The following is a 115343-nucleotide window of genomic DNA, read 5'->3' on the forward strand; positions in this document are numbered from 1 at the left end:
AGCACGCCCCTCTGCCATCACCACTCCTCACTGTCTAGGTGTCATGAGGTCGCGGCGCCCGAGAGGCACTCCCCGCCTAGTGCCCCCGCCGGGTGCAGTTGGTATTAGGAGCGGGTCACACCCCCCCCCCCGCCTGCGGTGGGGGGGGTTGGGTGGGGGGCAGTACCGCTCGGCGACACGATGCAAGGTGGAGTTCCGGCTTTACGCCCCCCCACCCCCAACCCTTCCCCCCCCCAAGCGGGGGGGAGGGGACGCGGCTAACGATCGCCGGCCCACACCTTCGGCCTGCGCCTTGCTTAGAGCGGAGCGAGCGGTTGATATGGCGTAGCGACTGCGCGCAGGGAGACGGTTGATGGGGTATCGCGTCGCTGTCGGCAGGCAGTCTTACGTCTTCGCGGATCTCAAGGAGCTGATGGCGAAGGCGACGCCGCTGCGCTCGGGCGACCGGCTGGCCGGTCTCGCCGCCGGCAGCATGGAGGAGATGATGGCGGCAAAGATCGCGCTCGCCGATCTGCCGCTGCGCAGCTTCCTGCACGAGGCGCTGATCCCCTACGAGCAGGACGAGGTCACCCGCCTGATCGTCGATACGCATGACGCCGTCGCCTTCGCCCCCATCGCGTCCCTGACCGTCGGCGAATTCCGCGACTGGCTCTGCTCGGAGGCCGCGACGACGGAGGTCCTTGCCAGGCTCGCGCCGGGCGTCACACCGGAGATGGCGGCGGCCGTCTCCAAGCTGATGCGCAACCAGGACCTCATCCTCGTCGCGCGCAAATGCAGCGTCGTTACGCGCTTCCGCAACACGATCGGGCTGCCGGGCCGCCTCGCGGTGCGCATCCAGCCCAACCATCCCACCGACGATGCCGCCGGCATCCTCGCCTCGACCATCGACGGGCTGAGCTATGGCTGCGGCGACGCCGTCATCGGCATCAACCCGGCCTCCGATAGCACGCAGCGGATCGGCGAATTGCTGCGCCTTCTCGACGGCGTCATTGCCCGCTTCGACATCCCGACGCAGGCCTGCATCCTGACGCATGTCACCTCCTCGATCGCGCTGATCGAGCAGGGCGCGCCGGTCGATCTCGTCTTCCAGTCGGTCGCGGGGACGCAAGCAGCCAATGCCTCCTTCGGCGTCACGCTGTCCGTGCTTCAGGAGGGGCTGGAGGCCGGCCTGTCGCAGAAGCGCGGCACGGTCGGCGACAACTTGATGTATTTCGAGACCGGGCAGGGCGCGGCGCTCTCGGCCAACGCCCATCACGGCGTCGATCAGCAGACGCTGGAAGCGCGCGCCTATGCCGTCTGCAGGGCCTATCGGCCGCTGCTGGTCAACACGGTCGTCGGCTTCATCGGCCCGGAATATCTCTATGACGGCAAGCAGATCATCCGCGCCGGGCTGGAGGACCATTTCTGCGGCAAGCTGATGGGCGTGCCGATGGGTTGCGACATCTGCTACACCAACCATGCCGAGGCCGATCAGGACGACATGGACACGCTGCTCACGCTTCTGGGCACGGCCGGCGTCAACTTCATCATGGGCGTTCCCGGCGCCGACGACGTGATGCTGAACTACCAGTCCACCTCGTTCCACGACCAGCTCTATATCCGAGAGGTGCTGGGGCTGCGACGCGCGCCGGAGTTCGAGGACTGGCTGCGGCGCATGGACATCATCGACGTGGCCGGCCGCCTGAGCACGGGGCAGGGCGGGCAGGCCCTGCTGACGGCGATGCAGGACCGCGCGGCATGACCGGGCCGGACGAGCCGCAGCGGCCTGCGACCCGCTTCGCCGACCTCGCGCGGCTAACCCCAGCGCGGATCGCGCTCGGCCGCTCCGGCTCGTCCCTGCCGACGAGCGAGCTGCTGCGCTTCGGCCTCGCTCATGCGCAGGCCCGCGATGCCGTGCATGCAGCCTTCCGTCCCGAGCAGATTGCCGACGAACTCGCGACGCTCGGCCTGGAAACGCGGATGGCGCACAGCGCGGCGCACTCGCGCCAGGACTATCTGCGGAGGCCGGATCTCGGCCGCTGCCTCTCGCAGGAGAGCGAGGCGGCGCTGGCGGCAAGCCGTGGCAGCTTCGACATCGCCATCGTCGTCGCCGACGGCCTGTCCTCGACTGCCGTGCAGCAGAACGCGGCGCCGCTCATCGCTGCCCTGCTGCCCTTCCTCCAGCGCCAGAAGCTTACCCTGGCGCCCATCGTGATCGCGCAGCAGGCCCGCGTCGCGCTCGGCGACGAGGTCGCTGTCGCGCTGGGCGCGCGCATGGTCGTGGTGCTGATCGGCGAGCGCCCGGGCCTGTCCTCGCCCGATTCGCTGGGCGCCTATCTCACCTTCGCCCCGAGGCGGGGCCTGACCGACGCCGCGCGCAACTGCGTCTCGAACATCCGGCCCGGCGGTCTCGGCTTCCAGCACGCTGCCTTCAAGCTTGCCTGGTTGGTCGACCAGGGCTTCCGTCGCGGACTGACCGGCGTCGATCTGAAGGACGACAGCGACGCCGCGCTCGAAGCGGGAGAGGGGTCGGGCGTGCTTCCGGCGCTCTGATCGACACTCGTCGGGCCTTGATCCTCAGCCCAAAAAACCGCCGTCCGCCAGAAAAGCCGCTTCCTCCGCGCTCGTCTCGCGTCCGAGCAGGGCGTTGCGATGCGGAAAGCGGCCGAAGCGCCGGATGATCTCGCGATGGCCCTTTGCCGATTCCAGGGCGTCCCCGCCCAGGGGCGTGCTGAGCACGACCGACAGCTCCTGGTCCGCCATGTCTTCGGAATGGCAGAAGGGCAGGTGCAGGAACAGCCTGAGTTCGGGCTCGATCGCTTCACCCTGGCCCTTCGCCTGCGCCTGCCGAGCGAAAGACAGCGCAAGCGGATCGGTCGCGTACATATGCGCGGTGCCGCGGAAGCTGTTGCGCGGGAACTGGTCGAGCAGGATCGCGAGCGCGAGCGATCCCCGCGCCGAGCCGGCCCAATGATCGAGGTCCCGTCGTGCCGCCGCGAGGTGGAGCGGCATGAAGCGCTCGCGGAACAGAAGGTCGAAGGCGGCATCCTTCGTGAACCAGCGTTCCGGCCCGGCATCGCGCCAGAAATCGATCACCGTTTCCGCCTCGATGGCGGTTCCTTCCCGTGACCTGTCGGCGCTGCTGCGCTCCATATCCGCTTCTCCCTGCTGGCCTGCGCTTAACGGCGCGCGACGGTGTTGGTTCATTCCGGCTCCGGGCCCGCCTTTGATCCATGCAGGGCAGCCGGTCGGGATGGCGGTACGCCGCACTCGCGGCGCGGGCGATCCGCTGATATAGACCCGTTCCAAAGACGGGGGCTGGCACGGCCTCCAGGTTAGGTCGTTCGTCCATGCTCCTGAAAATCGGCACGCGCCGCAGCCCGCTCGCGATCGCGCAGACAAATTACATTGCCAGCCTGATCAAGGCGAAGCACCCGCAGGCGGAGTTCTCGCTGCATCCGATCGCGACGATCGCCGACAAGGACCGGGTCTCCGAATTCCACCAGTTCGGCATCATCGGCGTGTTCTCGACCGAGCATGAGGAGCAGCTGACCTCGGGCGAGGTCGACATCGTCGTCCATTCGCTGAAGGACCTGCCGACCACGCTGCGCAAAGGACTGGTGCTCGCCGCCGTGCCCGAGCGCGCCGATGCGCGCGACGTGCTCTGCGGCGCGACGCTGGCAGACCTGCCGCAAGGCGCCCGCGTCGGCACCGGTTCGCTGCGCCGGCGCTCGCAGATGCTCAGCCTGCGGCCTGATGTCGAGATCGTGCCGATCCGCGGCAATGTCGGGCCGCGCCTGGCGAAGATCAACGGCGATGACGGGCTCGACGCGGTGATCCTGGCGCAGGCCGGGCTGCAGCGCCTCGGTCTCGAGGGCGCCACCTCCGAGTTGCTCGATCCCATGCTGTTCCCCTATGCGATCGGGCAGGGCGCGCTGGGTGTCCAGGCGCGCGACGACAACCCGGCGATCCTTGCCATGCTCAAGGACATCGAGGACCCCAAGGCGCGCGCCGAGGTCGATTGCGAACGTGCCATGCTGCATGCGCTGGGCGCCGGCTGCAGCCTTCCGGTGGGCGCGAGCGCGACCTGGCGGGGCGACCGGCTCTTCCTGCACGCGCAGATCACTTCGTATGATGGCGCCAAGCGCATCACCGCCAGCGACGATCGCGCGGGCGGCGAGGCCGTCGAACTCGGCCTCGCCACGGCCGAAGCCTTGCGGCTCGCTGGCGGCGTCGACGTGCTGGAAGCGTCGTATCGCAGCATCGGCGCCCATTTCAAATATGTCGGCGCCTGAAGCGCAGCGTAAAGAGGTCGCAGCCCGGTTCACTTGATCGGGCAGGCGGCCCGGTCTCAGATAGCGGCATGAAGAGGCCGCCGCAGAAGCCCTCGAAATCGTTGAAAGCCGGATCCCCTCCGGAAGAGAACTGTTTTGACTTTGTCAGCCAGGATGCCGGTAAAACGCAGTCTTGGCTTGTCGAACTGCTGCGGCGGGACCTCGTACTCGAGCCTTTGCGGTCCCACGGTTTCGAGGCGCGCCTGACAGGGCGCTGCCTTGCTTCAGCGAACCTTGTGCAGGCCGAGTATCCCTTCGGCATGCGGTTGCGGCGCGACAGGGCTCACGACAACCTGACCATCCGCATGGTTTCTGCCGGCGGCACGCTCTATTCCGTCGGCCGGGAAACGCTCGCCGCTGCGCCCGGCCAGGGGCTGATCCTCAACACGGCATTGGCCGACAGCGGCGAATATGCGGAAGGCAGCGTCCATTCGACCTTCACGCTTCATAGCGAGGACGTCATACGGACATTGCAATCAGCCTTCGAGCGCCCGGTGACGAAACGGCTGGATTTTTCGGTGGGTTTCGATGGCCGGTCCGGCACCGGGGCCACCCTGGCGACTATCATGGCGGCGATCGAGGCGGGTTTCCAGGGCGACGCCCCGCTCGCGGACGCGCCGCATGCTGCCCGACGCTTGCGTGACGCCTTGATCATGCTGGTCCTCGAGAGCGTCCCGCATGCCCATTCGTCCTGGTTCGAACGGCAGGCGGCGGCACCGGCACCCTGGCAGATCCGCCGGGCGATCGAATTCATCGACGCGCACACCGCCGGCCCACTCACGGTCCAGGATGTCGCGGAGGCCGTCGGCATCGGACTGCGCTCGCTCCAGGAAGGCTTCCGCCGCCACAAGCAGATGTCGCCGCATGATTACATCAAGCTCGCGCGGCTGGCCGGCGCCAGGGCCACGCTTCTGGATCCGACATCGACGCTCTCCATCGAGTGCGTCGCGCGGCATTGGGGCTTCGTCAATCGCGGCCATTTTGCCCTCGAATATCGCGAGGCCTTCGGTGAGCAGCCCTCACAGACGCGCAGTCGTCGCTGAGACGCGATTACCTGCACGGTGATCCCAAAATGAGCAGCGGTTCCCCTACGGGAACCGTATCACTTTGTTATGGTTAACGAAAAACAACCGCTTTCCACCTGACCGACTCCCGAAGCGCAGCGACGACTCCAAAAACGCAGCGGCGTCTACAATAGATTAAAATAAAACACCGTTACTTTAAGTGAATTATAAACACCTTTAACTGTATATTTTTGTAAGTAAGCCGGCGATAAGGGCGTGAATTCGGGGGCGCGCGGTGACGATGGCAAGAAACAACGAAATCAAGTCCAATAAGTTCCAGTGTGTCGCGGATTCGACAATCCGAAACGCGAAGCCGATGGCGGTATCTCTCGGTGAACTGATGAACTCGGGGCATGGAATTGAGATCGACTGCTCGGCTGTCGAGCAGGCCGACATCACCTTCGTCCAGACTCTCGTCAGCGCACAGCGCAGCTTTGCTTCGCGCGATCTTCCGTTCGTGCTGGCGCGGATGAGCGACATCGCAACCTCCACTTTCCAGCGTGCCGGGGTGGCGCAGCCCGGCATGGCGTCTTCCGAACCATCCAGGGACTGATCATGGCCAGCATTCTCACCGTCGACGATTCTCCGAGCGTCAGGCAGATGATCAAGCTCGTGCTGGGACCGGCGGGGCACAACGTCGTCGAGGCCGGCGACGGCTCGGAAGGCCTCGCCAAGGCCAAGGCGCAGACCTTCGATCTCGTCATCACCGATCTCAACATGCCCGTGATGAACGGCATGCAGATGATCAAGGCCTTGCGCGCGCTGCCCGCCTTCATGGGTGTGCCGATCGTCTTCCTGACCACCGAATCCGACGATGCCGTCAAGCAGGAGGCCAAGGCAGCCGGCGCGACGGGCTGGATCACCAAGCCGTTCAAGCCCGAGCAGCTGCTCGCCGTTGTCGCCAAACTCGTGAGGACCTGATGGAACTCGACCCGACGGAAACATTCCGGCAGGAAGCCGCCGAGCTGCTGGACTCGCTCGAAACGGTGCTGCTCGACCTCGGCCAGACGCCGCAGGACCGTGACCTGATCGATGCCGCCTTCCGGGCGCTGCACACGATCAAGGGGTCCGGCGCCATGTTCGGCTTCGACAAGGTCGCAGCCTTCACCCATGATTTCGAGACGGCCTTCGATCTGATCCGCAAGGGCAAGATCGATGCGAACCACGACATTGTCACGGTGTCGCTCTCGGCCCGCGACTATATCCGCACGCTGATCGAGGACCCCGATTCCACCGACCCGATCATCGGCGAGGCGATCGTCGAGGAACTCCAGCGCCTGATCGGCGGCGGCTCCGCCCCGGCGACGGGCCTGGCCCCCGTTGGCGAGCCCGAAGCCGCCGACGGGTCTTCAGCGGAAGAGCCGGCCCAGGCCGGCTGGTCGATCGAGATCGCATTCGAGTCCGACATCCTGCGCAACGGCACGAACCCTCTCGTACTGCTCGACGATCTGCGTGCGCTCGGCCCCTGTGCCGTCGAAGCCGATCTCGACAATGTTCCGGAGCTCGGCGCGCTCGATCCCGAGAGCTGCCAGATCGCCTGGAAGGTCACGCTGCACAGCAGCTGCTCGAAGGACGAGATCGAGGACGTCTTCATGTTCGTGCGCGACGAGATGAAGCTCGCCATCGCGCCGCTCCCGGGCGGGACTGCCCCGCTCTACCCGGAACTCGACATGTCGATGCCGGATGCCGTGGAGGAGGCGCCCCCGCGCGTTGCCGCAGCCGAAAAGCCCGCGGCGGTGAAATCCCGCCCCGAGGCTTCGCCCGCTGCTTCGTCCGCCCCCGAAAAGGCCGAACTCGGCCGCCGGGCCGAAGACAAGGGCACCACCGTCCGCGTCCAGGCCGAGCGCCTCGACGAATTGATGGACCGGGTCGGCGAACTCGTCATCGCCCAGGCCCGCCTCAGCCAGATCGCCCATTCCGGGACCGATCTCGCGATCAAGGCGATCGCGGAGGAAATCGAGCGTCTCGCCTCTGGGTTGCGCGACACGACCATGGGCGTCCGCATGGTGCCGATGGGGTCGATCTTCGGCCGCTTCCGCCGCCTCGTTCACGACCTTTCGCGCGATCTCGGCAAGCCGGTCGACTTCGTGACGGTCGGCGAAGAGACCGAGATGGACAAGACCATGATCGAGCGTCTCGCCGATCCGCTGGTTCATCTGATCCGCAACGCCATCGACCACGGCATCGAGAATGCTGGGGATCGCGCCACGACCTCCAAATCCGCGACCGGCCGCATCGAGCTCTCGGCGCGCTATGTCGGCGCGCAAGTGCTGGTCACGGTCCAGGACGACGGCGCCGGGCTCAACACCGCCCGCATCCGCGCCAAGGCCGAGGAAAACGGGCTGATCCCTCCCGGGGCCAATCTCAGCGAACACGACATCCATCAGTTCCTGTTCCATCCGGGCTTCTCGACCGCCAAGACCATCTCGGCCTTGTCGGGTCGCGGCGTCGGCATGGACGTGGTCAAGCGCACCATCGAGGCGATGCGCGGCACCATCGACCTGACCACGATCCCCGGACACGGCTCCTCGGTGACGCTGCGCCTGCCGCTGACGCTGGCGATCATCGACGGCCTGCTGATCCGGGTCGGCGAAGCCCGCTACATCATCCCGCTCTCGGCGGTCGAGGAGTGCATCGAGCTGACCGCGGAGGCGGAAGCCCGCGCCAAGGGGCGCAGCTTCCTCAATGTCCGCGGCGATCTCGTGCCCTTCCTGCGCCTGCGAGACGTCTTCGATGCGGAAGGACAGCCTGACCCGCATCAGAAGGTCATCGTGACCTCGATCGGCGATACCCGCGTCGGGCTCGTCGTCGACCAGATCATCGGCAGCCACCAGACGGTGATCAAGTCGCTGTCCAAGCTGCATTCGGACGTCACCATGTTCTCGGGTGCGACCATCCTGGGCGATGGCACGGCAGCGCTGATCATGGACGTCGCCCAGCTCGTGACGCTCGGCCAGTCCCGCGCCGAGAGCGACAGAACCCCGGAGGCCGCGTGATGAGCCAGGCTCAGATGCAAACAACCCCGCAGGCGGGCGCCATCGGCCTGCCGCAGGCAACCGAAACCCGCCTGCAGGTGCTGATGGTCGGGCTGGGCAACGAGATCTTCGCCGTCGAGACCGACATGGTCCGCGAGATCATCGACCCTGTTCCGGTGACGCGCGTGGCCGGCGCCCGCGCCTTCCTGCCGGCGCTGGTCAATGTCCGCGGCAACGTCATCCCGCTGGCGGATCTGCGCATCCGCTTCGGCATGCCGAAGACGCAAGCGACCGCCGACACCCGCATCGTCGTGATCGAGGTCGATATCGACGGTGATCCGGTCACCCTCGGGCTCCTTGCCGACAAGGTCTACGAAGTCACCGAAATCTCGACGCGGCAGATGCAACAGACGCCGCGCCTCGGCAGCCATTGGCGGCCGGAGTTCATCCGCTTCATCACCAAGTGGAACGATGAATTCGTCATCGTGCCGGACATGTCCAGGATCCTGGACTGAGCTTTTCTGTAAGTTGGGGGCAACGAAGATGCGTTTTACGATCAAGGCCAAGCTCAGCTTGGCATTCGGGATTATTATTCTCCTCTTTGCTGCAGCGGGTTATCTCTCGATCAACAGCCTGTCGAGCTCGAACGACCGCATGCAGGCCTTTGCGAGCAAGCCATTCATTCAGGTCCAGCGCGTCATGGAGATGGAGAAGATCGGCTACGATGCTGCTCGAATGATCGCGCGTTCGTTGGCGGAGTCGACCACGGAAGCTCGCTTGAAGCTGCAGAAGGATTTCAAAGTCACCGACGCGCAGTTGCGCGGGGTGTTGAAGGACTATGGCTCTCAGGTTGAGCCAGCAGCGCAGGACCGGGTCCGCAAGCTTGAAATGGCCTGGAATCAGCTGACGGCAGCAGGCACCCAGGCACTCGATCTGGTGGTGCAGAACACAGCCAACGCCGCCAGCGACATTGCGACGGGTGAAACCCGCAAGCTCGGCGGTGAACTGGAAGCCAAGATCAATGCGCTGCAGGCGCACGGCGATGTCAGCGAAGCGGTGGCGAAAGCCACGACGGCTTTCGCCCTGAACGTCGCCTATCTGCGTCGTGATCTCTACGCCGCAATCGTGATTACTGACGACGAGCAGCTGAAGGGAGCCGAAGAGGCGTTCCAGACGCGGTTGAAGCGGACCGCCGACGAACAGGCACAGATCGTTGCCGCGAGCGCCGGTACAGCTTACGCGGCGGATGCCAATTCGGTTGCGGTGGCGTTCCGCGCCTTCGAAGCCTCAGTTCGGAAGGCCGTAGCCCTCGGCGTCGCCAACACGGATGCCAAGGCGCTCGTTCTTTACCGCGGTCCGTTCACGGTCGCCCGAGGCGCGCTGAATGCAGAGGTCGAGGCCATTAAGGCGCAGGAGACGCGGGTCGCCAACAGTTTCGTCAAGGAGACCGAGAGCGCCTATGAGTCGACCCGCACCATGCTGCTCGGCCTCGTCGCCGCCGCGCTGGTGATCAGCGTCGGCATGGCGCTGTGGATGGCGCTGTCGATCTCAAAGGGTCTGTCGGGTGCGCTCAGCGTCGCCAACGACATCTCCCAGGGCGACCTGACCAAGGATGTCGCCATCTCCGGCCGCGACGAGATCACCGATCTCCAGCGCGCCTTCCAGGCGATGGTGGAGAAGCTGCGCGACGTCGTCGGCCAAGTCAACACGGCAGCCGAGAACATGTCGTCCGGCTCGCAGGAACTCTCGGCCAGCGCCGAGCAGCTCTCGCAGGGCTCGACCGAGCAGGCCTCGTCGACGGAGGAAGCGTCTTCCTCGATGGAGGAAATGGCGGCCAATGTGAAGCAGAACGCCGAGAACGCCCAGACCACGGAGAAGATGGCCGGCCAGTCCGCGCTGGACGCCGAAGCCTCGGGCATCGCGGTCGGCAAGGCGGTCGACGCCATGCAGACCATCGCCCAGAAAATCAACATCGTGCAGGAGATCGCTCGCCAGACCGACCTTCTGGCCCTGAACGCGGCGGTCGAGGCCGCCCGTGCGGGCGAACACGGCAAGGGCTTCGCGGTGGTGGCGTCCGAGGTGCGCAAGCTCGCCGAGCGCAGCCAGGCAGCCGCAGCCGAAATCGGCACGCTCTCGGTCGACACGGTGAAGGTCGCCCAGGAGGCTGGCGCGATGCTGGCCAAGCTGGTGCCCGACATCAAGAAGACCGCCGAACTGGTCGAGGAGATCACCGCCGCCTGCCGCGAGCAGGATGTCGGCTCCAGCCAGATCAACCAGGCGATCCAGCAGCTCGACAAGGTCACGCAGCAGAACGCGGCGGCCTCCGAGGAGGTCTCCGCCACCTCCGAGGAACTCGCCGCCCAGGCCGAGCAGCTCCAGACCACCATTGCCTTCTTCAAGACCGACGACCGCGGTTCGGCGACCGACCGCGCGGTCGGCCAGCTCAAGGCCAAGGCCAAGCAGATGAAGGCCGCCTCGGCGCCTCGCAAGGCGACGCCCGCTCCCCGTTCGGGGAAGGCCCCGAAGGGCGGCGGTTTCGCCTTCGATCTCGACGAGGCTGGTGACGAACGCGACGCCGCCTTCAGCCGCGCGTCCTGACGAGACACGGAGCCTCCGCCACGGCGGAGGCTCCGGACCATGCCGGGCCTGCCCTTGCGGAATGTCCCAACAACCTATCTAGCTGGAAAGAAACAAAAAATGTCGTTCTTCGTTAGACTGAAAAAGAGCTCCAGGACGAAGACGGCTCTCGATGAAATCAACCGCATCAAGAGCGCATTCGCAGATGGAAAACTGTCCGCGCGAGCAAATCTGGGGGACGCGACTGGAGGCGCCCTAGAAATCTTGTCTGCCGTTAACGAGTTACTCGAAACCGCAACGCGCCCGGCAATTTCACTCGGCGACGCCATAAGCCATATGTCGTCGGAGCACGACAAGGGCGATATCGACGTATGCGTTCCCGCGGACCGGTTTCAGGGCGATTTTGCCCTGATGGCGCAGGACATCAACGGCATGGTGGCCAGCCACATCGCCGTGAAGAAGAAGGCCATGGCCTGTATCAAAGCCTTCGGCGAGGGTGATTTCAGCGCGCCGCTGGAGCAGCTCCCCGGCAAGAAAGCCTTCATCAACGAGACGATCGAGACGCTGAGAGCCAATCTCAAGGGTCTGATTTCGGAAATGGATCGCATGTCGTCGGAGCACGACAAGGGCGATATCGATGTGTTCGTTCCCACCGACCGCTTTCAGGGCGACTTTGCCCTGATGGCGCAGGGCATCAACGACATGGTGGCCGGCCACATCGCCGTGAAGAAGAAAGCCATGGCCTGTATCAAGGCGTTCGGCGAAGGTGATTTCAACGCGCCTCTGGAGCAATTCCCTGGCAAGAAGGCCTTCATCAACGAGACGATCGAGACGCTGAGAGGCAACCTCCGTTCGATCATCACCGAAGTCCAGCGCCTGATCTCGGCTTCCACCGCCGGCCGGCTGAGCGAAAGGGGCGAAGCCAATCAGTACGTTGGTAATTTCGCCGAGTTGGTGCTCGGGATCAACAGCATGCTCGATGCCATCATCCTGCCCATCGCGGAAGGCAACCGCGTGCTCAGGTGTGTCAGCGTCGGTGATTTGACACAACGTGTCGAAATCGAATGCGAAGGCGATCACCAGCGCATGAAGGACGCGATCAATGCCTTGGTCGACAGCCTGACGAAATTCGCGGTCGATGTGGAGGACGCTGCAAGCAAGGTCGCCAGCGGCTCGCAGGAGCTGTCGGCAAGCGCCGAGCAGCTCTCGCAAGGCTCGACTGAGCAGGCCTCGGCGACCGAGGAGGCCTCGTCCTCGATGGAGGAGATGGCGGCCAATGTGAAGCAGAACGCCGAGAACGCCTCAACGACCGAGAAGATGGCTGGCCAGTCGGCCAAGGACGCCGAGGCCTCCGGCATCGCGGTCGGCAAGGCGGTCGACGCCATGCAGACCATCGCCGCCAAGATCAACATCGTTCAGGAGATCGCGCGTCAGACGGATCTTCTGGCCCTGAACGCGGCGGTCGAGGCCGCCCGAGCCGGCGAGCACGGCAGGGGCTTCGCGGTGGTGGCCTCCGAGGTGCGCAAGCTCGCCGAGCGCAGCCAGGCGGCCGCAGCCGAAATCGGTACGCTCTCGGTCGACACGGTGAAGGTTGCCCAGGAGGCTGGCGCAATGCTGGCCAAGCTGGTGCCCGACATCAAGAAGACGGCTGAACTGGTCGAGGAGATCACCGCCGCTTGCCGCGAGCAGGATGTCGGCTCCAGCCAGATCAACCAGGCGATCCAACAGCTCGACAAGGTCACGCAGCAGAACGCGGCGGCCTCCGAGGAGGTCTCCGCCACCTCCGAGCAGCTCGCAGCCCAGGCCGAGCAGCTCCAGGCCACCACCGCCTTCTTCCGCCTGGACAACCAGACTGCGGCTCGGCCCGCGGTCGTCGACCAGGCGGTCAAGCAACTGCGCGGCAAGGCCGCCAGCATGTCGGCGGCGATCACGCCGAAGAGGACGCCGGCCCGCTCCGCCAGGAAGGTCGCCAATGGCGGCTTCACCTTCGACATGAATGCCGGCGAAGACAACGACGACGCCGCCTTCCACCGCAATTGAGAGGCTCAAGCCCGGCTTCGTCATCGGCGGAGCCGGGCCGCTGGTCCCAGATTCTCACCGCGAGGTCACCATGGCTGATACCGCCCAATATCTGACGCTTGGCATCGACCAGGAGCTGTTCGGCATCGATATCCGCAACGTCCGGGAAATCCTCGACATGCGGCCCATTTCGAAGCTTCCGCATGCGCCGAATTTCCTGCTCGGCATGATCGATGTCCGCGGCGCCGGCTACCCGATCGTCGACCTGCGGACCAAGCTCGGCCTGGTCCGCGCCGAGCCGACGGAGGCCACCCGGATCATCATCCTCGACGTGCCGGTCAAGGGCCGTACGCTGGGCGTCGGCTTCGTCGCCGACCGCGTGTTCGAGGTCACCGGCCTCGACGACGACCAGACCGAGGCAGCCCCCGATGTCGGCGGCCGCTGGCAGTCGAACTACATTGCCGGCATCGGCCGCAAGGGCGAGTCCTTCATCGTCGTCTTCGATCTCGAACGCCTGATGGAAACGGACGATCTGCCCGCCTTCGCCGGCGCGCCGGCAGAAGAGGCAGCCTGATCTAATGGCGCAGCCTCAAACGGACGCGTTCGACCGCCTGAACGATAGACACTTCACCGCGATCGCGCAGGTTATCGAGACGCGCGTCGGCATCAAGCTGCCGAAGACGAAACAGACCATGGTCGAGGGGCGCCTGCGCAAGCGCGTGCGCGCTCTCGGTCTGGCAGACCTCACGGCCTATGGTGACCTACTTTTCAAGAAGGATGGCCTGAACGCGGAGCTTGTCCATCTGATCGACTGCGTCACCACGAACAAGACGGATTTCTTCCGCGAGCCGAGCCATTTCGAGTTCCTGCGCGATGTGGCGGTGCCGCAGCTTGCACGCCGGCGCGGCGAGCGGCAGCTCAATCTCAAGATCTGGAGCGCCGCCTGCTCGACGGGGGCGGAGGCCTACACGGCGGCGATGGTGCTGCAGGATCTTGTCAATGCCGGCACGCCGCTGCGCTTCTCGATCCTGGGGACGGATATCTCGACCGAGGTGGTGCGCGATGCGCGCGCGGCGATCTATCCGCGCGACTTCGTCGCTCCGGTGCCGGCGGCGATGCAGCAGCGTTACCTGATGCGCGCCAGGAACCCACGCGATACGGTCGTCAGGATCACGCCTGAGCTGCGCCGGACCGTTCATTTCGAGCGGCTCAACCTGATGGACGAGAGCTACCCCTTCGACCGCGACGTCGATGTGATTTTCTGTCGCAACGTGCTGATCTATTTCGACAAGCCGACGCAGCTGGCCGTGATTTCCAGGCTCGCGTCCCATCTGCGTCCCGGGGGGTATCTCATGCTCGGCCATTCGGAATCGATGGCCGGCAGCGGCATCGATGGGCTGAACTCGGTCGCCCCCACCATCTATCAGGCCAGCCAGGCCGGCCAGGCCGCCGGCAGGAGGACCGCCGCATGAACCGCAAGCCCATCCGCGTCCTCATCGTCGACGACTCTGCCTCAGTTCGTCAGGTGATGAACGCGATCCTCGAAGAGGATCCCGGGATCGAGGTCATGGGCACTGCGGCGGATGCTTTCGCTGCCGCGCGCCGCCTGCAGAGCGAAATTCCCGATGTCATGATCCTCGATATCGAGATGCCCGGCATGGATGGGCTGACCTTCCTGCGCAAGATCATGGCGCAGCGACCGATCCCCGTCATCATCTGCTCGACCCTGACCGAGGCGGGATCGCGGGCGCTCTTCGATGCGCTGGAGGCCGGCGCCGTCGATGTCTTGCCCAAGCCGCGCATCGATACGCGCACGGCTCTGATGGAGACCGCGGACCGCCTGCGCCAGGCCGTCCGAGCCGCTGCCCAGGCCAAGCTGCGTCCGCGCGAACCGCGCCTGCAAGTCGAGAAGAAGCTGACGGCCGACGCCATCCTGCCGCCGCCGGTGCTGGGGCGCGTGCGGCATGCCACGGACAAGATCGTCTGCATCGGCATCTCGACCGGCGGAACCGAAACCCTGCGCGAGGTTCTGGAACAGTTGCCGGCGGATTGTCCCGGCATCGCGATCGTCCAGCACATGCCGGAGAAGTTCACGCTGGCCTTCGCGAGGCGGCTGAACAGCATCTGTGCGATGGAGATCAAGGAGGCGGAGGATGGGGACGAGGTCACCACCGGCCGCGTCCTGATCGCTCCGGGCAACCGTCACATGCTGCTGCAGCGTGTCGGCCAGCAATACCGCGTCGCGATCAAGGACGGTCCGCATGTCTCGCGCCACCGGCCCTCGGTCGATGTGCTGTTCCGCTCGGCGGCGCAATATGCCGGCGCCAACGCGCTGGGGATCATCATGACCGGCATGGGCGATGACGGCGCGCGCGGGCTGCTCGAGATGCGCAAGGCCGGCGCACGCACGCTGGCACAAGACGCCGAGAGCTGCGTCGTCTTCGGAATGCCCAAGGAGGCGATCGATCTCGGCGCGGCCGAACGGATCGTCAAGCTATCTCGTGTACCGCAGGAGATCATGGCGTGGCCGCAGGCGACGTCTGCGTTGGGGGGCGGGAATGCGCGCGACGTTTGAAGTCGACAATGGCATCGGTGGCGCGGCGACCGGCGTAGGCGATCCGGGATTGGCGAGGCTGGTCGCGGCACTCGAAGGCAGTGCCCGCGAGATCGACGTCACCTTTGCCCGGGCCGGCAGCCAGCTCGGTGAAGGCCTGAGCCTGTTCGAGGGCCTGAAGGAACGGCTTTCGACGCTCTCGGCGGAACTGTCCGGGACCGAGATCGCGGATGCGGGCAAGTCCCTTTCGGGTTTGGCGGGGGAGTTGCGCGCGATCAATGACGGGCTGCGCGACGAGACCGGCGTGCTGCAGGAACTCACGACCCACAGCAAGGCGGCGTCTCTGGCTCTCGATCGCCTGCTGGAGCATATGCGGCTGATCACCATTCTCGCCCGGAGCGCCCGGATCGAGGCCGTCTCGGTGCAGGCGGCAGGCCGCGATTTCGGCGACTTCACCAGCGAGATCGTCGCGTTGACGACGCAGGCCCAGCACACCATCCAGAGTTGCGCCCGAGACCACGACCATCTGAGTGCCCTGCTCGGCTCGGCGCTGTCGGCCCAGCGCGACTTCGAGGGGCGCTATGGCCATGCATTGTCGGGACTGGCCGACAATCTCGAACAAACCCTTGCCGAGGTGGCCGAGCGCCAGCGGCGCAGCGTCTCCCTGACAAGCGATGCCGCGGCCCATTCCGGCAAGATCGCGATGGCGGCCGGCGGCGCGATCATCGCCCTGCAATCGGGGGACAGCATCCGGCAGCGGCTGGAGCATGTCATCAAGGCGCTGCGTCTACTTGGCTCGCTCGACGGCACGTCGGGGCCGGGCGCTGATTTCGACGCGGTGGAGCGCGGCGCAGCCGGGCTCGTGCTGCGCAGGCTTCAGGCCGCGCAACTCGACGAGAGCGCGTTGACGCTCGCGCAGGACGCGGATGCGATCGAGTCCGCGCTCGCGCTGCTGGCCGGCGACACGGCTGGCCTGCTCGATCTCGTGCGCTCGCTCTATCAAGGCGATGGTGGCGGCAAGTCCGAGCGCAGCCAGTCGGGCTCCTTCCTGGCTGATCTCGAATCGGATCTGGCGCAGGCTTCCGATCTGCTGGGCAAGTGCGACCGCGCCCGTTCCGGTGTCGATCGCGTCACGTCGGCCCTCGCGACCGTGCTCGAAACCTGCCAGCAGACTGTCGCGGCACTCGCCGGCACGGTCTCCAGCATCGTCCTCATCGGCATGAATGCAGGTCTGCGCGCAGCACGCATCGGCACCGGCGGGCGCAGCCTCGTCGTCATCGCCCAGGAGCTGAAAGTCGCGGCCGATCAGGTCGCGACGGACGCCAACCATCTGACGCCGACCTTCGCGCGGATGCAGGAGGCCTCCGCCGGGCTGACGCGCGGCGGGCGCCTCGACGCTGCCCATTTCGCCGCTCTGGACGAAGCCATGCGCAGCTCCCTCTCGGCCATGCGCCAGACCGGCGACCGGCTCGGTGCGACACTGGGCCAGTTGACGCGTGAGGGCGGCGGCTTCAGTGCCGTGGTCGCGGATGCGCGGCTGTCCTTCTCCAATGCGGGCGCGATGAGCGACCTGATCGCCTCGGGCGCCGTCGAACTCGCGCGCGGGGCGGCCGATCAGGAGATGCCCTCGCGGGCCGATGTCGCCGAGCGCGTGCGCGGTCTCGTCGATGCTCACATCTGGCCGAACTATACTATGGTGGGCGAGCGGACGATCCATCAGGCTGTGATCGGATTGCTGTTGCCGGCGCAATCCGGAGCGGCTGCGCCCGTCGTCGTGCAGTCGACGGACAGCCTCGACGACTTCCTGTTCTGAGCGACAGGCACGTAACGCACCAGTCCGTCGAAGTGATTCGAAAAGCGGCCGCAGAGAACTGCAGCACCTCGATCTTGTGCGTCTGGTGCCGGCCTGTGTCGTTGCACGCCGTGCGTGCAAAGCGGCCGCATATCGCGGAACCTACGGTGGATCGTCAACCTTTGACGCAGGTTTCGATGCGCTGCGGATAGACATTCTCCTGTCTTCGCCGTAATCCCGATACAGTTCTCACAGCAATGTTATTTTTTCTCTCGATCGGAACGCACCATGGCAGACAATAACGAAGAGCTTCTGGACCTGACGACCTCGATCGTCTCCGCCTACGTCGCCCGCAACAACGTCCCCCGCGCCGATCTCGCCGATCTGATCGCCAGCGTCCACGCCTCGCTCGCCAAGCTTGGTGGCGAGCCCGAGGCGCCGGCTGCCGCGCCGCTGGTTCCGGCCGTGTCCATCCGCAAGTCGGTGACGCCGGAGGCCATCATCTGCCTCGAAGACGGCAAGTCCTTCAAGTCGCTGAAGCGCCATCTCAGCAGCAAGTACGACCTGACGCCCGAGCAGTACCGCACGAAGTGGGGCCTGCCGGCCGATTACCCGATGGTCGCTCCGGCCTATGCCGAGGCGCGCTCGGCGCTGGCCAAGTCGATGGGCCTGGGTCGCAAGGCCGCGGTTCCGGCCGTCGCCGCCGCGAAGCCCAAGCGCGCCGCCCGGGCCAAGGCCTGAGCAGCCAAGGCCTGAACGGGCAAGGCCTGAAACGACCACGCGACGGACCGGCTCCCGCCATGGGCGGCCGGTTCGCGCAAATGCGTCCGGATAGGAGATTGCGTTGGCGATACGGCCCGGACGCAAGGACGCCAAGACGGCAGATGTCCCCGCCGATGAGCTGCGAACGGGCTCCGGCGCGCCCGCTGCCGCCGGCCGCACGCTCGAACAGGCGCTGGGCCAGCGCATCCGCGCCATCCGCCACGACCTCGACCTGACCGTCTCGGACCTCGCGGGGGCCTCTGCGATCTCGGTCGGGATGCTCTCGAAGATCGAGAACGGGCTGATTTCGCCTTCGCTTGCGACGCTGCAGGCGATCACGGCAGCGCTCAACGTGCCGATCAGCTCGCTCTTCTCGGTCTTCGAGGAAAAGCGCGACTGCTCCTATGTGCCGGCCGGGCAGGGCGTCCATATCGAGCGGCGCGGCACCAAGGTCGGCCATCTCTACGAACTGCTGGGCCATGCGCTTGGCGGCGAGATCGCGGTCGAACCCTATCTGATCACCCTGAGCGAGGAGGCGGTGCCCTATACCGGCTTCCGCCATGCCGGCGTCGAGTTCATCTACATGCTGAGCGGCGAGGTCATCTACCGTCATGGCGATCGGACCTATCATCTGCGCCCTGGCGACTCGCTGCTGTTCGATTCCGCCGCGACCCATGGGCCGGAGGAGCTGATCGTGCGGCCGATGACCTATCTCTCGATCATCATCTTCAACCGGCTGCCGCCAGCCGTCTGATTTTCTCCAAGAGAAAATTATATTCCTATGATTGACGGCTCATGGGCTGCAATCTAGACATGCGTAGGGCGCTGCGACGGGCGCCTGACCTGTCAGGAACGGCGTCATGTGCGGCATTGTCGGCTTGTTCATCAAGGATCCGCAGCTCGAACCCGAGCTCGGTTCGCTGCTCTCGACCATGCTCGGCGTGATGTGCGACCGCGGGCCGGATTCCGCCGGTTTCGCCATCTATGGTGAGGGCAGCCCCGGCTCGGTCAAGCTGACGCTGCGTGGACCCGAGGGGACGGATTTCGCTGGTCTGGCCGCCGGCCTCGGCCTGCCGGCGACCATCCGCGACACCCATGCCGTGCTCACCGTTCCGGTGGGGCAGGAGATGGCGGTCAGGGCCTCGTTGGCCGCAAGCGCCTCCGGCATCGCCGTCGTCGGCGCCGGCGAGCGCATGGAGATCTACAAGGAGGTCGGGCTGCCGACGCAGGTCGCCAAGCGCTTCGGGCTGGAGCGCATGGCCGGGACCCACGCCATCGGCCACACCCGCATGGCGACCGAGAGCGCGGTCACGACCGACGGCGCCCATCCCTTTTCGACCGGCGCGGACCAATGCCTCGTCCATAACGGCTCGCTCTCGAACCATCGCGGCCTGCGCCGACGGCTGGAGCGCGAGGGGCTCGCCTTCGCCACCGACAATGACAGCGAGGTCGCCGCTGCCTACCTGACCTCGCGCATGCGCACGGGCGACACGCTCGGGCAGGCACTGGAGCATTCGCTTGATGATCTCGACGGCTTCTACACCTTCGTCGTCGGCACCGAGAGCGGCTTCGGCGTGCTGCGAGACCCGATCGCCTGCAAGCCGGCGGTGATGGCGGAGACGCAATCCTACGTCGCCTTCGGCTCGGAATACCGGGCGCTGGCCGATCTGCCGGGCATCGCCCAGGCGAGGGTCTGGGAGCCGGAACCCGCGAAGGTCTATTTCTGGAACCGCCTGCAATGAGCGCCCATCATGCCATCGACCTCGCCACCGGCTCGGTGCGGGAGCTCAACGCCGCGCTGCACGCGCTCAGCCCCGACACCAACGAGACGCTATGGCGCGTCTCCAATCCGCGCGGGCTCCATGCGGTCGCGGCCGGGGTCGATGCCCCCGTCACGATCGAGATCGACGGGCCGGTCGGCTATTACTGCGGCGGCATGAACAAGCATGCCAGCATCGTCGTCAACGGCAATGCCGGTGTCGGTCTCGCCCAGAACATCATGTCGGGCTTCGTCCATGTGAAGGGCGATGCCAGCCAGTCGGCCGGCGCTACCGGTTGCGGCGGCATGATCGTCATCGACGGCAATGCCTCCGCCCGCTGCGGCATCTCGATGAAGGGCGTCGACATCGTCGTGAAGGGCTCGGTCGGCCACATGTCAGCCTTCATGGGCCAGGCGGGCAGTCTCGTTGTGCTCGGCGATGCCGGCGAGGCGCTGGGCGACAGCCTCTACGAGGCCAGGCTGTTCGTGCGCGGCACGGTCGCGAGCCTCGGCGCCGACTGCATCGAGAAGGAGATGCGCGACGAGCACCGGGCGCTGCTGGCGGCCAAGCTCGAGGCGGCAGGCCTGGCCGGCTCCGTCGATATCGGCGAGTTCAAGCGCTACGGCTCGGCGCGCACGCTCTATCATTTCCACGTCGACAACGTGTCGAGCTACTGAAGGCACCTGGCGATGAGCGATCTGAGAAAGACACCCCGGACGGTCCCGCGCACCTCGTCGACCTTCGATGACTACACGCTCTCGGAAATCCGCCGCGCGGCGGCGACCGGCATCTACGACATCCGCGGCGGCGGCGCGAAGCGCAAGCTCCCGCATTTCGACGACCTGCTCTTCCTCGGGGCCTCGATCTCGCGCTATCCGCTGGAGGGCTACCGCGAGACATGCTCGACCGAAGTCGTGCTCGGCACGCGCTTCGCCAAGAAGCCGATCACCCTGAAGATTCCCGTCACCATCGCGGGCATGAGCTTCGGCTCGCTCTCGGCCAATGCCAAGGAGGCGCTCGGGCGTGGCGCCTCGGCTATGGGCACCTCGACCACGACCGGCGATGGCGGCATGACCCAGGAAGAGCGCCAGAGCTCGCAGATCCTGGTCTACCAGTACCTGCCGTCACGCTACGGCATGAACCCCGACGATCTGCGCAAGGCTGACGCCATCGAGATCGTCGTCGGGCAGGGTGCCAAGCCCGGCGGCGGCGGCATGCTGCTCGGCCAGAAGATCACCGAGCGCGTCGCGGCGATGCGGACCCTGCCGGTCGGCATCGACCAGCGCTCCGCCTGCCGCCACCCGGACTGGACCGGGCCCGACGATCTCGAGATCAAGATCGAGGAACTGCGCGAGATCACAGATTGGGAGAAGCCGATCTATGTGAAGGTCGGCGCGGCCCGCCCCTATTACGACACGGCGCTCGCCGTGAAGTCCGGCGCCGATGTCGTCGTCGTCGACGGCATGCAGGGTGGCACGGCGGCGACGCAGGAAGTCTTCATCGAGAATGTCGGCATCCCGACGCTGGCGGCCGTCCGTCAGGCGGCGCAGGCGCTGCAGGATCTCGGCATGCACCGCAAGGTCCAGCTCATCGTCTCCGGGGGCATTCGCAACGGTGCCGACGTCGCCAAGGCGCTGGCGCTGGGCGCGGATGCGGTCGCCATCGGCACGGCGGCGCTGGTCGCGCTCGGCGACAACGATCCGCAGTGGGAGGCCGAATACCAGGCGCTCGGCACCACGGCCGGCGCCTATGACGATTGGCATGAGGGCCGCGACCCCGCCGGCATCACCACGCAGGACCCGGCGCTCTCGGCCAGGCTTGATCCGGTTGCGGCCGGCCGCCGCCTCGCCAACTACCTCGCCGTGCTGACGCTCGAATGCCAGACCATCGCGCGCGCCTGCGGCAAGAGCCATGTCCACAACCTCGAGCCCGAGGATCTGGTCGCGCTGACGATCGAGGCCGCCGCGATGGCACGAGTCCCGCTTGCGGGGACGGACTGGATACCGGGCGTGACCGGCCGCTTCTGAGTGGGGGCACGACGCATCATGTGAATGAGCCCGATAACGGGCCTTCGAGGGGAACTGCATCGACCATGGCCACCGATCTCGCCAAGATCGCCGCCGAACGCGGCATCAAGTACTTCCTGATCTCCTATGTCGATCTCTTCGGGGGCTTGCGGGCCAAGCTCGTGCCCGCCAGCGCGATCGGCCCGATGCAGCGCGATGGCGCGGGCTTCGCCGGTTTCGCGACCTGGCTCGACATGAGCCCGGCCGATCCCGATCTCTTCGCCGTGCCCGATCCCGACAGCCTGATCCAGTTGCCCTGGAAGCCGGAGATCGGCTGGCTGGCCTCGGACCTCGTCATGGATGGCAAGCCGGTCGCCCAGGCGCCGCGCACGGTGCTGAAGACCCAGCTCGCCGCCGCCGATGGCTACACCATGAAAACCGGCGTCGAATGCGAGTATTTCCTGATTTCGGCCGATGGCACGCAGATTTCCGATGCCGCCGACAACGCCGTGAAGCCCTGCTACGACCAGTCGGCCCTGATGCGCCGCTACGAGGTCATCCGCGAGATTTGCGACGCGATGCTCTCGCTCGGCTGGGGCGCCTACCAGAACGACCATGAGGACGCCAACGGCCAGTTCGAGATGAACTGGAACTACGACGACGCGCTCAAGACCGCCGACCGGCACGTCTTCTTCAAGTTCATGGTCCGCTCGATCGCCGAGAAGCACGGCCTGCGCGCGACCTTCATGCCCAAGCCCTTCATCGACCTGACCGGCTCGGGCTGCCACATCCATGTCTCGCTGTGGAAGGGGGAGACGAACGCCTTCTCTGACCCGCAGGGCGAACTCGGCCTGTCCGCGCTCGGCTACAGCTTCATCGGCGGGCTGATCCACAATGCCGACGCGCTCTGCGCCATCACCAACCCGACGGTGAACTCCTACAAGCGCATCAACGCGCCCCGCACCGTCTCGGGCGCGACCTGGGCGCCCAATACCGTGACCTATACCGGCAACAACCGCACTCACATGATCCGCATCCCCGATGCCGGGCGCTTCGAGTTCCGCCTCGCGGACGGCGCCGCCAACCCCTATCTGCTGCCCGCTGCCGTGCTCGCGGCCGGCATGGACGGCATCCGCAACACCCGCGATCCGGGCAAACGCCTCGACATCAACATGTACACCGACGGCCACAAGGTCCGCGGCGCCAAGAAGCTGCCGCTGAACCTGCTCGATGCCCTGCGCGCGCTCGACAAATCGACCGTGTTGCGGACCGCGCTCGGCGCCCCGCTGATCGACGGCTTCCTCAAGCTCAAGACGCAGGAGTGGAACGACTATTCGCGCCACCTGACGCAATGGGAGCGGACAAATACGCTGGACATTTGAGAGGCGCTCGCAATGACGCCCGCCTGTTCGCCTGCGGCCCCCGTCACCCCTTCGCCAGCAGCTCCTTCCGCAGCATGCAATGCACGCCCTTGTGCTGGTTCACCGTCTGGGTGACGCGCAGATCGGCCGCCATCGAGCACAGGGCATAGGCCTGTTCGCGGGTGATGCCGGTGCGCTCGACGATCAGCACGATCATGTCGCGCAGCGCCTTCTCGGCGCAGCGGTCGAGATCGGGGTCCATGCCGCAGGTGATGACATGGGTCGGCGTCTCCGCGCGGGGATAGGTGAAGTGCAGGTCCTTGCGCACGGTCAGCTTGAACGTGCCCGACAGCGCGGTCTCGATCGCGGTGACGTTGACCTCGCCGTCGCCCTGCACGCCATGGCCGTCGCCGACCGAGAACAGCGCGCCGGGCACGAACACCGGCAGATAGAGCGTCGTGCCGGCGACCAGCTCCTTGTTGTCAAGATTGCCGCCGAAGGCGCGCGGGATGATCGAGGTGCAGCGCCCCCATTCCAGCGGCGGCGCCACGCCCATCACGCCGAAGAACGGCGCCAGCGGCAATTCCAGACCCCAGGGCATCGTGCCGACCATGCGGGTGGAATCGAGCGGGATGTTCATCAGGTGGAAATGCGGGAAGTCGTCGGGCAGCGTGCCGGCGAGCGGCCGGTTGAGGTTGTAGCCCCAGTCCTGCCGCAGCGAGACGGATTCGATGTCGACCTGCAGCACGTCGCCGGGCCAGGCGCCTTCGACCGAGACGGCGCCCGTCAGGATATGCGGGCCGAAGGGCGGGCCCTTCTGCGCGGCATGAATCGCATGCAGCTCGGGCGGGACATGGAAGCCGGCGGGCGGCAGGGTCTCGAGCGTGCCGCTGACGGATTCGATCGTGACGCTCTCGCCGCTGGCGATGGTCAGCGCGGGGGCGACGCGGGCATCGAAATAGCCCCAGTGACAGGTTTCCGGTGAGGCTTTCAGGTGATGGGTCATGATCCGTCCGTGGCGGCTGTCGCGTGAGGATGGGCTGCGGGCGCTTCGCCTGTCGAGTGCAAATTTCGTGCGCTGCGGCGGTCGGCCTCTTGCCTTGGCCGGCGAGACGTTGCGAGTTGACGGCTCTGCCGACGCCAACCCGAGACCACGATGCCAAGAGACCTGACCGCCATCGCCCTGTTCTGCGGCTCCAACACCGGCCATGGCGAGGCCTATCGCGAAGCCGCAACCGCGCTCGGCGCCGAGATCGGCCGACGCGGCCTGACGCTGGTCTATGGCGGCACGCATAAGGGCTTGATGGGCATCGTCGCCGATGCGGTGCTGGCTCAAGGCGGCGCGGTGCATGGCGTGATCACGCGAAGGCTCGCCGATCTCGGCCACCTCCACGAGAGCCTGACCCGCCACGAGATCGTCGACGGTATGCGGGCGCGGAAAGAACGCATGGCCGATCTCGCCGACGGCTTCGTCGCCATGCCCGGCGGGATCGGCACGCTCGAGGAGTTCATGGAGGCCTGGACGCTGAACCAGCTCGGCGACATGGACAAGCCGGCCGGACTCTTCGACGTTGCCGGCTACTACCAGCCCTTCATGGGCTTCATCGACCATATGATCGCGCAGGGCTTCCTGCCGCCGGCGCATCGGGATGGCATCGTGGCCGATGCCGATCCGGCCCGCCTGCTCGACGGGCTGATCGCCTTCGAGCGCGTCACCGTGCCGAAATGGCTGTAGATCGAAGGCGAGGCCGTTTCCGTCATTGCGAGTATAGCGAAGCGATCCAGAGCGGCAGCGCTCTACGCCCCCCTGGATTGCTTCGCTGCGCTCGCAATGACGCGTCGTGACAGCGCGGGTCAGGCGTTGCTCTCCAGCTTCCGCGCCAATTGCTCGGCGAACTTCGCCGCCGCCACCGGCAGCGAGCGGCCGTGCAGTTGCCCCATCGCGAAACGGGCTGGCGCGATGTCGCGCGGATCGATCGGCCGCGAGATCAGCCCGTCGCGTTCCTTGAGGTTGCTCGGTGCGCCGATCTCGATCTGGAAGGTGATCGCATTTTCGAAGCGCACATAATTGCGCAGGAACTCGAAGGAGTTGGATTCGACCACCGGCGACATCCGGAATGAGCTGCGCGCCAGCGCCTCCTCCAGCAACTGCCGCCCGCCATAGCCCTTGTCGGGCAGAGCCAGCGGATAATCGGCGCAGTCGCGCAGGCGCAATGAGCCCTCTCCGGCGAGCGGATGGTCGTGGCGCATGATCGCGACGATGCGCTGCTCGGCCGAGGCGACGACCTGGAAACCCGCCATCGCCGACATCCGGAAGATCAGCGCGAGATCGACCTCATAGGCGACGAGTGCCCGCAAGGCCTCGCTGTGGACGGCGACGCGCACGTCGAATTCCACGATCGGGAAGGCCCGCCGGTAGGAGGCGATTTCGACGGGCAGGAAGTCATGGGCCAGCGCATGGCTGCAGGCGATCGAGACCGTGCCGCGCCGGAAGCCCGACAGGTCCTCGATCTGCGAGCGCACCCGGCCGATATCGGCGAGCTGGCTGCGGATATGCCGGATCAGCAATTCGCCGGCGGCGTTCAGCCTGACCCCGCGCGGCAAACGCTCGAAGATCTTGGTGCCGAGCTCCTCCTCGATGTCCTGCACGCGCCGGTTCAGGGCCGATGCGGTGATGTTCAGCCGCTCGGCCGCCTTGCGGATCGAACCGACGCGGGCGACCTCGTCGATATAGGTGAGCAGGCGCAGATGCTTCACGGCGCGATCCTCATGAGCGATGCGTTTTTCGAACAGCTCCGGCAAGAAGTCAGCACAAGACGGCATCGGTCAACCCGGCATAGGCTTCATCCATGGCAGCGGCAGAGGGCCGCGCAAGCAGCAGGCATGGGAGAGACCGCAGATGACGGGGATCAGCAGACGCCGTTTCAGCCTTGCCGCCGGTGCGGCGGCCCTGGTCTCCGCCCTGCCGCGCCCGGCGCTGGCGCAGACGCCGACCAAGCTCAAGATGATCCTGAACTGGCGCTATCAGGGGCCGCAGGGCTGGTTCTTCCTGGCCGAGGATCGCGGCTATTTCCGCGCCGAAGGCCTGGAAATCACCATGGATCAGGGCAATGGCTCGGGCGCCGCCGTCGGCTCGGTCGCCTCGGGCTCCTATGATCTCGGCTTCGGCGACATCAACGCACTGATCCAGCTCGTGGCGAAAAGCCAGATCGGGGCCGCCACGCCGCTGGCGATCTCGGCGACCTATAACCGTCCGCCCTTCACCATCGCGGTCAAGGCTGACGGCCCGATCAAGACGCCCAAGGATCTCGAAGGCCGCACGCTCGGCGGCCCGGCCAATGATGGCGCGCTGAAGCTCTTCCCGGCTTTCGCCAAGCTCGCTGGCATCGACGCTTCCAAGGTCAACATCACCAACATGCAGCCCAATCTGCGCGAGCAGATGCTGCAGCGCGGCCAGGTCGACGGTGTCTTCGGCTTCGTCAACACCATCGCCTTCTCGGCCAAGCTCGTTGGCATCGACCCCAACAAGGACTTCCGCTTCATCAATTTCGGCGACTACGGCATGGACCTCTACTCCAACGCCATGATCGCCTCGCGCAAGCTCGCGACCGAGAACCCCAACGCGCTGAAAGGCCTGCTGCGGGCGATCGATCGCGGCATCAAGGATACGCTCAAGGATAACGACGCTGCGATCGAGGCCGTCGCCAGGCGCGAGCCGCTGATCAACAAGGCGATCGAGAAGGAACGCCTGATCGCGACGCTGGCCTCCGAGATGAGCCATCCCGAGGCGGCCAAGATCGGGCTCGGCGATGTCGACGACGCGCGTTTCAAGAAGTCGATCGCCATCGTCGTCGAGGCAGACGGCCTGCCGCGGATGCCGGCCCCCGACGAGATCTTCAGCCGCGCCTTCCTGCCGCCCCTGGCCGACCGCATCACCAAGCTGGGGTGAACCTCACCGTCATTCCGGGGCTCGCGCAGCGAGAACCCGGAACCCACGACCGGGTGAGCCCAGAGGCGGGAAGGTCGTGTCCCCTCCCGTGGGTTCCGGGTTCGCCCCTGCGGGGCGCCCCGGAATGACAACTGAAATCACTGAGCGACGACAGCGCCCATTCTGATGCCGAGAACATACGCATGGATCTGAACCTCACAGGCCGCGTCGCGGTCATCACCGGCCCGGCCAAGGGCATGGGCGCCGCCGTCACCCGGGCCTTCGCCACTGAGGGCTGCAGGCTCGCTTTGATCGGCCGCGACGTCGCGGCGATCGAGCCGGTCGCGGCCGAGGTGCGGGCGAAGGGCGCGGAAGCGATCGTGATCGCCTGCGACATCACCAAGGGCAGCGACTGCGAGGCGGCCATCGCACAGACGCTGACCGAATTCGGCGGGCGCATCGACATCCTCGTCAACGTCGCCGGCGGCTCGGGGCCGATCGGCAAGACCGGCTGGGAGACCACGGAGGACGAGTTCGACGAGATCGTCGATCTCAACATGCGCGGCTGCTTCAACACCATGCGCGCCTGCCTGCCGGCGATGATCGCGCAGCAGGGCGGCAAGATCGTCAATGTCGGCGGCACCTTCGGCATGCGCGGGCGGGCCGGGCGCATGGCCTATTCGGCTTCAAAGTGGGGACTGCGCGGCATCACCAAGAGCTTCGCGCTCGAGGCCGGCCCCTATGGCATCAACGTCAACTGCGTCGCGCCGGGCATGGTCGACGGGCCGCGCTTCCGCGGCAAGGTCGTGCCGGAGATGGCCCGGCGCCTCGGCATCTCGGAAGAGGCCGCCTTCGAGAAGCACGCGGCCGATTATGCGCTGAAGCGCGTCTCGACCGATGAGGACGTGGCCAATGCCTGCCTCTTCCTCGCCTCCGACGTTTCCCGCCAGATCACCGGCGTCGACCTGCCGGTCGATGGCGGCTGGGCCATGCTGTGAGCGCCCCGATGAGCGAGACGCCCTTCATCGCCGATCTCGTCCTGACTGGCGGCACGGTCGTCAGCGGCAAGACGCGCTACCGCGCCGATGTCGCGATCAAGGACGGGCTGATCGCGCTCGTTGGCTCACCCGCCGCGATGCCGGCCGCCCGCGAGACCGTCGACGTCACCGGCCAATTCCTGCTGCCCGGCGCCATCGACGTGCACGTCCATTTCCGCGAGCCCGGCTACACCCACAAGGAAGACTGGCGCACCGGCAGCGCGGCGGCCGCGATGGGCGGCACCACCACCGTCTTCGAGATGCCCAACACCAACCCGCCGACGCGCTCGGTCAAGGAGCTGCGCCAGAAGCAGGAGGCTGCCGCCAAGGCCCATGTCGATTACGGCATCTACGGCCTGCTGGCAGAAGACAATATCGACGAGCTCCAGGGCCTGATCGACGGCGGCGTCAACGCCTTCAAATGCTTCATGGGCAACACCTTCGGCAATCTGCCCTCGCCCTCGACGGGGGCGATGCTGGAGGGCTTCGAGATCATCGCGCCCTCGGGCCTGCGCATCTCGCTCCATGCCGAGACGGCCTCGATCATGGCCTGGCGCCAGAAGCGGCTGATGGAGGCGGGACGTAACGACCCGCTCGCCCATATCGCCGCGCGCCCGGCGATCGTCGCGGCCGAGGCCGTCTCCCGCGCGGCGGAACTGGCGGAATGGACCGGCGCGCGCATCCATATCCTGCACATCTCCTCGGCTGCCGAACTGCGCCCGCTCGCCGCCGCCAAGGCGCGCGGCGTCGAGATCACCGGCGAGACTTGCCCCTGCTATCTCCTGCTCGACTCGCGCGACTATGCGCGGCTCGGTTCGATCATCCGGGTCAACCCGCCGGTGCGCGAGGCCTCGGATTCGGAAGCGATCTGGGCGGCGCTGCAATCGGGCGTCATCGACATGATCGCGACCGACCACGCGCCCCATACGGTCGAGGAGAAGACCAGGGACGTGATCTGGCAGGCCGATTGCGGCTTCCCCGGCGTCGAGACGCAGATGCCGCTGATGCTGAACGAGGTCTCGAAAGGCCGCATGACGCTCGAGCACTACGTCGCGATCTCGGCCGAGAACCCGGCGAAGTCCTTCGGGCTCTGGCCGCATAAGGGCCGCATCGAGACCGGCGCCCATGCCGACATCGCCGTCGTCGACATGAACAGGACCGAGACGATCCGAGCGGAAGCCCTGCACTCGCGCGGCAAGATCACGCCCTTCGAGGGCGTCAGCGTCACCGGCGTCCCCATCCACACGCTGGTGCGGGGCCGCTTCGTCCAGCGCGACCGCAAGCTCGTCCCCGAGACCAGCGGCTGGGGCCGGCAGGTCACGTCGATCCAGGCGATGCCGAAACCCACCATTCGCAACGCCGACCAGACCCTGGCCGCCTCTTTGCAAGCGCCTGCCATCACCGCAGAGGGAGCCGGGCCGTGAACGCCGCCGTCACCGATATCAGGCAGGGCACCGCGACGCCCGCGCCAACCTTCATCGAGTTCCAGGACGCCTCGATCACCTATGGCCGCGGCGCCAGGGCGGTCCAGGCGCTGGCACCGACCTCGCTCAAGATCGGGGAGGGCGAATTCGTCGCGCTCGTCGGCCCGTCGGGCTGCGGCAAGTCGACGATCCTCAAGATGGTCGGCGAATTGCTGGCTCCCTCGACCGGCCATGTCTTCGTCGCCGGCCGCGAGATCGGCGCGACGCCGATCCGCATCGGCATGGCCTATCAGAACCCCACGCTGCTGCCCTGGCTCAACATCCGCGACAACGTCATGCTGCCGCTGAAGATCGTGCCGCCCTTCCGGCAGGGTTATCGCGCCAAGCGCAAGACCGAATATCGCGACCGCGTCGAGGCCTTGCTCGACCAGGTGGGGTTGGGCGGCTTCGGCGACAAATTTCCCTGGCAGCTTTCGGGCGGCATGATGCAGCGCGCCAATCTCTGCCGCGCCCTGATCCACGACCCCGATCTCCTGCTGCTGGACGAGCCCTTCGGGGCGCTTGACCAGTTCACCCGCGAGGAGCTCTGGGCGATCATGCAGGATCTCTGGCTCTCCAAGAAGCTGACCGTGCTTCTGGTCACGCATGATCTAAAAGAAGCCGCCTATCTCGCCGACCGCATCTGCGTGATGAGCGCAAGGCCCGGCCGCATCCTCGACGATTCGCCCGTCGCGATCGCGCGCCCGCGCACCATCGACATGACCTTCGAGCCCGATTTCGTCGCGCTGAACCAGCGCCTGCGGGCGATGATCGTCGGCGCACGCGGCGGCACCGGCATCGTCAGCCATCCCCCGAAACCGGTCTGAGGAGGAATGTGATGAAGCGCCAGTCTCACCCTCCACGTCATCCCGGACAAGCGGCGCAACCGCGCCGATCCGGGATCCATTCCGGAACGGTTCAGGCATGGATCCCGGGTCTTCGCTTCACTTCGCCCGGGATGACGGCGTGCTTGTCCGGCGTCTTCGAGGCACTCACGAAGGAAAGCCTCTGATGGAACGTCTCGGCGAGATCATCCGCGAGAAGGGCGCCTCAACCGCGCTCATCATCGGCGTCTTCGTGTTCTGGGAGCTGTTCTGCCTGATGGCGGGCATCTCCGACATCCTGCTGCCGCGCCCGACGCAGATCATCCAAGCGCTGATCCAGTACTGGCCGGCGATCTGGCCGCACACCTGGCAGACGCTCTACACGACCATTGTCGGCTTCAGCATCGGCGTGGCGATCGGCCTGCTGCTGGGCATCCTGATCGGCTCGTCAAAGCTCGCCTACGACACCGCCTATCCCCTGCTGGTCGGCTTCTCCTCGATCCCCAAGGTCGCGGTCGTGCCGATCTTCGTGCTCTGGTACGGCGCGGGCACCGTGCCGGCGATCCTCACCGCCATGATCATCTGCATCTTCCCGATCGTGGTGAACGTCGCGACCGGCATCGCCACCGTCGAGCCCGAGCTCGAGGACGTGATGAAGACGCTGAAGGCGTCGAAATGGGACATCCTCTGGAATGTCAGCCTGCCGCGCGCGATGCCCTATTTCTTCGCCGCGCTGAAGGTCGCGATCACGCTCGCCTTCGTTGGTTCGGTGGTGGCGGAGACAGTCGCCTCCAACCGGGGCATCGGCAACATGATGATGATCGCTTCATCCAGCTTCAACGTGCCGCTCGTCTTCGCCGGGCTCTTCGTCCTCGCCGGCCTGGGTGTCGCCCTCTACGTCCTGTTCTCGCTGATCGAACGGCGCGTCACCGGCTGGGCCCACCGCAAGACCGATCTCGCGGCGGGTTGAGCGATGTCCTTCACCACACCCACCGCGTCATCCCGGACAAGCCGCGTCAGCGGCACCGATTCGGGATCCATTCCGGAGCCTTTCCGATCGGGGTTCAGGCATGGATCCCGGGTCTTCGCTTCGCTGCGCCCGGGATGACGTCGCGGTGCTTGAACGTTCGTCCAGCAGCATTCCGGGCCTGCCACCCTCACAGGAGAGATTCATGCGCCGCCACTTTCTGAAAGTCACGCTTGCCGCCGCCATCACGGCGACGATGGGCTTCGCCGCGCCTGCCTTGGCGCAGGCGCCGACCAAGATCCGCTTCACGCTCGACTGGAAGTTCCAGGGCGTCCACTCCTGGTATTTCTACGCCAAGGAGAAGGGCTATTTCGCCGCCGAAGGTCTCGATGTCACCATCGACCAGGGAGACGGTTCGGCCGCGACCGTGACGCGCATCATGGGCGGCGCCTATGATGCCGGCTTCGGTGACATGAACGCCATCATCCAGCAGGCCGTGAACAAGCCGGGCGAGCAGCCGGTCATGGTCTACATGATCTACAACAAGGCGCCCTTCGCGATCATCCACAAGGCCGACGGCCCGATCAAGACGCTGAAGGACCTCGAGGGCCGCAAGCTGACCTCGCCGGCCGGCTCGGCGACGCACCGGCTGTTCCCGATCTTCGCCAAGCTCAACGGCATCGACGCCAGCAAGGTCGAGGTCGTCAACATCGCGCCCTCCGTGCAGGAGATGATGATGGTGCAGGGCCAGGTCGATGGCGGCTTCGTCTTCACCGTCACCTCCTACATGAACCTGATCGGGATGAAGCTGAATCCCGACAAGGACTACAAGTTCATCATGTATTCCGACCACGGCATCGAGTCCTACTCGAACGGCGTCATGGTCTCGCAGAAGCTGATCAAGGATAATCCCAAGGCCGTCGCCGGGCTCGTCCGGGCGATCAACAAGGCGATGCTCGAACTGACCGCCAACGCGGCCGAGGGCGGCAAGGTGATGAACCGCGTCGAGCCGACCGTGAACGCCGAGATCGAGGCCAAGCGCATCGAATTCACCTACAAGGCGCATATGTTCACCCCCGAGACGCAGAAGCTCGGTGCCGGCGACGTCTCCGACGAGCGCATGGCCAAGGCGATCACGCAGATCCGCGAGGCGTTCGAGCTGAAGAGCACGCCGAAGGTGGACGAGGTCTTCAACCGCTCCTTCCTGCCGCCGCTGGCCGAGCGCAAGCTTTCGGCACCGAAGAGCTGAGGCCGACGCGTCATTCTCGGGCGGTGCGCAGCGCCGACCCGAGAATCTCGTGACGCAGAAGGCTGGTTTTCAGAGATGCTCGGGTCAAGCCCGAGCATGACGTGCGACAACACGCGACGACGCGCCGATCCACCAGCATAGGCCTCATGATGCGCCAGATCACCGCCAGCCATGCCTTCGACGCGCGCCGCAGCCTGGGCGATACCACGCTCACCGTCGACGGCGGCATGATCGCTGCCGTCGAGGCCGCCGCGAGCCCGCCTCAGGACGACATCGTCGTGCTGCCGGCGCTGGTCAACGCGCATGACCATGCCCGCCCGATCCGCACCAGCTCGGTCGGCGGTTTCGCCCGGCCGCTCGAACAATGGCTGCACCGGCTGGCTCTGTTTGCCCCCGTCGATCCCTATCTCGCGACGCTGGCGCCGCTCGGCCGTGCTGCGCTGGGCGGACAGGGCGCGGTGATGATCCACCATGTCCGGCCGATGGGGCTGACCGATCTCCCCACCGAGGCCGCCGCGATGGCCCGCGCCGCTCGCGATGTGGGGGTGCGCATCGCTTTCGGCGTCGGCATGCGCGACCAGAACCCGTTGGTCTATGGCGATCACGCCCCCGTCCTCGACGAGCTCGACCCCGTCTCCCGCGCCGAGATCGAGGCGCGCTATCTCGCGCCGATGCTCCCCATCGCCGAGCAGATCGCCCGCGTCGATGCGGTCGCCGAGGCCATCGCCGGCCCGATAGTCGATGTGCAATACGCCCCCAACGGCCCGCAATGGGGCTCGGACGCGCTCTGGGAGGCCATCGCCGAAGCCTCGGCCCGCACCGGCCGGCGCGTCACCACCCATCTCTTCGAGACGAAGTATCAGCGCGACTGGGCCGACCGCACCTATCCGGACGGGCTGGTTAAGCACTGGAAGGAAATCGGCCTGCTCTCCCCGCGCTTGACGCTGGCCCACTGCGTCTGGGCAAGGCCCGACGAACTGGAGATGATCGCCGAGGCCGGCTGCGTCATCGCCAGCAACACCTCCTCCAACCTCGCGCTGCGCTCGGGCCTCGCGCCTGTCGCCGAGATGGTCCGCCGCGGCTGCAAGGTCGCGCTCGGCGTCGATGGCCAGGCCTTCGACGAGGATGACGACGCGCTGCGCGAACTGCGCCTGCTCTGGTCGCTGCATTCAGGCTGGGGCTTCGACACCGAATTGTCGCCCCGCGACGTGCTCGCCATGGCGCTGGAGAACGGCCGCATCGCGCTCGGCGCGCCCCCAGGCGGGCAGCTTGCGGAGGGACAGGCGGCCGACCTGCTGATCCTCGATCGCGCGGCGCTGGACGAGGACGCGCTGATGCCGGTCGATCCGCTCGAGCTGATGTTCGCCCGCGCCAACCGCCGCCACATCCGCGAGCTCATCGTCGCAGGCCGCACGATCGTCAGCCACGGCCGCGTGCAGGGCGTCGATCTCGACGCCGTCCATGACGAATTGCGGGGCATCTATCGCTCGGGCATCGCGCAGCGCGCCGGTCTCGTCGCCGCCCTGCCGCCGTTGGAGCGCGCGGTGCGCAACCACTATCTCTCCCGGCTCGGCTGCTGCTGACCCCCATGCGCATCCTGAGCGAGGCCGATGTCGAGAGCCTGATCGCGATCCCCGACGCGATCAGGCTTGCCGCCGAGGCCTATCGTCTCCAGGCGGACGGCAGCGTGCCCGCGCCGGTGCGCGGCGATTTGCGCCGCGATGATCCAAAGGCCGGTTGCCTGATGCTGGTCGGCGCCAGCGGTCCCGACCAACTGGCGGTCAAAAGCAACGTCCACGCCTATCCTGAGGGCCTCGACGCGCCCCGCCTATGGAACAGCCTGCTGACGCTCTGGGACTGGCGCCGCGCCGAGCCCCGCGCCTTGATCGCGGCCCGCGCCTTCAACGACCACCGCACGGCGGCAGGCTTCGCCGCCGGGGCGAACCTGCTTGGGAAACGCGATGCGAGGACGCTCGCCGTCTATGGCGCCGGCAAGAGCGCGCCGATGGCGGTGCGATATCTCAAGGCTGTGCGACCCTCGCTCGACCGGATCATGCTCGTCGGCCGCAACCCCGGCCGCGTCGCGGCGCTGGCCGGGACCGTGCGAAGCTGGCCGGAGTTTGCAGGGGTCCAGGTCGTCGTGTCCTCGGCGCAGGACGCCGCTGCAACCGCCGACATCATCGTCACCGTCACCACCTCCGAGACGCCGGTCTTCCCCGGCGAGGAGGTCAAGCCGGGCACCTGCATCGTGCTCGGCGGTGCCAACCGGCCCGGCGCCCGCGAGGCCGACGATGCCCTGATGCGCCGCGCCGACATCTATCTCGATGCCCGCGCCGGGGCGGCCGACAAGGCTGGCGACATCCGCCTGGCACTGGCGAGCGGCGCGCTGATCCCCGAGCAGATGCGGGCGGAGATCGGCGCCTGCCCGGGCGGGCCGCTGCCGCTGTCGCCTGGCCGCGACGTTTTCGTCTTCAAATCGATGGGGCTCGCCATCCAGGATGTTTTGCTGGCGCAACATCTGGTCGAACGCGCTGAGCTGCGCGGGCTCGGCCAGATCGTCGATCTCGTGGGCGGGTGAGGCGATATGGGCGACGACAGCATCCTGATCCGCAATGCGATGGTGATGACGCTCGACGCGGGCGACACGATCCTGCCACGCGCCGACATCCTGATCCGCGGCAACCGGATCGAGAGCATCGGCACGGTCGCGCCCGAGATCGCGGCGCGCGCCGGCCGCGTCATCGAGGCGGAAGGGCATCTCGCCGTGCCCGGCCTTGTCAACGCGCATATGCATTCGCAGTCCGGCACGATGTCGGGCTTCGGCGACCGGCTCAGCCACCCGGTCTTCATGTGGCTGACGCAGGCGCATACCTCGCGCCGGACGCAAGATGAGATCAGGCTCGCGGTGCTGCTCTGCGCCGCGCAGATGCTGGCGAGCGGCACCACGGCGGTGATCGACCATTTCCCCGGCCAGCGCTTCAGCCTCGCCGACATGGATGCGGTGATGGCGGCCTGGGCCGAGACCGGCATGCGCGCGACGCTGGCGATGCGCTTCTTCGACGGCGAGTTCGGTGACATCCTGCCGCGCGGCATCGCCTGGCCGCCCGAACTGGCTGCGGCCGTGCGCGAGGTCGAGATCCTGAAGCCCCACCCCCTCGCGCAACTGCGCGAGCAGATGCCGGATATCGTCGCGCGCTGGCATGGCCATGCCGGCAGGCTCCAGGCCTTTCCGGCGCCGTCCAATCCCGACCGCTGCAGCGACGACGCCCTGCTGTTCTGCGCGGAACTCGCTGAGCGCCACGACCTCGGCATCCACACTCATCTCTTGGAAACGCGGGCGCAGGCCGCCATCGCAGCGACGCGCTACGGCACGACGACAGTGGCCCATCTCGAAGCGCTCGGCATCCTATCCGAGCGCTGGTCCTGCGCTCACAGCATCTGGATCGACGATGCCGACATCGCCCTGTTGGCAAAAAGGCAGGTCGTCGCGGTCCACAACCCCGAAAGCAATGCGCGGCTCGGTACGGGCCGGATGCGCACGCCTGACATGCTCGCGGCCGGAATCCCCATCGCGCTCGGTACCGACGGCTCCGGCGCCAACGACAACCTGATCATGCAGGAGGCGATGCGCAGCGCCGCGCTGCTGCACCGCGCCGATCTGCCGGATCGCCGGAATTGGGTCAGCGCCCGCGATACGCTGCGCATGGCGACGCAAGGCGGGGCGAAGGCGATGCGGCTTGAAGGGCAGATCGGCGCGCTCGCGCCCGGCATGCTGGCCGATCTCGTGCTCTACCGGCTGGACGCGCCCTGGTGGCGTCCCGTCAACGATCCCGTCAGCCAGCTCGTCTTCGCCGAGACGGGCGCGGCCGTCGCGCTGACCATGGTCGGTGGCCGCATCCTGGTCGAGGACGGCAAGGTCACCGGCTTCGACGCGCAAGGCGCGCTGTCGGAGATCGAGGGCATGGTCGCGAGCCTGCGCCGCCGCAACGCCGATCTCTTCGCGGTCGCCGAGGCGATCGCGCGCGAGGCTCCCTGATGAACGCCCGCCTGGTCGATCTCGTCATCGCAAACGGCATCCTCGTCACGCCCGATGGCATGACGCCGGGCGCCGTCGCGATCGATGGCGGCCGGATCGTCGCGACCGGCAGCGACGCCGCGATGCCGCCCGCGCGCCGGGTCATCGATGCCGGCGGTCGGCACGTCATCCCCGGCGCGATCGATGTCCATGTCCATATCCGCGAGCCGGGCTTCTCCCACAAGGAGACCTGGGCGAGCGCGACGGCGGCGGCCGCCATCGGCGGCGTCACGACCGTGCTCGACATGCCCAACACCAACCCGCCGACCGCGACTGCGCAGGCCGTGGCCCAGAAGATCGCGCTGGCCTCGCCGCAGGCGCTGATCGATTTCGGCGTCTACGGCTATATCGGCGAGGACAACATCGCCGAGCTCGCCCCGATGGCGCGGGCCGGCGCCGCGGCCTTCAAGCTCTATCTCGGCAGCGACAACCCGCTCGTGCCTTGCCCCAATGACGGAGCAGTGTTCGACGCGATGGCGGAGATCGCCAGGTTCGGCCGACGCGTCACCGTCCATGCCGAGAACACCGGCATCCTGCGCTGGCGCGAGGCGCAGATCAGGGCGGCCGGGCGCGATGATCTTCAGGCGCATCTCGACCAGCATGCCGACATCGCCACCGTCGAGGCGGTCTCGCGCATCGCCCTGTTCAGCGAATGGACGGGTTGTCCGGTCCATATCGCCCATGAGAGCTGCCGCCATTCGCTGCCGCTGATCGCGGACGCCAAGCGGCGCGGCGTCGATCTCACCGCCGAAACCTGCCCGCACTACCTCTTCCTGAGCATGGATGATGCCCAGCGCGCTGGCGGCAACCCCTTGCGGGTCAAGCCGCCGGTGCGCGAGGCCGGCCATGCCGGGCCGCTGTTCGAGGCGCTGGCGTCGGGACTGATCGACATGATCTCCACCGACCACGCCCCGCATCTGCCGGATGAAAAGCGGCAGGCCTCGATCTGGCGCACCGCGCCGGGCTTTCCCGGTGTCGAGACCTCGATGCGGCTGATGCTGACGCAGGTCGCGGCGGGTGCCATCACGCTGCCGGACTATGTCCGCATGGCCTGCGAGGCGCCGGCCCGCGCCTTCGGCCTCTACCCGCGCAAGGGCTCGCTCCTGCCCGGCACGGACGCCGACATCGTGCTCGTCGACATGAATGCTGCCGGAATCATCAGGGGCGCCGATCTGCACTCGATCGGCAATGTCACGCCCTTCGAGGGCATGGCGACGATGGGAATGGCCGTCATGACGCTCGTGCGCGGACGCGTCGTCGCCGAGGCCGGGCGCATCGTCGCGGATCACGGCTGGGGCAGGGCGCTGTCGGCGCCGGCCTGACCATTCGGGCCGACCCCTCGGCCCCGTCAGGCCGGCTCGCTGCGCGGAGCGAGACCATGCAGGAACACGTCGATGCAGCGCTGCGCATGAGCCAAGCGCTCCTCCTGCTTCAGCAGACCTTCGCCGGGAAAGCGCTTCACCAGCACGCCGAACACCATGTCCATCAGCATGCGCGCCGCCGCCTGAGGCGGGAAGGGCCGCAGCGCGCCACGCTCCTGTTGCCGGGCGAGCCAGTCGGCCAGCAGCCGCCGCGCCGGCTCCGCGCCTTCGAGCGTGATCGCCTCGCCGATCTCGGGAAAACGATCCGCATCCGCCATCGCCAGCCGGATGAAAGCGAGCCGCTCGCGATTCTCGTTCTCGTCGATATCGAGGCGGAAAATCGCGGCGATGGCTTCCGCCAGTGGCAACGCGTCGTCCGGCCGCGGCAGCGCCAGCATCGTCCGGCGATGATCCGCGACCATCGCACGGAACAGGTCGGTCTTGGCGGGGAAAAGTCGGTAGAGCGTCTTCTTGGAGATGCCGCATCGGGCCGCCACCCCATCCATCGTGGTGGCGCCGTAGCCGGCGTCGAGGAACTGCTCGCGGGCGACAGAGACGATGCGTTGGCGCTCGTCCTCATCAGATCGCTGCTTGGGCCGGCCGCGAACCCGCGGCCTGGCCGCCGCCGCCACCGTGGCTTCCCCGTGATTGTCCACCATCATCCCTTACTCCCGGAAACATCATGGCGTTTGACAGGGCGAGAAATCAAGCGTTAAGAAACTCCCGAGTTTCCTAAAGGAGCGCCAGATGCCGATCGAGCGAGCCGACATTGTCCAGCGCCTCCTCCTGCCGGGGAGCGTCCTGCTCGCAGTGGCCCTGGCCGGCTGCAACAGCGAGAAGGCTGCGGCCCCCCCGCCGCAACCGCAGGCACAGGTCAGCGTCGTCGTCCTGCGCTCCAAACCCGTCGCCATCAGCGCGGAACTGCCCGGCCGCGTCGCCGCCAGCCTCGTCGCGGAAGTGCGCCCGCAGGTCGGCGGTCTCATCAAGTCGCGCCTGTTTCGCGAGGGCAGCGAGGTCAAGGCCGGAGACCTGCTCTACGAGATCGACCCGGCGACCTATCAGGCGGCCCTCGACAGTGCCATCGCCGCGCTGGCGAAAGCCGAGGCCTCCGTGCCCAACGCCCAGGCCAAGGTCGATCGCTACCGCGATCTGATCCGCCAGAACGCCATCAGCAAGCAGGACAATGACGACGCCAATGCGGCGCTGGCCCAGGCCCAGGCCGACGTTGCCTCCGCGAAGGCCAATCTCGACAGCGCACGGATCAATTTGGCCTTCACCAAGGTCACCGCGCCGATCGGAGGCCGCGTCGACCGCTCGACGCTGACGCCCGGCGCGCTGGTGACGGCCAACCAGACCACGGCGCTGACGACGATCCGCCAGCTCCATCCGATCAATGTCGATGTCATCCAGTCGAGTACCAATCTGCTGAAGTTCCGCAGCGCCGTGGCCGACGGGCGGTTGAAGCTGAGCGGCCCCAATGTCGCGGTAAGGCTCAAGCTCGACACGGGCGCCGAATACGCCCAATCCGGCAAGCTCGAATTCGCCGAGGCGAACATAGACGAGACCACCGGCACCTTCACGGTGCGCGCCGAATTCCCTAATCCCGACCGCCTGCTTTTGCCGGGCATGTTCGTGCGCGCCGTGATCCAGGAGGGCGTCGCCGAGAACAGCTTCCTGCTGCCGCAGCGCGCCGTCAGCCGCAACACCAAGGGCGAGGCCACGGCCAAGTTCGTAGGCGCCGACGGCAAGGTCGAAGAAAGGGTCATCGCGACCTCCCGCAGCGTCGGCAACAGCTGGCTCGTCGGGCAGGGCGTGAAGGACGGCGAGCGTGTCATCGTCGAAGGTGCCCAGCTTGTCCGCCCGGGCCAGACCGTTACCGGCAATGAGGTGACGATCGACGAGGCCAGCGGCGAGCTGAAATCCGCGAACCGGCAGGCTGCGCTTCCCGCCGGGCCGAGCGCCGTACCGACGCAGAAGAACTGATCGTCATGTCGCGTTTTTTCATCGAACGGCCGATCTTCGCCTGGGTCGTGGCCATCGTCATCATGCTCGCAGGCCTGCTCGCGCTGCGCACGCTGCCGGTCTCGCAATATCCGCAGATCGCGCCGACCACCGTCAGCATCAGCGCCAGCTATCCCGGCGCCGATGCGCAGACGGTCGAGAACTCGGTGACCAAGGTCATCGAGCAGGGCATGACCGGCGTCGACAATTTGCAATACATGTCGGCGACCTCGACCTCGTCGGGACAGGCGACGATCACGCTGACCTTCACCAGCGCCGCCAATCCCGACGTCGCCCAGATGCAGGTGCAGAACAAGCTCCAGCTCGTCACCGCGCAATTGCCGCAGACGGTGCAAAACACCGGCATCACGGTCGCCAAGGCCTCGAGCGGCTTTCTGATGGTGGCCGCCTTCGTCTCCACGGACGGGCGGATGTCCACGACCGACCTCGCCGACTATGTCGATTCGACGCTCAACGACACCTTGAAGCGCGTCGCCGGCGTCGGCTCGACCCAGCTCTTCGGCGCCGGCTATGCGATGCGGATCTGGCTCGATCCCGACAAGCTGCAGAAATACGCGTTGATGCCCAGCGACGTCGTCAATGCGATCCAGGCTCAGAACGTGCAGGTCTCGGCCGGCCAGCTCGGCGGATTGCCGCAAACCAGGGGACAGCAGCTCAACGCGACGGTGACCGCCGTCAGCCGGCTTCAGACCCCGACGCAATTCGAGAACATCATCCTCAAGAGCGGCTCGTCGGGCTCGATCGTGCGGCTCAACGACGTCGCGCGCGTCGAACTGGGCGCCAAGGACTACACCACCGCGACACGCTACAACGGCTCGCCCGCGACCGGCCTTGCCGTCAGCCTCGCCACCGGGGCCAACGCGCTCGATACGGCTGCGGCCGTGAAAGCGACGATCGACCGGCTCAAGCCGACGCTGCCGGTGGGCGTCGATGTCGTCTATCCCTTCGACACCACGCCCTTCGTGCAGGTCTCGATCGAAAAGGTCGTTCACACGCTGATCGAGGCGATCATCCTCGTCTTCATCGTGATGTATGTCTTCCTGCAGAACCTCCGCGCCACCCTGATCCCGATGATCACGGTGCCCGTGGTGCTTCTGGGCACCTTCGGTGTGCTCGCGGTCGCCGGCTACTCCATCAACACGCTGACGATGTTCGCCATGGTGCTCGCCATCGGCCTTCTCGTCGACGACGCCATCGTCGTGGTCGAGAATGTCGAGCGCGTCATGCAGGAAGAGAAGCTGTCGCCCAAGGAAGCGACGATCAAGTCGATGAACGAGATCACCGGCGCGCTGGTCGGCATCGCCACGGTGCTCTCGGCCGTGTTCGTGCCGATGGCGTTCTTCGGCGGCTCGGTCGGCATCATCTACCGGCAGTTCTCGATCACCATCGTGACCGCCATGGCGCTGTCGGTCGTCACGGCTCTGATCCTGACGCCGGCACTCTGCGCGACCATGCTGAAGCCCGCGGGCGACCATGCCGCGAAGACGGGCCCCTTCGGCTGGTTCAATCGCGGCTTTGACAGGACGATGCACGGCTATGCCGGCGGCGTCGCGGGCATGATCGCGCGGCCGATGCGCTTCATGCTGGTCTTCCTGCTGATCGGCGGCGGCATGGTCTATCTCTTCGCGCGGCTGCCGAGCTCCTTCCTGCCGGACGAGGACCAGGGGGTGCTCTTCACCATCGTGCAGCTCCCCGTGGGCGCGACGCAGGACCGCACCCTCAAGGTGCTGGACGAGGTCAGGCAGCATTACCAGGAGAAGGAAAAGGACCTCGTCGAGGGCGTCCTCACGGTCACCGGCTTCTCGTTCAGCGGCTCGGGCCAGAATGTCGGCATTGCCTTCGTCCGGCTCAAGCCCTTCGAGGAGCGCGTCGGCAAGCAGGCGACGGCCCAGGCCGTCGCGGGCCGCGCCATGGGCTCCTTCCGGGGCATCAAGGACGCCATGGTCTTCGCGCTGGCGCCGCCCTCGATCCAGGGCTTCGGCAACAGCGCCGGTTTCGAATTCTATCTCCAGGATGTCGCCGGCGCCGGGCACGCCAAGCTGATGGAGGTCCGCAACCAGTTGCTCGGCCTTGCCGCGAAGAGCCCGGTGCTGTCGGGCACGCGCCCCAATGGCCAGGAAGACACGCCGCAATACTCCGTCGAGATCGACCAGGAAAAAGCGAGCGCCCTGACGCTGTCGCTGGGCGACGTCAATGCCACGCTCTCCACCGCCTGGGGCTCGGCCTATGTCAACGACTTCATCGATCGCGGCCGGGTGAAATCGGTCTATGTCCAGGCCGACGCGCCGTTCCGGATGCAGCCCGAGGACATCGGCCGCTGGTATGTCCGCAACAGTGGCGGCTCGATGGTCCCGTTCTCGGCCTTCGCGTCGGGCCACTGGACCTATGGTTCGCCGCGGCTCGAACGCTACAACGGCGCCTCGGCCGTCAATCTCCAGGGCGCCGCGGCGGCCGGCATCAGCTCGGGTGCTGCGATGGACCAGATCGACGCGCTGGCAAAGCAGCTTCCGGCCGGCTTCAACCATGAATGGACCGGCCTGTCCTATCAGGAGCGGCTCTCGGGCAGCCAGGCGACGGCGCTCTACGCGCTCGCCATGCTGGTCGTCTTCCTCTGCCTGGCGGCGCTTTACGAGAGCTGGTCGATCCCCTTCGCGGTCATGCTCTCGGTCCCAATCGGCATCTTCGGCGCGCTCGCCGCGGCCACGATCTTCGGGCAGACCAACGACGTCTATTTCAAGGTTGGTCTGCTGACCACGATCGGCCTTGCGGCAAAGAACGCGATCCTGATCGTCGAATTCGCGATCGAGCAGGAAGCGGCGGGCAAGAGCCTGGTCGAGGCCACGGTGGATGCGGCGCGCCAGCGGTTGCGGCCGATCCTGATGACCTCTTTCGCCTTCATCCTCGGCGTGATGCCGCTGGCGATCGCCACGGGCGCCGGCTCCGGCAGCCAGAATTCGATCGGCATCGGCGTCATGGGCGGCATGATCGCCGCCACACTGCTCGGCGTGTTCTTCGTGCCGCTGCTCTATGTCGTCGTGGCCGGCACCGTCCGGCGGTGGCGCAAGGCGCCGGACGTCACTTCGGCGGGGGCTCCGGCCGATGCGTAACCTGGATGGCGAGCGGATGACGAAGACGGCTTTCGCCATGAACTGCGCTGCGGCGCGCCTGTCGCGGCTGGCGGGGCTGAGCCTCGTCGCCCTGGCTCTGGCGGGATGCGCGGTCGGGCCGGACTATGCGGCATCGGGCCAGCTCCTTCCCGCGAGTTGGGGCAACGCACCCAAGACGGCAAAGCCGCTCGACGCGCGCCGGCTCTCGCAATGGTGGAAGACGCTCGGCGACGCCAGGCTGAACCAGATCGTCGATCGCGCGGTGGCGGGCAATCTCGACGTCGCCTCGGCCAAGGCCCGTATCCGCGAGGCCCGCGCGACGCGGCGCCAGGCGATCGGCGCATTGTTCCCCACCGTCGACGGGCAGGGCTCGGCGACCCGCTCGCGCAGCTCGGCCGCGACCTCGGCGAGCGGCAGCAACATCACCTCGAACCTGTTCCAGGCCGGGTTCGACTCGAGTTTCGAGCTCGATCTCTTCGGTGGCAACGCCCGCGGCGTCGAGGCCGCCACCTATGGGGCGGATGCGGCCGACGAGGATCTGCGCGCCACGCTACTGACCCTGATCGGCGACGTCGCCACCAATTACATTGAGGCGCGCGGCGCACAGGCGAGGGCCTCCCTCGCGCGCCGCACCGCCGCCTCACAGCGCGAGACGGAGAAGCTCACCCGCAACAAGTTCACCGCCGGTTCGGCCTCGGCGCTCGACGTCGAGCGCGCCGCCGCGCAGGCGGCCACGACCGAGGCTGCCATCCCGACGCTGGAGGCCGCCTACGCCCAGAGCCTGCACCAGCTCGGCATCCTGACCGGCGAGGCTCCGACGGCGCTTGCCGGCATCCTCGGCAGGGGCGGGCCGATCCCATCCGCCCGCAGCACGCCGCCGGCCGGCATTCCCGCCGACGTCCTGGTCAACCGCCCCGATGTGCGCCGCGCCGAGCGCCAGCTCGCCCAGGCGACCGCCAAGATCGGCCAGGCGGAAGCGGCGCTCTATCCGCGCGTCAGCCTGACCGGCAACATCAGCGCCACCGCGCTGAAGACGGGCGACCTCGCCAAGAACTCCGCCATCGGCTGGTCCTTCGGGCCGTCGCTCAGCGTGCCGATCTTCAATGGCGGCGAACTGCGCGCGGCGGTCGAGGTGGCGGAAGCCCAGCGCGACCAGTCGGACGCGGCGCTGCGGCTCGCTGTCCTGACAGCGCTGCAGGATGTCGAGAACTCGCTGGTCAACCTTGCCAAGGAGCGGCAGCGCGCAGGCAAGCTCTCGGCCGCCGCCAACTCCTTCCGCGAGGCGGCGCGGCTGTCGCGCTCGCTCTACCAGTCAGGGGCGGCAAGCTTCCTCGACGTGCTCGATGCCGAACGCTCGCTCTACAGCGCCGAGGACACGCTGCTGCAGAGCCGCGTCGCGACCACCTCGAATTTCGTGGCGCTGAACAAGGCGCTCGGCGGGGGCTGGGACAAGCCGGTCGAGGTGGAACTGCCGCGCGTGATCGACGTCAATACGGGGCCGCATCTGCGCGCGGCTTACTAGAGCCGGGGGACCCCGCTTCGCCATCCGCCATGGCCTGGATGGCGGTCCGGACGGTTTGAACGAAGCCCAGCGCCAGCGGCGAGCGGAAGCGGCCGGCGGGCCAGACGACGCCGATGTCGTAGAGAACCTCGGGCCGGAACGGCCGTACCACGATGCCCCGGCCGCTGTACTCGGCCGCGGTATAGGGATCGACGATGCCGATCCCGGCCCCCGATGCGATCAGCGAACAGGCGATCATCGAGAGCGGCGTCTCGACGCGCGTCTGTCGCGTGACCCGTGCGGCGGAAAACAGCGCATCCGTGCGGTAGCGCCACTGGGTCGAGCCGGCCAGAGAGACGAAGGGCTCGCCGACGAAGTCCGGCGGCTCGAGGAACGGCCTGTCGGCGAGCCGGTGGCCCTCCGGCAGCACGGCGACGGCGGCGACCGAGGGCAGTTGTTCGACGTCGATATGGGGAAAGTCGAGCGGGTACTGGGCGAAGCCGATATCGCAGAAGCCGGTCGCGACCCAATCGACCACCTGCGACGAGATGCTGCCATAGATGACGATGTCGAGCCCCGGCTTGTCCTTCATATAGGCCGCGACGAGGCGAGGCAGGAAACCGACATTGAAGGTCGGCAGCGCCGCGATGCGCAGGCTTCCCGACAGCCCGTCGCGCAGATTGCGCGCCGTGTTCTGGATCTGCTCCAGGCCGATGAACTGGCGCTCGACCTCGCGGTATAACGAGAGCGCCTCATTGGTGGGCACAAGCCGCGTTCCACGCCGTTCGAACAGCGTCAGCCCGAGCACATATTGCAGATCGTGGATCAGGCGCGTCACGGCCGGCTGGCTGATATTCAGTGCGCGGGCAGCCGAAGTGACCCCTCCAGTAACGATGACCGTACGAAAGGCTTCGATTTGACGCGGATTCAGCATGGCTTCGGCCCATGAAAACCGGACCATAACAATTTGGTATGGATTGCGCGAATGATTCGATTTGACCCGTTACAATCTGTCGCAGAACCTTCACGCATCACTCGCAAACGAGGAGGGGACGATGAAGATTTCCTGGGTAGGACTGCTGCTGACCACCACGGCGCTCGGCGCGGGCACCGCCGCCATGGCGCAGCAGAAGACGATGTTCGTCGCAGGCTATGGCGGCTCCTACGAGCAAACGATGCGCAAGGACGTCATCCCGGTCTTTGAGAAGCAGGCCAACGTCAAGATCGAATACGTCGCCGGCAACTCGACCGACACCCTCGCCAAGCTCCAGGCGCAGAAGGGCAACCAGCAGATCGACGTCGCCATCGTTGATGACGGCCCCGCCTATCAGGCGGTGGCGCTCGGCTTCTGCGGCACGTTGACCGACGGCCCCGTCTACAAGGACGTCGCGCCGGTGATGAAGTTCAAGTCCAACAAGGGCGTGGGCCTCGGTCTCGTCGGCACCGGGCTGTTCTACAACACCAAGGTCTTCGCCGAGAACAAATGGCCGGCCCCGACCTCCTGGAACGACCTCAAGTCCAAGACCTATGGCAAGAAAATCGTCACGCCGCCGATCAACAACACCTACGGCCTGCATGCCCTGATCGCCTTCGCCCAGATGGGCGGCGGCGGCGAGACCAACATCGAGCCCGGCTTCGAGGCGTTCAAGAAGGACATCAACCCCAACATCATCGCCTATGAGCCGTCTCCGGCGAAGATGACCGAGCTGTTCCAGAACGGCCAGGCCGTGCTCGGCGTCTGGGGCTCGGGCCGCGTCAAGGCCTTCGCCGACACCGGCTTCCCGGTCGCGTTCGTCTATCCGAAGGAAGGCGGCTATGCGCTGGGCGTCGCCGCCTGCCCGATCGAGGGCTCGAAGAACGCGGCCGAGGCGAACGCCTTCATCCAGTTCATGCTGTCGCCCGCGATCCAGAAGGTGATGGCGACCGGCGCCGGCTTCGGCCCTGCCAACACGACGGTGACGCTCACCACTGACGAGCAGAAGGGCCTGCCCTATGGCGAGGACGTGAAGAAGCTCAAGGCGGTCGATTGGGACGTCGCCAACGCCAAGCGCGAGGAATGGACGAAGCGCTGGAACCGCGAGGTCGAGCGGTAAGCCTCAGCAGGCCGTCATTCTCGGGCGCCGCAAAGCGGCGACCCGGGAATAGCGTGACGAGCATGTCTCCACCGTCATGCTCGGGCTTGACCCCAGCATCTCGTCACAGACGTCCAGAGATGGTCGGGTCAAGCCCGACCATGACGCCCGATCTTTGAGCTGAAACCTTCGAAAGTCCCATGTCGCATCTCGTCCTCGATGGCCTGACCAAGCGCTTCGGCGGCTTCACCGCCGTCGATGCCATGAACCTCTCGGTCGAGCGCGGCGAATTCGTCTCGCTGCTCGGTCCTTCGGGCTGCGGCAAGACCACGACGCTGCAGATGATCGCCGGCTTCGTCGACGTCGATCGGGGCGGCATCAGGCTGGATGGTGCCGATCTCGTCTCCGTCGCGCCCAACAAGCGCGGGCTCGGCATCGTCTTCCAGAGCTATGCGCTGTTCCCGCACATGACGGTGGCACAGAACATCGCCTTCGGGCTGGAGATGCGCGACGTGCCCAAGGCCGACCGCGACAGGCAGACGCTCGCCGCGATGGACCTCGTCGGTCTCAAGGGCTTCGCCGACCGTTATCCGCGCCGCATGTCGGGCGGACAGCAGCAGCGTGTCGCGCTGGCGCGGGCCCTGGTGATCAAGCCGGCGCTGCTCCTGCTCGACGAGCCGCTGTCGAACCTCGACGCCAAGCTGCGCGAGGAGATGCAGGGCGAATTGCGCCAGATCCAGCGCTCGGTCGGCACCACCACGATCCTCGTCACCCATGACCAGCATGAGGCGATGGCGCTGTCTGACCGCATCGTTTTGATGAACCAGGGTCGCATCGAGCAGATCGGCGCACCCGACCAGGTCTATGACCGCCCCGCCAGCGCCTTCGTGGCGAGCTTCCTCGGCAAGACGAATGTGCTCTCCGGCTCCGGCGACGGGCAGGGCTCGGTTGCGATCGGCGATCTCGTCCTCCAGCTTCCCGGCGCCGGCAAGGGCCCGCTGCAACTGGCGGTCCGGCCCGAGCGCCTGAGCTTTGCGGCTGTGGGAGAGCCCGGCCTCGAGGCCCGCATCACCGGCCGCGTCTTCCAGGGCACGCATTGGCTGCTCAGCGCGGAAAGCGCGGCGGGTGCGCTGACGCTGATGCGCGGCAATGACGGTGCGGCGGTCCCCAGCGAGGGCGAGACCGTCCGCCTGCGCTTCAACGCCGCCGACGCGGCGCTCCTGCCCGGCGGGGCGGCGCCATGAGCGTCGCGGTGACCGAACGCAACGCGCCCTTCCTGTTGACAGGGCCGGCCTTGCTGGTCTTCCTCGGGCTGGTGATCATCCCGCTCGGGATGACCGTGCTGCTCTCCTTCTACGATTGGGGGCAGTACAAGGGCATCGTTCCCGAGTTCACGCTGAAGAACTGGATCGAGGTCTTCACCGACAGCTATTTCTTCGAGATCTTCATGCGGACCTTCCGCATCGCCATCCTCGTCACGCTGGCGTCGATCCTGATCGGCGTGCCCGAGGCCTATATCTTGAACCGCATGGCTCCGGTCTGGCGCAGCGCCTTCCTGCTGGTGGTGATCGGGCCGCTTCTGGTCTCGGTCGTCGCGCGCACGCTCGGCTGGGCCCTGCTGCTCGGCTCGACCGGCCTCGTCAACCAAGGGCTGATCGCGCTCGGGCTGATCACGACGCCGCTGGAGTTCATGTTCACGGAGACCGGCGTGGTCATCGTGCTGATCCATGTGCTGATCCCCTTCATGATCCTGGCGGTCTGGGCCTCGCTGCAGCGGCTCGATCCGCAGATCGAGAACGCGGCACTCTCGCTCGGCGCGAGCCGGTTGACGATCTGGCGGCGCGTGATCCTGCCGCAGATCGTGCCGGGCATCCTGTCGGGCTCGATCATCGTCTTCTCGCTGGCGGCCAGCGCCTTCGCCTCGCCCGCGATCATCGGCGGCCGCCGGCTCAAGGTCGCGGCGACGCTGGCCTATGACGAGTTCCTCAACACGCTGAACTGGCCGCTGGGCGCGGCCGTGGCGAGCCTGCTCCTGCTCGCGCTCGTGCTGATCACGGTCGGCTCCAACCGCCTGATCGAGCGCCGCTATGCACAGGTGTTCGAATGAGGCGCAACAGTCTCCCCGCGCTGATATTCCACGGCCTCTTCGTCGTCTTCATGCTGGCGCCGCTGCTGATCGTCTGCATCGTCGCCTTCACGCCCGAGGGCTATCTCTCGCTGCCGACGCGCGGCCCGAGCCTGCGCTGGTTCAAGGCGATCTTCGACTATCCGGAGTTCATCCGCGCCTTCCGCGACTCGCTCTGGCTGGCTGCCTTGTCCTCGACCATCGCGATCGGGCTTGCGGTGCCCGCCGCGCTCGCCATCGCGCGCTACCGCTTCCCCGGACGCGAGGCGATGACGACCCTGTTCATGTCGCCGCTGATGGTGCCGCATGTCGTGCTCGGCATCGCCTTCCTGCGCTTCTTCACCCAGATCGGCATCTCCGGCACCTTTGTCGGCCTGGTGTTGAGCCACATCATCGTGGTGATCCCGTTTGCGCTGCGGCTCGTGCTGGCGGCCTCATACGGCATCGACCGGCGCATCGAGCATGCCGCGATCTCGCTCGGCGCCGGGACCAGTACGGTCTTCCGGCGGGTGACGCTGCCGCTGATCCTGCCCGGCGTAGTCTCGGGCTGGCTGCTCGCCGCGATCAACTCCTTCGACGAGGTCACGATGACCGTCTTCATCGCCTCGCCGGCGACGGTGACGCTGCCGGTGCGGATGTTCCTCTACATCCAGGACAATATCGATCCCCTCATCGCGGCGGTCTCGGCCTGCCTCATCGCCATGACCGCGATCCTGCTCTTCGCGCTCGACCGGCTGTTCGGGCTCGACCGTCTTTTCGTCGGATCCGGAAAGGGCTGACAGGCCGTGACTGCGCATAACCTCACATCGGAAGCCGACATCGTCGTGGTCGGCGGTGGCGTCGTCGGCGGCGCGATCGCGCTGGGCCTGGCGCGTGGCGGCGCCCGCGTCACCGTCCTCGACGAGGGCGATGTCGCTTTTCGCGCCTCGCGCGGTAATTTCGCGCTGGTCTGGGTCCAGTCCAAGGGGCTGGGCATGCCCGAATACGCGATGTGGTCGCGCCGCTCGGCCGAGCAATGGCACCAGCTTTCCGGGGTGCTGAGCGAGGAGGCCGGCATCGACGTCGCCCACAGCCAGCCCGGCGGCTTCATGCTCTGCCTCTCCGAGGCCGAGCTGGAGCAGCGCCGCCACACGATGCAGCGGCTGCACAACCAGATGTCGCTGGCTGACTTCCCCTATGAAATCCTCGACCATGACGAGACCAAACGCCGCCTGCCCGATATCGGGCCCGACGTAGTCGGCTCGGTCTACAGCCCGCTCGACGGCCATGTGAACTCGCTGAAGCTGTTCCGCGCTCTGCGCGACGCCAGCGAGCGTCGCGGCGTCGACTACCGGCCCAACTGCACGGTCGACAGCATCACCCAGAGCGGCGGCGCCTTCCGGCTGAAAGGCGCCTTCGGCGAGATCGCGGCGGGCAAGGTCGTGCTCGCAGCCGGCCTCGGCAATGCGCGGCTCGCCCCCATGGTCGGGCTCGACGCACCGGTGAAGCCGAGCAAGGGCCAGATCATCGTCACCGAGAAGACGGACGCCTTCCTGCACAACCCGATGGTGACGATCCGCCAGACCGACGAGGGCGGCATCATGATCGGCGACAGCCAGGAGGATCGCGGCTTCGACACGGTCGTCGGCCAGCCGATCCTTTCGGTGATGGCTGAGCGCGCGATCAGGATGTTCCCGCGCCTCGCCGGCCTCAACGTCGTTCGCTCCTGGTCGGCGCTGCGCGTGATGAGCCCTGACGGCTTTCCGATCTACGACCAGTCGCTGAGCCACCCCGGCGCCTTCGTCGTGACCTGCCATTCCGGCGTGACGCTGGCCGCCAACCACGTCCTGACGATCGCGCCCGCCATCCTGTCCGGCGAACTGCCGACGACGCTCGATGCCTTTTCCGCACGGAGGTTCCATGTTCCGGCCCATGCATGAGCTGAAGGCAGCCGATGCGCTTGCCTTCACCTTCGATGGCCGCGCCCTGACGGCGCGCGCCGGCGACACGGTCGCTGCCGCGCTGCTGGCCAACGGCGTCCAGGCCTGCCGCCAGACGCCGGTCTCGGGCGCGGACCGCGGCCCCTATTGCATGATGGGCGTCTGCTTCGAATGCCTCGTCGTCATCGACGGCGTCGGCAACCGTCAGGGCTGCCTCGTGCCGCTGCGCGAGGGCATGCGGATCGAAACCCAGGCCGGGCGCCGCCAGCCCGATTCGGTGCGCGCATGAACACGCTTCGCGAGATCGGCCAATTGGCCGAGCATTACGACATCGCCATCGTCGGCGCGGGGCCGGCGGGGCTGTCCGCCGCCGCGCGCGCCGCCGAACTCGGCCTCTCCGTGCTGCTGGCCGACGAGAACCCGGCGCCCGGCGGGCAGATCTACCGCGCCATCACCACGACCCCGGTCGCCGACCGCAGCGTGCTCGGCGAGGATTACTGGAAGGGCGGCGCGCTCGTCACGAGGCTGGAACGGACCAGCGCGGCCTACGCCCCGGGCTGCACGGTCTGGTCGGTCGCGCCCGACGAGGCGGGTGGTTTCGAACTGGGCCTGTCCCTCGGCGGGCAGGCGCGGCTTGTGGGCGCCGGCCAGGTCATCCTGGCGACGGGCGCGCAGGAGCGGCCCTTCCCGATCCCCGGCTGGACCCTGCCCGGTGTGATGACGGCCGGCGCCGCGCAGATCGCGCTGAAAAGCTCCGGCCTCGTGCCGAGCGGGCGCACAGTGATCGCCGGCTGCGGCCCCTTGCTCTATCTGCTGGCGGGCCAGCTCGCGGCGGCCGGCGCCAACATCGTCGCGGTGCTCGACACGACGCCGCGCCGCAACTGGCTGTCCGCACTTGCATCATTGCCGGATTTCCTGCGCTCGCCCTATCTCGCCAAGGGGCTGAAGCTGATGGCGGCGGCGCGCCGCGAGCTGGCGTTCAGGACCGGCGTCACGGCGCTGGCGGCTGAAGGCTCCGGCAAGGTCACGGGTGTGAAGGTGACGCGCGGCGGTGCGACCGAGACGATTCCCTGCGACGCGCTCTTGCTGCATCAGGGCGTCATCCCCGGCATCAACCTGTCGAATGCCGCCGGCTGCGCGCAGCATTTCGACACGGTCCAGCATTGCTGGACGCCGACGGTGGACGACTGGTTCGCCTCCTCGATCCCGGGCATCGCCATCGCCGGCGACGGAGCCGGAATCGGCGGCGCCGAAAGCGCGGCCTTGCGCGGCGAGATCGCGGCGCTCGACGCAGCCCGCCGCCTCGGCCGGATCTCGGAGGCTGAGCGTAACGAGAAGGCCGCACCCACGCGGGCCGAACTCGCACGCAGCCTGCGCGGCCGCCGCTTCCTCGACCTGCTCTATCGCCCGGCCCCGCAATTCCTGGCGCCCCCGGCGGACGAGACCATCGTCTGCCGCTGCGAGGAGGTCACCGCCGGCCAGATCCGCGACACGGCGAGCCGCCTCGGCGTCACCGGCCCCAACCAGATGAAGGCCTTCCTGCGCTGCGGCATGGGCCCCTGCCAGGGCCGTCTCTGCGGCCCCACCGTCGTCGAACTGATCGCGCAGGTTCGCGGCGTCTCTCCCGCCGAGACCGGCTATTATCGGCTGCGCCCTCCGGTGAAGCCGGTGACGCTGGCCGAGCTCGCGGCGCTGCCGCCGACGGAGTCTGCGGTCAAAGCGGTGGTCCGGTGACCGCAGCGCGCCGCAGCGCCGACGTTATCGTTATCGGCGGCGGCATCCATGGCTGCTCGACGGCGCTGCACTGCGCGATGCGCGGGCTCTCGGTCATCCTGATCGAGAAGGACCATGCTGGCCGCCATGCCTCCGGCGTCAATGCCGGCGGCGTGCGCCAGCTTGCGCGCCATGTCGCGGAGATTCCGCTCTCCAATACGTCGATGGCGCTCTGGCACAGGATCGAGGACCTCGTCGACGATGGTTGCGGCTTCACGTCGGACGGCCAGGTGCTGGTCGCGGAGGACGAGGAAGACCTCCGCAACTGCCGCGCCCGCGTCGACGACCTGACCCTGCGCGGCTTCCACCATGAGGAGCTGATCGACGCCACGGAGTTGCGCCGCCTCGTCCCTGCCGTTGCGGACAGCTGCCCCGGCGGCGTCGTCTCTCGCCGCGATGGCGCCGCGATCCCCTTGCGGGCGACGCAGGCCTTCAAGCGCAAGGCCCAGAGCCTGGGCGCCGATATCCGCGAGGGCGTGCGCGTCACTCGCGTCAGCCGCGACGGCGCCAACTGGCGTGTCGAAACCGATCACGGCGTCTTCCTCGCGCCCCGCATCGTCAATGCGGCCGGCGCCTGGGCCGACCGCATCGCCGCCGATCTCGGCGAGCCGGTGCCGCTCGAGGTCATCGCGCCGATGCTGATGATCACGGCAGCGATGCCGGCCTTCATCAAGCCGGTGGTGATCCTGCGCAAGCGCAAGCTCTCCTTCAAGCAGTTCGCCAATGGCACCGTGTTGATCGGCGGCGGCTATCTCGGCCGCGCCATCCGCGACGAGAACCGCACCGTGCTCGACTGGGGCAAGCTCGCCACCAACGCCAGGACGGTCTGGGACCTGTTTCCGATCATGCGGGCTGCGCCGATCCTGCGCGCCTGGGCCGGCATCGAGGCGCGCATGCCCGACGATCTGCCGGTCTTCGGCAAGAGCGCGAAGCATGAGGGCGTCTACCACCAGTTCGGCTTCTCGGCCCATGGCTTCCAGCTCGGCCCCGGGGCAGGGGCCGTGATGGCCGAGATCATCGCCACCGGCGCCAGCAATGTGCCGATCGACGGGCTCGGCATCGCGCGGTTTGCGGCGCCGTCGTCACATCAGCCGTCATTGCGAGCGTAGCGAAGCAATCCAGGGGCCGCCGAGCGCTGTGGCCCTGGATTGCTTCGCTGCGCTCGCAATGACGACCACAGCCTTTCACCTCAGGAGAGAACACCATGACCATCAAGCGCCACATCAAGACCCCGATCCAGAACCGCGTCGTCGAGGCCGGCAATCTCGTCTTCGTCGGCGGCTGCATCGCCGACGACATCACCCAGTCGATGGGCCCGCAGACGCAGAACATCCTGACCAAGATCGAGGGCTATCTCGGTGAGGTCGGGCTCGACCGCAAGGCGATCGTCGCCGCGACGATCTTCGTCACCGATTTGCCCGCCAAGAAGGAAATGGACCCCGTCTGGACGGCGTTCTTCGGCGATGCGCTCCCGACCCGCGCGACGGTGGGCGTTGCCGATCTCGGCGGCGCGCTGATCGAGATCGTCTGCACCGCCGCGCGCTGAACAAGCGCGGGTCATCCCGGGTCTCCCTGCGGTCGCCCGGGATGACGGCGCAGGATTGACGAGGGGCCGCGCCCCTCACACCGCCACGACATAACCATCCCGGCGCGGGTCTGCCGCGCCGGTCATCACTCCGGTGGCGGGATCGACCGCGACCGCCTGCATGCCGCCGCAGCGCATGGTCCAGCCCGTGTCGAAGGCGGTGATGACGTGGCCGCGCCGGCGCAACTCGGCCAGCGTTTCGGCTGCAATCCGGTTCTCCGCCTCGATCGCGCGCCCGTCCCAGAGCCGGGAGCGCGGCGCCTCGATCGCCTCCTGCAGCGGCAATCCGAAATCGAGATGCTGCACCATGGCCTGAACTTGCGTCTGCATGATGCCGTAGCTGCCCGGCGTGCCGAGCGCGAGCACCGGCTTTCCTGAGCGCGTCGAGATGCTCGGCGACATGCACATCGGCAGTTCGTCGCCGGGTTTCGAGCGGTTGGGGCTGCCGGGCTGGACGTCGGACCAGTACAGGAAGTTGTTCAGGCAAAGGCCGGTGCCTGGCACCACGATGCCGCTGCCGAAGGGACTGCCGAGGCTGTTGGTGATGCAGACCAGATTGCCCTCGGCATCCGCCACGGAGAACGAGGTGGTATGCGCCGGATCCTCGCCGGCTTGCGGCGTCCATTGCTCGGTCGGGCCTTCGACCGGCACGCCGTCACCAAGGCGCGCACGAAGCTGTGCTAGCGAATCCTCGGAGAAGATCGCCGCCAGCGTCTCCGCCGAGGGATTGTTGGCGGCGATCCGCACGCCGGCCGCGAGTCTGATCGCGCGGTAGACGAGGTCGAGATGCTCCGGGCCGTCCTTGGGCAAGCCGGCCAGATCGAAGCCTTCGAGCAGCTTCAGGCTGAGCAGGAACTGGAAGGCCTCGCAGGCCGGCGGCGGCACATGGATGTCGAGGCCGCGATAGGACGCCGAGAAGGGTTCGCGCCAGCGCGGCGCGACCGCCGCGAGGTCATCCATCGTCATCAGGCCGCCGAGCGACTGGAGATGGCCGACGATGCGCTGCCCGAGCGCGCCGCGATAGAGGTGGTCCGGGCCCTTGGCAGCGATCTCGCCGAGGGTCCGTGCCATATCGGGCTGGCGCAGCACCTGGCCGAGCTTCACCGGCCCGCCATCGGGCAGATAGGTCGCGGCGAAGCTGGGGTAGATCTCAGGCCAGGCTTCGAGCAAGGGAGCTTGCTCGTTGAACTCCGCGACGCCGAATTCGGAGAGTGCGAAACCGTCCCGCGCCAGCGCGATCGCCGGCGCCAGGATCTCGGCGAGCGGCTTGCGGCCGTAGCGCGAGGCCAACTCGCACCAGCCGGCGAGATTGCCGGGCATGGCAACCGCATGCGCGCCGCGTTCGAGGTCCGAGCGCTGCGAGAAGCGGTCCGACGGGAAGCTCTTCTGGATCGGCGGGACGAAGTCGAGCACACGCACGCGCCCCTCGGCAGCCGACCAGAGCGTCGCCGAGCCCATGCCCGACAGGCTCGACATGAACGGCTCGACCACGTTCAGCGCGGCTGCGGTCGCGGCGATGGCGTCGAAGGCATTGCCGCCCTGGATCAGCAGCCGCGCGCCCGCCTGTGCGGCGAGCGGATGGGCGGCGGCGACCATGCCGTGGCGGGATTGGATTGTCGGTCGGCGGCCCTGCATCGTCGTTCGTCCCTGTGTTCGGGCCTGGGTGACCCGGCGCGATCAGAGCACAATTCTTCGGCTGGGGAAGGCCATTGGCGCGACATTTTCGGCGCCGCCGTTGATGGCCTGCGCATGGCTGGGTCCCAAGGCGGCTCAGGTGCCGCAGAAGGTTGCGATCACCCGCTCATGCGGCTCTGGCGGCGCCTCATACCGCGAGAATTCCGCCCGCTCCTCGAAGGGTTGCGCCAGCACGGCGATCAGCGTTTCGAAGGGCCCGAAATCGTCCTGCGCCTGCGCCGCTGCTATCGCCGCTTCGATCCGGTGGTTGCGCGGGATATAGGCGGGATTGACCGCCAGCATCGCGCCCGGTGGCGTTCCGGCGCTGCGTTCGCGCCATCGCACCAGCCAGCCATCCAGCGCCGGATCGTTCTCGAGCACCGCGCGCAGCGGTTCCTCGCCCGCAAGCCCGGCATGCAGCCGGCTGAGATGGCGGAAGCTCAAGGTAAAGTCAGCCAGATGCACCACGAGCAGGCCTAGGAATTCGGCGCCGAGAACCGTATCGGCCTCGCTGTCGCCGGGCAGGCCGAGCTTGCGCGCGATCCCGGCATCATAGGCCGCCTGATAGCGTGGCGCGAAGGCGCCGAGCGCGTTCTGGGCGATGGCGACCGCCTGGTCGGTATCGGGCGCCAGCAGCGGCAGCAAGGTCTCGGCCAGCCGGGTCAAATTCCACAGCGCGATGCTGGGCTGGTTGTCATAGGCATAGCGACCGCCGCGATCGATCGAGCTGAACACGGTCGAGGGGTCATAGGCGTCGAGGAAGGCGCAGGGTCCGTAATCGATCGTCTCGCCCGCGATCGAGACATTGTCGGTGTTCATCACGCCATGGATGAAGCCGACCAGAAGCCAGCGTGCAACCAGATCGGCCTGTGCCGCGATCACGGCTTCGAGCAACGCGAGGCACGGGTTCGCCGCCCGCGCGGCCTGCGGATAATGCCTGCTGATGACATGGTCGGCCAGCAGCCGCAGCGCCTCCACGTCCTGCCGCGCGGCGAAGAACTGGAAGGTGCCGACCCGGATATGGCTCGCGGCGACGCGCGCCAGCACCGCGCCCGGCAAGGCCTCCTCGCGCATCACGACGCCGCCGGTCAGGACGAAGGCGAGCGAGCGCGTGGTGGGAATGCCGAGCGCCGCCATCGCCTCGCTGACGATGTATTCGCGCATCACCGGCCCCAGCGCCGCGCGCCCGTCGCCGCCGCGCGAGAAGCGCGTCCGCCCGGCGCCCTTCAACTGGATGTCGCGGCGCGCGCCGGAGCGGTCGATCACCTCGCCCAGCAATATGGCGCGCCCGTCGCCGAGCTGCGGCGTGAACTGCCCGAACTGATGCCCGGCATAGGCGGTGGCGATCGGCGTCGAGCCATCCGCCACGGCATTGCCGGCCAGCACCGCGACGCCTTCGGGGCTCGCCAGCCAGTCCGCATCGAGCCCGAGTTCGGCCGCCAGCGCGAGGTTCAGCCGCACCAGACGCGGTTCGGGCACCTGCGAGGGCATGGTCGGCGCATGGAAGCGCTCCGGGAGCCTTGCGTAGCTGTTGTCGAACGCAATGGTCATCGCGCGCTCCTTCCGGTCGGACCTGTCGGTGGTCGCTCGTTGCATCCGTGCATTCAGTGTCGCTCGTGCCGGCATTGGCTGTGGTCCGCCAGCGCTTCGATGATCGCGCAATCGCAAGCGGAGACGCCGCCCGAGCAGGTCGCGGCGATACGCTCCAGCTCCTTTTCCAGAGAGCGCAGCCGCGCGATCTTGTGCCTGACCTCGTCGAGATGGGCGACCGAGATCGCATGGGCCTCGTCGCAGGCCATGCCGGGATTGTCGGACAGCCGCAGCAAGGCCCGGATGCCGTCGACCGGAAATCCGAGATCGCGCGCATGCTTGATGAAGGCGAGCCGTTCGAGATGAACGCGGCCATAGCGGCGCTGGTTGCCCTCGGAGCGTTCCGGCGGCGGCAGCAGCCCGACCTGTTCGTAATAGCGGATCGTCTCGACCTTGACGCCGGTTCGCTCCGACAGCGAGCCGATCGGCATGACGCGCTCGGCGATTTTCACCTCCATCGTCATTTTCCCTCTTGAACCTGAAGTCGCTAGAGGTCGTATCTAGGATGTCTCGCAGCGCCTGCAAGCGGAGACACCATGACGACGACCCAGAATTCGAGCGGCGGGACCGTGCCCGCCCCGATCTCGAACTCCCAGACCTTGAGCTGGAAGATCGGCGGCATGGACTGCGCGAGCTGCGCCGCGACGATCCGTGGCGCCGTCGAGCGCCTGCCCGGTGTCGCCGATGTCAGGCTCTCGGTGATGAGCGAAACCATGACGCTGGCGCTCGACGAGGGCCGGACAGATCGCGCGGCGATCGAGAAGCGCGTCGCCAGCCTCGGTTACACCACCGTCGCACTGGCTGCGAAGGCCGTCCCGCCGTCGACGCCTGCGAAGGCGGATGGCTGCGGCTGCTCCGGGCATGACCACAGCCATCACGATCACGGCCACCATGGACACCACCACGCGCATGACGGTCATGATCATGCGCCAGCCGTCAGCCCGAAGCAGGCGGCCGATGCCGGCCACGGGACGCCAGGCCATGTCCATGAAGCGACGCCCGATGGCATGTCGTGGTACCAGACCGGCAAGGGAAGACTGGTGCTCGTCACCGGCGCCTGCCTCGCCGCAGCCTGGTCGGCGAGCCTCGCCTGGCCTGCGGCCGCGCACTGGGCCTTCATCGCGGCCTGCCTGATCGGCATCGTCCCGGTGGCGCGCAAGGCCTATGCCGCAGCCAGCGCCGGCATGCCCTTCACCATCGAGATGCTGATGACCATCGCCGCCACCGGCGCGCTGGTCATCGGCGCGGCGGAGGAGGCAGCGCTGGTCGTCTTCCTCTTCGCCGTCGGCGAGGTGCTAGAAGGCGTCGCCGCCGACCGGGCGCGCGCCTCGATCCGGGCTCTGGGCGATCTCGTGCCCAAGACCGCGATCATCGAGGAGAATGGGCAAACCCGCACGGTTGATGCTGCCGCCCTGACGATCGGCCAGATCGTCCTGGTGCGCCCCGGCGACCGCACCCCCGCCGATGGCGAGATCACCGACGGCATCTCCGGCATCGACGAGAGCCCCGTCACCGGCGAGTCCGTTCCCAAGACCAAGGGCGTCGGCGAGCCCGTCTTCGCCGGCTCGGTCAACAGCGAGGCGGCGCTGCGGGTGCGCGTTACCAAGGCAGCGGAAGACAACACCATCTCGCGCATCATCCGCCTGGTCGAGGAGGCGCAGGAGGCGCGCGCGCCGACCGAGCGCTTCATCGACCGCTTCTCGCGCATCTACATGCCGGCGATCGTGGCGCTCGCCGTGCTGGTCGCGGTGATCCCGCCGCTGCTGCTGGGCGGCGAATGGTCGGTCTGGATCTACCGGGCGCTGGCGCTGCTGCTGATCGGCTGCCCCTGCGCGCTGGTCATCTCGGTGCCGGCCGCGATCGCGGCCTCGCTCTCGACCGGCGCCCGTCAGGGCCTGCTGATGAAGGGCGGCGTCGTGATCGAGGCTGCGGCGAAGACCGGCATCGTCGCCTTCGACAAGACGGGAACGCTCACGCAGGGCCGCCCCCGCGTGACGGAAGTCGTCGCGCTGGGCCGGTCTGAACGGGAGGTCGTCGAATTGGCCACCTCGGTCGAGACCGGCTCGAGCCACCCGCTGGCGCAGGCGATCATCGACCGCGCCGAGGCTGACTCGATCGCCTTGCGTGGCGCGAGCGAGGCCAAGGCCATCGCCGGCCAGGGCGTCACGGGCACGCTCGACGGCGTGACGATCTTCGTCGGCGCACCGCGCCATGCGTTTTCACGCGCGACATTCGACGACGCGGCGAAAGCCGCCGTCGAGCGCCTGGAGATGGCGGGCAAGACCGTCGCCGCCGTGATCGCCGACGGCATCCTCGCCGGGCTGATCGCGATGCGCGACGAGCCCCGCGAGGATGCGGCTGACGGCATCGCCGAGTTGACGGCCCTGGGCGTCCGCTCGCTGATGCTGACCGGCGACAATGCGCGCACCGGCGCCGCTATCGCCGGCTCGCTTCGCATGGAGCACAAGGCCGAGCTGATGCCGCAGGACAAGGTCGCGGCGATCAAGGCCTTGTCTGCCGGGACCTCGGTCATGATGGTCGGCGACGGCATCAACGACGCGCCGGCGCTCGCGGCCGCCGGCATCGGCGTGGCGATGGGGTCAGGCACCGACGTGGCGCTGGAGACCGCCGACGCCGCGATCCTGAAGAGCCGTGTCCGCGACGTCGCCGCCATGATCAGGCTGGCGCGGGCGACGATGAGCAACATCCGCGTCAATATCGGCATCGCACTCGGGCTCAAGGCCGTGTTCCTGGTCACCACGGTCTTCGGCTACACCGGGCTCTGGGTCGCGATCCTGGCCGACACCGGCGCAACGGTCATCGTCACGGCCAACGCCTTGCGGCTGTTGCGCTTCAATGCCGGCCGGTCGCGCTGACGATATGATCCGGCATGTGGTCCCGGCGCACCCCGCCAACGACGGCCGACACCGCCCTCCGATCTGAGCCCATGCAGGTGACCAGCGTCAACGGCGAGCTTTGAAGCCCCGTTAGTCGAGCAGCTTCTCCAGGACCTCTTGCAGTTTCGAAAACGGGTAGGGCTTGTTGAGGATCGCCGTTCGGGGAGCGTCCTCGAAGCCATCGACGCGGGTCTGGCCCGTGGCGAAGACGATGGCGACGTGCGGCTTGTGCGTGCGAACGCGGGCAGCCAGATCACTGCCACTGATGTCGGGCAGGCCGATATCGGTGAACAGCACATCGATGTCGCGCGCCGTTGCGATTTCGAGCGCGTCCAGGCCGTTCTCCGCTTCGATCACCGTGTGGCCGAGTTCCTGGATCATGTCGGCGGTATCAAGACGGATCAGCGGATCGTCCTCGCAGACGAGGACGATGAGCGAGTGTCTCAGCGGCAGGGAATTGTCCGGCTGCATCTCAGGTTCCGCGGGTTGGGGTCCTGGCTTCGGCATCTTTCCGTCGCGGGTCAGGACCTGCCGGATCTTGCGCGCCAGCGTATCGCGCGAGTAGGGCTTCGAGAGCAGATTGACGCCCTCGTCGAGCCGTCCGCCATGGACGATCGAATTCTCGGTATATCCGGACGTGAAAAGCACGCTGAGCTGAGGGACGAGTTCCTTGGCCTTGCGGGCTAGATCGGCGCTTTTGAGCGGGCCAGGCATGACGACATCGGTAAACAGCAGGTCGACAGCCACGCCGCTTTCGAAAACGACGAGGGCGCTTTGGGCGTCGGGAGCCTTCAGCACGCTGTATCCGAGTTCCTCGAGGCTCGCGATCACAGTGTCGCGTACGGCATCGTCGTCCTCGACCACGAAAATTGTTTCCGTTCCACCGACGATCGGGCCTGTATCGTCCACGAACGGGCCGTCTTCGGCCTGGTTCGACCGCGGCAGATAGAGTTTGACGGTCGTGCCCTGTCCGGGTTCGCTGTAGACCTTGATATGCCCGCCGGATTGCTTGACGAAGCCGAAGACCATCGACAGTCCCAGACCCGTTCCCTTGCCTTGCGGTTTCGTCGAAAAGAACGGCTCGAAGGCCTTTGCCAGAACCTCAGCCTCCATGCCGGCACCTGTATCGGTGACCGAAAGCTGCACATATTGCCCGGCCACCACCTCGGCGTGCCGATCGGCATAGGCGTCATCGAGAAAGGCGTTGCCGGCCTCGATCGTGAGATGGCCGTGGCCTTCCATCGCATCGCGGGCGTTGATCGCGAGGTTCAGGATGGCGTTTTCGAGGTTGGTCGGATCGACCAGAGTGTTCCACAGCCCCCCTCCCACGATCGTCTCGATCTGGACGCCTTCGCCGATGGTTCGGCGCAGCAGATCGTCCATGTCGCGGATCAGTCGGCCCACGCTGACGACTTTCGGCTCGAGCGGCTGCCTGCGCCCGAAAGACAAGAGCTGGGACGACAGATGGGCGCCTCTTGCGACGCCAGCCATGGCCTTCTCGACGCGAGCCTGCGCCTTTTCGTTGCCGTGGACCTCGCGTGAGAGGAGCTGCAGATTGCCGCCGATGACCTGAAGCAGGTTGTTGAAGTCGTGCGCGACGCCGCCGGTCAGATTGCCGATCGCTTCCATCTTCTGAGACTGGACCAGCATCGCCTCCAGCCGCGTCCGCCGCTCGATCTCGGCCGTGAGCTTTTCGTTGGATTCCTCGAGTTCCCGGGTCCGCGAGGCGACACGCGCCTCCAGGGCTTCGCTGTCGAGCCGCAGATGGTGGGAGACTGACGAGAGCGCGTCTCGCAAGGCGGCGAATTCGCGCAAGCGCGTCTCGAACACGATGGGCTGGTCGGACTTGCCGAGAGCAGCGCTGGCGATCGTCAGGATGCCGAGCGGTCGTTCGATCGTCCGCCACAGCAACAGGGCTGCGGCCGAGGCGAGGGTCAGGATCAAAACGCCGACACCGGCGAGCGTCAGCAACGCGGATTGCAGTGGGCGCTCGATCAGTGCTTGCGGGATGTTGGCGGCGACCAGCCAACCCGAGATGTCCGAGTGGACATAGCCGACAAGCACGTCATCGCCGGTGGCGCTCTTGCCGGAGAATGTTCCGCTTTCGCCAACAGCCTTGGCGAGGAAGACGGGGTTGCCCGGCTTGCCCCTGAAAGAAGCATCGTTGTCTGACCGGCTGACATAGGTTCCGGCCCGATCTCCGACACCGACGATCCAATCGGGTGGAACGGCGTCCTTCAGGATGTCGTGCAGAACAGTCGTCGCAACGCTGACATGGAGAAGGAATTTGACCGCCCCATCGATGGTGACGGGGACAACCATAGCCACGAGAGGGCGGTTGACGATGCCGCCGACGAACACGTCGGAAACGAACGGCCTCCCCGCGGAGAGGGCCTCGGGATCGGCTGCGATGCGTGAGGGCGGCAGCGGTTCGCCATGGCGTACCGTCGTGCTGAGCAACTGCTCGCCGCTCAGCGTGCGAAGCCCGATGTCACCGCCGATGAACGATTTGACGAGCATGGCCTGGCGATGGAACGCCGGCAGGTCGTTGGAGCGCAGATGCTCCGACGTCGCCAGCGTCTGCAGCGCAGTCTTCCAGCCAAGCAGCTGCCGGTCCAGGATCGACGTGGCGCTCCTTGCGACCTCCAGCGCGTCCTGCTCGTAGCGGGCGCGCTCCGCGGCGGAAAACCGTTTGATCACCACCAGCGCGAACACGACAGCCGGGACGAGGATGATCGCGACGAGCGCGAGAGCGATGAGCCGGGACGGAATTCCACCTGTCGGACGACGAACGATCTTCGATTGGGCCATGGTCATCCGCGTGGCTCGTCTGCATGACGCATCCTCGAAGGCAGTAGCATGCTTTGCGTTCGTCTCCATCCCGCAGGGAGGCGTCGGCCATGCGTGAGGACCGCGATCAGAACGGCAGCTGGCATGGGGCACGGTCGCCTTCGCTGCGGCGTCGCTGCCATCACGGCTGTGCCATGCTTTCGAGGGCGATGACGCTCCAGAGTCGACCCGTCGCACGGCCTTGAAAGTCGAGCGCCGGTAATACCGGGACGAAGTGGGGCGAACCGATGGCGGGCTGAGAATACCAAGCAGAAACCCGTCGTGATTTGCATGCGAGGGGCTGGTCGACCAGGCGATGATCGCACGACATCTGGCACTGCGCACGATACAGTATGATTCGCGACTGGGGAATGTTGATCTTAATCCGCATCAAAGGTGGAGCGGAGCGATGCTCAAAATTCTGATTGCCGAAGACAACGACATGCTCGCCTCCCTCTTCAAGGACTACTTGAGCCAGGTTGGGTTCGATGTCGTGGGCGTTGCCCGAACGGTTGGAGATGCTGTCGATCTGGCCATCACACATCAGCCCGACGTCGCCGTGGTCGATTATCGGATCGGCAGCCGTCTTGGCACGGAGATCGTTCGGCAATTGCCTCTCACCTCAAGGCCGGCAATTCTTTATCTGTCGGGAGAACCTCTGGGCCGTGTTCTGACGAAAGCAGACGGCGAGGGCTTTATTCAAAAGCCCGTCAGTCTCGATGATCTTGCTAAAGCGCTCTCCCTGGCCTGGCAGATCCGGTCCAACAGCGTCGCAGCCTCCCAACCGGTCCCTGCTCGTTTTTTCACGCTGGGTCTGGAGCCGACCCTCAGTCAGCGCTTCGCCTAGGCGGTACGAGAGCCCATGGCTGGCGTCGCGGCCGGGGCGGACTTGCTGCGAGGGCATCCTTGTCGCGGGAAGGGCGCGCAACAGGGCGGGTACCCGCGAACCGCTGATGTCTTCCCCATCCTGGAATCGACTTTCGCCCGCTTGCATCTCCGGGCTGCAATCGCATCGCGGCGAGGAACCATAGCCCGCCCCCCGGCTTGAATGGGGATGAACCGCCGTCCCTCCCTCGAATTCTGGATCTGGGTTGTCATCGCCGGCATCCTCATAGGCCTCGCAACGCAATGCCTGTTCGGGCCACCCCTCACGAATGCCGAGCCGTCGGGGTCGCCCGTCAGCGAAGAGGCCGGCTGACGGCGGATCGCGGGTCGATGCCGATGTGGAGATTGGCGGCGGCATCACCGAAGACATGGCCTGCCAGGAGGACCGGCAGGCAGGGCGCTTACGCAGAAGGATCGGTCCATGCACAACACGCTTCTCGCAGAGAACGACGGCAAGCGGGTATTCGCGGTGGTTCTGGATGCCGGCGACGAGGCTTTCGCCTGCATCAGCCGCTTCGCCAACGACCATGCCATCTCGGCAGCCTCGATCACCGCCATCGGCGCCTTTCAGACCGCGACTGTCGGCTTCTTCGATATCGAGACGAAAACCTATCTGGACATCCCCGTCGATGAGCAATCCGAGGTTTTGAGCCTAATCGGAGACATCGCGGAGGGCGATGATGGCCGCGCCAGCCTGCATCTCCATGCGGTGCTTGGCCTGCGGGACGGCAGCACCAGAGGCGGACATTTGCTCAAGGCCACGGTGCGGCCGACGCTTGAGGTGATCGTCACCGAAATGCCCGGTCATCTGCGCCGCCGCAAGGTCGAGGCGCTCGGCATCGCCCTGCTCAAGCCGCGCTGAAGAATATGGATTTCGTCTCCGTCATCGGCTTCCTGGCCGCCGCCTGCTCTGTATCGAGCTTCGTACCGCAGGCGTTCAAGATTCTGCGCACGCGCGACACGTCTTCGCTGTCGCCGCAGATGTACGCCCTCACCACGACGGGCTTCCTGCTCTGGACTGCGTATGGTGTGGCGCAGGGGCAATGGCCGCTGATCCTGACCAATGCGGTCTGCTTCGTCTTTGCAGCCTTCATCCTCATCATGACGCTGCTGCCGTCGCGCCAGAAGGCCGCTGTCGCGGACGCCCTCGATCCTCGCGACTGAAAGCACTCGGACCGGCTTACTCGACTGCCCACTGGCAGAGCTTGAAGTCACGCGGCCGCTTGCGCATGTCGAGATGGAGATGATCCTTGTGGGAGCTGTCCGAACCCGGACCCAGCACCGTCGCGAAGCGTGCGCAGGCGCTCTTCTGCAGGGATTCCCGCAGCGCACGCGTTTCCTTGTCGCTGTCGATGAGGCTGACCGTCCGGCCGTCCTTCAGGCGCAGGGCGCTGACATCGAGCGCGTTGCCGGAGGCATGCTCGCTGATCGGCGCGCCCGCCACCCCGTTGCGCGGCCGGCAGGCGTGCCCGCCGACACCGACCAGCCTGGACAGCGTGCCATTTGCGCCGCTCATGATGGCGGGCAGATCGTCGTGCAGCCAGCCGACGACCTCGAGCGCGAAGGAGCAGCGGAGGGTGACCGCACTGTCGAGCTCGACCTTGGAGCCATCGGCCATCGCCACACTGCGGAAGGTGACGGGATCCTCGATCGCGCATGCCCCGCTGCCGCTTTCGGCCGCAGACGGAAGCGCAATGCCGCCCCTGTCTGCGAAGGTCGCGAGACAGGTCGACGGCCCCGTAGGCTGATCGGCTTCGGGAGCGGGCGTCGCCGGGCTGGCAGGCACCGCCACCGGCCCCGGCAGATCGGCAGGACGCCGGGGTGGCAAAGGTGCCACGACGCGCTGACGCACCGACGGCCTGCTGCGGCCGGAAGGATCGCGGCTTTCCGCGATGCCGGATGCGCCGAGCTGAAGGGCGCAGGAGCCCGCCGCGATGAGGCAGGCGTATCGCCATCGCCGGCGATGGCGCATGGCCATCAATCGACGAAACGCACCGGCACGCCGGGCTTGACCAGGTCGGCGAGTTCCTCGGCGTCCCAATTCGTTAGCCGGATGCAGCCATGCGAATTGGTCTTGCTGACCTTGCCGGGCTCGGGCGTGCCGTGGATTCCGAAGGTCGGCTTCGACAGCGCGATCCAGACCGTGCCGACAGGGCCGTTGGGCCCCGGCGGCAGCACGAGCGTCTGCGTGTTCTTGCCCTGCTGGAAATTCTTCTCGGGGTCGTATGTGTAGTTCGGGTTCCGCGCGACACGCTCGATCGTGTACTCGCCCGAGGGCGACGGCATGTCCTCGCTGCCGATGGTCGCCGGGTAGCTCGCCAGCACCGCGTCCTGCGCGCCGAAGACGATGACCATGCCCGTGCTCTTGATCGCGTCGATTCTCAGCGCTGCGCCCGTCTCGGGCGAACGCTGGGCCGACGTCACGAGAAGGCGCGCGCCGGCTTTCGAGAACGCCCGCTCGGGATTGAGGGCGCCCAGCAGCGTCTCGCTCATGTGGAAGCGCTCGCCCAGCATCTCCTCCGGGCTGGTGTAGGACAGCCGCTTCATCCGGGCCTGCTTGGCATAGTCGCGCGGGATGTCGTCGGCGAAGTCGTAGGCCGCGTCCTTATCGGTCAGGGTGTACGCGGCGATCACGTCATTGGCGGCGTCGCCGCCCAGGTTCAGCCAGGCCAGTTCGTCGATCTCGTCGCCATCCGGCAGTTGTGCCAGCCGCCGGAACTGCGCGACCGCCTTGCGGAAATTCTCGCCGTCGACACCGTCGATGACCCCGGGGGAGATGCTGCGGCGGCTGAGCAGGACCTGCGCCTTGACGATGAACGGATCGGGGCCGGGCGCGGCCTGCTTCGTCCTGTCGGCGAAGCTGACGCCATTGACCTCGTCAGCCGTGAGTGCGGTCGCTGGCGACGCCCACGATGCCAGAACCGCCGCCGCGAGGAGCATGAGGCCGGTATAGGGCGGATTGCAGTTCTTGCGGGGATTGCGGTTCGTGAGGGGATTGACGGTCTTCATGCCGGGCTCCAGCGACACCCTGCTGCGGTCGCGGGAGCTATACGGCCGGACCGGGCAGATGTTCCGCGAGGACAGGGTATGCCGTCGAGGAACCGGAGGGGACGCTCGCTGGTTCCTCCCCGAGGAGGGCAGACGCCATGACGAACACTTCGCATCTCACCGACGCAGCCGGGGCTCTCGCCACGCCCCGGCGCCCCGGACAGTCCGGCGAGGAAACCGAGCACCGGGCTGGTCCCAATCCGCGCTCGGCCAATCCAACCGGCCCTCACGCGCCCTACGAACCTGACGATCCGAACGGGCTTGCTGCCGAGAAGCACATCCGCGAGGCTGTCGATAGCAAAGCCGAAGAGCCGACAGCCGGGAAGGAGAGGGGACATGGCATCGCGTTCGTCGATCTCAGTCGCGGCAAGCCGTAGCTGATGCCTCCCCGATCCAGATTGGCGACGAAGCGCGTCATTGCGGCGGCATGGCTGCTCATGCCCGCTTTGCTCGTTGCGTCATCGGCTGGCGCCCAGATGGTCGGCACGCCGGGAAACGCACCGCTCACACCCGGCGGCCCGAGGCAGGGCCTCGGTCCGCCCTCGATCACGGACAATGTGCCTGATCTGCGGCTGCGCTCCGATGGCGGCGGAATCCCCGGGGCGGGGCCGCCTGTCGGCTACGGTGCGCGTCAGCCTGTGTATGGAAGCCCGCAGGCGCGCAGCGAACGCGGCGTTGGAGCCTATGCGACGACGGGCCGTCGCTGCCAGACGCCCGAGCGGGTCTGCCGTCTCGCCAAGGCTGCGCCGCTTGAGGCGGGATGTTCCTGCCGGAGGGCGGGCAGGGGGCGCAGCGACGGTTACGTCGTTCCATAATAGCCGACCGTTGCGGCACGATGCGCAATTGCGAACAAAACCGGAAACTGGTCGAATCCGGCCCATGCTCGCCATCGATTCGCCGGTTCTCGCCACGCCCTATCTCGACACGCTGAATCCGGCGCAGAGGCGAGCCGTCACGCATGGTGTCGGCAGCGAGCGGCCGGCACCCCTCCTGGTGATCGCGGGCGCGGGTTCGGGCAAGACCAATACGCTGGCGCATCGCGTTGCGCATCTGATCGTCACCGGCGCCGATCCGCGTCGCATCCTGCTGATGACATTCTCGCGCCGCGCCGCAGCCGAGATGACGCGGCGCGTCGAGCGCATCGCCCGCAAGGTCATGGGCGAGGGCGCGAGCGTGATGATCGACGCGCTGCGATGGGCCGGCACCTTCCACGGTCTCGGCGCGAGGCTGCTGCGCGACTACGCCGATCAGATCGGCCTCGACCCCGCCTTCACCATCCATGACCGCGAGGACGCGGCCGACCTGATGAATCTCGTCCGGCACGAACTCGGTTTCTCGAAGACGCAGACCCGCTTCCCCGCCAAGGGAACCTGCCTTGCGATCTACTCGCGCTGCGTCAATGCGCAGACGCCGATCGAGACCGTGCTGACCCGGTCCTTTCCCTGGTGCGTCGCCTGGGCGGCGGAATTGCGCGAGCTCTTCGCTGGCTATGTCGAGGCCAAGCAGCGCCAGAACGTGCTCGATTACGACGATCTGCTGCTCTACTGGGCGCAGACCATGTGCGATCCCGATCTCGCCGCCGACATCGGGGCGCGCTTCGATCACGTCCTGATCGACGAGTACCAGGACACCAACCGGCTGCAATCCTCGATCCTGCTCGCGCTGAAGCCCGATGGCCATGGCCTCACCGTCGTCGGCGACGACGCGCAGTCGATCTACGCCTTTCGTGCCGCGACGATCCGCAACATCCTCGACTTTCCCGCAGCCTTCTCGCCGCCGGCCGAGATCATCACGCTCGATCAGAACTACCGCTCGACGCAGGCCATCCTGGGCGCCGCCAACGCGGTTATCGATCTCGCGAGCGAGCGCTTCACCAAGAACCTCTGGACCGACCGCGCAACGGGCGCGTTGCCGCAACTGGTCAATGTCCGCGACGAGGCCGACCAGGCCCGCTTCATCGCCGGCCGCGTTCTGGAGAACCGCGAGGCGGGCGCGACCCTGAAGCAGCAGGCGGTGCTGTTTCGGGCTTCGCATCACAGCGGTCCGCTCGAGATCGAGCTGACCCGGCGCAACATCCCCTTCGTCAAGTTCGGCGGCCTGAAGTTTCTGGACGCCGCCCATGTCAAGGACCTGCTGGCGCTGCTGCGCTTCGTTGAGAACCCGCGCGACAGGGTCGCCGGCTTCAGGCTGATGCAGCTTCTGCCCGGGGTCGGGCCGACATCGGCCCAGCGCGTTCTGGACCATATCGCGGCAGCGACCGATCCGATGGAGGCGCTGACCTCGGCCCCGCCGCCGCCACGGGCCGGCGATGAGTGGACCGCGTTTCTTGGCGCAGTCGAGGAGCTGCGCTCTGGCCGTGCCGGCTGGCCAGCCGAGATCGAGCGGGCGCGGCTCTGGTACGAACCGCATCTGGAGCGCATCCACGAGGATGCCACGACGCGGCAGGCCGACCTCGTCCAGCTCGAACAGATCGCCGGCGGCTATCCCTCGCGCGAGCGCTTCCTGACCGAGCTGACGCTGGATCCGCCCGACGCGACCAGCGATCAGGCCGGCGTGCCGCTGCTCGACGAGGATTACCTGATCCTCTCGACCATCCATTCGGCCAAGGGCCAGGAGTGGAAGTCGGTCTTCGTCATGAACGTCGTCGACGGCTGCATTCCCTCCGATCTCGGCGTCGGCAGCAGCGACGAGATCGAGGAGGAACGCCGCCTGCTCTATGTCGCGATGACGCGCGCCAAGGACGATCTGCACCTGATGGTGCCGCAGCGCTTCTTCACCCACGGCCAGAGCGCGACCGGCGACCGCCATGTCTATGCGGCGCGCACCCGCTTCATTCCCAATGCGCTGCTGGGCCTGTTCGAGCGCACGGCCTGGCCGCTGGCGGCACCGGAGCCGGCGCGATCGGCGAGCCAGGGTCCGAGGATCGACATCCGCGCCCAGATGCGCGGCATGTGGCGTTGAACAAGCCGCCTGAACCACTGATTCGAAGGCGCTCCACCAAGGGCCACCGTGCGCTTCTCTTCGCCTGTTGAAGGCCTGTTGGAACGGTGGGCGGACCTCAGGCCGCGAGCCTGAGCGCGCCTTCGCGGGCGATGCCGGCCTGGTCGAGCGCAGATCTGATCCGCTCGATCTCGGCGTCGCCGATCTTCATCAGTGGCGGACGTACCACGGCCTTGTCGATCCGCCCGAGAAGCACCAGGGCCTCCTTCATCCGGTTGTGCATGTCTAGGAAAGGCGGCGCGTAGAAGGCCTGCGAGAGTGGATAGATGCGGTCGTTCACGGCCTGCGCCGCCTTGAGGTCGCCCGCCTGCACGGCGCGAAACAGCGCGACCTGCAGATCGGCGATGACGCTGCCGGAGCCGGAGAGCAGGCCGTTGCAGCCCAGCGTCAGCGAGGCCATCAGCCAGGAGGAATGGGTCGTCAGCACGTTCACGGGCCGCGGCAGGTTCTGGAAGGTGCGGATATGCTTTTCGTGCAGCATCGCATCGTTCGACCAGTCCTTGATCGCGGCGATGCTGGGAACCTTGTCGAACAGGGCAAGCAGGGTGTCGAAGGCGTAGCCGAGATGGCTCGCCATCGGATACTGGAACGCGATGATCGGCAGATCGGTCGCATCGGCGATGCGGCGGTAATGCGCGATCGCCATGTCCGGCCGCAGATGCCCGCCCATCGCCATGCTGTTGGGCGGGAAGACCAGCAGCGCCGACGCCCCTTCCTTGTCCGCCATCGCAGCGAGACGTGCGGCCTCGATCGAGCCGTCGGTATAGATGCCGTTGATCACCGGAATCCGATCGCCGACCTCGGCCATCGAGGCCGCCAGGATCTGCTGCTGCTCCGGAAAGCTGCAGGCGTGGACTTCCGAAGCGTGCCCGTTGACCGTGACCGCCGAGACGCCGTCGACCAGCGCGCAATCGCGCAGATGCTTGCGCGTCTGACGCTCGTCGATGCTCATATCCTCGTTCAGCGCCAGCAGGGTCGCGGGAATGACCCCGGCGGGGCGGAAATCCTTGAAACGAGGCATGGGCATCTCCTTTCGGGGGTCGCGAACAGGGCGGGGTCGGCACTCAGGCGTTCCGAAGCCCGCCCGCGCAGCTCAGTTGCCGTACATGACCTTCGGCATCCACGTCGCCAGCCCCGGGAAGACGATCAGCAGCGCCAGCACCAGCAATTGGCAGCAGATGAACGGGATCACGCCCCAATACATCTCCTTGAGCTTCATGCTCGGCGGCGCGATCGCCCGTAGATAGAAGATCGAGGGCGCCATAGGCGGGGTGAGGTAGGCCGTCTGCAGCATCACCAGAAGCACGACCGCAAACCAGAGCGGATCGATGCCGAAGCTCTTCACCAGCGGGATCGCGATCGGGACGATGATCAGGATGATCGAGATCGAGTCGATCAGGAAGCCGAGGATGAAGGCGACGAACAGGATCACCGCCATCACCGACCAGGGCGACAGGCCGAAAGCATCGAGCACTGCCTTGGTCGCGGTCATGCCGCCTGATGCGAAGAACACGCCGGAGAACATGCCGCCGGCCAGGATGATCGCCAGGATCATCGCCGTCAGCGACACGGTCTGCAGCGCAGCCTGGAACAGCAGACCCCAGCTCATCCGCCGGTAGATGATCGCCAGGATCAGCACGCCGAGCGAGCCGCAGGCGGCGGCCTCCGTTGGTGTCGCCAGTCCCATGAACAGGGTGCCGAGCACGGTGAAGATCAGGAAGGCCGGCGGGATCAGGGCGCTCAGCGTGAAACTGATCTTCTCGCCGAAGCTGCGCGGATCGGGCTCGGTCTCCGGCGGCGCCAGCGAGGGTTTGATGGCGCAGACGATCAGGATGTACAGGATGAACAGGCTCGACATCAGCAAGCCGGGGAGCAGGATGCCGGCGAGCAGATCGCCGATCGACATCGCTGCGATCGGTGCCAGCACGACAACCGGAACCGAAGGCGGGATGATCGTACCGAGCGAGCCGCCGCCGCAGATCGTCCCTGCGATCAGCGAGTTGTTGTAGTTGCGCTTGAGCATGGCGGGGATGGCGAGCATGCCGACCAGCGTCTCGGTGGCGCCGACGACGCCGCTGGCGGCCGCGAAGATCGTGCACATCAGAAGCGCCGCCACCGCGAGCCCGCCCGGCATGCGCCGCGTCCACATGTAGAGCGCGTCGAACAGCTTCTCCGCGATGCCGGCGCGCTCGAGGATCGAGCCCATGAAGATGAAGAGCGGGATCGCGCCGAGCACGTAATTGGTCGAGAGGTCGTCGACGCGCTGGGCGAACTGGTGGACGAGCGTGCCGCCGAAGCGCAGCAGCCCGAAGCCGAGCGCCGCCAGCATCATCGAGAAGGCGACGGGGAAGCCGAGGAAGATCAGGCCCAGCAGGGCCGGGAACATCCAAAGGACGGTCTGCGAGGTCATCGGGCCGGCCCTTCAGTCTCGCGGCCAAACAGGACCAGCAGGTTCTCGATCGCCTTGCCCAGGCATTGCAACGCGAACAGCCCGAAGCCCAGCGCATAGATGAAGCGATAGGGCCAGATCGGGGGGTTCCAGGCCGAAAGGCCGGAGCCTTCCCCCGTGCGATAGACGCCGGCGAAGTTGCTGATCAGCACATTCGTCAGCCAGAACAGCATCCCGGCCATCAGGATGTAGCCGATGCCGTCGATGACGGCGACGCCGCGCCGGGGCAGCGCCTGATGGATGAAGTCGACATTGACGTGCTGACCCTCCCGAAGCGCGTAGGAAAGGCCGAGCAGGAAGATCGTGCCCATCATCATATAGCTGAGTTCGAAGGCCCAGGCGGTCGGCGCGGAGAAGGCGTAGCGGCTGACCACTTCGAAAACCATGGCGAGGACGAGCGGGAGAACGACGAGTGCCCCCAGCCGGCCCGACCATAACGACAGCAGGCCGATGAATCTGACGATGGGCATGAAGAACCTCGGATGGGGACGGCGCAGTCCGGCGTCGGCTTGCACCGACGCCGGACTGCGGGAGATCAGCGGCTGCCGGTCGCGAAGCGGAATTCGGCCATCGGCTTCACGCTCGCCATGAAGGCCTTCTGGTTCTCGTAGACTTTCTTGAACCAGGGGTTCGTCGCCGATTGCTTCTCGGCCCATTCGCCCGAGACCTTGACGACGGCGGCGGTCAGGCTCGGATCGACCTGGACGACTTCGAGGCCCGGCGTCGCCTTGATGATCTTGTAGGCGTCGAGGTCGCTCTTGGCGTAGCCGAGATAGGTGTCGAGCACGGTCAGGCGGCCGGCGAGTTCGAGCAACTGCTTGTCCTTGTCGCCGATCTTGGCCCAGGTCGCGTTGTTGAAGATGCAGTCATGCGCGCCGGAGGGAGCGTGCAGGCCCGGCATGATGATGTATTTGGCGACCTTGTGGAAACCTTCCGAGAGGTTGCTGCCGGGACCGCCCCATTCGATCGCGTCGACGACCTTGCGCTCCAGCGCGCTGAACACCTCCGAGCCCGGCAGGACGACGGTCGAGGCGCCCAGCATCGGCGCGATCTCGGCCCAGGAGGACGAGGTGCGCAGCTTGAGGCCCTTCATGTCCTCGACGGTGCGGATCGGCTTGTGGGAGTGCATGAAGAACTCGGTTTCGAGCACGCCGCAGGGGAAGGCGACGACGTCGAACTTCTCCTTGCGCCACTGCTTCCACAGATCGGCGCCGCCGCCGTTGTAGAGCCACATCATCATCTCTTCCGGGTTCGGCCCCGCCGACCAGCCGGAGAAGATTGCGCCCGTGCGGTCGACCGCCCAGTCATAGCCCGGCCAGGAATGGCCCATATCGGCCACGCCCTTCTGCACGGTCTCGGTGACCTTGAGCGCCGGGCCGAGCGCGCCCGCCGGGAAGACGTTGATCTTGATGCGCCCCTCGGTCATTTTCTCGGCGTTCTCGGCGTATTTTTTGGCGCCGATGTCGAGCCAATGCCCACCCGCCCATGGCGTCGCCATGTTCAGTTCGAGCTTGTTCTGGGCGAGCGCGCCCTGCGCCGTGAGCGCAAGGCCGCCCACGAAGGCGGCGGTCGCGATCAGGCTCTTGAGTGTGGTCATGGCTATTCCCCTTCCCTCTGTTGTGATCTGTGGGAGACGTTTCGTTGGATCTGCGCCGTCTGGCGTCGCATGACGTCTGGTCGGGCGGAGCCGCGAGAGCGACAGTGCGGCCGAAAACCGGTACGTTCTGGAGACCAGGTCCGAAGAGGGCTGCGACGTGGCGGCGCGTTGGCTGCCGGAATGAAGCGCGCACGCAGGAACGCGGCGGCGCCCCCAAGCAAGTGTGCAGTCTCCATGCCAAATCCCCCATTCGCGACTTTGGCGCCCATCGCCTCGGCCATCATGTGTCAGACTTCGGCGCTGCCAAGGTCGATATGGCCGCTATAGACCCGTTTCCTGCTCATATATCGACGCCCGCCTTCCGATGTTTCAGAATCGCAGCTCGCCCTACGCAAGGATCACGCCAAGCCAGAACTGCGCGTATATCGATCAATTTCATTGATTGACGCAGGGAAATGTCAGCATCCTGCAACGGGCGTCTTCATATATCAATGGCGATTTTGGCGCTTGGGATGGATCGGGCGGCTGCTGTGAGCCCGGCTTTTTCGGGCGTCTGATGAGGCCGCGCGGCAGCGACGATGTGCGGACCTGGCTTGATGTCGTCAGCCGGTCGTCGGCGAGAGACGCCGGAGACCATTCAGAACGGCTCGGTCCCGGGAGAGGCCAATCCTCCCGCTGAGGACGGGCCTCGCCGAGCTAGCCTCGAAGCGCGTCCTCATAGAAGGCCCGGTAGTTCAAGGCGACCTGCTGCCAGGAGTAGGGCGCCAAGGCTTCGATGTCAGGCTTCAAGGCCCCGCGCGAGGCTTCCAGGCTTGAGAACGCCTCGGTAACCACGCTGGCCGCTTCCGAGGGGGCGGCGAAATCGGCGAGACGGATCACGGGATAGGCGCCCGCCAGGGCGGTGAAAGCGGCATTGGGCTGGACGATGGGGATCAGCCCCGCGCTCATAGCCTCGATCAGCGAGAGGCCGAATCCCTCGAAATCCGAGGCCGATACGAAGAGCGAGGCGCGTCCAAGCACATCCCGGGCGCCTGCATCGTCAAGGCCGATATGGATGTCGATTTGGCGGGCCAGGCCGGCCCGGGCGACGGCATCGCGCAGCGCAGCTTCGGACCAGTCGGATTCGACGCCGATCATGTCGAGATGCCAGTCGGCGCCCGAGCGCAGCAGTTCGCTCATGGTCGCGATCAGGTTCTCCGGCCGCTTGTTCTTGGAGAAGCGGCCGATGCTGACGAGCCGCCGAACCGGTTCAGGGCTGGACGCGCCGCGGAATTTGCCGAGATCGACGCCGTTCTCGATGACGCGGACCTTGCCGGGCGCCACCGCCTCGAACATCCGCGCATCATTGGCACTGCAGCCCGCGATCCCGCGATAGGCCAGCGACGACAGCCGCGTCGGGCCTCTCATCCAGATCGCCTTCAGGCCCGAAAAGTCGCGCGTGTGGAAGAAGCCGCCATGCGTCGTCGCGACCAGCGGCTTGCGATGAAGCACCCAGCCCAGCGCGAGCGCGTCGAAAAAGAAGTCGATGGCATGGACATGGACGATGTCGGCATCGGACAGATGCGCGAAGACCGACGGCGCCAAGGGATAGCGCGATGTACCGCGATAGGGAATCCGCCGGACGGGGATGCCGTCGATCAGCTCTTCCCGCTCCAGCAGCCGGCCCGGATCGGAAAACAGCCGGTCGAGCGTCACGACCGATGGCCTGAACCCCATCCGCAGCTGCGCTCTGCAAAGGTTGGCGACGACATCCTCCAGCCCGCCGCGATTGGGCAGAAACTGCCGGACCACATGGACGATCCGCAGTCCTTTACGGACGCTGGTCAGCGGCGCGGTCACGAACGTCCGGTCCGGCCACAGCTGGTGTTCTTGCCGGCCTTGGTCTTCAGTTGCTCGATGAGCGCCTTCATCTGCGGGCGCTCTCCCGCCGCCGTCGGCTCGAGGTTGAAGACGTAGTCGGGCGGCCACCATGGCCCGGCGCCCCAGGCGGCCCAGCCGATCCATTGCTGCGGACGCGAATCCAGGCGGGCCGTCATCTCCTTGAAGACCTTGACGCATTCGGGCCGGTCGGAGGCGGCGAATTCGCCGAGGAAGCCTTGTCGGCCATGGGTCTTCAGCCAGGCGGTGACGTCGTCGATGGCCTTGAGCGCGCCCTGCGCTGCCGAGCACTCCGGCTGGCGGCCGGAATAGTCGGCATCGAGATATTGGTGGAAGTCGTAGGCGAAGCGCTTCAACGGGTCGTCGATTGCCAGAAGGTCGCGGCCGTTGTTGCCGACCGGCAGATCCGCAGTCCAGCTATGGGCGCCACCATAGGCCGTGCCCGTGACCAGGAGCATCTGCTTGGCTCCCGCCTTCCGGATCGCGGCGATGGCGACGTTCTGGATCTTCGCCCATTCGGCGCTGTGGATGTCGTAAGGCTCGTTCATGATCGAGAAGACCACGTTCGCCCGGTCGCGATAATGCATCGCCAGCCGACGCCAGACATCGCCCAATGTCGAGGCCGCTAGCGCCGGGGAACCGAGTTCCTTGCCGGCATAATAGCCGAAATTGTGCAGGTCCAGGATCGCGACGAGGCCGGCGGCCTTGGCCGTTTCGATGCTCTGGTCGAGGCGGGCGAGCTCGGCCGCATCGAGTTCCCCGCCGAGCTTGGGCTGGATGCGCTCCCAGCGGAACGGCAGCCGGAACGACGTCATGCCGAGCCCGGCGAGCCGGTGGATCGCCGCCTCGGCCGGATAGGTGTAATCGGTATTCGCGCGTCCCGGCACCGTGCCGAATTCGGCGCCCGAGAGATTGACACCGCGCAGGCAGATCTCTGCTGCCGTCGCCGGCACGGCGGTTGCCAACAGGCCCGCGACCGTCAGCAGCAGGCCCGCGCTGCGCCGTCTCGTCGCGATCGTCATGGCCTCACCGTCTCAAGCAGTCTGTCCCGCAACCGAAGCGCCGCACCCAGATGGGTGAAGTTGTGGTCGGCACGCGGAATGGTCGAGAATGACAGGTTGGGATAGGCCGCGATGCCGTCCCCGGTCTTGCCGAAATAGGTGTGGAACTCGGCCATGCCGACATCGCCCTCGGCATAGATCAGCGCAACGTCGACCTTGCGGGCCGCCAGGATGCCGAAGCGCCGGTGGCACTCGCGCCGCAGCCGGCCATGCTTGGTCAGGCGGCCCAGCCAGGGCGCGAGCCGGATCGACATCTGCTTCATGAGGCGGAACAGCAGATAGCGACCGGCCGGGCCGATCCGCAGCTGTCCCGTCAGCAGCCGGCGCAGGCCGCCCTTGCGCTTCAGGGTCGCGCCGAAATCACCGACGCTGCGATGGGCGTACCGGATCGCATCCTCGACGCTTTCGTCGGGGTCCCAGACGAAGCGCTCGTTGTTGACCATCACGAGCTGCCGGACCCGCTTGTCGGCGACGGTGGCGTTGAAGGCGGCATAGGCGCCGCTGCAGCGCCCGATCAGGATCGGGTCCCGGTAGCCGCGCGTTTCCAAGAGATCGAGGGCGAGGCTGACATCGGCGATCTGTTCGTCGGAATAGAGCATCTCCTCGGGGCCGTTCGCATCGGCCTGGCTGTCGCCGATGCCGCTGGTGTCGAAGCGCAGCGACGCGATGCCCTGCGCCGCGAAGGCGCGAGCCTGCGCGACGGTCACGCGGGCCCAGCCGATATGGTAGTCGCGGCCGGCATTGACGAACACGATCGACGAGCGGGACGGGCGCTCGGCCGGCTCGCAGACGATACCGAAGAGGCGTCCGCCCGGTCCGAACCGCACGGGGCTCTCGACGAAGCCCGGCCCGAATAGCTTCGCGGGCTGTGCCTCATAGGGCCGAGCGGCCGCGAGGGCATGAATGCCCTGTTCCGGCTCCCGCGCACGCAGCGCGACCCAGTCGACGATGGCTGCGATCGTCGGCAAAGGCGGCCTGGCAGCGGTCGGATCGGTCGTCAGCATCTCGTAGCCCTCATAGGGCAGGCTCGTCACTGCGGCGCCGTGTTCGCTCAGATGCGTTGCCAGCGCCGCATCGCCGGCATGGCCGGGGCGCGACAGCAAAAGGGCTTCGTCGCAGGGTCGGCTGTCGAGGTCGAGCAGGCCGAGCTTTCCGATGGCGGCGAGGCGGGCCGGCGGAGGCGAAGGCCCGCCACGGCACAGCCGGTCTCGTCGTCGGGATCCATGCCGATGCCGATGCGGTCGGCCACGAGGCGCGTCCAGACGGAGAGTTCGCGCAGATAGCGCTTGCCGTTGACGACCGGCGCCATGACGACGCAGCCGGAGACCGGAGCCAGGCAATCCGCCAGACGCAATGCGAGCGTTCCGCCGAGGCCCTGTCCCAGCAGGATCAGGCGTGAGCAGCCGCTGGCCTGCCGGAGCAGATCGGCGGCGGCGCGCACGGTCTCGGTCCAGTCGTCGAGCCCTGTCGGCTCGGCGACATCGAGCGCATCGCCGAGGCCGGGATAGTCGAAGCGCAGGCAGGCGATGCCGGCAAGCGACAGCGCCTCGGCCAGTGCCCGCCAGGTGCTGCGCAGGCAGAGCTCTTCATAGCCGACGGGCCCCAGCATCAGAACGGCGGCCGACGCGTTTCCCGGGTAGAGCATGCCGACGGTGCCCGAGAAGGCGACGGGCGTTCCCTGGTTCGAGGCCATGGCCATCGGCCTCGCCGGCGCTGCCGCAAGGTCTGGCGCGCCCTGCGGTTGCGCCATGACCGGTATCCGTTCGGCTAACGCTGCACCCATGTCCTTGCTCCGCATCGGCATCGTCAATGAACCGCCGTTTTCGCCGCGGCGTCGGCAGGATCACCGCCAGGGCCCGACCGCATCGGCTCGATCTTCGTCGGGCGTTGGAAGACGAAGGGCTTGAAAAACGCCGTCGCCATGTTGTCGATCCCATATTTCCGCTTGATCCAGTGCCAGGCGGCGAGATTGGAGGCCAACGTCATGAACAGCCCGGCGATCGCGATGCCCATCAGCCCGCCGATCTGGGCCAGGCCGTACAGCAGCCCCAGGTAGAAGACGAAGATCACCGCGCGCGCGATCAGGAAGAAGCGCTCGCCGCCGCCGATCATCAACAGCCAGGAGCCTGGCCCGAAAAAGGCCTGCGAGACCGACAGTACGCACAAGGCGGTCAGGACATCGGCATGCTGCGCGAAATCCGCATTGAAGATCGACAAAACGAAGGGCGCGATCATCGCCAGGACGAGCGCGCCCAGAAGCGAAATGCAGAAGCTGGCAAAGGACAGCCGGCCGATCAGGAGCTGTGCCCCTTCATTGTCGGACTTCTGGAAGCGGGCGGCGATCATGGGGATGCCGACGGTGTCGATCGCCGCGACCGGCAAGGTCAGCAGCATCGCGATCCGCAGGGCGACGAAATAGAAGCCGGCCTTGTCCAACCCCAGCACCGCGCCGATCAGGATGGTTTCGAGATAGGCCGACGATGAGTTCAGGATGTTGTTGGCGATGAAATACAGGCTTTCCCGGCGCCAGATTCCGCGCGTCTCGGCGGGCACATCGTCGTGGCGGGCCAGCCAGCCCCAGCCTTCGCCGCGTGTGAACGCGACGGCCTGATAGAGCGTCGTGGCCCCCAGCAGCACGGTGACGATGGCCATGACGACCTCGCCATCGGCGCGATAGCCGATCAGGCCCGCCGCGGCGATGCACAGGATCGACGCCCCGCGCCAGACGATCTCGCGGGGCACGAGCGACAGGTTGATCCGCCCGTGAATGCGAAAATAGTTTTGCAGGTACTCGCTCACGGCGAAGACCGCCGCAAAGGCCAACGCCACCCACAGATGCCGATAGGGCTCCGGCAGCCTGTCGGCGAGGATGAAGAACAGGACGGCCGCGACGATCAGCAGCCCGCAGCCGAGCGCAAGCCAGCGCGCATTGACGGAGATCAGCGCCTGATTGAGCCGATGGCCGGCATCCTCGTTGCGCTGATAGCGTTTCACCACGAGGATCTGCTGACCCAGAACCGCGATCAGGCCCAGCGCGCTGCCGATCGAAAACAGGAAGACATAGAGGCCGTATTCCTGGGTCGACAGGAAATGGCTCGCCGTCAGCAGGACGAAGAAGCTCAGGAACGTGCTGCTGAAGCGCGACGAGAAGGCGGACACGAACCGCCTGGCCTCTGTCCGCCTGGACAATCCCAGCAGGGCCTTCACGGCGTCGCGCCCTGTATCTGCGGCACGCGTCCCCGCTGCGCGCCGCTCAGCAAGGCGGCGAAGACGGCCTCATAGGACGCCGCGATCCGCTCGGGCGCGTAGCGCCGTGCCGCCTCCAGCGCCCCTGCGGACAGATGGGCGATGCGCTCCGGGTTTTGGGCCAGTTCCGTGATCTGCTGGGCCAGGGCGCCGTCGTCTCCGGGCGGAAACAGGGCGCCGTTGATGCCGGGCTCGATCGTCTCGGGGATCCCGCCCGACCGCGCCCCGATCACCGGAACGCCATGGACGAACGCTTCGATCACGACCCGGCCGAAGGGTTCCCGGAAGACGGAGGGCACCGCGAGCACGTCGATCTGGGGAAAGAAGGCCTCGGGCTGAACCCAGCCGAGGAAACGCGTGTTCTCGCTCGGGAACCGCTCCGGCAGCGCGGCGGCATATTCGCTTTTCCCGCTTCCGGCGATCAGGAACGTGACCGGCTGCCCTTTCAGGCGATGGGCGGCTGCAGCCAGCGTGTCGAGCCCCTTGATCGCATCATGGACACCGACGAAGCCCAGTCGCAGCGGCTGACCGTCGCGCGGCCCCCCGCGCGGCACGGCTGAACCGTGCGGAGCGATCGCGCCGGGAATGCGATGTGACGTGGCATGAGTGAAATAGCCCTCGTCGAGATGCCGCGCGATGATGAAATCGGTCTCGCCGACCACGGCATCGACGAAGCGCGACGTCAGCTTCTTGCCATAGGAGGTCGCCCTGCAGGATCCGCACGCGCGGGCGCAATTGTCGCCGTTGCGCCACATGCTGCCCTTCCAGCACAGCAGAAAGGTGCTTCGCAGGATGTGGCAGACGGGCACGCCCTCGCTTCTGGCCGCGGCCCAGGTCGCCACATTGATGTTTTCGATCGAGTCGGTCAGCACGATGTCGGGCCGGACTCGCCTGATCTCCCGGCGCATGGCGAAGAAGGCGCGGGGATTGAAATTCTCCAGCGCGTGCCAGACGAGCTTCTTCCAGGCAGGGCGTGGCAGGCGGTAGTTCCAGTCGATATTGAGCGAACGCAGCCTGTGGACCGGCACGCCGTCGAAGATCTCGTGCTTGTCCTCATCGGCGACATTGACGACCTCGACATCGTGGCCTGCCGCCTGCAGCAGCTTCGCCACGATCATCGCCGAGATCGGGCCACCGCCGTCGATGAACGGAGGGAATGCCGCGCAGGCCATCAGAATCCGCATGCCGCCCCCCATTGCCGGGAGGGTTCGATCGCAACCTCGGGGGCGCACGAGGCGGCTCGCTCCGCCCGGACACGGCTGAAGGGCCAATCCTTGCCGAAAGAAAGGGTCATGATGCCTGAAGCTGCCGCAGTGCCGTCACGTCGGATTCCGCGCGGTGTCTTGGTCAAGGTGAAGCGGGTCGGCAATGCTGCGGCTCCACCCAGGACGCGTCTCCGGGACGGCGGCGTTGGTCACTGTCGTGTTTGGGACGATTTCTCTAAATATCTATTTATCACCAAGGCCGATGACAATAAACATCCAGGCTATCTCCGCATCAATCGTGGTTAAATCCGATTTTAGACAATTATCTACAGATCATTAAAATTTGAGCTATCTACTTAGGACAATCTTAACCACGGATGCTCAGCATGCCCTCTGGATTTTAGCCCTTCCGGATGTCTGCCCTCGGGCCGGCAATCGGCCGGGGGGCGTCAGGCCGCGTTTCGGGAGGCTTCAGGTGGTTGCTGCGTTGGAGGCCGGAGGACGACGCGACGCGCCATCGCCGACCTCGGCATTCAGCTTGCCGGAGCTCCTGGGACTGCTGAAGCGCAGGCGCCTGATGGTGGCGGCCAGTGCCGGTCTCACGCTGCTGCTTGCTCTCGCCTATCTCGCCGTCCAGACGCCTGTCTATCGGGCAACAGCCGAATTGCTGGTCGATCCGCAGGCCCTGCAGATCGTCGGCAGGGATATCGTGCGCTCTGACAGCTCGGCTTCGATCGACTTCGCCAATGTCGACAGCCAGTCTCTGGTGATGACGTCGTCGGGCGTGCTGCGTCAGGTGATCAGCGATCTTGACCTCGAGCAGGATGCTGCCTTCACGCCTCAACCGGGGTTTCTCGCGCGCCATTTCGGCAAGCTCTTGCTGCCGACCCCGCAACAGCGTGCTGCGCAGACGATGGATGCACTGCGGCGCGTGATCGTCATCCAGCGCGTCGAGAACTCGCTCGTCTTCCGCATCATCGTGTCGCATCCCGATGCCGAGAAGTCAGCCGATATCGCGAACTCCCTCGCCAGGGCTTATTTCCGCCAGGGCAATGACGGGCGCCGCGGCGCGGTCGAGCGCGCCAACGAGTCCTTGATCAGCCAGATTGCCGGACTGCGCACGCAGCTCAACGATGCCGAAGCGGCGATCCAGGCCTTCCGGATCAAGAACAACCTCGTCAGCACCGGTCAGACCGGCCTCGTCGTGACGCAGCAGCTGCGCGATCTCTACACGCAGATCGGCCAGGCCAACGCCGAACTCGCCCGCCAGACGGCGCGGCGCGACGGCATCGCCAACCTTCGGGACACTGAGCTGCTGTCCGACATCATGCCCGAGGCCCTGACCTCGACCAGCATCGTCTCGCTGCGCACGCAATACGCCCAAAGCGCGCGCGAGGCGGCGAGCATGGCGCAAACGCTGATGCCGCAGCACCCCCGACTGATCGAGATTCGGGCGGAGCTGGCCGAGACGCGCAAGCTGCTCGCCGCGGAGCTCGGACGCGTGCGCTCCTCAGTGCAGCAGGCCTATCGCCAGGCGGAGTCCAACCTCGCCAACCTGCAAAAGCGCGCCGGCGAGTTGACGCGCTCGCAGGAAAACAGCGGCGTCGCCGAGATCCGGCTCCGCCAGCTCGAGAGCGAGGCCGAGGCGATCCGGGCCGTCTACAATGCCTCGCTGACGCGTGCCCGCGAGCTCGACCAGCAAAAGAAGATCGAGACGAGCAACTCCCGCCTGCTGTCGGAAGCCGTTCCGCCCGCGGTCGCATCCAAGCCGCCTGCGATCATCGTCCTGGCCGCCGCGTTGCTGTTTGGCGCCTGCGCCGGATTGGGCATCGCCTATCTGCTGGAGTTGCTGCCCCCACGGGTCGGCCGACTGCTGCCGCAGAGCGCATTGACGGCCAAGCAGGCCGCAGACATCCTCGGTGTCGCCAGCGTGGCGCGACTGCCCAAGGCCACGGCTGGACGACAGGCCGCGCTCGCCCCGGTCGCGAAGCTGCTCCAGGAGCAGTTCGGGCGACATCTTCCGGCCTCCATCCTGATCGCTGGCCCGCTCGACGCCGCGGCGCAGGCCGATATCGCGCAGCATCTCGCCCAGGCTCTGGCGGACATCGGCGAAAGCGTACTGATCTATCGCGAAAGCGCAGGGCGCAACGACGTCAACATCCGGCGCTTCGATACCGCCAACGGCGCGTCGGGAGCCGCATCGCGGCGCAGCAACTTCGTGCTCGTCTTGCGGTCCGGTGCGCTCGACAGCCGGCGCGCGGTCTCGCCCGACGCGGTCGTTCTGGCTGCGGATATCTCGGGGATGCGTGCGCCCGACATCATCAAGGCGGCAGCCGACGTCGATCCGACGGGCGAACTCGTCGTCGCGCTCGTGACCCCGGGCGAAGATGAGCGCCTGTTCAAAAGGTGGCCAAGGGCCGCCGCGTGATGGCCGTCGGGCACGATGTCGGGGACATCCATGGCTCGCAACCGCCAGCGCCGCTGACGCTCGCGCTGCTGGTCGGCGCGCTGACCTTCAACACCGCGCTGTGCTTCCTCAACACGAATGTCATGGGCGTCAACGACACCATGGTCATGGGCTCCGAGGTCGTGCTCGTGGCCACGGCGCTCTATCTCGGCCTCGGCCGGAGCGCGGCGCCCTATGTCGTGCTGGCCATCTTCATGTCCTACGCCGCCATGCTGATGGCGATGCGCCCCTTGCTCGATCCCAAGGCGGTGCGCGACTTCCTGATCCCCATCGCCTTCTACCTGCTCGGGCGGAGCTGCCGAGATCCGCGGCTCGCCGATCGTGCGGCGCTGATCTGTGGCCTGATCGTCGTGGTCTTCGGGCTGTTCGAGTTCCTGGCGCTCGACGTCTACGTGAAATATTTCAACATCATCAAATACTACGTCGCACGTGGTACCGTGGCGCCGTCCGACGTCAAGGCCGATACCGGGGCTCTCTTCGCGTCCGGAATCCGGCCCGATGCGCGTACGCTGCTGCCGTTTCTGGGGCCGCACCGCGCATCCTCGGTCTTCCTGGAGCCGATCTCGACCGGAAATTTCGGGGCCATCATCTACATCTGGTGCCTGAATCGGAAGGAGATGCGCAAGCGCTGGCTGACCATGGCCACGGGCATCGGCGCGATCATCCTCAGCGACTCCCGCTTCGGCGCCAATGTCTGCGTCGTCGCGACCGCCGCCTGGTTCGTGGCGCCGCGCACGCCGCGCTTCGTCTGGCTGGCAGCGCCCTTCTTCGTGCTGGCGGGACTGGCGATCTACGGCTTCACCAGCGCCGAGGTGAAGTGGGAGAACAATTTCGGCGGTCGCCTGCTCTGGACGGCGCGTCTGGTGACCTCGCTGTCGCCGGCTGCGGTCTGGGGCCTGTCGCCGGACAAGCCGTTCCTGTCGGATTCGGGCTACGCCTATACGCTCAACCAGATCGGCCTCGTTGGCGCGCTCGGCTTCTGGAGCCTCTTCATCTTCACGCCGGAGCGCTCCCCCCGGGCCTGGCGCTTCAAGGTCTGCGTCGCCACCTATATCTGCCTGCTGATGCTGGTCAGCGATTCCGTCTATTCGATCAAGACCGCGGCGCTGCTCTGGTTCCTGACGGGCACGAGCGATGCTGCGCCCGATACGGCAGAAACCAGCCTCGCTGCCGAGCCTGTGCGGGCACGCTCCGCTTATTTGGCGGCTGGAACGGTCTGAACCGGCGGCAGCGTAGCCGCTGCAGCGGGTTCTTCGCCCGTATGGATCCGGGCCGTCAGCGAGAACTTGCGGCGCAGGCGCAGGATGGGCTTCTCGATGGCATGCCAGGAGAAGATCGCCATCGCGCTGGCGGCCGCGATCGAGAGCGCGAAGAAGGCCGGCCGGTTGTCGATCCAGGGCATGAGTTGGATCATCGCCTGCTGCAGCGGATATCCGTAGAGATAGATGCCGTAGGAATAGTCGCCGCGCGACAGCGGCTTGAAGACGAGCTTGGGCGACAACCCGGCATAGACGACGGCATAGGCGAAGATCGGCGCCGTGGCGAAGCTAAAGATGGGATTGGCGTTCCAGTCCGGCGAGCCGAAGGCGGCGATCGCGACATAGGCCGCGATGCAGGCCACGGCATATCCGAAGCGGTAGGGAATGCGCTCGCGGTACTGGTAGAGCACGATGCCGGCGAGGAAGAGCGGCACCAGCCGCGCCGCGCCGCGCGTCACGAACAGATAGGTCAGCGCGTCGTGATAGGGCAGCACGATGCCCAGCTTGCCGACGATGAAGATGCTCATCGACACGCCAAACAGCGCCAGCGTCGCGAGCAGGACGAGAAAGCGCCGCCGGAACAGCCCGGTGAACATCGCCCCGACCAGCAGGACATAGCAGGCGATCTCGTGCGGCACCGTCCAGAGCGAGCCGTTGACGATCCGCGGATTGGGATTGTCGAGAAAGACGCCCGGCAGCTCGTAATGGATGCTGCCGAGGATGTTCAGGAAATAGCGCGCGAAAAGCGGGTCGGACACATACTGGCCGAGGGTATAGACCGTCAGCAGCGGGCCCAGGACAAGTGCCGACAGGATGATCTCGACGGCCAATGCCGGCAGGATGCGCAAGCCGCGATTGACGACGAACTGCCCGATCGACAGCCGCTCGGCGCTGCCTGCGACCAGAAACCCGCTCAGGGCAAAGAACATCGGCAGAGGCGCGAAATCGAAAGCCCATTGGGCGAGCGGCAGGTAGGGGCCGACCGGGGCCAGCGCAGCCTCCGGGCTCTCGACACGCAGCAATGAGGTGTGGATGTAGAGCACCGAGAGCGCCAGCCCGATGCGCACGGCATCGAAGCCTGGGCCGACACCCTTGTGGTCCGCAAGACGCGATCCGAACGTCACCATGCCTCGCAACTCCTCGCCGGCAGGCGGCGCGACATCTGCGCCGGAAGAGCCGATATAGCAGTGCAAAGCCTTCAAGGGGCGGACGGAAGGCGCTGAGTCAGACGAAAACTAAAGTTATCGTAAACAGGCCATCGCCAATTTTGCGCACCGGGATCGTTTCGAGCCCATTTACCAAACGTCGCTGTCGTAATGATCTCCTCGAGATTCGACGATGTTTGCAACCCGCCATTAAATCTTTAGCGGTACACCGGTTTCACAAGAAAAGACCGCGTCGAACACGATCAATCCGACTTCACGAGAAATGGGCATCGAGCCGCATGGCGGGCGCATTGCGCGCTGCCCAGTGTTTGCTCGAAAGCTGCATCCTTCGCCGAGGTCGCCAGCAGATGGAATGGCAGCACCCACCATGAAGAGCAGGATCAGGGACATTCTCAAGACGACGGCCCGGCTTCCGGTCGATGTCGCCGCTCTCGCAGACGACGCCGACCTCTACAATGCTGGCCTGACCTCGTTCGGCACGGTCGAGCTGATGATGGCGCTGGAAGAAGCCTTCGAGGTCGAATTCCCAGACAAGATGATGAACCGCCGCAATTTTGCGTCCGTCGCGGCGATCGAGAACGCCATCCTGAGCATCCAGAGCGAGCACGTCTGATGGCGTCGGCCGCCAGTCGTCCGGCCAGCGGACCGCAGTCGAACCCGTCGATCGAAAGCAGGCAGCGCCCTGTTCTGGTCGATCTCGGCGCGCGGGCAGAAGCCGAAAAAGCCATGATCGCCAAGGCCCGTGCCGTCGCGAGGATCGCGGCCGAGCATGCTGCCGACGTCGATGCGAAAGCCCGCTTTCCCCAGGAGGCCTTCGAAGCGCTGCGCGCTCAACGGCTTCTCGGCATCATGATCCCCGCCGCTCACGGCGGCGAACAGGCGAGCCTGGCCACCATCGCCGAAATCGGGTCGATCCTGGCGCAGGGCTGCTCCTCGACCGGCATGATCTACGCGATGCACCAGATCAAGGTCTCGAGCCTCGTCGTCCATTGCGGCGCGGATCCCTGGCATGGGACCTTCATGGCGCGGATTGCGGCCGAGCAGCTCCTGCTCGCCTCCGCCACGACCGAAGGCGGCGGCGTCGGCGGCGACCTGCGCAGCAGCGTCTGCGGCGTGATGCGCGACGGTGACGACTTCACCCTCGAAAAGGAAGGCTGCCTGATCTCCTATGGCGCGCAGGCCGATGCCATCCTGATCACGGCTCGCCGCACGCCCGAAGCACCGCCCTCCGACCAGGTCATGGCGGTCCTGACCCGCGACCAGTACCGGCTCGAGCGCAGCGCCGTCTGGGATACGATGGGCATGCGCGGCACCTGCTCCGACAACTTCACCTTTGCCGGCCGCGCACCGGCGCAGCAGATCATTCCCCCCCCCTTCGCCGAGATCGCGGCGCAGTCCATGCTCGCCCATGCCCATCTGCTCTGGGCCGGCGTCTGGTACGGGATTGCGGCCGAGGCCGTCGCCCGTGCCGAGAGTTTCGTGCGTGTCGAGGCGCGCAAGCGCCCTGGCACGACGCCGCCCAGCGCCCTGCGCCTGGCCGAATTGCTCGCCCGCCTGCAGCAGTTCAAGGCACTGGTCGTCGCCGGTCTCGATCGTTACGAGCGCGCACGCAGCGATGCCGACGAACTCTCCTCGATGGGCTTCGTCGTGGCGATGAACAGCATCAAGATCGCCGCCTCGCAGAGCGTCGGCGAAATCGTCAGCCAGGCCTTCCTGATCTGCGGCATCCAAGGCTATCGCAACGACAGCCCGTCGAGCCTGGCCCGCCTCATGCGCGACGCGCTTTCGGCGCCGATCATGATCAACAACGACCGAATCCTCGGCAACACCTCCAATCTGCTGGCCGTGTACAAGCACGACTCCAGCCTGTCTCGGTGATCTGAATGTGCCAGAATTGCGAACGGCAGCAGGGTTTCCTTGCTGAACTCATCGACAGCGGCCTGCTGATCGACACCGGCGTCGACGGTCTCTATGGCCGCAGCGGCCTGTTCGAGGAGGTCGTCGCGCGCTTCGATGACCTGATCACCCGCTATGGCGGCCAGGACGGGGCCGAGGTCGCGCGCTTTCCGCCCGCGATGAACCGCAAGCATTTCGAGAAGAGCGGCTATCTCAAGAGCTTCCCGCAGCTCGCCGGCACCGTCCACGCCTTCGAGGGCGACGAGAAGGCCCATGCCGAACTGCTCCACAACGTCACCGACGGCGTGGACTGGACGGCCGGTCAGAAATCGACCGACATCGTGCTCACCCCGGCGGCCTGCTACGTGCTCTACCCCGTCGTCGCCAAGCGCGGCCCGGTCGGCAAGGACGGCGCGCTGTTCGACCTGCAATCGTACTGCTTCAGGCATGAGCCCTCCAAGGACCCGGCCCGCATGCAGCTCTTCCGGATGCGCGAATATGTGCGCTTCGGCACGCCAGACCAGGTCACCGAATTCCGTGCGACCTGGCTGGAGCGAGGCCAGGAGATGATGGCCTCGCTGGGCATGCCGCTGCATGTCGATGTCGCCAATGATCCGTTCTTCGGCCGCGCGGGGCGCATGCTCGCCAACAACCAGCGCGATCAGCGCCTGAAATTCGAACTTCTCATCCCGATCGAAAGCGTCGAGAATCCGACCGCCTGCCTGTCCTTCAACTACCACCAGGACCATTTCGGCACGACCTGGGGCATCAAGACGGAAGACGGCGAAACCGCCCATACCGCCTGCGTCGGCTTCGGCATGGAGCGGGTCGCGCTGGCGCTGTTCAAGCATCATGGCTTCGACGTCGAGGCCTGGCCGGCGGCTGTGCGCGCCGTCCTCTGGCCGTAAGCACCATGACCGCCCACGCCATGATCGAGCGCCCGGTCGCTCTGCTTGGCCCGGAGCCGCTTTTAACCGGCGATCCGCTGGCCTATCGCCGGCATGCGATGCATTCCGGCGACCGGCACTGGCCGCAGACGAATTGCTACGCTGATCTCTGGATCGAAATCCTGCACGCCTTGGGCACCGAGCCCGCGGCCGCCTTCGGCTTCACGGTCGCGCAGGATTTCGAGGGCGACCAGTTCACCTTCTTCAAGCCGCCGCTCGACGATCTCGAAGCGCTCTACGGCCTGCGCGTCACGGAGCTCGCGCTTTACGACGACCTGATCGGCCATCTTGAGCAACAGATCGCCCGGCGTCGGCTCGTGCTGATCGAGCTCGATTCCTTCTACATGGCGGACACGCAGGGCGTCTCCTATCGCGCCAGCCACGGCAAGACCACGATCGCGGTCAACCGCCTCGACCGCGAAGGCCGCGAACTCGACTACTTCCACAATGACGGTCTCCACCGCGCCGCGGGCGAGGATTTCGACGGGCTCATGCGGCTCCTGCCGGGCCAGATGCGCGCGGACACGCTGTTTCCCTATGCCGAGATGGTGCGCCTGCCCGCCGATCTGCCTGGCGACGCGCAACTGCGGGAGACCGCGCTCGCGCTTCTGGCACGCCATGTGCTGCGGCAGCCGCAGGCCAACCCTGTCTCCGCCTTTCGCGCGGTCGCCACCGCGCAGGCGCAGGCTCTCGCCGAGCGGCCGGGCGAGGTCTTCCATCTCTACGCGTTCAACACGCTGCGCCAGCTCGGCGCCAATTTCGAGCTGCTCGCGAGCCATCTCGCATGGCTGGGTGCCACGCTGGACGGGCTGGACGAAGCGCGAGAGGCAGCGCTGCGGATCGCCGAAGGCGCGAAGGTCGCCCAGTTCCATCTGGCGCGGGCGATGAAGCAGAAGCGCTTCGACCGCTTCGACGCGACCCTGGCGTCCCTCGCCGCGGAGCATGACGTCGTCAGCGAGGCGCTCGCCCGCCGTTTCGCGGCCTGAACGCACATGGCCCGCATCGTCGCGCGCCAGGGCGAAAGCGCCGAGGCGATCGGGACCTGGCGCTGGCTGGCGACTGCCGCCGACGCCGTCCCGACCCCTGCCGATCTGCCGGGTGACGGTGACTGGCAGCCGGCGCTCGTCCCGGGCACGGTCGCCGGCACCTTGCGCGCGCTCGGGCGGCTGTCGGACGCGGCGGCGGAGGCCGTCGGCGGGCAGGATCATTGGTACCTGACGAGGCTCGACCGGGCGCTGAACGGCGAGCTGCGTTTCGAGGGGCTGGCGAGCTGGACCGAGATCTGGGTCGACGGCGCGCTCGCTGCCGAGAGCCGCTCCATGTTCCAGCCGCTGGCGGTGCCCGTCGCGGCCCCGGTAGGGGCGCAGATCGCGCTCTGCTTCCGCGCGCTCGCCCCCAAGCTCGCCGTAGCCCCACGCCGCTCGCGCTGGCGCCCGGCGATGATCCAGCCGAACGGGCTGCGCTGGTTCCGCACGACGGCATTGGGCTCGGTGCCAGGCTGGTGCCCACCGGGGCTGCCCACCGGCCCATACCGGCCGGTGCAACGGGTCGAAACCGACAGGGCGGCGGCCGTCGTCGCGGGCATCGATCTGCGCACTGCCTATGACGGCAGGGAGGGCGCGGTCGCACTCACGGTTCGTCTTGGGGCTCAAGACGGCGGCGGCCCGTCGCGCGCGATGATGCGATGCGCGGCAGGAGAGGCGGCTCTGGAGCTGACCGCGCCGGACACGCTGTCGGGCACGCTCCGGCTGCCCGGCATCGCGCCCTGGTTCCCGCACACCCATGGGCAACCCGCCCTGCATGCGCTGACGCTTCATCTCGGCGATGAGACCGTCGATCTCGGCCGCATCGGCTTCCGCTCGCTCGAGGTCGATCGTGGCGCGGATGGCGAGGGGTTCGGTCTCGTCATCAACGGCGTGCCCGTGTTCTGCCGCGGCGCCTGCTGGAGCAGCGCCGATGTCGTCACGCTCGCCGGTGGGCGCCAGGCCTATGAGCCCTCGCTGAAGATCGCCCGCGACGCCGGCATGAACATGATCCGCGTGCCCGGCGTCATGACCTATGAGGACGATACCTTCTTCGCGCTCTGCGACGAACTCGGCATCATGGTCTGGCAGGAGATGATGCTGGCCAATTTCGACTACCCTCAGGGCGACGCCGCCTTTCGCGACGCGATCCGGGCGGAAGCCGAAACCCTGCTCGACCGGACGCAAGGCTCGCCGAGCCTCGTGGTTCTCTGCGGCGGCAGCGAGGTCTTTCAGCAGGCGGCGATGCTGGGTGCGCCGCCCGAAGCGTGGTCGGGCCCTGTCTTCGACGACATCCTTCCAGAGGTCGTGTCGCGGTTGCGGCCGGACCTCGCCTATGTGCCGAACTCGCCGTCGGGGGGAGCCCTGCCATTCGTCGCCGACAAGGGGGTAACCCATTACTACGGCGTCGGCGCCTATCTGCGCGGGCTCGACGATGCGCGCCGTTCCCATGTCCGGTTCGCGGCCGAAAGCCTCGCCTTCGCCAATGTGCCCGAAGAGATATCGTTGGCCACTGGCAACCCACCGGCGCTGACGCATCATCCGGACTGGAAACGCGGCGTGCCGCGCGATCTCGGCGCCTCCTGGGATTTCGAGGATGTGCGCGACCACTACCTCGGCCTGCTCTACGGGGTGGATCCGGCGCGGTTGCGGCGGGAGGACCTGGAACGCTATCTCACGCTGTCTCGGGCGACCTCGGCCGAGGTGATGGAAGAGACGTTCGCGGAATGGCGCCGGCCGGGTTCGCCGACATCAGGCGCGCTGGTCTGGCTGCTGCAGGATCTCGCACCCGGCGCGGGCTGGGGCGTCATCTCCAGCGATGGCGAACCCAAGGCGGCGTGGCACGGGCTGGCGCGTGCCTTCCGTCCGGTCCAGGTCACGATGACCGACGAGGGCGTCAACGGATTGATGCTTTATCTGATCAACGAGCGCCCGGTCCCGCTCTCGGCGCAACTCGAATTGACATGCTGGCGCGACGGCCAAGTCGCGGTCGTGACGGCGTCGCGCGCGGTCGCGATCGAAGCGCATGGCAGCGCCAGCCTATCGGCTTTCGACCTGCTGGGCCGCTTCTTCGACATCTCCTATGCTTACCGGTTCGGCCCACCCGGTCACGACGCGACCAGCGCCGTCCTGCGCGACGAGGCCGGGACGGTTCTGGCCGAGGCGTTCCATTTTCCGCTCGGGCGCGGCCATGAGCGCCATGAACTCGGCCTGCAAGCCGCGCTCGAGCGAGACGGGGAGGGCTGGGCCCTTGCGATCTCCTGCCGACGCCTGGCCCAGTCCGTCCATATCGTCGATGCCGACTGGCGGCCGGAGCAGAGCTGGTTCCACCTGGCTCCCGGCATGACCAAACGCGTCCGCCTGAAGCCTCGGGGCGAGAACCCGAAGTGGCCGAACGGCGAAATCCGGGCGGCGAATGGGACGGAACGGGTTCCCTATGCGCCCGTCGATGGCGGATCGGCCTAGCATTCGCGCAAGAGCCGGCCACGCGTCACGGCTTCAGATACATCTCCCAGCATGGCGAGAGCACGACGCGCCGACGCCCCTCCAGGGCCGGTGCGAAATGCGCGGCAATGATGGCTCGGGTGACCGTAGGCGGGCATGCCGGCTTGAGGATCGCGTCCGTGCCGTTGAGCGCATCCAGCGCCTCTTTCGTGAGGGGCGGCGTCGTGCGCATCGGATCGATCCCGATCGCAAGGTCGCGCGGAGGTTCACGTCCAAGCAGCCGGTTCAACGCATCGACGAAATCCAGCGTGAAGACGCCGTTCAGGCGGCGGCCCGCGGAGGCCTCCCAGGTGCGGATCGCGACCAGCCCCTGCTGGAGTTCGAGGAGCCATGTCGCCTGATGGTCGATCTGCGACGACAGCAGATGCGAGGGCATCTGGCCGTGTGCGACGAGGTCCCGGTAACCGGCCTGGTGCGCGGCGTAATGCTCGAGCATGATCGGTGCACGCTCGCGGATGTCGGGGTTGGCGCTGACCTGCCCGAGCGGGCCGAGATCGCGGAGATCGAGCCGCTCATAGACAGGGGCGGCCAGCGTGGCTCTCGCCGTGCGCTGAATGAACGCGCCCGTATTGGGCAGCACCACGGCCAGGCATAGCAGGAGCACGATGCGGCCGAGCCCGTCACGCCGGGCCTGCCACTCGACCATGATCAGCAAAACCACGGGCCATAGGCCGATGAACTCGAGCGATCCGGTGTTCTGGGTCTCGAATGCCGTGATGGCGATCAGGACGATCGCGAGCCAGCCGGGCCGCGAGTCGGCGACGGCGCGAAGGCCCGATCCCGACGGGCGACTGCGCTCGCGCGATGCGGCATAGGCAAGGACGCCCAGCAGCAGCAAGCAAGGCAGGATCACGTCGAGATTCAGGGAGGCGACCGTCAGGAAGCGTCTCGACAGCGAGTCGCTGTTGAGCTGGAGCAGCGTCAGGATGTCGTCGAGATAGGCGCGCACCATGCCGGTGGCCAGATCGAGCACGACCAGCGGCACGAGCACCAGCACGGCTGCCAGGACGGCATCGCGCAGGCGCAGGCGCCCCGCCAGGACGGCATAGCCGACCAGCAGCGCCCCGCTCACGGCGCCGGTCACCTTCACCAGAAACAGCGCAAGCATCAGCCACGCCACCAGGCCCACCAGCAGCCGCCGGTCCCTGGCGAAGATCAGCGTGGCGACGAGTACATAGAGCAGCAGCGCGACATGCCGGTTGTAGTGCCCATAGCCGTCGAAGCCCGAGATGGCGTAGATCGACTGGATGTTGATCGGCACCGATGCGAACAGCAGGAAGGGCAGCAGCAGCGCGAGCGCCAGGCTGCGAGACCGGGACGCGACATGTTCGGTCAGAACGGCCATCGCCGGCAACAGCACCGGCAACAGCGCCCAATTGACCAGAAGCATCGGTTGCGCCCGCGGGAACAGGCTGTCCAGCCACGCGGCGAGATAATAGCCGAGCGGCCCCACCGGCGCGAAGAAGTCGCTGCTCGGCGTCTGCCCCATCCGAATGCGGTGGATGGCGTCGTAATAGACCAGCGTGTCCCAGTTGTTGGGACCGAGCGGCAAAACCAGCGGCAGGCTCAGGAGGGCGACGGCGACGGCTCCGAAGACGACGATCATGCCCGATGGGAAACCCGACGCCATACGTCGTTTGACCGGCAAGCCCGCTTGATCCGTCATCATTCTCGCTCGTCCTTCGAGCCGAGCTTAGCCGCAATCGCTTACCAAATCGTCGGGGACGCGTGACGAGCTCGCTGTCACCGCTGCCAATGTGGTGCCGCCAGCACAAGGCGGATATCGGCCTGAACCGGTCCGGCGCACCCAGCGTATCTGCATGACCAACCCTGGAGGTCGTCATGCGCTTCGTCGCCGGCTATATCGCTTTCCTCGCCGCGTTCGGCATTTGCGACGCGATCTGGCTGACCACCATGAGCGAGAAGCTCTATCGCCCGGCCTTGGGCGACATGCTTCTCGAACGCATCCGATATCTCCCGGCGATCCTGTTCTACTTCGGCTTCGGGCTCGGGGTGATCCATTTCGCGGTGATGCCGGCTCTGCGCGATGGTTCGGGCGGCAGCGCCCTCGTCAATGGCGCACTTCTCGGCCTGCTCGCCTATGCGACCTACGACCTGACCAATTACGCAACGCTGCGGGCCTGGACGCCAACCATCACCCTGGCGGACATGGCCTATGGCACCCTTGCTGTCGGCGCCTGCAGCTGGATTGCCTATACCGTCGTGCGCCAGGTCGAAGCCTGGGGCTGGATCTGAAGCCTGAGCGCGGATCGAACCCCGCCTAGCTCGCCTTCAGGCGATAGTGGCAGACGCCCCATGAGGCTCCGCCCGCATGTCCGAAGAGGCCGCTGGTCGCGAGAAAGAACAGCCGCCAGCGGCGGCGCCAGAGCCGGGCATCGCTGCCATAGGTCGCCTGCAGGATGGGATCGATCGCCGGCAGGTTGCGGTCGAAATTGGCCAGCCAGTCCTCGGCGGTGCGCCGGTAATGGTCGCCGCTCCAGCGCCATTCCTCCTCGACGGTGAAGATATCGGGAAACTGGTGGGCGAGCGCGGCGCTCGGCATGAGCCCGCCGGTGAAGAAGTGCTGCGCGATCCAATCGCCACCATCGGCGACGTCGAAGCGATAGCAGCCGCTGGCATGGGCGAAGACATGCAGGAAGAGCCGGCCATCCGGCTTGAGCCATCCATGAATGCGCTCCAGCAATGTCTCCCAATTCGCCATATGCTCGAACATCTCGACGGAGACGACGCGGTCGAAGCGCTTGGAGGTGGCGAAATCGTTCATGTCGGCGGTGACGACCTGGAGATTGTCGAAGCCGCGGGCCTTGGCCTGCGCCTCGATATAGCCGCGCTGCGACGCCGAGTTCGAGACCGAGACGATGCGCGATGACGGGAAATGCTCGGCCATCCAGAGCGACAGCGAACCCCAGCCGCAGCCGAGTTCGAGAATATCCTGGTCCCCGCCGAGATCGGCATGCTCGGCCGTCAGCGCCAGGGCCGTCTCTTCCGCCGTCGCGAGGTCGTCCTCGGGCGTGCGGTAGTAGCAGGAGGAGTATTTGCGCCGGGGGCCGAGCACCTGCGCGAAGAAGGCGGCGGGCACTTCGTAATGCTGCGCATTGGCGGCGTCGGTGTGCTGCGCGACCGGAAACTGCCTCATGTCGCGGGCAAAATCGGCGGGATCGACCGGGTCGACGGAGAGGGTGCGATCGGTCCGCGAGACGAGAGAGCCGATCACGGCGCGGCTGACCATGTCGGGCACCGGCAGCGCTTCCCCCCAGGCCGAGAGCTTCTGCAGAATGGTCATGGCGTCAGCCTTTCCGTGGGAGCGGCACCAGGGCGCTGGTCTTCTCCTGATAGGCGCAATAGGCCGCGCCGTGCTTGGCGAGCATATGCTCCTCCAGGGGCGGAATGCCGGAGATGCGGACGAGCAGGAACGTGATGGCCGCAGGCGCGAGCAGTGCGATCCATCCGAGCGGATAGGCGGCGGCGATCACGGCGTAAGCGCACCACAGCACGCATTCGAAGAAATAGTTGGGGTGGCGCGACCAGGCCCACAGGCCGCGATCGCAGATGCCGCCCTGACCAGACCGCGAAAAGGCGCGCAGCTGTCTATCGGCGACGGCGCCGCCGGCGATGCCGACCGCAAAGACGAGCGTGCCGGCAAGATCGCGCCAGCCAAGCGTCGGAGCCGGCTGATGGGCCGCAAGCACGATCCCGAGCGCGAGCGGAATGCTGGCCAGCGCCTGTATCTGCAGCATACGCGCCATCTGCGCATCGGCGCGCTCGCCCCAATCGCGCCTCAGCTTGGCATAGCGCGGATCCTCGGCGATCCCGCGCGTCCGCCGGGCAATATGCAGCCCCAGCCGCAGCGCCCAGGCCAGTGCCAGAGCCGCCACGAGAAGCCGGCGCGCCAGCGGAGCATCGCCGAATGGCAGAAGCGCGCCGAGTACGCCGGTTGCGCCGAGGCCGAAGGTCCAGACGACGTCGATCCAGCCGGAATTGCCGGTGCGGCGCTCGACCACCGTCGCCAGAGCCATGGCAGCGGCCATCGCGCAGGCTGTGAAAACCAGAGCCGTAGCGAAGGAAGCCGCGGTCACAGCCGCACCAGGGGCTGAAGCAGGCGCCCGAGCCAGCCCTGGAACAGCACATCGCCCGTCACCGCCGCGATGCAGGTACAGCCCTCGACGGGATCGACGCGCGGCGTATGTTCGTGCTCGGAATCGGCCTCGTCGAAATCTCCCGCGGCGTAGCGGCCGTACTGGTGCTCATAGGCACCCGACAGGATGGTAGTCCATTCGAGACCGCTATGCTTGTGGTGCGGCAAGGCCACGCCGGCACCCGCACGCAGCATGAAGACGCGGGCCTCTGCGCCGGCCACATCGACCTTGCGCATCGCGATCCCGATGCCGATCGGTCGCCACGGACCGAGCGTGTAGGGCTGAAGCACACGCGGCAATCCTGTTTCCGGGCTGTGCCCGGGCTCGACCATGACCGCGGCATCGCGTTCGCGCGCCAAGACATCGGTCGCTCGGATCGACATCGCGACGGGTTCGGCCCCGTCGAGCAGGGCGCCCTGGACCGATTGGAAACTGCGCATGCGCCGCCGGCTGGACGCATCGCGCTCCAGATGCGTGGCCACGACCAGGGCCAAGCCTTCATCCAGCCGGCCCGTCGCGAAGGCGGCGAGCGTTTCATCCGAGGGCCGATGTGCGGCGCTCATCGCAGATCCTCCAATCGTCCGCGCAGATGCGACATGGCCAGCCGCAGACGGGATTTGACGGTGCCGAGAGGGATTGCCAGTTGTTTCGCCACGTCCTGATGACTCAGCCCTTCGAGAAACGCCAATTCGACGGCCCGATACTGATCGGGCGACAATTCCGTCATCGCTGCGCGGATGCGCAGATCCCGCTCGGCTCCCCAGACCGCCATATCGGGCTGTTCAGGCCCATCCTCATCGATGATCTCGTAGACCTGAGACAGGCGCGAGCGCGTCTCCCGCCGCGCGATGTCGATGCGCAGATTGCGTGCGATCGTTGAGATCCAGGTGCCGGCGCTGGCCTTGCTCGGGTCGAACAGGGCAGCCTTGCGCCAGACCGTCAGCAACGTCTCCTGCGCAACCTCCTCGGCCAGTTCCGCAGGCGTTCCAGCCTTCATCAGAAGCCCCTTCACGCGCGGCGCGAAGTGGTCGAACAGCTTGGCGAACGCGTTGCGATCACCCGAGCGCGCGATGGCGACGATTAAAGCGTTGTGGTCGAACAACGGGACCAACCGACCTCTCCGCGCCACGGGTCCCGCTTGGCACATCTCATCGATCGTCCGGGCCGTTGCAGCATACATACCCCATCTACGGCGGCTGCCAGCATGCGGATCACTCGGCCGATGTCCTGTTCGTGGCGCCGCAGCTTGCGGGGATAGCCCTGTGTCCTGAATGCTTTTGGCGTGGCCGCGATCGTCATCGAACCATTTCAGTTGTGATGAAGGCACCGACGACGATGAGGAGGTTTCGACGTCCCGCCATCACAACCTACGTTTCCTGATCGCTCGGATACGTTTGACGACCGGCTCCGGTTTCACCGTGACGGCGATTTATCCTCGAGGATGTTGGCGAACAGCAACGCCACAAGGCCGGTCAGGGAGGCCGCGCTGATGAAATTCAGGCGCTGCAAAGCGGCGTATTCGTTGGCCGCATAAAGATGTCCGGGCGTGCCGATGATGCCGTCAGGAGCAAGATACACGACAGCCGCGAGCGCCGCGAAAGCGAAGCCGAGCCAGCGCTCGCTGCGCCTGAACAGCAGAAGTGCCAGGACGAGGCAGGGGATCAGGAAGACGTCCACTCCCGAGCTGCGACCCAGTGCGATCGCGCAGACCAGTGTGTTTCCGATGCCTGCGAACAGCAGCGTCGCCCGGCCGAGTAAGGTGCTGCGGCGCATGAGCCAGGGCACCGCCAGGAAGAACGGCGTGGACAGGAAGCTCACATAGGTCGGCCAGATCGTCGGCGACACGGCCCAATAGACATAGAGCGGATAGAAGGGCTGGTTCGAGGCAACGACCAGGGCGACCGTGTTGGCCAGCGCCGCGCGCGGATCGGAATGCGCGAGACAGTCGCGCAGACGCGCCAGAACGCGACGAAGATCGTTTGCGGGCATGGCGCGCTCTCCGGGCAGCGTGGGCGCTGCATCGCTCTTCTACGTCGGTCGCGCCCGTCCGGCTCACCGAAGCGTCGAGGTCGCGCAGCGGCAAATCCAGAGGCATGCCTGCCGCGTATACAGATCGTTACAGACGGAGCGAGGCCCATGCTGCAGCGATCGGAAAGACGGATGAGGATTGCCGTCATCGGGGGCGGGATCTCCGGACTTTCGGCTGCGTGGCTGCTCGGCAAGGCGCATGACGTCGTCCTGTTCGAGGCGGCGTCCAGGCTCGGAGGTCACGCCCATACGGTCGTGATGCCCGATGCGAAGGGGCGCGACACCGCGATCGACACGGGCTTCATCGTCTACAACGAGGCGACCTATCCGAATTTCGTCGCGCTGCTGGAGCATCTCGGCGTGGCGACGGAAGCGACAGAGATGTCCTTCGCAGCCTCCCTGGATGGCGGGCGTCTGGAGTATAGCGGCACCAGCCTGAGCGGTCTGTTCGCCCAACGCAGCAACCTTTTGAGCCCGCGCTTCTGGTCGATGCTGCGCGATATCCGCCGCTTCTATGCCGAGGCGACGCGCGATGCCCAGTCGCACACCCAGAGCGCCGCATCGCTCGGAGACTATCTCGATGCCGGGCGCTACGGCGCAGCCTTTCGCGAGGATCACCTGCTGCCGATGGCCGCCGCGATCTGGTCGGCGCCATGCGCGGAGATCCTGTCCTATCCGGCCGCTGCCTTCCTGCGCTTCCATCACAATCACGGGCTGCTACGTATGACGGATCGGCCCGTTTGGCGCACGATTTCCGGCGCCAGCGCAGGCTATGTCGACAAGCTGCGTGGTGCGTTCTCCGGAGAAGCCCGGCTCGGAACGCCCGTGAGACAGGTCAGACGCTCGCCCAACGAGGTCACGCTGGTCGGTGATGGCTGGAGCGAGCGCTTCGACCAGGTCGTGTTCGCGTGCCATGCCGATCAGGCGCTCGGCATGCTGGCCGATTCCAGCCCCGCGGAGACGGAATTGCTCGGCGCCTTCCGCTACAGCCGCAACCGTGCGGTGCTGCATGGCGATGCCGCGTTGATGCCCAAGCGTCGGCGCGCCTGGGCCAGTTGGAACCATCTCGGCCATCGCAACCGGCCGGGCGAGGCCTGCGCGGTGACCTATTGGATGAACCGGCTGCAGAACCTGCCGGAGGACCGTCCGTTCTTCCTGACCCTCAACCCGCCGGCTTCGCTGCGCCCCGACAGCATCATGCACGAGCAGACCTACGAGCACCCGCTGTTCGACGCCGCCGCTCTCGCCGCGCAAACACGCCTGTGGTCGCTTCAGGGCATGCGGCGGAGCTGGTTTTGCGGGGCGCACTTCGGCGCGGGCTTCCATGAGGACGGGCTTCAGGCCGGGTTGGCTGTCGCCGAGGCGCTGGGTGGCGTGCGCCGCCCATGGCGTGTCGCCGACGAATCAGGCCGCATTCCGCTCGCAGCCATGGCGGAGGAGGCGGCATGACCGTGAACCCGGTCATGAGCCTGAACTCGGCGCTCTATGTCGGCCGCGTCCGGCATCATCGCTTCCGGCCAAAGCAGCACGCCCTGTCTTACGCCGTGTTCTGGACCCTGCTCGATCTCGACGAGATCGACGGGCTGGCGGCGCGTCTGCGTCTGTTCTCGCGCAACCGTTTCAATCTCTATTCCTTCCGGGATGCCGATTACGGCGACCGGAGCGGGCGGTCGCTGCGAGCCCAAGCCGAGGAAGCGCTGGCAAGCGCGGGGATCGCCTGGGATGGCGGGCCGATCCGGCTGCTGACGATGCCGCGCATCCTTGGCTATGCCTTCAATCCGATCAGCACCTATTTCTGCTACGGCCGCGACGGGAGCCTCCGCGCCACGATCTACGAGGTGCACAACACCTTCGGCGAGATCCACAGCTATGTCGCGCCCACAGATTCGGACGCGGCGCCCCTGCGCCAGTCGGCTCGCAAGGTCTTTCACGTCTCCCCCTTCATGGGGCTGGCGATGCGCTACGCGTTTCAGGTCGAGCCGCCGGGCGCGCGCGTCTCTCTCGCCATCGACGGTCACGATGATGACGGCCGGCTGATCGCCACCTCGTTGTCAGGCACACGACGAGACTTCAGCGACGCGACGCTGCTGCGTCTGCTGGCCAGCCACCCGTTGCTGACGCTGAAGGTCACCGCCGCCATCCACTGGCACGCGCTGCGCCTGCTCGCCAAGCGCATCCGCTGGCAGCCGCATCCGGCGCCGCCCGACACGCCGGTCAGCCTCGGCACGGCACTACCGCATCATTCGAGAGGAACGGCCCGATCATGAGCTTGCCCGACACCGAGCGAGGGCATCGCGCCACCGACGATACCCTTGCTCTCCCCACCGGTTTTGGCCCCGCCCGCTGGTTCCTGCGCCGCTTGCTGTCTCGCATCGAGATCGGCAGCCTCACGGTGGTGACGCCGGAAGGCGAGCGCCTCCGCAGTGCGCAAAGCGAAGCCGGACCAAGCGCCACCATCGTCCTGAAACGCTGGCGGGCGATCAGGCGGCTGCTGCTCGACGGCGATATCGGATTGGCCGAATCCTATCGCGACGGCGATCTCGAAACGCCCGACCTCACGGCGTTGATCGAGCTCGGCGCGCGAAACGATGCGACGCTTCGCAAGCTGGTCTCGGGCACGCTCCTCACGCGCGTGGTGAACAGGCTTCGCCACCATTTCAACGCCAATACGCGGGCCGGAAGCAGCCGCAACATCATGGCGCATTACGATCTCGGCAATGCCTTCTACGGGCAGTGGCTCGACAACAGCATGACCTATTCGTCGGCGCTCTATGGTCACTCCGCCGAGCCGCTCGAATCCGCTCAGCAGCGCAAGCTCGACAAGATCGTCGAGATGCTGGCGCTGAAGGGCGGGGAGCATGTGCTGGAAATCGGATGCGGCTGGGGCGCGCTGGCCGAACGACTGGCGCGCGAAGGGTGCCAGGTCACCGCGATCACCCTGTCGCCCTCCCAACTGGCCTTTGCGCAGGAGCGGATTTCCGCGGCCGGTCTGAGCGATCGCGTCACCCTGCGCCTGCAGGACTACCGCGACTTGACCGGGCAGTTCGACCGAATCGTCTCTATCGAGATGGTCGAAGCGGTCGGCAAGGCCTATTGGCCCAGCTATTTCGCCAAATTGAGTGAATCCTTGCGGCCGGGCGGCTGCGCCGTTCTGCAGGCGATCACCATCAGCGAGCAGGTGTTCGAGTCCTATGTCGCGGGAGCGGACTTTATTCAGCGCTTCATCTTCCCCGGCGGGTGTCTGCCCTCCCATTCCGCCTTGGCGTCAGCGGCGGGCCAAGCCGACCTCGCCATCACGGACGGGCTGCAGTTCGGCGCCAGCTACGCGCAGACCTTGAAGGACTGGCGTCACCGCTTCCAGACGCACTGGGCCCGGATCGTGCCGCTTGGCTTCGACGAGCAGTTTCGCCGGCTATGGGAATATTACCTCTGCTATTGCGAGGCGGGCTTCCGCGCGGGGACGACGGATGTCCGCCTGTTGAAACTGGTCGGACGATGAGCTCATGACGACGATCAGAGGCCAGCGCCCCGAGCTTCGTCGTCAGTCTGCAAGACGCCCTCGAGCAGGTATCGAACGCCGGCCGGATCGAAGTGGACGCCCGCCTTGCCGCTGAAATAGGCGGGCACGATCCGCTCGGTCAGCCGCGATCCGAAGCCTTTCCGATCACCGGCCGCGACCGCGGGGCCGCCGCTTTCCCGCCATTCGAAACGCAAGGTCCGGTCCGATCCGACCAGCCACTCGATGGCTATGCGCCCATCGGGGACCGACAAGGCGCCGTACTTGATGGCGTTGGTCGCCAGTTCATGCAGGGCCAGGGAAATCCCCAAGGCCTGCTGCGCCGAGATTTCGGCATGAGGGCCAGTGACCGACACGCGCTCGGATGCATCGACATGCGGCCTGAGAGCGCTGTCGACGACATGAACGATGTCCGCAGCACTCCAACTGGTCTCGGTCAGCAGGTCCTGGGCGCTCGACAAGGCAGTCAGCCGGCCGGAGATGCGCTTGGTGGCCGTCTCCATGTCCTGTGAATGCTTCATCGTCTGCGACACGATCGCCTGGACGATCGCGAGCGTGTTCTTCATCCGATGCGCCAGCTCGCGCTGGAGGATCATCCGCTGGCGATTGCTGTGCCGTTGCTCCTCGAGCATCGTCTCGGCATCAGCCACGGCTTTCGCGAGAGCCTCGCGATCCTTGACCGCCGATGTCGCATCGACCGGGGTGTTGATGAGGCCCGCGATGCTTCCGTCGTCGTCCCACAACGGGGTGTAGGCAAACGTCCAGAACGTCTCTTCCTCAAAGCCCCGCCGCGTCATCGTCAGCGGCATCTCTTCCAGTCGAACGCCGGTTCCAGACAGTGCCGAACGGGTCAGTGGCAGCACATCAGCCCAGACGTCCGGCCAGACGGTTGCAAACGGTTGCCCCAGAGCCGTGGCAGCTCGGTTTCCGAGCATCGGGCGGTAGGCCTCGTTGAAGAACATCAGCAGTTCCGGCCCCCAGAAGAAGCAGATCGGCTGCTTCGATGTGAGCATCATCCGCGTGTAGGACAGCAGGGACTGGGACCAGGTCGAAAGCGCCCCCACGGATGTCGATGCCCAATCGAAATGCTGGATCGCCGGTCCCATGCCGTCACTACCCGGGAAAGGTGCCTCGGCTGTCGCGACCAGCCGGGGCAGGTCTTTCCATGCGGCTGAAGCTGGCAAGGCACTCTCTTTTCAAGGGCTGACCACCGCCACTTCCCGCACGAATCTGCGCAGGTCAATAACATTTGTTGCTGAAAGGGACGGTGTCGCGCCACCGCATGTGACGCCAGGGTGCCGCGTGGAAAAGGTCTTTTGAGACCCAGACTGGCGAATTTATGCTGCGATCATCGGCTTTTCGCCTTTGCACCATGAAACCAGCGCGCGTTCCGAACGTTGCATCCGTTCGCTGGTGAGGCGCGTCACATAGCAAATGACATTCTCTGTCGATGCTGAGCCGTGTTAGCGCCGATTCTCGTATGGATGATTGGGCGCCCGTGGATTCCAGAAACAAACTCTTCAACGGCAACGCGGATTTGCTTGCTGTCCTGACCGATGCGATGCCTCAGATGGTTTGGTCGACCCAACCCGATGGCTTCCACGACTATTATAACGCGCGGTGGTACGAGTTTACGGGCGTTCCAGCGGGATCGACCGACGGCGAGGGCTGGAACGGCATGTTCCATGCCGATGATCGGGAAGAAGCGTGGGCTCGCTGGCGCCACAGTCTCGAGACGGGCGAGCCCTACGAGGTCGAGTACCGGCTGCGCCACCACACCGGCGTCTATCGCTGGACGCTGGGGCGAGCCCTGCCGGTGCGCGACAAGGACGGCGTGATCGTGCGCTGGATCGGAACCTGTACGGATATCGACGACGCCAAGCGTGCCGCCGAGCAAAACGAGTTGCTCAGCCGCGAACTTAGCCATCGTATCAAGAACATCTTTGCCGTGATCGCCGGTCTGATCGGTCTCTCCGTCCGACGGGATCCGGCGGCCAAGGACTTCGCGAACGGCCTGCGCGAGCGGATCGCGGCCCTGGGGCGCGCCCATGAATTCGTGCGCCCGCACAGTGAAGATTCCCGCCCCACGATCGAACGCACCACGCTTCAGGGCATGCTGCAAGGGCTGTTCCGGCCCTACCCCGCCATGGAAAGCGGCCGGATCGCCATCACCGGCGACGAGATCGTCATCGACGATCGCGGTGCGACGCCTCTCGCGCTGCTTTTTCATGAACTCGCGACCAACGCGGCAAAGTATGGCGCACTGTCGACACATGAAGGTCAGGTTGCCATCGACATCACCGTCGTCGATGGCGCCGCGACCGTAAACTGGAAGGAAACGGGAGGGCCTGTGATCGACATGCCCCCCAGCAAGCCCGGCTTCGGCTCGCGCCTCTCAGAGGTGAGCGTCGAGCGTCAACTGGGCGGCAAGCTGGTTCGGGAGTGGGAAAGCGATGGCCTCAAGGTGACCATCAACGTGGCGCTAGCCAATCTGGCCCGCGGAGACGTTGCCTGAGCCGAAGGCGAGGAAACCTGGGGGCGGCATCACCGCCTCGCCGTCTCGCTGGCGGATCGCGAACGAAATGACGGATGCGATGGTGCCGTCGTCGATGGGCTTGCCCACCACGCCCAACGCGCCTGGAATGCCATTCGCAACCATGCGCGGATTGGCCGTCACGAAGACGACCTGTATGCCGCGCTCGGCGAGCTTGCGCCCGATGTCTGGCCCGGTGGGACCGTCGCGCAGATTCAGATCGACCAGCGCGACATCAGGGCGCTTCTCGGCCAGCGACAGGGCATCGGCGGTGTCGGCGGCGATGCCGATCGGCTCGAAGCCCAGATCCTCGATCACGGCCTCCATTTCCATGGCCACGATCATCTCGTCTTCAACAATCAGGATACGCGGTGACATCAGCTTTCACGCAGTTTTTCGGTGCTCAGACAACGACAACCGGTCTCGTCGGAGGTTGTTCCGAGGCAAATGAACAGATGGCGCTTCGGCACTGGGAAGCCCGCGCCGACGATGACGACGACCCGGCGACGAGCTTCCGCCCTAAGGATCAGTTGGGGCGCCGCGCTCTTCGCTCTGCGCCGTCTCGGCGGTCGCGATCGGGAGAGTCCGAAAGGAGGTCGCTGCCGGACAGTGCATGGACTTCGCTCGCCGTATCCAGCCCGATCATCATCCGCTTGAACTGCGAGGCGGCCACCGATGCGACGTCACCGTCGCGGCGCGGCTGACTCCGGGCCTTGATCACGAGTTCGGCCAGAAGCGGCGTATTGACCTCCAGCAGATCGGGAGCCAGGCCTTCCGTGGCCAACATGGCTTTGGCCCGCGCAAGCTCCGCTTCCATCACGAGAACCTCCTGAGGTCGATAGTAGCCATTCATCATGCGGTTTCCGTCTCGAGGCCGGCCATGCGGCCGCTCTGGCCAACTGGTGATGCCGGCGCAAGCGGACAAGATGGCGTCCGTCCTTTCTGAGACGAGGGGCGGGTTCGCCGATCTGGTGGCTCATCGCACGCAGGGTCGATGGCGGCTGCAGGTCATGACCGCTCTGCGTGAAGAGGCGTCGGGCTCGGCGACGGTGTCCGAAATCGGCTCGGTGCCGGGTGGACCTAGAAGCGGTCGGCCGCGAATGGCGTCATGTCGCAGAAGGTCGGCGCACCCGTCATGGCCTCCGAAAGAAGCCGTCCGGTGGCCGGTCCCAGGGTGAAGCCGTGATGGGCGTGGCCGAACGCGAACCACAGGCCGGGATGACGCGGTGCCTTGTCGATGATCGGCAGCATGTCGGGCAGGCAGGGGCGGGCGCCGCGCCAGGCTTCGGCATCGAGGCGCCGGCCGAGCGGCATGATGCGTCGCGCGACGCGTTCTGCCCGGTCCAGCTGCCAGGGATCCGAGGGCGCATCGCGGGCAGCCAGTTCGATGCCGGTCGTCAGCCGGATGCCGCGTTCCATCCGGCTCAGGACGAATCCGGCCTGCGCATCGCAAAGCGGACGATGCAGCTGCGCTCCGGCCGGCGCCTCGTAATGCATGTGGTATCCGCGCTTGAAGCCGAGCGGAAACCGATAGCCGAAGTGCTCGCAAAAATCGCCGGACCAGGGACCGAGTGCGGCGACCACCTCCTGCGCCTGCCAGGTTCCCGAGTCGGTCGGCAGGCGCCACGCCCCGGCCTCGCCTGTCAAGGTCCCTGCGTCCGCCTTGGTCAGGACACCGCCGCGGGCGGTAAACAGCGCCGCATAGGCTCGCGTCACCGCCCCGGGGTCGCTCACCGTGACGGGATCGCGCCAGTGCAGGCCTCCAGCCGCGGCGCCTGGCAGCAAGGCCGGTTCGAGGCGGCTCAGCTGATCGGGCTGGAGCACGTCATAGGCCAGCCCGTAGGCCTTCAGGTCGGCCGCGGCCCGAACCGCCTGTTCAAGTACGCGAGGGCTTTGGTAAAGTTCGATCCAGCCCTCGCCGCGCATCAGCACTTCGGTTCCAGCCGCTCCGCTCCAATGGCGATGCTCGTCGATGCTCCGTTCGATCAGCGGCAGGATCGCGCGCCCCAGCCGGTCCAGACGCTCCGGCGCTGAATTCCACCAGTAGCGCGCCAGCCAGGGCGCCATCCTCAGAAGCGTCGCGGGCCGGTAGCGCACCGCGATCGAGCGGTTCGAGGCAAAGGCGGCAAGCGTTCGCAGGTCGCGCGGGAAGGCGTAGGGAACGACCGAGGAGCGCTCGATCAGTCCGGCGTTGCCATGACTGGTCTCGGCGCCGGGCTCGCCACGGTCGACCAGCAGAACGCTGCGCCCGCGCTCCTGCAGATGCAGGGCCACGCTGACGCCGACGATGCCGGCCCCGAGCACGATCACATCGGCTCGTCGTATCGCAGTCGTCGTCACGCAGCCAAACCCGTCTCACCGACACCAAGCAGAACCACGAGACGAGCCTCAAACACAGGCAATTTGCAAGAAAATAAAAATTGTTTGACTCTGTGATAGAAAAATTTCTTGATTGGAAACCGCGAGGAGCGTGATGCCGCAGACCCTTAGACAGCGATTGCAGTCATGTCTGGCCAACGGCTCCAAGGCCGACAAGGCGCTGGGCAGCTACATGCTGGCGCAGATGCCGAGCTTGCCTTTCGAGACGGCAGCCAGCCTGGCCGAGAAGGTCTCCGTGAGCGAGCCCACGGTTGGCCGGTTTTGCCGAACACTCGGCTACAAGAGCCTGAAGGATCTCAAGGCCAGCCTCGCCGAAGACATTGGCGACCGTCCCTGGCTGATCAGTGATCGCCTGCGCGATTTCCAGCAGCGCAGCCGCGCCGGAGACGACCAGCTCGCGCGCAGCCTCGAGCTCGAGATCGCCGGTCTCGTCCGGATCTACGAGGTCGTCCAGAGCGAGGAATGGAAGCGCGTGGCCCGTCGGCTGGCGACGGCGCCTGCCGTCTATGTCACCGGCTTCCAGACCGAGCGCGGCCTCGCACAATATCTCGCCAATCAACTTCAGTATCTGCGCGAGGGCGTCCACCTCGTCGATCTCGCGGCGGGGAATTTCTCCGAGCTGCTGCTCTCAGGGGGCGAGGGGCGCTGCCTCGTGATCTTCGAGGCGAGGCGCTATTCGCGGATGGCCAAGGTATTGGCGCAGCAGGCCAAGGCGGCGGGTATCCCGACCACGCTGATCACGGATTCCTTCTGCGACTGGGGTCGCGGCCTCGTCGACGAGATGCTGGTCGTCTCGACCGATTTCAATCTGTTCTGGGACTCGACGGCGCAGATGGCGAGCCTCGGCAACCTCCTGGTCAACGCGGTCTTCATCGAACTCGGCCCGCAGGTCGAACAGCGATTGAACCGGATCGCCGAGCTCTACGGCCATTTCACCGGCCATGTCGGGGACAACTCCGGCCCGCTCGACTGAGGGTCGAGGGGGCCGAAGCCTTTCGCAACATCTCGAGACAAAAGGGGAAGCGGGATGAAGACGATGATGAAGGGGAGCATTCTGGCGCTGGGCCTGTCGGCACTCGCCACCACCACGGCGCTGGCCCAGGAGGCGACGTTCGTGATGACCGCGCGCCTCGTCGGCGCGCCGACCTACAATCCGATCAAGGCGACCAAGCTTAATACCGCGACGACGCTGATCTATGACCGGCTGGTGGTGCAGGACGCCGACCAGAGCTTTCACGGACAGCTTGCCACGTCGTGGGAGTCGAGCCCGGACGGCATGCTCTGGACCTTCAAGCTGAAGCCGGGTGTCAAATTCCACAACGGCGAGCCCTTCAACGCCAAGACGATTGAATGGTGGGTGCCGCAGTTCAAGGGCACCGAGAACGCCTTCACCGTCGCGGCGATCGACAAGGTCGAGGTGGTCGACGACCTGACCGTCCGCTTCCACATGAAGCAGCCCGACCCGAATTTGTTGTTCAACCTCGCCAGCTCGTTCATGAGCGTGCCGGAGCCCAAATCCTACGAGGCGCTGGGCGACAAGTTCGGCGTGACCGAGGCGATCGGCACCGGCCCGTACAAACTGCAGCAGTTCACCGTCGGCCAGCAGACCGTGCTCGTGCGCAACGACGACTACAAATCGGCCTCGGACCTCTCGAAGAACCAGGGCCCGGCCAAGTTCAAGAAGCTCACCTTCCGCGAGATCGGCGAGGAATCGACCGCCTATCTCGAACTCAAGACCGGCGGCGCCGACCTTCTCGTCAACGTCCCCACCGACTTCCTGCCGCGCATCCAGGCGGACAAGGCGGTCAAGCTCGTGACCATTCCCGGTAACGAGGTGGTCTATATGCCGATCAACACCAGCGTCGAGCCGTTCACCGACATCAAGGTCCGCGAGGCGACCGCCTTCGCGATCAACCAGAAGGAAATCCTCGCCAGCCTCTACGGCGGCAACGGCGCGGTGGCGGATACCTTCCTGATTTCCTCGCTGAAGGAGTCGCAGGTCGATCCGAAATACAAGATCTCGTACGATCCCGAGCGCTCGAAGAAGGTGCTCGATGCGGCCGGCTGGAAGCCCGGGCAGGACGGCATCCGCGTCAAGGACGGCAAGCGCCTTGAGGTGAAGCTCTGGGCGCAGAACGGCACCGAGTTCAAGCGCCTCGCCGAGATCGTGCAGGCGCAGCTCAAGGCGGTCGGCGTGCAGGCCGATATCAGCATCGTCGACGCAGGTTCGATCAATGCGCAGTACCGCAAGAAGACCGAGCACCAGCTCGCGGTCCGCTCCTACCAGTGGACCAATGCCGATATCGTCGACTGGTTCTTCGCGGCCAAGCGAGCGGGCTATCCCAATGTCTCGATGTTCAACGATCCCGAGGCGGAGAAGCTCAACGACATCGCCATGAACAAGTCGAAGACCTGGGACGAGCGGGTGGTCAACTTCACCAAATACCACGAGTACGTGCTGTCGCAGTACCCGTTCGCGCCGATCTATCAGCCGGTGCAGAGCGTCGCCTATGGCAAGCGCGTCGTCGTGCCCGAGACGATCCGCGGCACCGGCTTCTACGGGCCGACCATGCTCGACATCGCGCCGGCGAACTGATCCGGCGCGCGGGGGGATAAGCCTTTGCTGCGCTTCGCGATACGGCGTCTCGCCATGCTGGTGCCGGTCTTTCTCGCCGTCTCGCTGGTGATCTTCATGATCATCCATCTTGTGCCGGGGGACCCGCTGGAACACCTGATCCAGGTCGGCTCGTCGCCGGAGCAGCGGGCGCAGATGATCGCCCGTTACGGCCTGGACCAGCCGTTGCTGGTCCAGTACGGCCGCTGGCTCGCCAAGATCGCCAGCGGCGATCTCGGCGACGCCATCGTGATGCGCCAGCCGGTCAGGCAACTGATCGCCGAGAACATGCCTCACAGCCTCGCGCTCGGCGGCTCCGCGCTGATCTTCTCGACCATGGTCGGCATCGCGACCGGCGTGCTGGCGGCCTCCTTCCGCGACAGCCTGTTCGACAGGGCGGTGATGGGCTTCATCCTGCTTGGGTCGACGCTGCCGAGCTTCTGGCTGGCCCTGCTGATGATCCTGATGTTCGCCGTGCAGTTCGAATGGTTCCCGGTCTCGGGCGCGCGGACATGGGATGCGCTGGTGCTGCCGGCGCTGACCATCGGCATCGGTGGCACGGCGCTGATCGCCCGCGTCACCCGTGCCGCCATGGTCGAGATTTCGAGCCGCGATTTCGTGCGGGTGCTGCATGCCAAGGGCGTGCCGTTCTGGCGCATCCAGCTCCGGCACGTGCTGCAGCAGGCGATGCTGCCGGTGATGACGATCCTCGGGCTGCGCATCGGCTGGATCCTGGGCGGCGCCGTCACCGTCGAATATGTCTTCGCCCGGCCGGGGCTCGGCTCCCTGCTGATCACGGGGCTCGGCCAGCGCGACTACCCGCTGGTTCAGGGCTGCCTGCTGATGCTGGCCATCGCCGTGATGCTCGGCACGCTGCTCGGCGATCTCGCACAGGCGGCGCTCGATCCGCGCCTGCGCGAAGCGATGGGTGCACGATGAGCAGCAAATCCCTCGCCGGCCGCATTGCCCGCTCGCCGCGTGGCGCCATCTGCGCGCTGTTCCTGCTCGCGCTCGTCCTGTGCGCGATCTTCGCGCCCTGGATCTCACCCTATGACTACGCCGCGCAGAAGCTGTCGATGGCCAACACGCCCCCCTCGGCGGCGCATTGGCTCGGCACCGACGAGTTTGGGCGCGACCTGCTTTCGCGGATCATCCAGGGCGCGCGCACCTCGCTCAGCGTCAGCGTGCTCTCGATCGCATTGTCCGTGATCGCAGGCGCGACGCTGGGGGCCGCCGCGGGCTATTTCGGCGGGCTCTTCGACAAGATCGTCACCGTGATCGTCGATCTCACCTGGTCCTTCCCGGAAATCCTGCTCGCGCTCATCCTCATCGCGATCCTAGGACCCGGGCTGCATTCGGCGGCGATCGCCATCGCCATCGCCTATCTCGCCCAGTTCACCCGGCTGACGCGGGCGCAGGTCATGGCGCTCAGGGGCGAACTCTTCGTCGATGCGGCGGTGACAGCCGGCGCGCGTCCTGCGCGCGTCCTGTTCCTGCATCTGCTGCCGAACGCGATGACGCCGGTCATCGTCGCCGGCATGCTGGCGACGGGCGATGCGATCGTGCTCGAGGCGACGCTGGGCTTCTTCGGCTTGGGCGCACAACCGCCCGTTCCAAGCTGGGGAGCGATGATGAGTTCCGGCACCGCGCAGATCTTCATCGCGCCCTGGATCATCATCTTCCCAGGCCTGGTGATCGCCACGACGGTCATCGCCATCAACCTGTTCGGCGACGCCTTGATCGAGGCGCTCGATATCCGCCGCCCGCTCCGCGACGGCTGAGCCGGCCAGCGACATTCAGGACCATGCCATGACCTTCACCGTGCTCACCGCCGAGTTCTCGCACGAGAGCAACACCTTCAGCCGCTGCCCGGCCGATGACGCGGCTTTTGAGGATCGCGGCGTCAGCGCGGGGGACGAGGCCATCGCAGCACGCGGCGCGGCCAACACGCCTCTCGCGGGCTTCCTCGACATCGGCCGGCCGGCCGGCTGGCGCATCGTCCATGCGATCAGCGCGGCAGCCCAACCCTCCGGGCCGGTGACGCGCGACGCGTTCGAGCGCATCGCCGGTGTCATCGTGGAAGCCGCGAAGGCGCAGGCCGGCACAATCGACGGCGTGCTGCTCGGCTTGCACGGTGCGATGGTCACGGAGTTCTGCGAGGACGGCGAAGGCGAATTGCTGGAACGTCTTCGCGCCGTGCTTGGGCCGGATGTGCCGATCGGCGTCACGCTCGATCCCCACGCCAACGTCACGCGCAAGATGACCGCGCTCGCCCAGATCGTCGTCTCCTACAAGACCTATCCGCATGTCGATATCCGCGAGACAGGCAGGCTCGCGGCCGGCATCCTGCAGCGGACGATGGCTGGCGAGATCAGGCCGGTGACGCTGCGCGCCGAGCGGCCGATGCTGGAGGAGGTCAATGGCGGGCGTACCGACATCGGCCCGATGGTCGAGCGCATCGCCCGGGCCAGGGCTTACGAGAAGGAGGCTGGCGTCTTCGCGGTCAGCGTCAATGGCGGCTTCGGCAATGCCGACATCGCCGAGGTCGGGCCGACCGTGCTCGTCACCTGCGAGGGCGACCACGACCGGCACCGGGCCTTCGCCGAGGCGCTGATCGACGACATGTGGCAGCGCCGGTTCGAGACGGTCACGGATTTCCTGTCGGTCGCGGATGCGGTCGCCGAGGCGGCGTCATACATGGCGACCTCCGGCCCGCTGGTCATCGCCGATTATGCCGACAACCCCGGTGGCGGCGGCTATGGCGATGCGACCGGCCTGTTGCAAGCGATGATCGCCGCCGATCTGAAGGATGCCTGCTTCGGCCCGATCGTCGATCCGGAGGTCGCAGCCGAACTGCGCGCGGGCGAGCCGGGCGCGACGGTCTGCGTCCGCCTCGGCGGCAAGGTCGATCCGCAGATCGGCGGCGGCCCGCTCGACCTCACGGGCACGCTCGTCAGCGTCAGCGATGGCGGCTATGTCGGCGACGGCCCCATGATGGGCGGCTTGCAGGCCAGCTGGGGTCCCTGCGCCGTGCTGCGCGTCGGCGACATCGAGATCCTGGTCACCAGCATTCGCGCCCAGATGAACGACCTGCAGCAGTTCCGCGCCTTCGGTATCGACCCTGCTGCCAAGCGTGTCGTGGCGCTGAAGTCGATGCAGCATTTCCGCGCCGCTTTCGAGCCGATCGCCGGCAAGGTCATCGTGTGCGACAGCGGCGCTCTGTGCACGCCCGATCTCAGCAAGCTGCCCTATCGACGGGCCAGGCGTCCGATCTTCCCGCTCGATCGGTGAGGATCGGGTGACAGCTCACGCCCTCCCTCAGCCCGTGCTTGTACCGTCGGAGATCTCGATTTAGACCGGTGCGTGATCGCTGGCTTTGTCCCAGCCACGAACCTCCCGGTCGACTCCGGCGGCGATGAGCCGCCCGCCCAGCTGCGGGCTGAGCAGGACATGGTCGAGCCGCAGGCCGGCATCGCGGCCCCACGCATCGCGCAGGTAGTCCCAGAACGTGTAGATCCTGTCCTGGGGATGCAGCGAGCGCAGGGAATCGGTCCAGCCCTGGCTGAGCAGCGTTTGGAAAGCGTCACGCACCTCCGGACGAAAGAGCGCATCATCGCGCCAACGCTCCGGCTTGTAGACGTCGAGTTCGGTCGGGATGACGTTGTAGTCGCCGGCCAGAATCACGGGGACCTCGAGCGCGAGCAATTCCGAAGCGTGCTTCGTCAGCCGCCTGAACCAGCGAAGCTTGTCGTCGAACTTCGATCCCGGGGCGGGATTGCCGTTGGGCAGATAGAGGCAGCCGATCAGGACCCCGTCCACGGCTGCTTCAATGTAGCGGCTTTGGACGTCGTCGGGATCGCCGGGAAGGCCGCGTCTCGTCTCGATGGGCTCTCGTCCGCGAGCCAGGATGGCGACACCGTTCCAGCTCTTCTGCCCATGCCAGATCGCGCCATAGCCTGCCTTCTCGAGTTCGGCGGCCGGGAAGCGTCGGTCAGGCGCCTTCAGCTCTTGCAGGCAGACGATGTCGGGCTGCGCCTCCGCCAGCCAGCCCAGCAGCACCGGCAGCCGCCCATTGATGCCATTTATGTTGAAGGTGGCGACCTTCATGACATGTTTCGGGTCGCGCTCATCGTGCGACAACCATCGATCTAGATCGACCGATCCTGCCTGGGACGCGCTTGGTCGCGCCGCCCCGTAAGCGCGGCGAGGAGGCCCCAAAGGCCCATCAGTTTGCTCGCTCCCCCCATTCTCGTCGCCGCCAGCGCCAGAATGGCCGATACGAGGCGCGAATGCCGGCCGCTTGCCGCCGTTTTTGTCAGATAGGCGCCCACTGCCTGTCCCAGGATCAGCCGTAGCATCGTTCAGTTCTCCCTCAATGCGTGCCGCGTTTTGCGACGTGGGAGAACGTGCGGAGCTGCAACGCGTTCCCTCGATGAGAACGCGCGCCGGGATCGGGCATGGATCAGGCAGGTTGCTTCCCGGAACGGAACTGCATCGTCTCCCGCTCGTTTCTCGCCTGCGTTGATGGGCAGCGCCTGCTGAGGAAAACGGCCATGGCTCCGCGAGCTGTCTGGAAGGGCGTGCTGAAGATCGCCGAAGTGACCTGTCCGGTGTCGCTCTACACGGCCGCGTCGACATCGGAGCGGATCTCGTTTCACACCCTCAACCGCAAGACCGGCAACCGCGTCCAGCGCCAGTTCGTCGACGAGGTCTCGGGGAAGCCCGTGGAGACCGAGGATCAGGTCAAGGGCTACGACAAGGGCGACGGGGACTACGTCATCCTCGAACCCGAGGAGGTCGCGGCCGCCATCCCCGAAAGCGACAAGACGCTGACCGTCGAGACCTTCCTGCCCTGTGACGAGATCGACGACATCTTTTTCGACAAGCCCTATTATGTCTCGCCGAGCACCCCGATCGCATCCGAAGCCTTCGCCTTGATCCGCGAGGGGATGAAGGCGCAGCAATCGGCAGCGCTCGCGCGGACCGTGATCTTCCGCCGGATGCGATCGATCCTGATCCGGCCGCATGGCGAGGGGCTGATCGCGACGACCCTGAATTTCGATTATGAGGTGCGTTCCGCCGAGGATGCCTTCAGCGACGTTCCGAAGATGAAGATCGAAGACGAGATGCTCGAGCTCGCCGAGCACATCATCAAGACGAAGGCCGGGACCTTCGATCCCAAAGGCTTCGATGACCGGTATGAGGCGGCTCTGGCGGAGGTGGTCCGGGCCAAGATCGAAGGCCGCAAGATCAAGCCGCAGAAGCGCCCCGAGCCGACAAAGGTCGTCAGTCTGCTCGCCGCG

100 protein-coding genes (1 of these 100 running past the window's edge) are annotated in these 115343 nt (G+C 66.5%); 67 read left to right on the forward strand and 33 right to left on the reverse strand.

What is annotated here, in order from left to right; genetic code table 11:
- The first annotated feature begins 352 nt into the window (after window positions 1–352).
- A complete protein-coding gene (locus tag AE618_RS25990) occupies window positions 353–1741 on the forward strand; it encodes an ethanolamine ammonia-lyase subunit EutB (protein WP_054211964.1) in 1389 nt (462 codons plus the stop codon).
- The gene (gene eutC, locus AE618_RS25995; protein ID WP_054211965.1) at window positions 1738–2532 is read left to right on the forward strand and encodes an ethanolamine ammonia-lyase subunit EutC; all 795 of its coding nucleotides are present in this window, start codon (window positions 1738–1740) and stop codon (window positions 2530–2532) included. The genes AE618_RS25990 and eutC overlap by 4 nt, the downstream gene beginning before the upstream one ends.
- Before the next feature lie 24 nt (window positions 2533–2556).
- On the opposite strand, the gene AE618_RS26000 is transcribed toward eutC, so the two are convergent.
- Window positions 2557–3132 carry a DUF924 family protein gene (locus AE618_RS26000; protein ID WP_054211966.1) on the reverse strand — a complete coding sequence of 192 codons (576 nt, stop codon included), beginning with the start codon at window positions 3130–3132 and terminating at the stop codon, window positions 2557–2559.
- Window positions 3133–3329: 197 nt separating this feature from the next.
- Between AE618_RS26000 and hemC the strand changes: the two genes are divergently transcribed.
- The 18 genes from hemC (at window position 3330) to glnT (ending at window position 23204) form a co-directional block, all read left to right on the forward strand.
- Window positions 3330–4274, forward strand: a complete 945-nt coding sequence (gene hemC, locus AE618_RS26005; RefSeq protein WP_054211967.1) for a hydroxymethylbilane synthase — start codon at window positions 3330–3332, stop codon at window positions 4272–4274.
- Window positions 4275–4342: 68 nt separating this feature from the next.
- Complete coding sequence (locus AE618_RS26010) at window positions 4343–5356, forward strand: AraC family transcriptional regulator (RefSeq protein WP_082365596.1); 1014 nt, start codon at window positions 4343–4345, stop codon at window positions 5354–5356.
- Between the two features lie 262 nt (window positions 5357–5618).
- The gene (locus AE618_RS26015) at window positions 5619–5930 is read left to right on the forward strand and encodes an STAS domain-containing protein (RefSeq protein ID WP_082365597.1); all 312 of its coding nucleotides are present in this window, start codon (window positions 5619–5621) and stop codon (window positions 5928–5930) included.
- Between the two features lie 2 nt (window positions 5931–5932).
- A complete protein-coding gene (locus AE618_RS26020) occupies window positions 5933–6298 on the forward strand; it encodes a response regulator (protein WP_054211970.1) in 366 nt (121 codons plus the stop codon).
- Window positions 6295–8373 carry a chemotaxis protein CheA gene (locus tag AE618_RS26025; RefSeq protein WP_156330514.1) on the forward strand — a complete coding sequence of 693 codons (2079 nt, stop codon included), beginning with the start codon at window positions 6295–6297 and terminating at the stop codon, window positions 8371–8373. Before AE618_RS26020 ends, AE618_RS26025 begins: the two co-directional genes overlap by 4 nt.
- A gap of 14 nt (window positions 8374–8387) precedes the next feature.
- The gene (locus AE618_RS26030; protein ID WP_054212120.1) at window positions 8388–8867 is read left to right on the forward strand and encodes a chemotaxis protein CheW; all 480 of its coding nucleotides are present in this window, start codon (window positions 8388–8390) and stop codon (window positions 8865–8867) included.
- Between the two features lie 28 nt (window positions 8868–8895).
- Window positions 8896–10950 (forward strand): methyl-accepting chemotaxis protein, encoded by a 2055-nt coding sequence (locus tag AE618_RS26035; protein ID WP_054211972.1) that lies wholly within the window; start codon window positions 8896–8898, stop codon window positions 10948–10950.
- A gap of 39 nt (window positions 10951–10989) precedes the next feature.
- Complete coding sequence (locus tag AE618_RS26040) at window positions 10990–12969, forward strand: methyl-accepting chemotaxis protein (protein WP_248311029.1); 1980 nt, start codon at window positions 10990–10992, stop codon at window positions 12967–12969.
- A gap of 70 nt (window positions 12970–13039) precedes the next feature.
- The gene (locus AE618_RS26045) at window positions 13040–13522 is read left to right on the forward strand and encodes a chemotaxis protein CheW (protein WP_054212121.1); all 483 of its coding nucleotides are present in this window, start codon (window positions 13040–13042) and stop codon (window positions 13520–13522) included.
- Between the two features lie 4 nt (window positions 13523–13526).
- Window positions 13527–14420 (forward strand): CheR family methyltransferase, encoded by an 894-nt coding sequence (locus AE618_RS26050; protein ID WP_054211974.1) that lies wholly within the window; start codon window positions 13527–13529, stop codon window positions 14418–14420.
- On the forward strand, window positions 14417–15523 hold the full coding sequence (locus AE618_RS26055) for a protein-glutamate methylesterase/protein-glutamine glutaminase (RefSeq protein WP_054211975.1): 1107 nt from the start codon (window positions 14417–14419) through the stop codon (window positions 15521–15523). The genes AE618_RS26050 and AE618_RS26055 overlap by 4 nt, the downstream gene beginning before the upstream one ends.
- Window positions 15507–17315: a hypothetical protein gene (locus AE618_RS26060; RefSeq protein ID WP_054211976.1), complete on the forward strand. Its 1809-nt coding sequence runs from the start codon at window positions 15507–15509 to the stop codon at window positions 17313–17315. The genes AE618_RS26055 and AE618_RS26060 overlap by 17 nt, the downstream gene beginning before the upstream one ends.
- A 267-nt stretch (window positions 17316–17582) precedes the next feature.
- Window positions 17583–18035 (forward strand): MucR family transcriptional regulator, encoded by a 453-nt coding sequence (locus AE618_RS26065; RefSeq protein ID WP_054211977.1) that lies wholly within the window; start codon window positions 17583–17585, stop codon window positions 18033–18035.
- A 109-nt stretch (window positions 18036–18144) separates the two neighbouring features.
- Window positions 18145–18810 carry a helix-turn-helix domain-containing protein gene (locus tag AE618_RS26070; RefSeq protein WP_054212122.1) on the forward strand — a complete coding sequence of 222 codons (666 nt, stop codon included), beginning with the start codon at window positions 18145–18147 and terminating at the stop codon, window positions 18808–18810.
- A 106-nt stretch (window positions 18811–18916) separates the two neighbouring features.
- Window positions 18917–19798 (forward strand): glutamine amidotransferase, encoded by an 882-nt coding sequence (locus AE618_RS26075; protein ID WP_054211978.1) that lies wholly within the window; start codon window positions 18917–18919, stop codon window positions 19796–19798.
- Window positions 19795–20493, forward strand: a complete 699-nt coding sequence (locus AE618_RS26080; RefSeq protein ID WP_054211979.1) for a protein glxC — start codon at window positions 19795–19797, stop codon at window positions 20491–20493. Before AE618_RS26075 ends, AE618_RS26080 begins: the two co-directional genes overlap by 4 nt.
- Before the next feature lie 12 nt (window positions 20494–20505).
- Window positions 20506–21843 carry an FMN-binding glutamate synthase family protein gene (locus AE618_RS26085; RefSeq protein WP_054211980.1) on the forward strand — a complete coding sequence of 446 codons (1338 nt, stop codon included), beginning with the start codon at window positions 20506–20508 and terminating at the stop codon, window positions 21841–21843.
- Between the two features lie 65 nt (window positions 21844–21908).
- On the forward strand, window positions 21909–23204 hold the full coding sequence (glnT, locus tag AE618_RS26090; protein WP_054211981.1) for a type III glutamate--ammonia ligase: 1296 nt from the start codon (window positions 21909–21911) through the stop codon (window positions 23202–23204).
- A gap of 43 nt (window positions 23205–23247) precedes the next feature.
- Here the strand turns inward: glnT and AE618_RS26095 are convergent, their stop codons facing one another.
- Window positions 23248–24189 carry an acetamidase/formamidase family protein gene (locus AE618_RS26095; RefSeq protein ID WP_054211982.1) on the reverse strand — a complete coding sequence of 314 codons (942 nt, stop codon included), beginning with the start codon at window positions 24187–24189 and terminating at the stop codon, window positions 23248–23250.
- A 150-nt stretch (window positions 24190–24339) separates the two neighbouring features.
- On the opposite strand from AE618_RS26095, the gene AE618_RS26100 reads away from it, so the two are divergent.
- A complete protein-coding gene (locus AE618_RS26100) occupies window positions 24340–24918 on the forward strand; it encodes a TIGR00730 family Rossman fold protein (RefSeq protein ID WP_156330500.1) in 579 nt (192 codons plus the stop codon).
- A gap of 119 nt (window positions 24919–25037) precedes the next feature.
- Here AE618_RS26100 and AE618_RS26105 read toward each other — a convergent pair whose 3' ends face one another.
- Entirely contained in the window at window positions 25038–25940 is a 903-nt protein-coding gene (locus AE618_RS26105) for a LysR family transcriptional regulator (protein ID WP_054212124.1), read from the reverse strand.
- A 142-nt stretch (window positions 25941–26082) separates the two neighbouring features.
- Here AE618_RS26105 and AE618_RS26110 point away from each other — a divergent pair, with 142 nt between their 5' ends.
- From AE618_RS26110 to AE618_RS26155, 10 genes are all read left to right on the forward strand, one after another.
- Window positions 26083–27132: an ABC transporter substrate-binding protein gene (locus AE618_RS26110; RefSeq protein WP_054211983.1), complete on the forward strand. Its 1050-nt coding sequence runs from the start codon at window positions 26083–26085 to the stop codon at window positions 27130–27132.
- A 182-nt stretch (window positions 27133–27314) separates the two neighbouring features.
- Window positions 27315–28109, forward strand: a complete 795-nt coding sequence (locus tag AE618_RS26115) for an SDR family NAD(P)-dependent oxidoreductase (RefSeq protein WP_054211984.1) — start codon at window positions 27315–27317, stop codon at window positions 28107–28109.
- 8 nt (window positions 28110–28117) lie between these two features.
- Window positions 28118–29572, forward strand: coding sequence for a dihydroorotase (locus tag AE618_RS26120; RefSeq protein WP_054211985.1), 1455 nt, complete (start codon window positions 28118–28120; stop codon window positions 29570–29572).
- On the forward strand, window positions 29569–30438 hold the full coding sequence (locus tag AE618_RS26125; protein WP_054211986.1) for an ABC transporter ATP-binding protein: 870 nt from the start codon (window positions 29569–29571) through the stop codon (window positions 30436–30438). Before AE618_RS26120 ends, AE618_RS26125 begins: the two co-directional genes overlap by 4 nt.
- 184 nt (window positions 30439–30622) lie before the next feature.
- Window positions 30623–31405, forward strand: coding sequence for an ABC transporter permease (locus AE618_RS26130; RefSeq protein WP_054211987.1), 783 nt, complete (start codon window positions 30623–30625; stop codon window positions 31403–31405).
- 202 nt (window positions 31406–31607) lie between these two features.
- Window positions 31608–32651: an ABC transporter substrate-binding protein gene (locus tag AE618_RS26135; RefSeq protein ID WP_054211988.1), complete on the forward strand. Its 1044-nt coding sequence runs from the start codon at window positions 31608–31610 to the stop codon at window positions 32649–32651.
- Between the two features lie 146 nt (window positions 32652–32797).
- A complete protein-coding gene (locus AE618_RS26140; protein WP_054211989.1) occupies window positions 32798–34234 on the forward strand; it encodes an amidohydrolase family protein in 1437 nt (478 codons plus the stop codon).
- 5 nt (window positions 34235–34239) lie between these two features.
- Complete coding sequence (locus AE618_RS26145; RefSeq protein WP_054211990.1) at window positions 34240–35229, forward strand: ornithine cyclodeaminase family protein; 990 nt, start codon at window positions 34240–34242, stop codon at window positions 35227–35229.
- Window positions 35230–35235: 6 nt separating this feature from the next.
- The gene (locus tag AE618_RS27650; protein ID WP_082365599.1) at window positions 35236–36687 is read left to right on the forward strand and encodes an amidohydrolase family protein; all 1452 of its coding nucleotides are present in this window, start codon (window positions 35236–35238) and stop codon (window positions 36685–36687) included.
- The gene (locus AE618_RS26155; protein ID WP_082365600.1) at window positions 36687–38048 is read left to right on the forward strand and encodes a dihydroorotase; all 1362 of its coding nucleotides are present in this window, start codon (window positions 36687–36689) and stop codon (window positions 38046–38048) included. The genes AE618_RS27650 and AE618_RS26155 overlap by 1 nt, the downstream gene beginning before the upstream one ends.
- 26 nt (window positions 38049–38074) lie before the next feature.
- Here AE618_RS26155 and AE618_RS26160 read toward each other — a convergent pair whose 3' ends face one another.
- Complete coding sequence (locus tag AE618_RS26160) at window positions 38075–38749, reverse strand: TetR/AcrR family transcriptional regulator (protein ID WP_054211992.1); 675 nt, start codon at window positions 38747–38749, stop codon at window positions 38075–38077.
- Between the two features lie 85 nt (window positions 38750–38834).
- Between AE618_RS26160 and AE618_RS26165 the strand changes: the two genes are divergently transcribed.
- Genes AE618_RS26165 through AE618_RS26175 form a run of 3 tightly spaced genes read left to right on the forward strand, consistent with a single transcriptional unit; the run spans window position 38835 to window position 44738 of the window.
- Complete coding sequence (locus AE618_RS26165) at window positions 38835–40070, forward strand: efflux RND transporter periplasmic adaptor subunit (RefSeq protein WP_054211993.1); 1236 nt, start codon at window positions 38835–38837, stop codon at window positions 40068–40070.
- A gap of 5 nt (window positions 40071–40075) precedes the next feature.
- Window positions 40076–43216, forward strand: a complete 3141-nt coding sequence (locus AE618_RS26170) for an efflux RND transporter permease subunit (protein ID WP_054211994.1) — start codon at window positions 40076–40078, stop codon at window positions 43214–43216.
- 16 nt (window positions 43217–43232) lie between these two features.
- Window positions 43233–44738 (forward strand): efflux transporter outer membrane subunit, encoded by a 1506-nt coding sequence (locus tag AE618_RS26175; RefSeq protein ID WP_082365601.1) that lies wholly within the window; start codon window positions 43233–43235, stop codon window positions 44736–44738.
- On the opposite strand, the gene AE618_RS26180 is transcribed toward AE618_RS26175, so the two are convergent.
- Window positions 44704–45678 (reverse strand): LysR substrate-binding domain-containing protein, encoded by a 975-nt coding sequence (locus tag AE618_RS26180; RefSeq protein ID WP_349236453.1) that lies wholly within the window; start codon window positions 45676–45678, stop codon window positions 44704–44706. The two genes, AE618_RS26175 and AE618_RS26180, sit on opposite strands and share 35 nt — an antisense overlap.
- 94 nt (window positions 45679–45772) lie before the next feature.
- Between AE618_RS26180 and AE618_RS26185 the strand changes: the two genes are divergently transcribed.
- From AE618_RS26185 to AE618_RS26225, 9 genes are all read left to right on the forward strand, one after another.
- Window positions 45773–46810 carry an ABC transporter substrate-binding protein gene (locus tag AE618_RS26185; protein ID WP_054211995.1) on the forward strand — a complete coding sequence of 346 codons (1038 nt, stop codon included), beginning with the start codon at window positions 45773–45775 and terminating at the stop codon, window positions 46808–46810.
- 179 nt (window positions 46811–46989) lie between these two features.
- Window positions 46990–48033 carry an ABC transporter ATP-binding protein gene (locus tag AE618_RS26190; protein WP_054211996.1) on the forward strand — a complete coding sequence of 348 codons (1044 nt, stop codon included), beginning with the start codon at window positions 46990–46992 and terminating at the stop codon, window positions 48031–48033.
- Window positions 48030–48896, forward strand: coding sequence for an ABC transporter permease (locus AE618_RS26195; protein WP_054211997.1), 867 nt, complete (start codon window positions 48030–48032; stop codon window positions 48894–48896). The genes AE618_RS26190 and AE618_RS26195 overlap by 4 nt, the downstream gene beginning before the upstream one ends.
- Window positions 48893–49693, forward strand: a complete 801-nt coding sequence (locus AE618_RS26200; protein ID WP_054211998.1) for an ABC transporter permease — start codon at window positions 48893–48895, stop codon at window positions 49691–49693. The genes AE618_RS26195 and AE618_RS26200 overlap by 4 nt, the downstream gene beginning before the upstream one ends.
- A 6-nt stretch (window positions 49694–49699) precedes the next feature.
- Window positions 49700–50833 carry an NAD(P)/FAD-dependent oxidoreductase gene (locus AE618_RS26205; RefSeq protein ID WP_054211999.1) on the forward strand — a complete coding sequence of 378 codons (1134 nt, stop codon included), beginning with the start codon at window positions 49700–49702 and terminating at the stop codon, window positions 50831–50833.
- Complete coding sequence (locus tag AE618_RS26210) at window positions 50814–51122, forward strand: (2Fe-2S)-binding protein (RefSeq protein WP_054212000.1); 309 nt, start codon at window positions 50814–50816, stop codon at window positions 51120–51122. The genes AE618_RS26205 and AE618_RS26210 overlap by 20 nt, the downstream gene beginning before the upstream one ends.
- Window positions 51119–52567 carry an NAD(P)/FAD-dependent oxidoreductase gene (locus AE618_RS26215; RefSeq protein WP_054212001.1) on the forward strand — a complete coding sequence of 483 codons (1449 nt, stop codon included), beginning with the start codon at window positions 51119–51121 and terminating at the stop codon, window positions 52565–52567. The genes AE618_RS26210 and AE618_RS26215 overlap by 4 nt, the downstream gene beginning before the upstream one ends.
- The gene (locus AE618_RS26220; RefSeq protein ID WP_054212002.1) at window positions 52564–53715 is read left to right on the forward strand and encodes an NAD(P)/FAD-dependent oxidoreductase; all 1152 of its coding nucleotides are present in this window, start codon (window positions 52564–52566) and stop codon (window positions 53713–53715) included. The genes AE618_RS26215 and AE618_RS26220 overlap by 4 nt, the downstream gene beginning before the upstream one ends.
- Window positions 53716–53810: 95 nt before the next feature.
- The gene (locus AE618_RS26225; RefSeq protein WP_054212003.1) at window positions 53811–54152 is read left to right on the forward strand and encodes a Rid family hydrolase; all 342 of its coding nucleotides are present in this window, start codon (window positions 53811–53813) and stop codon (window positions 54150–54152) included.
- Between the two features lie 75 nt (window positions 54153–54227).
- Here the strand turns inward: AE618_RS26225 and AE618_RS26230 are convergent, their stop codons facing one another.
- The 3 genes from AE618_RS26230 to AE618_RS26240 all read right to left on the reverse strand — a co-directional run bounded on the left by AE618_RS26230 (window position 54228) and on the right by AE618_RS26240 (window position 57913).
- Complete coding sequence (locus AE618_RS26230; RefSeq protein WP_054212004.1) at window positions 54228–55826, reverse strand: gamma-glutamyltransferase family protein; 1599 nt, start codon at window positions 55824–55826, stop codon at window positions 54228–54230.
- Between the two features lie 135 nt (window positions 55827–55961).
- Entirely contained in the window at window positions 55962–57416 is a 1455-nt protein-coding gene (locus tag AE618_RS26235) for a protein adenylyltransferase SelO (protein WP_054212005.1), read from the reverse strand.
- Window positions 57417–57469: 53 nt separating this feature from the next.
- A complete protein-coding gene (locus tag AE618_RS26240; RefSeq protein WP_054212006.1) occupies window positions 57470–57913 on the reverse strand; it encodes a MerR family transcriptional regulator in 444 nt (147 codons plus the stop codon).
- Window positions 57914–57991: 78 nt separating this feature from the next.
- On the opposite strand from AE618_RS26240, the gene AE618_RS26245 reads away from it, so the two are divergent.
- Complete coding sequence (locus AE618_RS26245; RefSeq protein WP_054212007.1) at window positions 57992–60331, forward strand: heavy metal translocating P-type ATPase; 2340 nt, start codon at window positions 57992–57994, stop codon at window positions 60329–60331.
- Between the two features lie 111 nt (window positions 60332–60442).
- Here AE618_RS26245 and AE618_RS26250 read toward each other — a convergent pair whose 3' ends face one another.
- Window positions 60443–63169, reverse strand: coding sequence for a response regulator (locus AE618_RS26250; protein ID WP_054212008.1), 2727 nt, complete (start codon window positions 63167–63169; stop codon window positions 60443–60445).
- A gap of 421 nt (window positions 63170–63590) precedes the next feature.
- Between AE618_RS26250 and AE618_RS26255 the strand changes: the two genes are divergently transcribed.
- The 3 genes from AE618_RS26255 to AE618_RS26265 all read left to right on the forward strand — a co-directional run bounded on the left by AE618_RS26255 (window position 63591) and on the right by AE618_RS26265 (window position 65230).
- Window positions 63591–64028, forward strand: coding sequence for a response regulator (locus AE618_RS26255; RefSeq protein ID WP_054212009.1), 438 nt, complete (start codon window positions 63591–63593; stop codon window positions 64026–64028).
- A 459-nt stretch (window positions 64029–64487) separates the two neighbouring features.
- Window positions 64488–64928, forward strand: a complete 441-nt coding sequence (locus AE618_RS26260; RefSeq protein WP_054212010.1) for a PPC domain-containing DNA-binding protein — start codon at window positions 64488–64490, stop codon at window positions 64926–64928.
- Between the two features lie 5 nt (window positions 64929–64933).
- Window positions 64934–65230 carry a SemiSWEET family sugar transporter gene (locus tag AE618_RS26265; RefSeq protein WP_054212011.1) on the forward strand — a complete coding sequence of 99 codons (297 nt, stop codon included), beginning with the start codon at window positions 64934–64936 and terminating at the stop codon, window positions 65228–65230.
- Window positions 65231–65246: 16 nt separating this feature from the next.
- Here the strand turns inward: AE618_RS26265 and AE618_RS26270 are convergent, their stop codons facing one another.
- On the reverse strand, window positions 65247–66038 hold the full coding sequence (locus tag AE618_RS26270) for an extensin-like domain-containing protein (protein WP_197280893.1): 792 nt from the start codon (window positions 66036–66038) through the stop codon (window positions 65247–65249).
- 5 nt (window positions 66039–66043) lie between these two features.
- Complete coding sequence (locus AE618_RS26275) at window positions 66044–67075, reverse strand: L,D-transpeptidase (protein WP_156330502.1); 1032 nt, start codon at window positions 67073–67075, stop codon at window positions 66044–66046.
- Window positions 67076–67212: 137 nt separating this feature from the next.
- On the opposite strand from AE618_RS26275, the gene AE618_RS26280 reads away from it, so the two are divergent.
- Together AE618_RS26280 and AE618_RS26290 are read left to right on the forward strand one after the other, a co-directional pair.
- Window positions 67213–67491 (forward strand): hypothetical protein, encoded by a 279-nt coding sequence (locus AE618_RS26280; RefSeq protein WP_054212013.1) that lies wholly within the window; start codon window positions 67213–67215, stop codon window positions 67489–67491.
- A 502-nt stretch (window positions 67492–67993) separates the two neighbouring features.
- Complete coding sequence (locus AE618_RS26290) at window positions 67994–70075, forward strand: ATP-dependent helicase (RefSeq protein WP_054212015.1); 2082 nt, start codon at window positions 67994–67996, stop codon at window positions 70073–70075.
- Between the two features lie 97 nt (window positions 70076–70172).
- On the opposite strand, the gene AE618_RS26295 is transcribed toward AE618_RS26290, so the two are convergent.
- The 10 genes from AE618_RS26295 to AE618_RS26340 all read right to left on the reverse strand — a co-directional run bounded on the left by AE618_RS26295 (window position 70173) and on the right by AE618_RS26340 (window position 81529).
- A complete protein-coding gene (locus AE618_RS26295) occupies window positions 70173–71135 on the reverse strand; it encodes a dihydrodipicolinate synthase family protein (protein ID WP_054212016.1) in 963 nt (320 codons plus the stop codon).
- Between the two features lie 72 nt (window positions 71136–71207).
- Window positions 71208–72524 (reverse strand): TRAP transporter large permease, encoded by a 1317-nt coding sequence (locus tag AE618_RS26300; RefSeq protein ID WP_054212017.1) that lies wholly within the window; start codon window positions 72522–72524, stop codon window positions 71208–71210.
- The gene (locus AE618_RS26305; protein ID WP_054212018.1) at window positions 72521–73033 is read right to left on the reverse strand and encodes a TRAP transporter small permease subunit; all 513 of its coding nucleotides are present in this window, start codon (window positions 73031–73033) and stop codon (window positions 72521–72523) included. The genes AE618_RS26300 and AE618_RS26305 overlap by 4 nt, the downstream gene beginning before the upstream one ends.
- Before the next feature lie 65 nt (window positions 73034–73098).
- Window positions 73099–74160, reverse strand: coding sequence for a TRAP transporter substrate-binding protein DctP (gene dctP, locus AE618_RS26310; protein ID WP_054212019.1), 1062 nt, complete (start codon window positions 74158–74160; stop codon window positions 73099–73101).
- A gap of 696 nt (window positions 74161–74856) precedes the next feature.
- Window positions 74857–75999, reverse strand: coding sequence for a glycosyltransferase family 4 protein (locus AE618_RS26315; protein WP_054212020.1), 1143 nt, complete (start codon window positions 75997–75999; stop codon window positions 74857–74859).
- Window positions 75996–77060 carry a glycoside hydrolase family 5 protein gene (locus AE618_RS28975; protein WP_054212021.1) on the reverse strand — a complete coding sequence of 355 codons (1065 nt, stop codon included), beginning with the start codon at window positions 77058–77060 and terminating at the stop codon, window positions 75996–75998. Before AE618_RS28975 ends, AE618_RS26315 begins: the two co-directional genes overlap by 4 nt.
- Window positions 77057–78202 (reverse strand): hypothetical protein, encoded by a 1146-nt coding sequence (locus AE618_RS26325; protein WP_054212022.1) that lies wholly within the window; start codon window positions 78200–78202, stop codon window positions 77057–77059. The genes AE618_RS28975 and AE618_RS26325 overlap by 4 nt, the downstream gene beginning before the upstream one ends.
- Window positions 78151–78849: an alpha/beta fold hydrolase gene (locus AE618_RS26330; RefSeq protein ID WP_054212023.1), complete on the reverse strand. Its 699-nt coding sequence runs from the start codon at window positions 78847–78849 to the stop codon at window positions 78151–78153. Before AE618_RS26330 ends, AE618_RS26325 begins: the two co-directional genes overlap by 52 nt.
- Before the next feature lie 56 nt (window positions 78850–78905).
- Window positions 78906–80258, reverse strand: coding sequence for a lipopolysaccharide biosynthesis protein (locus AE618_RS26335; protein ID WP_054212024.1), 1353 nt, complete (start codon window positions 80256–80258; stop codon window positions 78906–78908).
- A gap of 44 nt (window positions 80259–80302) precedes the next feature.
- Window positions 80303–81529, reverse strand: a complete 1227-nt coding sequence (locus AE618_RS26340; RefSeq protein ID WP_054212127.1) for a glycosyltransferase — start codon at window positions 81527–81529, stop codon at window positions 80303–80305.
- A 559-nt stretch (window positions 81530–82088) separates the two neighbouring features.
- Between AE618_RS26340 and AE618_RS26345 the strand changes: the two genes are divergently transcribed.
- Both AE618_RS26345 and AE618_RS26350 read left to right on the forward strand, forming a co-directional pair.
- Window positions 82089–83978, forward strand: a complete 1890-nt coding sequence (locus tag AE618_RS26345; protein WP_156330503.1) for a GumC family protein — start codon at window positions 82089–82091, stop codon at window positions 83976–83978.
- Window positions 83978–85237 carry a UDP-phosphate alpha N-acetylglucosaminyltransferase gene (locus AE618_RS26350; RefSeq protein ID WP_156330504.1) on the forward strand — a complete coding sequence of 420 codons (1260 nt, stop codon included), beginning with the start codon at window positions 83978–83980 and terminating at the stop codon, window positions 85235–85237. Before AE618_RS26345 ends, AE618_RS26350 begins: the two co-directional genes overlap by 1 nt.
- Here AE618_RS26350 and AE618_RS26355 read toward each other — a convergent pair.
- Entirely contained in the window at window positions 85213–86403 is a 1191-nt protein-coding gene (locus AE618_RS26355; RefSeq protein ID WP_156330505.1) for an acyltransferase family protein, read from the reverse strand. The two genes, AE618_RS26350 and AE618_RS26355, sit on opposite strands and share 25 nt — an antisense overlap.
- A gap of 406 nt (window positions 86404–86809) precedes the next feature.
- Between AE618_RS26355 and AE618_RS26360 the strand changes: the two genes are divergently transcribed.
- From AE618_RS26360 to AE618_RS26380, 5 genes are read left to right on the forward strand one after another with little or no spacing between them, the layout of a single operon-like run.
- The gene (locus AE618_RS26360) at window positions 86810–87055 is read left to right on the forward strand and encodes an acyl carrier protein (protein ID WP_054212128.1); all 246 of its coding nucleotides are present in this window, start codon (window positions 86810–86812) and stop codon (window positions 87053–87055) included.
- On the forward strand, window positions 87055–88320 hold the full coding sequence (locus AE618_RS26365; RefSeq protein ID WP_349236454.1) for an acyl-CoA dehydrogenase family protein: 1266 nt from the start codon (window positions 87055–87057) through the stop codon (window positions 88318–88320). Before AE618_RS26360 ends, AE618_RS26365 begins: the two co-directional genes overlap by 1 nt.
- A gap of 5 nt (window positions 88321–88325) precedes the next feature.
- Window positions 88326–89246 (forward strand): amino acid--[acyl-carrier-protein] ligase, encoded by a 921-nt coding sequence (locus AE618_RS26370; RefSeq protein WP_054212028.1) that lies wholly within the window; start codon window positions 88326–88328, stop codon window positions 89244–89246.
- 20 nt (window positions 89247–89266) lie between these two features.
- Complete coding sequence (locus AE618_RS26375) at window positions 89267–90271, forward strand: DUF1839 family protein (RefSeq protein WP_054212029.1); 1005 nt, start codon at window positions 89267–89269, stop codon at window positions 90269–90271.
- Between the two features lie 6 nt (window positions 90272–90277).
- Window positions 90278–92773 (forward strand): glycoside hydrolase family 2 protein, encoded by a 2496-nt coding sequence (locus tag AE618_RS26380; protein WP_054212030.1) that lies wholly within the window; start codon window positions 90278–90280, stop codon window positions 92771–92773.
- A 25-nt stretch (window positions 92774–92798) separates the two neighbouring features.
- On the opposite strand, the gene AE618_RS26385 is transcribed toward AE618_RS26380, so the two are convergent.
- Window positions 92799–94481, reverse strand: coding sequence for a hypothetical protein (locus AE618_RS26385; protein ID WP_156330506.1), 1683 nt, complete (start codon window positions 94479–94481; stop codon window positions 92799–92801).
- Window positions 94482–94654: 173 nt separating this feature from the next.
- Here AE618_RS26385 and AE618_RS26390 point away from each other — a divergent pair, with 173 nt between their 5' ends.
- On the forward strand, window positions 94655–95068 hold the full coding sequence (locus AE618_RS26390; RefSeq protein WP_054212032.1) for a DUF2177 family protein: 414 nt from the start codon (window positions 94655–94657) through the stop codon (window positions 95066–95068).
- A gap of 25 nt (window positions 95069–95093) precedes the next feature.
- On the opposite strand, the gene AE618_RS26395 is transcribed toward AE618_RS26390, so the two are convergent.
- From AE618_RS26395 to AE618_RS26415, 5 genes are all read right to left on the reverse strand, one after another.
- On the reverse strand, window positions 95094–96116 hold the full coding sequence (locus AE618_RS26395) for an SAM-dependent methyltransferase (protein WP_054212033.1): 1023 nt from the start codon (window positions 96114–96116) through the stop codon (window positions 95094–95096).
- 4 nt (window positions 96117–96120) lie between these two features.
- On the reverse strand, window positions 96121–96849 hold the full coding sequence (locus AE618_RS26400; RefSeq protein WP_248311031.1) for a DUF1295 domain-containing protein: 729 nt from the start codon (window positions 96847–96849) through the stop codon (window positions 96121–96123).
- Between the two features lie 56 nt (window positions 96850–96905).
- Window positions 96906–97532, reverse strand: coding sequence for a ChrR family anti-sigma-E factor (locus AE618_RS26405; protein WP_054212035.1), 627 nt, complete (start codon window positions 97530–97532; stop codon window positions 96906–96908).
- Window positions 97529–98071 carry a sigma-70 family RNA polymerase sigma factor gene (locus AE618_RS26410; RefSeq protein ID WP_248311032.1) on the reverse strand — a complete coding sequence of 181 codons (543 nt, stop codon included), beginning with the start codon at window positions 98069–98071 and terminating at the stop codon, window positions 97529–97531. Before AE618_RS26410 ends, AE618_RS26405 begins: the two co-directional genes overlap by 4 nt.
- A gap of 311 nt (window positions 98072–98382) precedes the next feature.
- Window positions 98383–98958: a hypothetical protein gene (locus AE618_RS26415; protein ID WP_054212036.1), complete on the reverse strand. Its 576-nt coding sequence runs from the start codon at window positions 98956–98958 to the stop codon at window positions 98383–98385.
- Window positions 98959–99129: 171 nt separating this feature from the next.
- On the opposite strand from AE618_RS26415, the gene AE618_RS26420 reads away from it, so the two are divergent.
- From AE618_RS26420 to AE618_RS26430, 3 genes are read left to right on the forward strand one after another with little or no spacing between them, the layout of a single operon-like run.
- The gene (locus AE618_RS26420; RefSeq protein WP_197280894.1) at window positions 99130–100446 is read left to right on the forward strand and encodes an NAD(P)/FAD-dependent oxidoreductase; all 1317 of its coding nucleotides are present in this window, start codon (window positions 99130–99132) and stop codon (window positions 100444–100446) included.
- Window positions 100443–101264 carry a DUF1365 domain-containing protein gene (locus tag AE618_RS26425; RefSeq protein ID WP_248311033.1) on the forward strand — a complete coding sequence of 274 codons (822 nt, stop codon included), beginning with the start codon at window positions 100443–100445 and terminating at the stop codon, window positions 101262–101264. Before AE618_RS26420 ends, AE618_RS26425 begins: the two co-directional genes overlap by 4 nt.
- Entirely contained in the window at window positions 101261–102496 is a 1236-nt protein-coding gene (locus AE618_RS26430) for an SAM-dependent methyltransferase (RefSeq protein ID WP_082365606.1), read from the forward strand. The genes AE618_RS26425 and AE618_RS26430 overlap by 4 nt, the downstream gene beginning before the upstream one ends.
- Window positions 102497–102510: 14 nt before the next feature.
- Here AE618_RS26430 and AE618_RS26435 read toward each other — a convergent pair whose 3' ends face one another.
- Window positions 102511–103698, reverse strand: coding sequence for a sensor histidine kinase (locus AE618_RS26435; RefSeq protein WP_248311034.1), 1188 nt, complete (start codon window positions 103696–103698; stop codon window positions 102511–102513).
- 266 nt (window positions 103699–103964) lie between these two features.
- Between AE618_RS26435 and AE618_RS26440 the strand changes: the two genes are divergently transcribed.
- Complete coding sequence (locus AE618_RS26440) at window positions 103965–105029, forward strand: sensor histidine kinase (protein ID WP_082365608.1); 1065 nt, start codon at window positions 103965–103967, stop codon at window positions 105027–105029.
- Here the strand turns inward: AE618_RS26440 and AE618_RS26445 are convergent.
- The 3 genes from AE618_RS26445 to AE618_RS26455 all read right to left on the reverse strand — a co-directional run bounded on the left by AE618_RS26445 (window position 104997) and on the right by AE618_RS26455 (window position 107387).
- Window positions 104997–105425: a response regulator gene (locus AE618_RS26445; protein WP_054212039.1), complete on the reverse strand. Its 429-nt coding sequence runs from the start codon at window positions 105423–105425 to the stop codon at window positions 104997–104999. The genes AE618_RS26440 and AE618_RS26445 overlap by 33 nt on opposite strands.
- 148 nt (window positions 105426–105573) lie before the next feature.
- The gene (locus AE618_RS26450) at window positions 105574–105864 is read right to left on the reverse strand and encodes a hypothetical protein (protein WP_156330507.1); all 291 of its coding nucleotides are present in this window, start codon (window positions 105862–105864) and stop codon (window positions 105574–105576) included.
- 263 nt (window positions 105865–106127) lie between these two features.
- Entirely contained in the window at window positions 106128–107387 is a 1260-nt protein-coding gene (locus AE618_RS26455; RefSeq protein ID WP_248311035.1) for an NAD(P)/FAD-dependent oxidoreductase, read from the reverse strand.
- A gap of 133 nt (window positions 107388–107520) precedes the next feature.
- Between AE618_RS26455 and AE618_RS26460 the strand changes: the two genes are divergently transcribed.
- Genes AE618_RS26460 through AE618_RS26480 form a run of 5 tightly spaced genes read left to right on the forward strand, consistent with a single transcriptional unit; the run spans window position 107521 to window position 113331 of the window.
- Window positions 107521–108399 (forward strand): MurR/RpiR family transcriptional regulator, encoded by an 879-nt coding sequence (locus AE618_RS26460; protein ID WP_054212041.1) that lies wholly within the window; start codon window positions 107521–107523, stop codon window positions 108397–108399.
- Between the two features lie 54 nt (window positions 108400–108453).
- Window positions 108454–110022, forward strand: coding sequence for an ABC transporter substrate-binding protein (locus tag AE618_RS26465; protein ID WP_054212042.1), 1569 nt, complete (start codon window positions 108454–108456; stop codon window positions 110020–110022).
- Window positions 110023–110046: 24 nt separating this feature from the next.
- Window positions 110047–110979 (forward strand): ABC transporter permease, encoded by a 933-nt coding sequence (locus tag AE618_RS26470; protein WP_054212043.1) that lies wholly within the window; start codon window positions 110047–110049, stop codon window positions 110977–110979.
- A complete protein-coding gene (locus AE618_RS26475; protein ID WP_054212044.1) occupies window positions 110976–111821 on the forward strand; it encodes an ABC transporter permease in 846 nt (281 codons plus the stop codon). Before AE618_RS26470 ends, AE618_RS26475 begins: the two co-directional genes overlap by 4 nt.
- Before the next feature lie 28 nt (window positions 111822–111849).
- On the forward strand, window positions 111850–113331 hold the full coding sequence (locus tag AE618_RS26480) for a M81 family metallopeptidase (RefSeq protein ID WP_054212045.1): 1482 nt from the start codon (window positions 111850–111852) through the stop codon (window positions 113329–113331).
- Window positions 113332–113391: 60 nt separating this feature from the next.
- Here AE618_RS26480 and xth read toward each other — a convergent pair whose 3' ends face one another.
- Window positions 113392–114147, reverse strand: coding sequence for an exodeoxyribonuclease III (gene xth / locus AE618_RS26485; protein ID WP_054212046.1), 756 nt, complete (start codon window positions 114145–114147; stop codon window positions 113392–113394).
- 446 nt (window positions 114148–114593) lie between these two features.
- Here xth and AE618_RS26495 point away from each other — a divergent pair, with 446 nt between their 5' ends.
- Window positions 114594–115343, forward strand: the 5' portion of a protein-coding gene (locus AE618_RS26495) for a Ku protein (protein ID WP_054212048.1). It continues 93 nt past the right edge of the window; 750 of the gene's 843 nt are visible here — the first part of the coding sequence; the start codon lies at window positions 114594–114596; its stop codon lies off the right edge, out of view.

The sequence above is a fragment of the Allobosea vaviloviae genome (genome assembly GCF_001298265.1).
Taxonomy (GTDB): domain Bacteria; phylum Pseudomonadota; class Alphaproteobacteria; order Rhizobiales; family Beijerinckiaceae; genus Allobosea; species Allobosea vaviloviae_B.

Bases quoted from the DNA above. Each gene is read 5' to 3' on its own strand.
- AE618_RS25990 (WP_054211964.1), top strand. From the start codon at position 353: ATGGGGTATCGCGTCGCTGTCGGCAGGCAGTCTTACGTCTTCGCGGAT.
- eutC (WP_054211965.1), top strand. From the start codon at position 1,738: ATGACCGGGCCGGACGAGCCGCAGCGGCCTGCGACCCGCTTCGCCGAC.
- AE618_RS26000 (WP_054211966.1), bottom strand. From the start codon at position 3,132: ATGGAGCGCAGCAGCGCCGACAGGTCACGGGAAGGAACCGCCATCGAG.
- hemC (WP_054211967.1), top strand. From the start codon at position 3,330: ATGCTCCTGAAAATCGGCACGCGCCGCAGCCCGCTCGCGATCGCGCAG.
- AE618_RS26010 (WP_082365596.1), top strand. From the start codon at position 4,343: ATGAAGAGGCCGCCGCAGAAGCCCTCGAAATCGTTGAAAGCCGGATCC.
- AE618_RS26015 (WP_082365597.1), top strand. From the start codon at position 5,619: ATGGCAAGAAACAACGAAATCAAGTCCAATAAGTTCCAGTGTGTCGCG.
- AE618_RS26020 (WP_054211970.1), top strand. From the start codon at position 5,933: ATGGCCAGCATTCTCACCGTCGACGATTCTCCGAGCGTCAGGCAGATG.
- AE618_RS26030 (WP_054212120.1), top strand. From the start codon at position 8,388: ATGCAAACAACCCCGCAGGCGGGCGCCATCGGCCTGCCGCAGGCAACC.
- AE618_RS26035 (WP_054211972.1), top strand. From the start codon at position 8,896: ATGCGTTTTACGATCAAGGCCAAGCTCAGCTTGGCATTCGGGATTATT.
- AE618_RS26040 (WP_248311029.1), top strand. From the start codon at position 10,990: ATGCCGGGCCTGCCCTTGCGGAATGTCCCAACAACCTATCTAGCTGGA.
- AE618_RS26045 (WP_054212121.1), top strand. From the start codon at position 13,040: ATGGCTGATACCGCCCAATATCTGACGCTTGGCATCGACCAGGAGCTG.
- AE618_RS26050 (WP_054211974.1), top strand. From the start codon at position 13,527: ATGGCGCAGCCTCAAACGGACGCGTTCGACCGCCTGAACGATAGACAC.
- AE618_RS26055 (WP_054211975.1), top strand. From the start codon at position 14,417: ATGAACCGCAAGCCCATCCGCGTCCTCATCGTCGACGACTCTGCCTCA.
- AE618_RS26060 (WP_054211976.1), top strand. From the start codon at position 15,507: ATGCGCGCGACGTTTGAAGTCGACAATGGCATCGGTGGCGCGGCGACC.
- AE618_RS26065 (WP_054211977.1), top strand. From the start codon at position 17,583: ATGGCAGACAATAACGAAGAGCTTCTGGACCTGACGACCTCGATCGTC.
- AE618_RS26075 (WP_054211978.1), top strand. From the start codon at position 18,917: ATGTGCGGCATTGTCGGCTTGTTCATCAAGGATCCGCAGCTCGAACCC.
- AE618_RS26080 (WP_054211979.1), top strand. From the start codon at position 19,795: ATGAGCGCCCATCATGCCATCGACCTCGCCACCGGCTCGGTGCGGGAG.
- AE618_RS26085 (WP_054211980.1), top strand. From the start codon at position 20,506: ATGAGCGATCTGAGAAAGACACCCCGGACGGTCCCGCGCACCTCGTCG.
- glnT (WP_054211981.1), top strand. From the start codon at position 21,909: ATGGCCACCGATCTCGCCAAGATCGCCGCCGAACGCGGCATCAAGTAC.
- AE618_RS26095 (WP_054211982.1), bottom strand. From the start codon at position 24,189: ATGACCCATCACCTGAAAGCCTCACCGGAAACCTGTCACTGGGGCTAT.
- AE618_RS26100 (WP_156330500.1), top strand. From the start codon at position 24,340: ATGCCAAGAGACCTGACCGCCATCGCCCTGTTCTGCGGCTCCAACACC.
- AE618_RS26110 (WP_054211983.1), top strand. From the start codon at position 26,083: ATGACGGGGATCAGCAGACGCCGTTTCAGCCTTGCCGCCGGTGCGGCG.
- AE618_RS26115 (WP_054211984.1), top strand. From the start codon at position 27,315: ATGGATCTGAACCTCACAGGCCGCGTCGCGGTCATCACCGGCCCGGCC.
- AE618_RS26120 (WP_054211985.1), top strand. From the start codon at position 28,118: ATGAGCGAGACGCCCTTCATCGCCGATCTCGTCCTGACTGGCGGCACG.
- AE618_RS26130 (WP_054211987.1), top strand. From the start codon at position 30,623: ATGGAACGTCTCGGCGAGATCATCCGCGAGAAGGGCGCCTCAACCGCG.
- AE618_RS26135 (WP_054211988.1), top strand. From the start codon at position 31,608: ATGCGCCGCCACTTTCTGAAAGTCACGCTTGCCGCCGCCATCACGGCG.
- AE618_RS26140 (WP_054211989.1), top strand. From the start codon at position 32,798: ATGATGCGCCAGATCACCGCCAGCCATGCCTTCGACGCGCGCCGCAGC.
- AE618_RS26145 (WP_054211990.1), top strand. From the start codon at position 34,240: ATGCGCATCCTGAGCGAGGCCGATGTCGAGAGCCTGATCGCGATCCCC.
- AE618_RS27650 (WP_082365599.1), top strand. From the start codon at position 35,236: ATGGGCGACGACAGCATCCTGATCCGCAATGCGATGGTGATGACGCTC.
- AE618_RS26155 (WP_082365600.1), top strand. From the start codon at position 36,687: ATGAACGCCCGCCTGGTCGATCTCGTCATCGCAAACGGCATCCTCGTC.
- AE618_RS26160 (WP_054211992.1), bottom strand. From the start codon at position 38,749: ATGATGGTGGACAATCACGGGGAAGCCACGGTGGCGGCGGCGGCCAGG.
- AE618_RS26165 (WP_054211993.1), top strand. From the start codon at position 38,835: ATGCCGATCGAGCGAGCCGACATTGTCCAGCGCCTCCTCCTGCCGGGG.
- AE618_RS26170 (WP_054211994.1), top strand. From the start codon at position 40,076: ATGTCGCGTTTTTTCATCGAACGGCCGATCTTCGCCTGGGTCGTGGCC.
- AE618_RS26175 (WP_082365601.1), top strand. From the start codon at position 43,233: ATGACGAAGACGGCTTTCGCCATGAACTGCGCTGCGGCGCGCCTGTCG.
- AE618_RS26180 (WP_349236453.1), bottom strand. From the start codon at position 45,678: ATGGTCCGGTTTTCATGGGCCGAAGCCATGCTGAATCCGCGTCAAATC.
- AE618_RS26185 (WP_054211995.1), top strand. From the start codon at position 45,773: ATGAAGATTTCCTGGGTAGGACTGCTGCTGACCACCACGGCGCTCGGC.
- AE618_RS26190 (WP_054211996.1), top strand. From the start codon at position 46,990: ATGTCGCATCTCGTCCTCGATGGCCTGACCAAGCGCTTCGGCGGCTTC.
- AE618_RS26195 (WP_054211997.1), top strand. From the start codon at position 48,030: ATGAGCGTCGCGGTGACCGAACGCAACGCGCCCTTCCTGTTGACAGGG.
- AE618_RS26200 (WP_054211998.1), top strand. From the start codon at position 48,893: ATGAGGCGCAACAGTCTCCCCGCGCTGATATTCCACGGCCTCTTCGTC.
- AE618_RS26210 (WP_054212000.1), top strand. From the start codon at position 50,814: ATGTTCCGGCCCATGCATGAGCTGAAGGCAGCCGATGCGCTTGCCTTC.
- AE618_RS26215 (WP_054212001.1), top strand. From the start codon at position 51,119: ATGAACACGCTTCGCGAGATCGGCCAATTGGCCGAGCATTACGACATC.
- AE618_RS26225 (WP_054212003.1), top strand. From the start codon at position 53,811: ATGACCATCAAGCGCCACATCAAGACCCCGATCCAGAACCGCGTCGTC.
- AE618_RS26230 (WP_054212004.1), bottom strand. From the start codon at position 55,826: ATGCAGGGCCGCCGACCGACAATCCAATCCCGCCACGGCATGGTCGCC.
- AE618_RS26235 (WP_054212005.1), bottom strand. From the start codon at position 57,416: ATGACCATTGCGTTCGACAACAGCTACGCAAGGCTCCCGGAGCGCTTC.
- AE618_RS26240 (WP_054212006.1), bottom strand. From the start codon at position 57,913: ATGGAGGTGAAAATCGCCGAGCGCGTCATGCCGATCGGCTCGCTGTCG.
- AE618_RS26245 (WP_054212007.1), top strand. From the start codon at position 57,992: ATGACGACGACCCAGAATTCGAGCGGCGGGACCGTGCCCGCCCCGATC.
- AE618_RS26250 (WP_054212008.1), bottom strand. From the start codon at position 63,169: ATGACCATGGCCCAATCGAAGATCGTTCGTCGTCCGACAGGTGGAATT.
- AE618_RS26255 (WP_054212009.1), top strand. From the start codon at position 63,591: ATGCTCAAAATTCTGATTGCCGAAGACAACGACATGCTCGCCTCCCTC.
- AE618_RS26260 (WP_054212010.1), top strand. From the start codon at position 64,488: ATGCACAACACGCTTCTCGCAGAGAACGACGGCAAGCGGGTATTCGCG.
- AE618_RS26265 (WP_054212011.1), top strand. From the start codon at position 64,934: ATGGATTTCGTCTCCGTCATCGGCTTCCTGGCCGCCGCCTGCTCTGTA.
- AE618_RS26270 (WP_197280893.1), bottom strand. From the start codon at position 66,038: ATGCGCCATCGCCGGCGATGGCGATACGCCTGCCTCATCGCGGCGGGC.
- AE618_RS26275 (WP_156330502.1), bottom strand. From the start codon at position 67,075: ATGAAGACCGTCAATCCCCTCACGAACCGCAATCCCCGCAAGAACTGC.
- AE618_RS26280 (WP_054212013.1), top strand. From the start codon at position 67,213: ATGACGAACACTTCGCATCTCACCGACGCAGCCGGGGCTCTCGCCACG.
- AE618_RS26290 (WP_054212015.1), top strand. From the start codon at position 67,994: ATGCTCGCCATCGATTCGCCGGTTCTCGCCACGCCCTATCTCGACACG.
- AE618_RS26295 (WP_054212016.1), bottom strand. From the start codon at position 71,135: ATGCCTCGTTTCAAGGATTTCCGCCCCGCCGGGGTCATTCCCGCGACC.
- AE618_RS26300 (WP_054212017.1), bottom strand. From the start codon at position 72,524: ATGACCTCGCAGACCGTCCTTTGGATGTTCCCGGCCCTGCTGGGCCTG.
- AE618_RS26305 (WP_054212018.1), bottom strand. From the start codon at position 73,033: ATGCCCATCGTCAGATTCATCGGCCTGCTGTCGTTATGGTCGGGCCGG.
- dctP (WP_054212019.1), bottom strand. From the start codon at position 74,160: ATGACCACACTCAAGAGCCTGATCGCGACCGCCGCCTTCGTGGGCGGC.
- AE618_RS28975 (WP_054212021.1), bottom strand. From the start codon at position 77,060: ATGACGATCGCGACGAGACGGCGCAGCGCGGGCCTGCTGCTGACGGTC.
- AE618_RS26330 (WP_054212023.1), bottom strand. From the start codon at position 78,849: ATGGCGCAACCGCAGGGCGCGCCAGACCTTGCGGCAGCGCCGGCGAGG.
- AE618_RS26340 (WP_054212127.1), bottom strand. From the start codon at position 81,529: ATGCGGATTCTGATGGCCTGCGCGGCATTCCCTCCGTTCATCGACGGC.
- AE618_RS26350 (WP_156330504.1), top strand. From the start codon at position 83,978: ATGGCCGTCGGGCACGATGTCGGGGACATCCATGGCTCGCAACCGCCA.
- AE618_RS26355 (WP_156330505.1), bottom strand. From the start codon at position 86,403: ATGGTGACGTTCGGATCGCGTCTTGCGGACCACAAGGGTGTCGGCCCA.
- AE618_RS26360 (WP_054212128.1), top strand. From the start codon at position 86,810: ATGAAGAGCAGGATCAGGGACATTCTCAAGACGACGGCCCGGCTTCCG.
- AE618_RS26365 (WP_349236454.1), top strand. From the start codon at position 87,055: ATGGCGTCGGCCGCCAGTCGTCCGGCCAGCGGACCGCAGTCGAACCCG.
- AE618_RS26370 (WP_054212028.1), top strand. From the start codon at position 88,326: ATGTGCCAGAATTGCGAACGGCAGCAGGGTTTCCTTGCTGAACTCATC.
- AE618_RS26375 (WP_054212029.1), top strand. From the start codon at position 89,267: ATGATCGAGCGCCCGGTCGCTCTGCTTGGCCCGGAGCCGCTTTTAACC.
- AE618_RS26380 (WP_054212030.1), top strand. From the start codon at position 90,278: ATGGCCCGCATCGTCGCGCGCCAGGGCGAAAGCGCCGAGGCGATCGGG.
- AE618_RS26385 (WP_156330506.1), bottom strand. From the start codon at position 94,481: ATGATGACGGATCAAGCGGGCTTGCCGGTCAAACGACGTATGGCGTCG.
- AE618_RS26390 (WP_054212032.1), top strand. From the start codon at position 94,655: ATGCGCTTCGTCGCCGGCTATATCGCTTTCCTCGCCGCGTTCGGCATT.
- AE618_RS26395 (WP_054212033.1), bottom strand. From the start codon at position 96,116: ATGACCATTCTGCAGAAGCTCTCGGCCTGGGGGGAAGCGCTGCCGGTG.
- AE618_RS26400 (WP_248311031.1), bottom strand. From the start codon at position 96,849: ATGGCTCTGGCGACGGTGGTCGAGCGCCGCACCGGCAATTCCGGCTGG.
- AE618_RS26405 (WP_054212035.1), bottom strand. From the start codon at position 97,532: ATGAGCGCCGCACATCGGCCCTCGGATGAAACGCTCGCCGCCTTCGCG.
- AE618_RS26415 (WP_054212036.1), bottom strand. From the start codon at position 98,958: ATGCCCGCAAACGATCTTCGTCGCGTTCTGGCGCGTCTGCGCGACTGT.
- AE618_RS26420 (WP_197280894.1), top strand. From the start codon at position 99,130: ATGAGGATTGCCGTCATCGGGGGCGGGATCTCCGGACTTTCGGCTGCG.
- AE618_RS26425 (WP_248311033.1), top strand. From the start codon at position 100,443: ATGACCGTGAACCCGGTCATGAGCCTGAACTCGGCGCTCTATGTCGGC.
- AE618_RS26430 (WP_082365606.1), top strand. From the start codon at position 101,261: ATGAGCTTGCCCGACACCGAGCGAGGGCATCGCGCCACCGACGATACC.
- AE618_RS26440 (WP_082365608.1), top strand. From the start codon at position 103,965: ATGCTGAGCCGTGTTAGCGCCGATTCTCGTATGGATGATTGGGCGCCC.
- AE618_RS26445 (WP_054212039.1), bottom strand. From the start codon at position 105,425: ATGTCACCGCGTATCCTGATTGTTGAAGACGAGATGATCGTGGCCATG.
- AE618_RS26450 (WP_156330507.1), bottom strand. From the start codon at position 105,864: ATGGAAGCGGAGCTTGCGCGGGCCAAAGCCATGTTGGCCACGGAAGGC.
- AE618_RS26460 (WP_054212041.1), top strand. From the start codon at position 107,521: ATGCCGCAGACCCTTAGACAGCGATTGCAGTCATGTCTGGCCAACGGC.
- AE618_RS26465 (WP_054212042.1), top strand. From the start codon at position 108,454: ATGAAGACGATGATGAAGGGGAGCATTCTGGCGCTGGGCCTGTCGGCA.
- AE618_RS26475 (WP_054212044.1), top strand. From the start codon at position 110,976: ATGAGCAGCAAATCCCTCGCCGGCCGCATTGCCCGCTCGCCGCGTGGC.
- AE618_RS26480 (WP_054212045.1), top strand. From the start codon at position 111,850: ATGACCTTCACCGTGCTCACCGCCGAGTTCTCGCACGAGAGCAACACC.
- xth (WP_054212046.1), bottom strand. From the start codon at position 114,147: ATGAAGGTCGCCACCTTCAACATAAATGGCATCAATGGGCGGCTGCCG.